The organism is Anaeromassilibacillus sp. SJQ-5, assembly GCF_054108045.1.
The window spans coordinates 1,845,102-1,960,444 of sequence record NZ_JBPJWQ010000001.1 but is presented as its reverse complement, the minus strand read 5'-3'; the positions used below and the strand labels follow the sequence as shown (position 1 = coordinate 1,960,444).

Below are 115,343 nucleotides of genomic sequence, written 5' to 3'. Positions count from 1 at the left end.
CGTATTCTGTCCGCGAGCGATGCCGCCATCTATTACGGTTTATCTGCCTTGGTGTGGGCATGGGTATGTTTTCAGTTCTACCGGCAGGTGAATATCCTCAACAACTATACTCTGCCCCAAACGGTGGGCCTGATCGTGCTGACGCTGTGCGGTATGCTGGCGTTGTGGGCGCTGCTGGTGCTGTTGTATTTCCTGTCACGCAACCTGTTCCAGTTTGTACAGGAAATATGGATGGAAATCTATCTCCTGTTCAATTGACCGCCGCGGCGGCCGGAATGCGTCACAGAAATCCGCGCCGCCGTTCCGACTTGAGCGAAAGTACAGAGGTGATATAGGCGATGAAATTGCATAAGAAGGCCAAACGGACATTGTATGCGCTTCTGGCTTCCGCGGCCGTCCTGACAGCCAGCGTACAAGTGGGGGCCATCAGCTGGTTTGGCCCTGGTTCGGACACACCGGACGGAAACGAGACAGCCTCTCAGGAATACAAGACGGTGGCGTCCAACGGCACCCTCGAGTTACAGATGACCAGCGGTACGGGCCGTCTGCGCGTTGTGGAAAAGGTCACGAATCATGTGTGGCGCAGCTGGAAAAAGGACGAGCTGACAGAGGAGGAGGTCAACACTTTTACCTTCCTGCAAAGCAACGTGGAATCCGCCCTGATGTGTACATATTTTTCCAAGGATGTGGCAGATGCCAGCTATCAGACCATTTATTCCGATGAATGCAGCAGCTTGACCATTGCGGAGCGGGAGGACGGCGCTGATGTCTCCTATGTGTTTAAGGATATCGGCATTGAAATTGTCGTCCAGTATCGGTTGGAGGATAACACCCTGCGGGTATCCATTCCTAAGGATACTATCCGGGAAACCGGCGATAATCTCTTGGCCACTATCAGCGTCGCTCCCTTCTTTGGCAGCGGACGGGACACGGATGACGGATTCGTCCTGCTCCCCGACGGCAGCGGCACGCTGGTGCGCTTTAAAGAAGAGCATCCCGACTATACCTCTCACTATGAACAGTCTATTTTCGGCAGCGATACCGTCCGGGTAGAGGAGGATATCTATTCCAACAAAGAGGATGTCATGCTTCCCGTGTTCGGCATCAGCAACGGTGGCTACGCCATGACCTGCGATATCCGGGAAGGGGCGGAGGATACCAATCTGGTCTGCTGGCCGAGCGGGTATCGTCTTCGGGTGACCAGCGCCTATCCCACCTTCCAGCTGCGGCGGCCTTATTATGCCACCCTGTCCAATACCAGTACCGTGCGCAAATACTCCACCGGCCCCATCAGCCACGGCTTTTCCGCGGTGTATACCTTCCTGGGGCAGGGGAAAGACAGCTACAGCGATATGGCCGTTTCCTACCGCGCGTATCTGCTGGAAAGCGGGACCCTGCAGGATAAGCTGAAAACCGACGCGGTGCTGGCTCTGGATATCTTTATGGCCGCGCAGGAATCCAAAATGCTCTCCAACGAGTATATTCCGGTTACCACCTTTTCTCAGGCGCAGGATATGCTCGGTGAGCTTATCGGACAAGGGGCAGACAACCTGCTGGTTCAGATGACCGGCTGGACAAAGGGCGGTTATACCGCTTCCCCCAACCGGTTCCCCATCCCTGGCCAGATTGGCGGCGCGTCCGGAAGCGCCGCGTTCAGCGAATTTGCTGAGAAGGCAGGCATCCCGGTGTATTATGCCGATGACTATCTGTCTGCCGATAAGGAAAAGGGAACGGTGAATCTGAATACCGTGGTCTATCAGGGAAACCGTCTGATTGCAGAAACCGATACGCTGGGCACCAAGTATCTGTTCAGCCCTCTGTATGTGAAGCAGTGCTTTGAAAAGGCGAAGAAGTCCTATCAGAAGAGCAGCATTCATGGCCTGATTTTTGAACGGATGGGCAAGGAATTGTATTTCGATTACAACCCAAAATATCAGGACATGACCCGTTACGACACCGCACAGGTCTGGCAGCAGGTTTTGAAAAGCTGGACCGATCAGGGGGGGCGCGCCGCCGCGCAGGGAGGCAATGCCTATGTGCTGCCCTATACCGATTGGGTACGGGACATTCCTTCCAGGGATTCCGGCTATTTCTTCCGGGACGAAACGGTCCCCTTCTATCAGATGGTGGTGCACGGCAGCGTTCTATATACGGGAATGCCGATCAATCTGTTCAGTGACAGCCGGATGGATTATCTGAAAATGATCGAATACGGCTGCACGCCTCTGTTCGTGCTCAGCCACGACAGCCCGCAAAAGCTGATCGCTTCCGATTACAATCAGCTGTTCAGCTCCGAGTTCTCGCAGTACAGGGAGCGAATCGCACAGGAATATCAAACGTTTTCCACCGATTTTGCCGGGATTAGCTCCCAGGCAATGATCGGTCATCAGAAGGTGGCCGACGAGGTGTACTGTACGACCTATGCCGACGGTACACAGGTGTATGTCAACTATGGGCACACGCCGTATACGGATGCGCTGGTGACGGTGGAAGGCGAAAACTACACGATAAAAGGGCGGTGATAGGGAATGCAGAAAATACCGAAAGCAGCATCGGAAAAGAAAAAACGCCCCTCCTCCGCTCGGCTGCCCGCCCAAGAGAGATCCGACAAACCGCAGATGCTTCGTTCCATTACTTGGGAAAGAAAATACGGTGGGTATTTGTTCATCCTTCCGTGGATTATCGGCTTCCTGGTTTTCTTCTCTTATCCACTCATCAAGACCATCCTGCTGAGCTTTTCGGAAAACGAAAGCGTCAGTATCGATCAACTGGGCCGTTTTTCCCTGGATGGGTTCGGCATGTACCAGAAAGCGTTCATTACCGATACAGAGTATTTGCCGCTTTTCTCCAAAATCGTGGGGGACACGGTGATCAACACCATCCTGATTCTGATATTTTCGTTGTTTGTGGCCCTGTTGCTCAATAAAAATCTGCCTGGCAAAGGTCTGTTCCGCGCAATTTTTTTCTTGCCGGTCATATTGGGCACGGGCACCCTTTCCACCATGGTCATTGATAGCGATACGGCGGCGGGCATCATGGCGCTGGACGTGAATACCCTCTCCAGCGTACTCTCCGCCGACATGGCCGAAGTGGTGATGAACCTGCTGGGCGCGCTGAGTATGGTATTCTGGCGGTCATCAGTGCAGATGGTCATCTATTTGTCCGGCCTGCAGGGTATTTCGGACAGCCTGTATGAATCCGCCGACTGCGACGGCGCGACTGCCTGGGAAATGTTTTGGAAGATCACGCTGCCCATGCTGGCGCCAGTGACTTTGCTCAACCTGGTATATACCATTATTGATTCGTTCACATCGGCAGACAACAAGATGCTCGATTATATTTACACGACGGCGTTCAAAGATCTCAATTTCAGCTACGGCGCTGCCATGAGTGTGATGTATCTGTTGTTTGCTCTGGCTTTTGTCGGTGTCGCGTATGCCATTATGGCCCCGCGTTCCAAGCATGCTTCGGAACGTGCGTGATTTCCGGAGGGAAAGGAGAAATGTCCCGTGTGGAAAAAAGCGATCAGTTTGGTTCTGAGCGTCGGTTTATACGTGACCCTGTTTAGTGGCACGGCCGGGGCGTCAGAAAAGCTGCAGGATTATGTGGATGGAAGCAGCACGTTTGTTCCGATTGATTACGATGTGGATCTGGACTCGCTGGTATATTACAACGAATATCTTGCCGAGCAGGGGGAATTGCCGCCAGTGAGCGGTTCTGTTATCCTGCAGGCGAAGGATGCCAAGTCGGCAGACGACGGGGAAGTAAAGCTGACTGCCGAGCCGGATGGAAAGATCTCTCTGGTCATGGAAAAGGAGCGAGCCTACAGCTGGACCTTCACCATGCCTGCCGCGGGCTATGCCAGCGTCTATGTGGAATATATCCCGGTCGAGAATAATGTCAGCGCCATCACCCGCGGCGTTCGGATAAACGGGGAGGTTCCCTTTTACGAAAGCCAGACGGTGCAGTTTGACAGACAGTATCAGGATGTGGGCGAAATCAAGCAGGCGGTGGGCGGCGATGACATCCGTCCCTCCACCGAAGAGCTCTTCAAGTGGTCGGAAATCGGCCTTGTCGACGCGGGCGGCCTGTATGAACAGCCTTTTCAGTTCCGGTTTAACGCCGGAGAGAATACCCTGCAGCTGGATTACGGTATGGGGGAAATGAAAATCACGCAAATCCGCATAGAAGCCCCCCAGGTTCTTCCCACCTATGAGGAATACCGTGCCAGCCTGCCGGAGGAGGTCAAGGACGCTCCGGCAGGAACCCTCCTGTCCTGGGAAGCGGAGAAGGGCGCCGTGCGCAACGATCCCTCTATCCGCTCGGTGTGTGACACCGACGCGGCCACTGTGCCCTATTGCGATGGAGATTACCGGCTGAATACGCTGGGAGACTCCCGGTGGGCCACGGGGAACCAGTGGGCGGAGTGGTCCTTTCATGTAAGCAAAGCGGGGCTGTATCAGATAAGCTTCCGCGCCTCTCAGTGGTATAACGATGGCCGTTCTTCCTACCGGCAGGTGACCATCGACAATGAGGTGCCTTTTTCCGAGCTTTTGGCTTATGAGATTCCCTACTCCCGCAGCTGGCAGACCATTACGCTGGGCGAGGAGAAAGACAAACCCTATCTCATCTATCTGGACGAGGGCGACCATACCATCCGCCTTACCACAAAAATTGGCTATATGTCGTCGGTTTCCAATCACTTGGAACGCGCCTCCCTGCGCCTGTCCGATGTGCTGCGCAGCATCATCAAGGTTACCGGTTATGACATCGACGTAAACTACCGCTATGAATTGGAAAAAAAGGCTCCGGAGGTTATCACGGGTTTTCAGGAGATTCTGGCGGAAGTGAAGGCTATGCTGGAGATCATGGAGGCGGCCGGGACCAAACCATCTTTGTATTACAGTCTGGTTTCCACAGAAGAACTGCTGGAAGGGGTTATTCAGAATCCGGACGATGTTACTATCCGGTATGATGAGCTGAGCACGCTGCAGACGAATTTCGGCACCTGGATGGATTCCATTCGTTCCAACGCGCTGGGTATCGATAGCTGGACCATCTGTGACCCGGCCACCGCACCGCCTAAGGCCACGGCCAGCTTTTGGGGCAGCCTGGTCAGTACGGTGAAAATCTTCGTCAAATCTTTCTCCAAGGATTACAGCAGTATTTCGGTGGGCGAAGGAGAAAGTGATTCCCGTATCCGCGTGTGGGTGTCTCTCGGCCGGGAATGGGCCGAAGCCCTGCGAGATATGGTGGACAACCAGTTTACCCCCGCTTACGGTACGCAGGTGGAAATGAACGTTTTCCCGTCAGGACAGCTCAATGCAGGTGCCGCTAATGCCTTGATGCTCGCTATCAACTCCGGTACGGCGCCCGATGTGTGCATCGGCGTCGCGACCTCGTCGCTGGCCGAATTTGCCATGCGGGACGTGCTCACCGATTTGAGCCGGTATGAGGAGTTCGACGCTTTTACCAAGAAGTTTATTCCCAATGCGTTTGTGCCGTTTACCTATCAGGAGGGCGTCTACGGCATTCCCTGTACCCAGGACTTCAGCGTGCTTTTCTATCGGAAGGACATCCTGTCCAATTTGGGCTTGGGTATTCCGCAGACATGGGACGATGTTTACCAGATGATTGCCCAGTTGAATGCCAGCGGCTATGAATTCTATTATCCGCAGAACCCGGCTCCTTTTATTTTCCAAAATGGTGCCAGTTATTACAGCGAGGATCTGCGTTCCTCTGGAATGGACGACGCCCGTTTTATGAAAGCCTTCGAGCAATATACCGAGCTGTTTATCAACTATCAAGTGCCCACGGCGGCCAATTTCTTTAACCGGTTCCGCACGGGGGAAATGCCCATCGGTGTGGGGAGCTATGACTTGTATCTCTCTCTTAGCACGGCGGCGCCGGAGCTTAAGGGGCGGTGGGGCATCTATATGCTGCCTGGCACGGTGCAGGAGGACGGTACCATCGACCGTTCGGTCAACGGCGGCGCCAATCCGGTCTCCACCAACCCAAGCACCGCCAACATGATATTGAAGGATTCCGCTCATCAAAGCGAATCGTGGGAATTCCTCCAATGGTTTATGAGCGAGGATATCCAGGTGGAATACGGCAATCTGGTAGAATCGATCATCGGACTCGGCGCCCGCTGGAACAGTGCCAATCTGGCGGCCTTCAAACGCCTTCCCTGGAGCAGTGAAGAGATCAACACCATCACCAAGCAGTGGGAGTACAACAAGGAAATCCCGATTGTCCCTGGTTCCTATGCCACTACGCGGTATCTCAACTTTGCCTGGACGGATATCGTCATCTCCGGTAAGGAGGTTCGATCCACGCTGGAAGAGGCCGCTGAGGAGGTCAACCGCGAAATCGACAAGAAGTATAAGGAATTCGCTAAGCGGGAGGCCAGCAAATAAGTCCGGAAAATTGCAGAAATAGAACAGGAGGAAAGAAATGGACACCATGAAAACCAAAAAAGGCTCCCTTCTCAAGCGGTGCACGGCTTGGATCTGCGGGGTATTGCTTATGGGGATGTCTTTGACTGCCTGCAGCCCTAAAACACCGGTCAGCAGCGATCCCGGCGAGACGACGAGCACCCCCAAGGCAGGAACCACGACCTCCATTTCCGAGAACGATACCACCACGGAGGGTACGCTCACAACGGATACGGACGCCACAGGCACGGCGGACAGCACCACATCGAAAAAGACCCGAACAACGACTAGGACGGAGGGAACCACGGTGACAGACAACGGCAATACCGTCGCCGAGGTTAGAATGGTCAATGGGATGCCCCGGCTGTATGTCGGCGGCAAACGGCGTGAGCCGATTTACTTTATGCCTCCGCATTTTGATTTCAATACCAATGAATCTCTCAATTCCCAGATGAAATACGCCTCCCAATATAATGTGGACCTGTTCATCTATCCCTACAGTTGGGAAAACCATGACATGCGCCGTTTCTTTAACAGCGCTCTGAAAAGTGTTGTCGAGTCCATGCTGGCCTACAATCCGGACGCGTACCTCATCCTCCGTCTGGATGTGACCGCCTCTCTGGAGAAAATGGGTCTGGATCGTTCGGAAGCCGCATGGCTCAACGGCGTGGAATCCGGTAACCCGTCCATGGCTTCGGACGCCTGGTACGCCAAGGCCAAGGAAATCTTCAAAAACGTCGTTGAGAACGTGATGAGCGATGAATATCTCTCCAAATACGTCATCGGCTTTGAAGTCCTCGGCGGCAACAGCGGCGAATGGTTTGAATACGATTACTGGGATGGCATGATGGATACCTCCGAAAGCAACCGGAAGGGCTTCTGCAAATATCTGGCCGGCAAGTACAAGACCGATGCGGCTTTGCAGACCGCCTGGGGGGATTCCCTGGTAAAGCTGAACACGGCGACCTTGCCGGATCACAACGATCTGCCGGGTATCAATCACGACGGCAATCAGGGAAACCGGCCTTTCCTCATGACCGCTAAGGCCGATCAGAAGTATGTGGATTACTTCGATTATTTGAACAACCAGCGGGCTGAGCGCCTCGGTGGCTTTGCCGATGTGATCAAAGAAGCCTCCAACGACACCAAACTTGCCATCGTTTATTACGGTTATCAATTTGAAACCCCCACCGCGAGCTCGGCTCACATGGCCGCCTCGAAATTGCTTACCTATGACAGCATCGACATGCTTTCCGGACCGGTGAGCTACAGCGATCGCAACGACGGCGGCATTGGCGCGTATATGGGCTTTATTGATTCGGTTACAGCGGCCGGCAAGATGTGGATGGACGAGGGTGACTATCGTTCGCCGGTTCACACCATTGAGCCTGGGGCCCCATCAGCTCATCCTGCCACCACTGCCCTGATGAATCAGGTGATGCGCCGGGAAGTAGCCAAATGCATGGTTTTCAACACTGGTGTGTGGTGGTTGGATCTGCAGGGAGCCGGCTGGTTCAATTATGAGTCCTTCTGGAAAAAGAACGAGACCATGATGAACCTGATGAACAACTACTACAATGTGCAGAAGAAAAAGACGCCGGATGTCTGTGTAATTCTAGATGAATCCGCTATGTCGCTCGTCTCGAATGCCCACGGGTATGCTGCCAATGGTCTGCAGGGCGCCCGCTCCACCCTATTCCGATCCGGCTATGACTTCGGCACCTATCTGGTGGAAGACGTGATCAACGGCAAGGTGGACGATGCCAAGGTGTATATTTTCCTCAATCCGTGGCGCTTGAGCAGTGCCGAGGTCACGGCCCTGGAGAAAAAGATACACCAGAAGGGCAAGGTTTCCCTGTTCATGTATGGCAACGGCCTGACCAGCGAGGCGGACTTCAAGAAGCTGACCGGCATGTCCGTGCATAGCGCGCAAGGCGGTTCCATGGCCATGAGCATGCAGGCAGGCGTAAGCGGCAGCGTGGCGCAGAATTCTCTGTCTGTGAGCCCGGCCTATTATGTGGACGGTAGCGGCGTGAAGACGCTGGGTACCTATACCAGCAACGGAGCTGCGGGAAAGGCGGGTATGGCTTCCTATACCCAGGACGGCTGGACCTCCGTTTTCTACGGCGGTACCCATCTGAACGGCGATATGCTCGCCTATCTGGCCGGGCTGGCCGGAGTGCATCGCTTCTCCACCTCCAACGATACACTGTATGCGGATGATCAGATGGTCGTATTGCATGCGACCACAGAGGGGAAGAAAACGGTGCAGTTCCCCACTTCCTGCACGATTTATAATCTGGAGACCAACAGCTGGACCACGGGCAAATCCATCACGGTCAATGCCTATAAAGGCCAGACTATCATTCTCTTCTATGGAGAAGAGAAAACGCTCCATAAGATTGTCGGCTGAGTATCGTTTCGTATAGGGTATTAAGGGACGCAGAATTTTGAAGCACAGGTTTTCTCAAAATTCTGCGTCCCTTTTTTAGAAACAGAGAGGAATATAAAAATGCCAAATGCACGTATACAAGAGGCGGACGAGGTTTTGACCTTTGCCCGTACCGAACTGGGAAAATATTATCGGATGGTCACGGGCGACGATCTGGCTGATGACGCCGCCATTCTGACAGTGGATAACGCCCTGGATGCCAGGCTGGATGAATATGCTGTTGAAGCGGGGCAGACCATTGCCATTCATGGTGCAACTCCGCGTGCGGTGCTGTTCGGCGTTTATGAGTACTGCCGCCGGGGGCTGGGCATCGGCTTCGTTCGTCCGGAATACGAGCGGATTCCTTCACGGGCGGCGGCGGATCTGCCCCCGCTGCAGTTTACAGCCAAGGCGGATTTTCCCGTGCGTGCTTATACCCCCGATCGCCCGGCAGATTTTGCCTATCCTATTGATTCTCTGGTTAAGCTGGGCTATAATGCCTATGCCATTTCCGCTACGAACTGGGAAAAGCAGAAGACTACCATGCAGCCCGCCATGAAAAAGCGGGGTATGATGCTGGCTATTTCAGGGCACGATCTAGGGTATTATATGCCCGCGGACAAATATTTTCCGCTGCATCCCGACTGGTATTCTCTCTATGACGGCCAGCGCACGCCCCACCAAATTTGCTATTCCAGCACAGGCTTTGCCGAGGAGCTGGCCCGCGTGCTGCAGGAATTCTGCCAGCGCGAGGACATCCATGAGCTGGTAATCATGTTCAACGACAATGCCTTTAAATGCGGCTGCGGCGCTTGCCAAAAGGCCGGATTCATGGCCACCTATCTGGGCATGTTGGGCCGTGTGCAGGACGCGCTGGATGCCAGCGGTATGGACGTGCAGATTTATCACATTGCCTATAACGCCGCGCTGGCCTGGGATATGCTGGAAGTCATTCCACCCGAGGCGGACGGCCCCTGCATGATTGCCTGCTGGGGCCGAGACTATCGGCTGGCGCTCGATGAGGCGGACGACGAACGCTCCCGCCGATTCCAGGATACCTTTGCACGCTGGGGCAGGCATCTCCGGGAGAAAAACAAAGGGTACGCGGTGTTTGAATATTATGGCGATCAATGGATGATGGGCACCCTGCTGCCGCCCATGGGACGCGTTTTGTCCAGGGATATGGCCTATATGAAGCAGGTGGGGGTCAGCCGGGTGGATTTTCTTCACTTCGGCTTCCAGGGGTCGCTGGATACGGTGGATGAGGTGCTGGCCGACTGCGGCGACAGCATTGAAGGGCATGCCGAGCACAATACGGAATCGCAGGTACTGTGGTTCAACCTGTATATGGCGGGCCGGTATATGTGGGACGCCCATACCGATTTGACCGGAGCTCTTGACGAATATGCCCAGCTATGCTTTGGGGAAGCGGCAGGAGCCGCCGCGGCCTTTTTACTTGAAGCGGAAAAGGCGCTGGCCCCCTTGTCCCGCTTTGCATCGGACATGTTCAAGCTGCGAGTAACCGAGCCGTGGCACCGGGACGATTTTTCCGCCAAGGGTACGGGCCGCACTCATATCCGTGCCTGGTCGCCCGAGGAGGATCCGCGCATTGCCGCGGACGCGGCACAGGCCTGCGGGCGTGCAGCTTCTCTGCTTGCTCCCGTAACCGATGCGCTGGCCGCAGCGTCGGTCTCTGACACGCAGCAAAGGGAAAACCTGGCGGATCTGCTGGCCTGCGCCCGGTACCTTCGGGATAAAACAACGTCCCTGCAGGAGCAGTACCAGGCGGAGCTGTCTCTGTCCGCAGGGGATAAGGACGGAGCGGCGGCGCATCTGCGCCGGGCGCTCGAGTTGGAAGAAAGCTTTGACGGCATCGGTATCGCACCGTGCCGCCGCTGGTTGGCGGAAGCCGAAAAGGCGTAAAGAGAGGGAAAGAGAATGGGCCTGGAACCTGTACAGGGCATGTGGCCGGTGACGGCCACCATCGCCGAGGAGGAGGGCGGTCCGCTGCTGCGTATTAATGGCCACCCGGAAATCCCGCTTTGGCTATACGGCAATACCATGATCGAGTATCCGGACTACAGCCGTTTTGTGCAGACGGTGGATAAAGCCAGAGACGCGGGCGTCCATGTGATTATGTGGGTCAACGTGCTGGACGAGCCGGAGCACAATCAGAAAGTGAACGAAGAGCTGTTCGCCCGTTACCCCTCCTGCTATGTGGTTTTCCGCATCGGGGTGGAATCCCCCGGACGGGAGGGCGAATGGGCCGTCAATGAAAACGGAAAAAACGGACAGTACAATTCCTACGCCTCCTCCTACTGGCGGCAGGATTTGGAGGAGCGATTCACCCGTTATATCGCCTGGCTGCGGGAGCAGCCGTATGCCGATCGCGTCATCGGATTCCAGCCCATGCACGATTATTCCGGCGAATGGTTTTTCATGACGCTGGAGGCCACGGAGGAAACGGGGCTTGCCGACGACTATTCCGAGCCAGCCCGCCGATACTTCGGCGCCTGGCTGCGCGAACGATACGGCGCGGTGGAAGCGCTGCGGGAGGCGTGGCAGGACGACAGCGTGACCTTTGATACGGTGCAGATTCCCTCCCTGGCCGAGCGGGACGCCTCACAGGACGGATATTTTAAGGATCCGCTGGCGGAGCGGGCCAGCATCGACTACGCACTGTTTTACCGCACCTTTATACCGGATGCCATCGCCTATACGGCGGGGCTTATTAAGCGGCTGACCGGTAATCACTGCTTGGTGGGCATCATGTACGGCTATAACCTGAAGATGAATTCCAGCTTTCCCCGTCCGGCAGCCACCGGCTGCTTCGGGCTGGGCGAAGCACTGCGCATTGAGGCAGTGGATTTCATCAGCTGTCCGGTCAACTATGGCGATCGCCGCATGGGCATGAGCGCCGAGCCCATGGGCACCTTTGACTCCCTGGCCCTGTACGGCAAGCTCATCATCATGGAAAACGACACCCGCACCCATGCGGTGTTGGCCCCGGATTATACCCATCCGGAGGATTATAATCCCGACGCCTACGGCACCGCCTCCTTTGCGCAGACGCTGGCGGAGACGCGGCGGGATACGGTGACCGATACCGTGATAAGCGGCGGAATGTACTGGATGGATTTGGTATCCAGAGGCTGGTGGAACGACAGGCGGGTCTGGGAGGAGAATCAGCGATTGATCCGGTTGCATGGGGCGAAGTATCTGCTGGCCTCCGACCGGGCGTTTTCTCCGCAGATGGCTTTCGTGCTGGATGAAAAGGCCATGGCCTACATCACCCTGAACCCGCAGGACGCCTTCGATCTGGAAAACGGCTATATCTGGCATCTGATAAACTACCAAACGTGGGAGCTGGCCCGCAGCGGGCTGACCTATGGGTATTACACCATGTCCGAGCTGCCGCGGCTGCCCGATTCGGTGCGCTTGATTTTGCTGCCGCAGACCTATCTATACAGTGGTGAGGCGCTGGAACAGCTGAAGGCGATGAAACGGGACGGACGGACGATCGTGTTTATGCGGGCTCCTGGTTATGTGTCGGATGAGGGCAACGGTACGGCCAATATGGAGCGAATGACCGGTATGCGCTTCCGACGGATGGGCCGGGCTCCCGCCATGACTCTAGTGACTGAACCGGAGAAAAACGGCGGGATAACCAGGGTGGGGTATTCCGGCGGCGAACTGGCCACCGCTTTTGCCGTGGAGGATCCGGAGGCAGAGACGCTCGGCGTATACGAGGGAACCGGCGACGTTTCCTTCGCCCGCAAGGAAATGGATGGCTGGACCAGCGTGTTTATCGGAACGCCCTGTCTGCCCGCGGCGCTGCTGCGCTGCCTGGGGAGGCGGTGCGGCTGTCACGCGTATCTCGATTCGGAGCGGGACAATCTGCGCACCGACGGAACGCTGTTTATGTTCCACGCTGCGCGGGACAGCGAGGGGACGCGTACCATCCGGCTGCCCGGCGCCCGCCGCGTATTAGATGTGGAAAAGGATGCGGTGCTGAATCCCCGCTGTGACTCATTTTCTTTCTCCTGCGGAGAGATGGAAACCCGCCTGTTCGTCGCGCTGAACCCGGAGGTGAAGGAACTGCCGGCGAGCGCCGCGGTCGGGCTGGAGCACCGGATGGATTCGCAGGGGCGCTGTCGGGTCCACCGGGGGGATGAGACCGTGCTGACCTTCCACGGCCGGGCCGTATCGCTGCGTGCCCGGCGCGGGCCGGTTTGCGGCCGGATCGGTGTCCGATTGGACGGCGTGGACATGCCGTATATCGACACCTACGCGCCGGAAGAGGGCGAGGGGGAATTCCTTATCGCCTATGGCATGAAGGCGGGAGTACACCGCCTGACGCTGCGCGTGCTGGAGCACAAGCATGTGGATGCGGCCAGTTTCGGCGCGGAGTGGTATGGCTTTGTCATCGGGGAATGAAACAAGAAATTTAATTGAATAAGCGAGAGGAAACCTAGATGTTTACGATTTCGTCCATGACAACGGAATACCTGGAGTCACCGCTGGGACTGGAAACGCAGACGGTGCGCTTTGGCTGGAAGATAGAGAGCCGCCAGCGGGACTGGCTGCAGCAAAGCTGCCGGATCCGGGTGGCTTCCGTAAAAAAAGGGCTGGACACGCCGGACATGTGGGACAGCGGCGTGATGGAAACCGAAACGGCAAACGAACTGGTGTATGCGGGCGCGCCGCTGCAGCCCTGCACGCCATACTATTGGCGGGTGGACGTGGTGTCCGCCGCAGGGGAGCGGGCCAGCCGGGACGGCACCTTTGAAATGGGACTGCTGGATGAAAATTTTACAGCCCAGTGGATCGGGCGGAAAAATCCCCGTTCCGGCTGGGGGTTGTATTTCCGCAAGGCGTTCGCCGTGAGCAAGAAGATTATTCGGGCCCGCGCGTACTTCAGCGGCTTGGGTATAGGAGAATTGTATCTGAACGGAGAACGGGTCGGCGACGCGCTGCTGGAGCCGGCGCAGACCGACTATGAAAAGAGGGTGCTGTACGCTGCCTATGACGTAACGGAACAGCTGCGCGGCGGAGAAAATGCTGTGGGCGTCATGCTGGGCGACGGATGGTATCACCAGAATCGGGTGTGGGCGGACGGCAGCTTTTCCTATGGAGATTGCCGCATGCTGCTGGAAATCCATATCTGGTACGCGGACGGCACCGTGGACAAGGTGCTGTCGGACGAGAGCTTTCTGTGCGCATACAGCCCGGTGACCCTGAACAACATCTACGGGGGCGAAACCTATGACGCCAGGCTGGAGCAGGACGGCTGGAATCTGCCCGGCTTTCAGGCCGATGAGGAGTGGCAGCCCGCCGTGGTTTTGCCTGCGCCCGGAGGCCGGTTGACCTGTTGTCTGATGCCGCCTGTGCGTAAGACGCGGCGGGTGCTGCCCGTGGAGGTACGCAATCACCATAAGGACGCGGAGGACCAGGTCTATGTTTTTGATATGGGAGAGAACTTCGCAGGATTTGTGCGGCTGCACATGCCGTATTCTCCGGCGGGAACCGAGTACGTGCTGCGCTTCGCAGAGGATGTGGACGAACTGGGCGGGCTGCTGTACACGTCGACGGGCATCGTCCATACCCTGGTCATGCAACAGGATCGCTATATCTCCCGCGGCCGGCCGGAAGGAGAATGCTGGGAGCCCCGCTTTACCTATCACGGCTTCCGTTATGTGGAGGTGACCGGTCTGTATGCCCGGCAGGTACCCGACGGCTTCCTGGAGGGCTTCGCGGTGAACACCGATTTGGCGGACGCGGGGGCGTTCTCCTGCTCAGACGAGCGCTTGAACAAGCTGGAGCGGCTGACCCGGCGAACCATTTTGTCCAATTATCACGGCATTCCGGAGGATTGCCCGGTGCGGGAACGATGCGGCTGGCTGGGTGACGCCCAGTTGGTCAGCGAGGCGGCCATGTGCCATTTCGATATGGCGGCCAGCTATGAAAAGTACCTGGAGGATATCCGTACCTCCAAAGAGATATTCGGTACCTGGAAGATGATCGCGCCCGGCAAACGGGTATGCCACCGCGCCACCCCTTTGTGGTCGTCGGCCCAGATCATATTGCCTTGGAACCTGTACCTGTATTATGGCGACGTGCGGGTGTTGCAGCGGTATTACGACGATATGAAGGAATTGATCCGGCACTATGTGGAGGATGAGTGTGTCAACTATATCCTGCACTTCGGGCTGGGTGACTGGTGCCCGCCCGGTGGCAACTATCATAATCCTCACCGCGTTCCTATCGAGGTGAGCTCGACCGCTGAGCTGTACCGCTGTACCACGCTGATGATCAAGGTGGCGGAGCGGCTGGGCAAGGAGGAGGATGCGGCCTCCTTCCGCGAGACAGCGGCCTGCATCCGCGAAGCGTTCAGCATGCATTATTATGATGAAGGACGGCATTCTTACGGTACCCAGGGAGCGGATGGCGCCGCCTTGGCTTTTGGTCTCTGCCCGCCGGAAGATACGGCTTTGGTGGCCCAGGATGCCCTGCGTCTGCTGTACGAGGAATGCGGGGGCGGCATGGCCACCGGCATCTGGGGAAATAAGTATCTGATACCCGCCATGACCGAACAAGGGTACGGCGACGATATGCTCGCCATGCTGTTCAATGAAGGGAAAACCAGCTTTGCCACCATGTTTCGTGACGGTGCGGCCAGTATTTGGGAATGCTTTGAAACGCCGCCCAAGACAGGCGGCGTGACCTCGCTCAACCACCCGATGCAAGCGGCCTTCACCAGCTGGCTGTACACCCATCTTCTGGGGATCGCCCCACAGGAGGAGGCGCCCGGTTTCCGGCGGTTCACGGTGCGGCCTTATGTGCTGGGCGGCATGAAACGGGCGCAGGGGCACCGTGACACGCCCTATGGCCGTATTGAAGCGGCTTGGACGGCGGAGGACGGCGTGTTCCGTCTGCGGCTGACCGTGCCAGCCAATACGCGGGCCGATTGTCTCCTGCCTATCCGCAGTGGCCTGACTGTCATGGCGGACAAGGAACGCGTGATGGTGGAATGTGCGCAGACGGAAGGCCGCGCCGTGTTCACTCTGGGTGCCGGCCGGTATGTGATAGAAGGGAAAATGTAAAAGAATGTGGCGGCTGTATATGCGGGAATAGTGATTACCGCGACTTTTTATCACATCTATACTTTGATATCGAAAAATAATTCAAAATAAATGAGGTACTGCCATGACTTCCAGAGAAAGACTGTTGAATACCATTTACCGCCGGCCGACGGATCGGGTGCCGATCTCGCTGTATGAGCTGTGCCAGTTTGAGGGCAGCAGCTACGCCTGGTTTGCAAATCAGGAGCCGTCTTACGCCAACCTGATGAAGGTGATGAGTGAAAAAACGGATTGTATTATGCAGACGGAGGCATCGATCCGATATCCGGAGATCGAGAAGATTACCGAGACCGAGACCTGGCGGGAAGGGGAAAGCACTTTCTGCCGCACGACACTCCATACGCCGAAGGGCAATCTCACCTCCCTCTGCCGCACGGACGACAATATTTTCACAACCTGGACGCTGGAGCATTTTCTTAAAGAACCGGAGGATATTGAAAAGTATCAGTCGCTGAATTTTACCTGTATGGTGGACAACACCCATATGCTGGACGATCAGCGCCGTGTCGGCGAAGGGGGGATTATTTGCCCGTCTGTGCGGGATCCGCTCTGCCGGGGCGCAGAGCTCTTTGCCATGGAGGATTTTCTCGTCTTTGCTCTTACTGAGCCGGAGGAATCCAAGAAATTCCTGGATTTTCTCTGGGAGCTGACCCGCTTCGAGCTGCAGGGAATGCTGAAGGGGAATGTCCAGGATGTCATGTTTCGTATCGTTGGCCCGGAATATGCCACTCCGCCCTATATGTCCACCGCTTACTATTATGATCTGGTGACCTGCTATATCGAAAAGATGGTGCCGATGATCCACGAGGCGGGCGCCATATCGCGGGTGCATTCCCACGGCAAAGTGCGCCATGCCCTGTCGGAGTTTGCCAAGACAGATCTGATGTGCGTGGATCCGGTGGAGCCGATCCCGGACGGTGATATTTCCCTGGCAGAGGTCAAGAAGCTGTATGGTGATCGGATGACCATCCTCGGGAATATTGAACTTAAGGAGCTGGAAAACTCCTCCAGTGAACGCATTGAGTTTCTGGTCAAGGAAGCGATGGACAGCGCAAAGCAGGGAGGAGGCTTCATTCTCATGCCGACCGCCACGCCCATCAACATTCCGCTGAATCCGAAAACTGAGCAGAACATTATCACCATGATTGAAGCGGGCCTATATTACGGACTGTATTGATATGTAACACCTTTAGGTGATTAGTCGTCCGTAAAAGGAAGGTTGGGAGGAAAACGTCATTGAAGACATTATGTGGATTAGATTGCGGCGATTGTGGCTTGAGAGAGAGCTGCGGGGGCTGCCGGGAAACAAATGGGCATCCGTTTGGCGGCTCCTGCATGATGGCGGAATGCTGCGCGGACAAAGGCTGTGAAAGCTGCGGAAAATCTTTGGAGACGCCTTGTAAGCTGAAGCAGCAGCTCGTAACGGAATTTAACGAACTCGGCATTGAGGATATGGAGGAAATCACCGATCTCAACGCCCTCTATGGCGCATATATAAACCTGCAATATACTCTGCCGAGCGGACAGGCGATTAAGTTCTGGGATGACACTAGAATTTATTTAGGAAATCAAGTCTGCAAAAAGAACAGCGATCGATGCTATGGCCTTACCGCTGACGAACGGTATCTTTTGGTGTGCGAGTACGGTGAAAATGGATCCGACGCGGAAATCATCGTTTACAAAAAACGGAGATAAATCGGGTGCCGCCCATATAAGACGCAGGCTTTTTCCTGCGGAATCGAACGAATCGGAGCCGGAGACGAAATCATGGAAAAACGATTGACAACGGGGCCTATAGGGCGCTCTCTGCTGGCTTTCAGCCTGCCGATGATTCTGGGAAATCTGCTGCAGCAGCTATACAACGTGGCGGACACGCTGATTGTGGGAAAAACCATAGGCCCGACGGCCCTTTCGGCGGTGGGGTCCTCCTATGCGCTGATGGTGCTGCTGACCTCCATGATTCTGGGGCTGTGCATGGGCAGCGGCGTGGTGTTTTCCCATCTGTTCGGCGCGGGAAGGCTGGAGGAACTCAAAACCAGCATATGGAATGCGCTGGTGTTCGTTTTCCTGGTTTCGGCGGCGATCAACGGGATTTCTTATCTGCTGCTCGAGCCGTGCATCGTCTGGCTGAAGGTGCCCGCGCAGGCGGTGGCGTTTACCCGTACGTATCTGCGGATCATTTTGGCCGGCATGACGTTTGTCTCCATATACAACTTCTTGGCGTCTGTTCTCAGGAGCATCGGCAACACCGTGGTTCCCCTGCTTTTTCTCGCGGCGGCGGCGGTGACCAATATCGTGCTCGATCTGGTTTTTATCCTGGCGCTGGATTTGGGCGTGGCGGGGGCAGCACTGGCGACGGTGATCGCGCAGGCCCTTTCGGCGATCGGCGTGTCACTGTATGTTTTTGTCAAGGCCAAAGACCTGTGTCCCCGACGGCGGCACAGGCATTATGACCGCGAGCTGCTGCGAAAGATCATCAGCAATTCGGTGTTGACCTCCATCCAGCAATCGATTATGAATTTCGGCATACTGATGGTGCAGGGGCTGGTCAACAGCTTCGGCTTTGCCGCAAGCGCCGCGTTTGCGGCTGTGGTGAAAATCGACGCATTCGCGTATATGCCGGCCCAGGATTTCGGCAATGCGTTCTCCACGTTTATCGCGCAGAACCATGGGGCGAAGCAGGCGGAACGCATCCACAAGGGCACGATTACCGCCATGAAGATGTCCAGCGTTTTCTGCGTGCTGGCGTCTGGCTGCGTCTATGTGTTCGCCCGGCCGTTGATGCGGCTGTTCGTGAAGGCGGGCGAGACGGAAATCATCGCCATCGGCGTGCAGTATCTGCATATCGAGGGCGTATTCTATGTGGGCATCGGTTTGCTTTTCCTATTGTACGGACTGTTCCGCGGATATGGGCGGGCCGGCGTCTCCATCGTGCTGACCGTGGTGTCGCTGGGAAGCCGTGTGGCGCTGGCGTATGCGCTGTCGGCAATTCCGGCCGTCGGTATGGTTGGCATCTGGTGGTCGGTGCCCATCGGGTGGGCGCTGGCGGATATCGTCGGCATCGGGATTTACCTGAGAGAAAGAAAGCAGGCGGCTTAGCCGCCCGTGGGGATAAAAAAGACCGCCGGTATATGCAAGAGGGACAACCTGTGTGAAGAAAAAACGGCGGACATCGTCGCCTGCGCTATGGCCTCCAGAAAGTCGTGCAGGCGGCTTTGTCTTCCAGGTTATATCGAATCATGGCCTCGAGCAGCGCGTAATCCACCGGCCGGTCCCATTCCATGCGCAGCAGCTGCTGGCTGTGCGAATAGCCGGCCCGACGGATATCCTCTGAAAAACGCTCGAGCCCCGCTCTTTCCGGGGCGATCGCCAAGTGGTTTTTGGCCGTGCTGAAACCGATGATAAAGGTGCCATGATGGGTAAACATCGGCTGGCTCCAGGCAATTCTCGGCGTCAGCTCGGGAAAAGTCTCGGCCACCCAAGCCAGCACCTCCTGTATGCGCGCCCGGTGGCGGGGATCCCCGATCCGCTCCAAATACTCGTCAAACAGCTCCATAAGTGCCGCCTCCTGACAGGTTGTGGCCGTTGCCGGCCCCATTAGTATCGCCGGAAAAATGCGGAATCCTCAGGCCGGTCGACGTTTTTTGCCCCATGTGCTATACTGGAGGCGGAAATGAACGGGAAGGGGATGCAGACGATGCGTACATCGGAGGAAATGTTCCGCTTGATACTGGATGTGGCACGGGAGGACGACCGGATTCGGGCGGTGGTGCTGTCGGGATCGCGCGCCGATCCGGAGGTGCCGCGGGATCGATATCAGGATTACGATATTCTGTTTTTGGTACGGGAGGTCGCCCCGTTTTACAACAACACGGCTTGGATAGAAACGACCTTCGGCCGGCCCGCCGTCATGCAGATGCCGGAGGTTATGACCCATCCGCTGCTGCCGCCGGACGGGGATGGGCATTTCACCTATCTGATGCTGTTTGAGGATGGCAACCGCATCGATTTAAGCATCGATAACCGCCCCTATATCGACGACGGGGAACCGGCCGTCGTTCTGCTGGACAAGGACGGCCTTCTGCCGAAGCTGCGGCCCCGGAAAGAGTATTGGCATATCCAGCCGCCGGACAGGTCGGTATACCGGGACTGCTGTAATGAGTTCTGGTGGTGCCTGAACAATGTGGCGAAGGGCATTGCCCGGGATGAACTGCCCTATGCGATGGAAATGTTCCAGAAATACGTCCGGGACATGCTCAATGAGATGGTGCGGTGGGCGATTGGTGTGCGCACGGGATTTACGGTTTCCGCGGGGAAATGCGGCAAATATTTCAAGCGCTATCTGCCGGAGTGCCAATACCGCCTATATGCGCAGACTTATGCAAGCGGCGATTACACCAGCCTGTGGGCGGCGGTGTTCACCGCCTGCGAGCTGTTCCGGCTGACCGCGGGGGAAGTGGGCGCGTATTTTGCGTTTGCCTACGACGAGCGGGAGGACCAGAACATGACGGCCTATCTGCTCGCCGTCAAAACACAGTGGGAACAAGCCGGCACCCCTTGAAAGGGAGCGCGAATAAGAAGACCGCATCCGTTAAGCGACGGATGCGGTCTTTTTGTCGTTATAGGGCGGCCATGGCGGCGTTCAGGGCCGTCCGGGGATCCCCCGACGGCTCGGTGGGGTAGGGGTCGCCCAGGGTGGTGAAAAAGTATTCGGCGTCGTACCGGCTGTAATCCGCCACCGGCCGGCCGGTCAGCAGGGAGATGCGCAGCAGGCGGATGTACGATTCCCAGCGAGGCCGGTAGAAATCCCCGAGCAGGCCGCTCCATTCCCGGGCGGCGTAGTCCCGCAGGCCGATGGCCCCCTGCCGGTCGCCCCAAAGGGTCAGCAGGGTACGGGCCTGCCACTCGAAATAGGCTTTCTCCTCCGGGGTGCGGCCGCAGGCCTTCGCCCTCTCCAGCCACGGGCCCAGCAGCATGTGCCGGTCGGTGGACACCAGCGCCTCCTGCACCGGGTAGAGGGCCAGAAACGCGTCGGCGCAGGCGTCGAAGGCGGCAACGTCCTGATCCTGGAAGGCCTTCTGCAGCCCTTCCACATAGCCCCAGGCCTTGTTAGCCAGGGCCTGGCGGACGAAGTCGATGACGTCCAGCCGATAGGGATCGCCCTCGGCCAAGGCCTCCCAGCCCTCCAGCAGCAGGCGGCAGGCGTCCTCCAGCCGCCGGATATCGTAGTTGAAGGTGGGCAGGCTGTAGGAGGACACCATGTCCACCGTCAGGGAGGGGCGGGTGCAGAAGGCGGATTCCCGGGGAGAAACGGAGGTGTCGGCCAGATACACCTCGTTTTTCAGGATGTGCCATCCTTCCAGCACGGAGGGCGGGCAGGCGCCGTATCGCTGGGTCAGGCAGGCCTCCAGCCAGGCATCCTCCTCAAAGGGGGATTGCCGCAGGGCCAGATCGGCCACGGCATCGAAGAGGATTTCGTCGGTTTCCACCCCTTCCGGCAACAGGGCGACACCCACCATGGAGCAGGCGGGATCGGCGGCGTAGCGGTGCGGCTCCCCCAGCAGCTTGCGGAGATTGCCGCGGGTGACCCGCTGGCCGCCGAAGTTGTTGACGCAGCCGTACAGCCAGGGATAGCCGGCGAAATCGTCGCCGCCGTCGGCGCAGTCCTCGGCCCGCAGATTGCCGATGAGGACATTTTCCGGGGAGAGGGCGCGCAGCAGCTCCCGGCTGGGATTGCTCTGCCAGCCTTGGAGGAACCAGACCGGGCTGTCGGACACCCGGCCCATCTGCCGGTAGCAGCCCCGGGCGTAGGCCGCCATATCCACGCCGGCGGCGTTGCCCCCTTCATGGAAGGGATCGGCGGCGAAATAGTGGACGTCCCCGCCGAACAGCTCCCGCTGGATATCGTAAAAATCGGCGGCGATGCCGTCGAAAGCCGGATCTGCGGGCAGGAGGATGGAGGGGCGGGGAAAATCGCACCACAGCCCCTGATCCAGCGGATGGGATCCGGGATGACGCTCCCCGAAGTCGGGCGGCACCATGCCCGCGTAGCCGGGCAGGACGAGGCCGGCGCCGAAGGAGAGGAGATAGGCGTTGATTTTCCGGGACAGGGCGCAGCGGTTTTCGTACCAGGCGGCGGGGGCCGGGCCGCCCCAGGAGGTGAGGTTCATCATGCACTGCCAGGGGAAAAAGGCCGGGCCGGCCACGTATTCCCGGGCCTCCCGCTCGGTATAGCCGTGGCGCTGCAGCAGGGCGAGCCAGACCGCCTCATGCCCCACCGGATTGAGCACTAGGTTGTAGCCGGAAAGCATCATCCAATCAAGAAACGGCTCCCACTGTTCCCAATCCCAGAAGGCGAAGGTGTAGCCATAGGTGCAGAAGTTGAGAAAATACCGGTACAAAAAGGCGCTGGTTTCCTCCTGCGCGCCGCCCACCGGCGGCGGGGAGGGGGGAAGATTCAGCCGCCGGGTCAGGGGGCCGACATAGCTGCCGCAGCGGTTCTTCAGATACCAGTAAAAGGCGCTGGCGGCCGCCGTGCCGGAGGTCGCCTCCAACAGAATGCCGTCCTCCCGATCGGTCAGACGATACCGATCCTCGCCGGGATGCGCCTCGGGCAGCGGGCGGACGGTGAACCGGGCGGCGTACGCCTCGCCGGCGATCCGCCGGATGAGGCCGCGCACCGCCTGTTCCTCCAGGTGAGCGGGGATATTCTTGGCCTTGACGCGGGCGGCGGCCTCTCTGGCCGCGTGGGGAGAGTCCATAAAACCTGCCTCCTTGCTATTGATTTCCTAATAATGGCTTCCAAGCTGGTTGTATCACATTCAAACGGCGGATGCAATGGCATTTTTTTACGGTATGTTGGCTTTTTACGATGGGAGGGACGATAACCGCCCGTTTCAAGCAAACAACACAAAAAATCAAAATGGATATAAAAAGGTTGATATTTCTTTCTTAAAACCCAATGGTATACTGTAAATAGTGAACAAAAAGCTTGGAGGCGACGGCCATGAAAAGGCGGAGAACCGTGCTGACCCTGGCGTGTGCGGCGGCCTTGCTGCTGCAGGTATTCCTGCCTGGCGGGGCGCCGCTGCTGCGCGTTCAGGGAGAAGGCGTGGCCGGCGGACAGGAGGGGGGCGCTTCCCTGTCCGAGAAGGGCGATACATATGCCGCGTATCTGGCGCGGTACGCCGACGCGGCCCGGCCCCGGCTGCCGGAGGATATCCGCCGGGCGGCGGGGGATTTTCAGGCCATCGAGCCGGAGGGCGGCTACGAGGTGCTGTCCGGCTATGCTGGACGGGATCAGGCGCTGCTGGTGCAGAGCGGGCTGCAATATGTGGATTATGCGCTGGAGGTGCCCCAGGCGGGGCTGTATAACCTGCTGGTGGAGCACCACCCCATGGACACCGACAGCAAGCGGTATGAACTGGGGGTGCAGATAAACGGCGAAACCCCGTTCTCCCAGGCGTCGAGCCTGACCATCTCCAACACCTACGAGCCGGCGGGTCAGGCGGTCATCACCGACAGCAGCGGCGATCAGTTCGCCGCCAACCGGGCGATAAGGCAGGACTGGACGGACAGCCGGCTGACCAATCCCGACGGGGACTACGACGATCCGCTGCTGTTTTATCTTCGGCAGGGAACCAACGTCGTGAGGCTGATCTTCTCCGCGTCCGACGCTCTGGTACTGGGCGGTGTCCGGGTTTGTGAGGAGGAGGCCCCTCCGTCCTATGCGGCCTACCGGGCGCAGCAGCCCGGCAGGGACACGGGTAAGGCATTGATCCAGACGGAGGCGGAGGCCGCCACGCTGCAGTCCGACTCCACCCTGCGGCCCGAGTCCGATCGGACGGATCGCGCTACCTCTCCTTATAGTGCGAAGAATATGCTCATCAACATCATCGGCACCACCTGGAGCGCCCACGGGCAATGGCTGGAGTGGACGATAAAGGTCGAGGAAAGCGGGTATTACCGCCTGTCCTTCCGCTACCAGCAGGAGGCGCTCAAGGGGCTGCCGGTGGGGCGGCGGCTGTCCATTGACGGCGCGGTGCCCTTTGCCGAGGCCGCCTGCCTGCGCTTCCCCTACACCAGCCGGTGGGATTTGCTCACTGCGGCGGACGGGGAGGGGGAGCCCTATCTGTTCTACCTGCCGGCGGGCACCCATACCCTGCGTCTGGAAGCGGTGCTGGGAGAGCTGGCTCCCATTATCCGGCAGCTGAACGACGTGATCTACAGCCTAAACCAGTGGTACCGGAAAATCATCATGATCACCTCCACCTCGGCGGACAAATACCGGGACTATAACCTGGATAGGGAAATCCCCGGCCTGCTGGAGGGGCTGACCGACTGCGCGAACCGGCTGCGGGACGGCTACAATGCCATCTGCGCCGTCGCGGGGGGCGAGGCGGCGGAATGCGCCATCCTGATGACCACCGTGCGGCAGCTGGAGAGCTTCGTCAGCGAGCCGCGGACCATCCCGTACCGCATCACCTCCTTTCAAAGCAACATCGGCAGCGTCTCCGCATGGGTGCTGGATATCCGCAACCAGCCGCTGATGCTGGACTATTTCCTGCTGTGGCAGGAGGGGGCGGCGCTCCCCAAAACGACGTCCAATCTATGGGACAGCATCGCGCACAGCACGTCCCTGTTCTTTTATTCCTTTGTCCAGGATTACAACGGGTTTTCGGCCAAGGAGGCGGACAAAAGCATTTCTCTCTGGCTGGGCACCGGGCGGGATCAGGCCGAGGTGCTCTGGAAAATGACCACCGACCTGTTCACCCCCAAGAGCGGCATCCATGTAAACATCAAGCTGGTCAGCGCCACCATGGTGGAGGCGTTCCTGTCAGGTAACACGCCGGATGTGGCCATCAACACCACCCGGGACACCCCGGTGAATCTGGCGGTGCGAAGCGCGCTGCTGGATTTGGCGGCCTTCCCGGACTTCGAGGATGTGACCGGCTGGTTCCAGCCGGGGGCCCTGACGCCGTATTCCTTCCAGAACTCGGTCTACGGCCTGCCGGACACCCAGACCTTCAACATGCTGTTTTACCGCAAGGACATATTCGAGGAGCTGGGGCTGACGGTGCCCCAGACCTGGGACGATTTCATCGAGACGGCCAGCCAGCTGCATCTATATAAGCTGGAGGCCGGCATCCCGGTGACCAGCGTCGCCTCGGCGGCGTCGGCAGCGGGCGACGCCAGCATGTATTATACCCTGCTGATGCAGAACGGGGGGACGGTGTTCTCCGACGACCTGTCTCGCACCTTGCTGGATTCCGACCCGTCCCAGAAGGCGTTTTCGCTGTGGACGGATTTGTATACCAAGGTGGGACTGCCGGTCAGCTACGATTTCTTCAACCGCTTCCGCAGCGGCGAGGTACCCATGGCCGTGGTGGCCTATAACAACTATAACCAGCTGGCCTCCGCTGCCCCCGAGCTGCGCGGCCTGTGGGAGATGGCGCCCATTCCCGGCACCCGGCAGTCCGACGGCACCATCAGCCGTGTCCAGTCCGCGTCGGGTACGGCGGCGGTCATCCTCAGTTCGACCTCCAAACCGGAAGAGGCCTGGTCGTTCATCAAATGGTGGGCGGGCGCGCAGGCGCAGGGCCGCTACGCGGGTGATTTGGAATCGAAAATCGGGGTCATCGCCCGGGTGCCAGTGGCCAATAAGGACGCCTTCGGCGCCCTGGACTGGGATCCGAAGACCGCCGGCCTGCTGGCGGAGCAATGGGCTCAGGTGCGGGAGATCCCCCAGGTGCCGGGCAACTATTACCTGGACAGGGATCTCATTAACGCCTTCCGCGACGTGGTGTACAACGGGCGGAATTCCCTGGAGGCCATTCAGGAGTACGGCAGGCGAATCAACGGGGAAATCGCCCGGAAGAGGGAGGAATTCGGCCTTGCGTAACGATAAACCGGCCAAGGTGCCCCTTCTCAAGGACTTGAAGGCCAACCGGGATTTGTATCTGATGATGTTGCCCTTTTTCCTGCTCTTTTTCTTGATGATCCTGCTGCCGGTGCTGGTGGCGACGGTGCTCAGCTTCAGCTACTACAATATGTTCGAGACACCCTCCTTCATCGGGCTGAAGAATTACATCAACCTCTTTATCCACGATGAGATTTTCGGCATCGCCATGCGCAACACCCTGCTGCTGTCCCTCCTGACCGGCCCGGTCAGCTACCTGCTCTGCTTCGGGCTGGCGTGGCTGATTAACGAGTTCGGCAACGGGCTGCGGGTGCTGCTGACCTTCTTCTTTTATGCGCCGGCCCTGGCGGGCTCGTCGGTGTTCTTCATCTGGCAGTTTTTGTTCAGCGGGGACGCCCACGGGTTCATCAACGGGGCGCTGATGAATATCGGGCTTATCAAGGAACCGATTCAGTGGCTGACCGACCCGGCCTACAATTTCGGGGTGCTGGTGCTGGTGCAGCTGTGGATGTGCCTGGGCACCGGGTTCCTGGCCTTTATCGCCGGCTTCAAGGGCATCGATACCTCCTTGTATGAGGCGGGCAGCATCGACGGGGTGCGCAACCGGCTGCAGGAGCTGTTTTACATCACCCTGCCCATGATGAAGCCCCAGCTGCTGTTCGGCGCGGTGATGCAGATTTCGGCGTCGTTTTCCGTCAGCACTCTGTCCACCCAGCTCTTCGGCGCCAACAGCACCAACTATTCGGCCCACACCATCGTGCTGCACATGATGGATTACGGCACCGTCCGGTACGAGATGGGCTATGCCTGCGCGGTGGCGGTGGTGCTGTTCATGATGATGCTGATTTTCAAAACCCTGGTGGGCTTCGTTCTGCGGTATGTCAGCAGCGATTAAGTGAGGAGGCACGCGTATGCGCAAGCTGTTTCGGTTCAAACGACTGCGCCGCGGCGGACGAAGCCGCGTGGGGAACGCGGCGCTGTTCGTGGTGATGATCGCCCTGAGCGTGCTGATGATCGCGCCGCTGGTTTACTCGGTGATCAATTCCTTCAAGCCGCTGGATGAGCTTTTCGCCTATCCGCCCCGCTTCTTCGTGGTGCGGCCGACGATGGAAAACTACTCCATGCTGTTCAAGCTGGTGGCCAATATGCGGGTGCCGTTTTCCCGGTATCTGTTCAACAGCGCCTTCATTACGGCGCTGACCACGGTAGCCAGCGTCGTCATCGCCTCCATGGCGGCGTATCCGCTGGCCAAGTATAAGCTGCGGCTGGGCTGGCTGTTCGACCTGGTGGTGCTGACCCTGCTGTTCAACGGCACGGTGCTGGCGCTGCCCCAATACGTCATCATGGCCCGCCTGCATCTCATCAATACCATGCTGGTGTATATCATTCCCAACCTGGCGGCGCCGCTCGGGCTGTTCCTGATGAAGCAGTTCATGGAGCGCATCCCCATGCCGCTTATCGAGTCTGCCCGCATCGACGGCGCGACCCAGTTCCAGATTTTTTTCCGGATTGTTATGCCCCAGGTCAAGCCGGCCTGGATGACCCTGACCCTGTTCACGTTCCAGAGCGTTTGGGCCCAGCAGCCGCTGAACATGGTGTTTGACGAGAATCTCAAGCTGCTCAACATGGCCTTCACCAACGTGATTGCGGCGGGCATCTCCCGGATGGGCCCCTCCATGGCCTCGGCGGTGGTGCTGATGCTGCCGCTTATCGTGGTGTTTCTCGTCACCCAGAGCAACGTCATTGAGACCATGAGCGCGTCGGGGATCAAGGAATGACGGGGCCTATCCACTCCATTTCAGCAAAAGAACGGGGGTTTATGATGAGGAACACTGCCTCAGCCCATCGCTTTTGGGGACGAATGTGCCTGTGCTTGCTGGCGTTCTGCTGCCTGCTGGCGGCCGGCGCCCCCGCGGCCGGGGCGTTATCCTATCAATACGATCGCAAGGACAAGGCCGTGCCGGCGCCGGACGGGTACGCCTGCGTGCGGCAGGCACGCAGTGATCAGGCGGAAAAGGGCGCCAACTGGGATCCCACCGATTTGTTCATCGACGAGGACGGGCTTATCAACGTCCTGGATTCGGACATGGGGCGGATCCACGTCTATGACCGGGAACTGCATTACCTGTCCACCCTGAGCTTTACCGAGGAGGGGGCGGAAGCCTTCCTGATGGGGATTTCCGGCCTGTACGTGGACGGGAAGGGGGACGACAAGACCTATTACGTGGCGGATCCGGAACGGGAGCGGGTGTTCATCGCCGACGCGAAGGGGGCCATCGTCCGGGAGATTCTCCGGCCGGACACCGAGCTTATCGATCAGAGCGTCACCTTCGCCCCCACCAAGGTGCAGCTGGACAAAAACGGCAATCTCTATGTGCTGGTTCCGGGCATCTATATGGGCGCCTGCGTGTTTTCCGCCAAGGATGATTTCGCCTTTCTGACCTTTATCGGTAGCAACCCGGTGGAGGCCACCGCCTTCCTGCTGGCGGATTATTTCTGGAAGCAGGTACTCAACCAGAATCAAATCGACAGCATGAAACGGTACGTGCCGGTTTCCTTTGAAAACTTCACCCTGGATGCCGAAGGATACCTGTACACGGTGACCAACAAAACCTCCCTGGGCACCCAGTTCACCGATGAAATCAAGAAATTCAACACCAACAGCCTCAACATCCTGCCCCACCAGGATTACGGGGATCTGGAACTGGGCAAGACCAACGACATTCTGCAGGATACCTCCTATGTGGATATCGCCGTAAACGAGGGCGGCTATATGGCCGCCCTGGACGCCAACCTCTGCCGGGTGGCGGTGTTCAATCAAAACGGCGACCGGCTGTTCACCTTCGGGGAGCGGAACAACACGGTGGGCGGCTTCGATACCCTGACCGCCCTGGACGTGTTCGGCAGCGATATCTATATCCTCGATCAGAATTACGAGACGATTTCCCTGTTCCGGCCCACCGCCTACGGACGGGATGTGCTGGCTGCGGCGGATTTGTTCGGCCAGGGGCATTACACAGAGGCGGAGCCGCTTTGGCGGAAGGTCATCGGACAGAACGGCGGGTTCTCCCTGGCCTATGTCGGGCTGGGCAAGGCGCTGCTGGAGCAGGGGGATTTCCAGGGGGCCATGGAATATTTCCGCCAGGGCAACGACCGGGACGGATACTCCCAAGCCTTTTCCCAGTACCGGGCCCAGGGGATGCAGACGGTTTTCGTCGGGATTTTCGCCGCGGTTTTCCTCCTGTTCATCCTGCTGCTGGTGGCGGAACGCCGCCTGAAGGTGCGCAGCAACTATCTGGTTAATCCCATACATAAGAGCCTGGCCGGCAAGGTGCGGTATACCCTGTTCCACCCCGGGGAGGGCGGTTACGTGCTGGCCCGCCATACCGATGTGAAAAAAACGGGGATTTTCAGTCTCTGCGTCCTCGGCGTCTGGTTTTTCGCGTCGGTCGTCGACTGGCAGTACAGCGGCTTCATTTTCAACCCGAACAATCCCGAGGAGTTCGAGGTGCTGTTCCATCTGCTGAAAACCTTCGGCCTGTTCGCCCTGTGGGTGGTCGCCGGCTGGTTCGTTTCCAATCTGATGGACAGCAGCGCGCGCCTTACCGATTTGACGGTGGTCAGCGCTACGGCCCTCCTGCCCTATATCACGGGGGTGCTGCTGCACACGGCGGCTAGCAACCTGCTGGCCAAGGAGGAGGGCGGCTTCCTGACGGCGATGCAGGTCATTCTCATCCTCTGGTCGGCGGCGATTCTCATCGGCGGCTTCCGGGAGATTCATGAGATGTCCTTCCGGGGTGCCCTGCTGTCCATCCTGTTCACGCTGCTGGGGATTTTGCTGATCCTGTTCATGGCCCTGCTGCTGTGGAGTTTGTTCCAGCAGGTGTTCGTATTCTTCGCCCAGCTTTGGGATGAAATTATCAAAATGATCGGGTAGCGCCGTGGGAAGGGAGAGGATGCGCATGGAACACAATCGAATCCGCGCCGGCGCCCGGCGGCTGCTGGCGCTGAGCTGCGCGGCCGCGGCGGTTCTGCTGTTCGGCAGCGGGGCGGCGGGGCAGACCCAGACCCCCGCGCTTTCCTACGGCGAACCCGTCGCCTCCAGAGAGGAGGCGGTGCTGCGGGATCCGTCCGGCGCGCTGGAGCTGCGGGCTGATCTGCTGACCGGACGGGTCACGGTGCAAGACGAGCGGACGGGTACCCTTTGGGCCAGCAATCCGGAGAAGCCGGAGGAGGACATCATCGCCTACGGCATCAACCAGAGCCGGATTCAGTCCCAGCTGCTGGTCACCTATAAAGGCGCCTCCAACACCATGGAGGAGACCAATGACAAGGAGGCGGCCGGTGAGGGGAACAAGTCCATCGCGGCCTACCGGGAAGGGGATACCCTAACCCTGGTCTATACCTTTGAGGAGCTGGGCTTTGTCGTTCCGCTGCAGTACCGGCTGTCGGAGGGGCGGATGACCGCGTCGGTGCCGGTGGCGGGTATCCGGGAGACCAAGGGCAACATCCTGGCCGCCCTGACCATCCTGCCGTTCTTCGGCGCCGGCTCCACGACGGAGTCCGGGTATCTGCTGGTACCGGACGGCTCCGGCGCCCTGATGAATTTCAACAACGGGCGCACCAACGAGGGACGCCTGACCCTGGACACCCTGTACGGCGACCGGTCGGTGACCGACGACAAACGGCCCCCCGCGACCCAGCCGGTGCTGCTGCCGGGCTTCGGCATCTGCCGGGGGACGGCGCAGCCGGGGGATACGGCGGGGACTGCGGCGCTGTTCGCCTATGCCACCGACGGGGCGGCCGCCGGCCAGATTACCCTGAACACGGCCGGACGGGAAACCGGTCAGAATTACATCTATTACACCTTCCTGCACCGCAACAACGCGGTGGAGATGCTGCTGGACCGCACCTACGCGGCCAAGGCCAAACTGATTTGCGACACCGCCGACACCGGCGCGCAGAGCTACGAGATGAGCTACTTCTTCATGGAACCGGGTAAAACCGACCTGGCCGGGATGGCGGATGCCTGCTCCCAGCAGCTGTTCGGCCGTGAGGCCTCGTCCGCGGCCGGGGACGTGCCGCTGTTCCTCGATATGTTCATGGGGGTGCGGGTGCAGGAGAATTTTCTGGGTATCCCCTACCACACGCTGCGGCCGCTGACCACCTTCTCCCAGGCCCAGGCCATTTCCGACGACCTGCGGGGCGCGGGGGTTGCCAGCGTCACCATGCGGCTGCGGGGGATCGACGCCGACGGCGCGTACGCCGGCCGGCTGGATACCGCGTTTCGGGCCGACCGCAAGCTGGGCGGTCTGGACGGTTTCCTAACACTGCAGGAGACGGAAAACACCGCCGTTTACCCGGACATGGAGCTGACCATGTTCACCAAAAGCGGCGGCGGGGTATCCGCCCTGTTCGACGCGTCCAGCGACCTGCTGCGGGACACGGTGCGTCTGCCGGCCTTCCGCCTGGCGGCGGGAGACGTGAACGACGAACTGCCCGCCCGCCGGCTGCTCAAGGCCTTTCAAATCCCGACGGTCACCGCCAAGCTGGCGGCCAGCCTGAACAAAGCCGGGGTGAAAAACGCCGCGGCCGCCTCCCTGGGGCTGGCCCCCTATCCGGACTACAGCCGGTCTCACGTCACCTCCATCGGCGAAACGGCCCGTCTGCTCGAGCAGGCAGCGGAAGCCCTCGGCAAGCGGGGCGGTTTGATGCTCGAGGCGCCGGGCGCGGCGGTTCTGCCCCATGCCGATACGCTGCTGCATATGCCCACCACCTCTTCCGGCTATAACCTGACCGACACCACCGTGCCCTTCCTGCAGATGGTGCTGTCCGGCTACCTGCCCTACGCGGCGGAGGACGCCGGGAGCTCCGGCGATCGGGAAACCATGCTGCTGCGCAGCGTCGAGGGCGGGTCGGCGCTGTCCTTTTCCCTGATGGACGCGGATTACAGCCAGGTGACCGATACGCCCCTCGACTCGCTGTACGCCGCTACCTATGCGCAGCAGCGGGAGACCATTCTCGCGCTGTACGCCCGCAGCCGGGCGGCGCTGTCCGGCGTGTACGGCCGGCGGATTACAGGCTATCGGATTCTGGCGGCCGATCAACGGGAAACCGTCTACGACGACGGGACGGCCGTTTTGGTCAATTACGCGGATCAGCCGGTGGTCTGGCGGGGCCAAACGGTGCCGGCGCGCTCCTGCGCCGCGGCGAAGGAGGGCTGACGGATGACAATGAAAAAATGCGGGCGTTCCCGGTTGGTCCGGTGCCTGTTCGGCTCGACCATCGAGCAGAGGCGGGATTCCATGGGATACGTGTTCATCCTGCCTTGGGTTATCGGCCTTATCTGGTTTTTCCTTTGGCCCATGGCCCAGGCGGCGCTGTATGTCTGCAACGAGGTGACCTTGGGGGACAACGGCCTGGTGTACAACTTCGTGGGCACAAAAATCATCCGGCAGGTCTTTTTCGACAATCCAAACAATTTCCGCACCATTCTGGAGAGCACCGGCACCACCCTGATAAACGCGCTGCTCATCGTGGCGTTCAGCCTGATTGTGGCGGTGCTGCTGAATAAGCCTTTTCGGGGCCGGGGGTTCTGCCGGGCGCTGGTGGCGCTGCCGATTATCGTGTCTTCCGGCGTGCTGATGCAGGTGTTCAAGGAGGATTTGTTCCGCTCCTCCATCGAAAGCGCGGCCGAGGCCACCGTTTTCCAGGGGGTGGTGCTGGAGGATTCCCTGGCCAAGCTGGGGCTGGGCGACGAGTTCATCGGGGTGCTGACCGGCCTGGTGTCCAGTATCCTCGACCTCATCTGGCAGTCGGGGATTCAGATCCTTCTGTTTGTGGGCGGCATGCAGTCCATTTCCAGCTCGCTGCTGGAGGTGTGCGAGGTGGAGGGGGCCTCTCCCTGGCAGACCTTCTGGAAGGTGACCTTCCCGATGATTTCCCCCTTCCTGCTGCTAAATTTCGTGTACGCGGTTATCGACAGCTTCACCATTTCGTCCAATCCGGTCATCGTGCAGATCAACGACTATTTCCATAACATTCTGTACGCCAACGCGACCACCATGTCGGTGGCCTATTTCCTCCTGGTGCTGGTGGTGGTGGGGCTGGCCACGGCCATCATTTCCCGCCGGGTGTTCTACATCGAGAAATAGAGAGGAAGGGATTGGCGTGAAACAGTAGAGGCTTCACGCGGAAATTTGTCCTTTCCGGTTGAAGCAACCGAACCTCCGGCTTCGCCGGAACCGATAGAATTCCAGTTTCTGCGAAAGGATGAGTGATCTCTATGGAGAGACAGGCGGTGAAGATCGTCCGGCCGGCCAGAAAGGGGAAAGCGCCGCTTCGCCGCCGGCTGGGCGGCCTGCTGTTCTCCCTGTTCCGTTTCTGCGTGCTGTTCGGCCTGATTTTTCTGATTGTGTATCCCTTCCTGTTCATGTTCGTCACGGCCTTCCGTGGCTCGGAGGATTTGAACGATCCCAGCGTGGTCTGGATCACCCGGCATTATACGCTCAACAATTTTCACAACTTTCTCCAGATGGTGGATTTTGGCGACATGATGGGCAACACGGTGGTCATCAGCCTGTCCAGCGCGGTGCTGCAGACCTTCGTGTGCGGCCTGGCGGGCTACGGCTTCGCCCGCTTCCGCTTCCGGGGCCGGAACCTGCTGTTCGGCCTGCTCCTGTTCACCATCATCGTGCCGCCTCAAACCTACATCTCGCAGCTGTTCGGCTTGTTCCGGTTTTTTAAGCCTCTCTTCCTGACGCCGCTGCTCGAGCTGTTTACCGGCTCGTCCTATGTCAACCTAATCAACACGCCGCTGCCCTTTATTCTGCCGGCGCTGTTCGGCATGGGGTTTCGATCGGGCCTGTTCATCTACATTTACCGGCAGTTCTTCCGGGGACTGCCCGGGGATCTGGAGGACGCGGCCCGGATCGACGGCAGCAACGCGTTTCGGACGTATTTCGGCATCATGCTGCCCAACGCCCGCCCCGCCATCGTCACGGTGTTCATGCTGTCCCTCGTGTGGAACTGGAACGATTCCTTCACCCAGACCTTCTTGAGCATGTCCCGCAACACGGTGGCGGTGTATCTGACCCAGATCCGCGGCATGCTCGGCACCATGACCGCCGAATATGAGGATCCCACCTATCTGTACATCCTGATTCAGGCGGGGGCGCTGCTGTGCATCTTTCCGCTGCTGCTGCTGTTCCTGTTCGGACAGCGTTTCTTCACCGAGAGCATCGAACGCACCGGTATTGTCGGTTAACCCGGGCTTCCGGGTTTTATTGAATATGGAGATTGGGAGGTAAAGACATGAAAAAAACGATAGCGCTTCTGTCGGCCGTGATGGCCCTGCTGTTGGCGGCGGGCTGCTCGAACGATGGAAAAACAACCCCCTCGTCGGTGCCGGAAACCAGCGAAACCGGCGGCACGGGCACTGCGGAAAGCAGCGCGTCCGTCACCGATCCCAGCGAGACGGGCACCGACGCCAGCACCACCGAGACCGGCGGCAGCCAGGCCGTCACGACCACCAGTAAAAACGGCGGCGGAAAGGCCACCGCCGCGACCACCAAGAGGAACACCCCCGTCACCACTCTGCCGGGTGGCGGCTGGTCCAGCACGGTGAAAAACTACACGCCGGAACAGCTGGACGCACCTTACGCCCTGCGCAAGAACATCAAGGGGGAAGTGCTGGCGTATACGCCCTTCACCGGCGAGGTGTTCGACAAGGCCAAGGCCATGTTCGAAAAGGCCTATCCGGGAGCCACGGTGAAATTCATCGTGACCAACAACGTGTCCCGCAACGAAAAGCTGCAGATGCTGGTCAATTCCAAGAGCTCTCCCGACTATGTGTATTCCACCTATCAGGACTATCCTCTGCGGGCCATCAAGGGGATGACCCAGCCCATCGACAAATACATTCAGGATCATCCCGGCCAAAGCGCCATTCTGATGAACAACTTCTGCGCCTATAAGGGCGAGCGGTATGCGGTCATCCAGGAGACGCCGCCCTCCGTGATGTTCTATAACACGGCGCTGTTCCAGCGGGCGGGCAAGAAGACCCCCACCGAGTATTACAAAGAGGGGAACTGGACGTGGGATACCTTCCGGTCCCTGGCCAAGCAGATGACCGACGCGCAGAACGGCATCTACGGCTTCGCCACCGATTTGGATTATTTCTTCCCGCTGTCCGTGGGTGAGGATGTCATCAAGTTCAAGAACGGCAAGGCCGAGCTCAACCTGGTCAACAACCAAAAATATATCGCCGCCCACAACTTTTTCACCGACATGATCAACAAGGACAAATCCGCCTATCCCACCCACTGGCAAGCCAATGAGCAGTTTACCAGCGGCAAATGCGCCATGGTGCTGCCCAACGGCGATTTTAAAACCATCTGCAAGAACGCGGGTATGAAGACCTATGCGCTCGTCCCCTTCCCCCGCCGGGACAAAAACAGTCCCTACTGCGGCATGGTGGGCGGCCTGAACGGCGGCTTCAGCATCGCCAAAGGCGCCAAGAACATCGAGGGCGGCATGGCCTTCGGCGAGATGATGATCAACGCCCAGCTGGAGCTGACCGGCAACATGGTCCATGGTCGGGAGGAATACCAGTTCAGCAAGGAGACCAATATGCAGTACGTGGTGCCCTGGTTCTACGGCTATGGGCTGGAGGGCCTGTACTTCCAGGACCTGTGCGGCTGGGCCCGTACCGGCACCAAGGATCTGAACACCCTGATCAATGAAAACGCCTCGCTGCTGTCCGCCAAGCTGAAGGAACTGCAATAATCAAAAAACCGGGAGAGAGGACGTGTCCCTTCTCCCGGTTTCCCTATTTATCCCGCGCCGCCGATGGTCAAGGCGTTTTTATACGACTGCGTTCGTCTTTCCTCCTCCAGGCTGCGCGCGAGTCCCTGCTCGGTGGTAGGGTCGTACCGTGCCTGCTTCAAGGCCTTTAGAATGTCCCGCGTCGGCAGTCCCGCCGGCCGGGCGCCGGGATACACGGCGCCGACGCTGCTCAGAAACGGCACCCGCCCGATCCCGGTCTTTTCGGCATAGCCGGGATCGGCGTTCAGCTGGTCGCGGGCGTCGGGGAACAGCACCAGTCCGCCGTCGTCCGTCTCCAGCCAGTGGCGGTTTTGCAGCCCCAGCATGGCGGTGCGGCTGCCTTCCTTCGAAAGCAAATACCTGGCCAGGCGGACGGTGTCCCCCAGATCGGCGTCCGCCGCGCACAGATAGGTGGCGTAGCAGCCGTAGGGGGAGGCGGCCATGGCATAGCCGCCTTCCCGGAACCGCGGCCAGACGGGGCGATAGGGCGTGTCCCCGTGCTCCCGGCTGTACCGTTCGAGCCGCGAAGCGCTGCCGATGTAAAACAGTGCCTCGCTCTGCAGAAGATGGTCGAGGGAAGCGTCGGGGATTTCCAGCGCGCCGGAGGTGCCCCCCGCGCGGCCCAGCCGCTCCAGAAAGCGCAGCAGCGCCTCCTCGCCGGCCGGATCCTCTGTGCCCGGTGTCAAGCCGAACCAATGCCGCAGCGTCTGGATGCCGCCTCCGTTCGTTCCGAAGACGACCGGCAGATAGTTGGTCTTGGTCTCATCCCGATTGCGGCCGTACCAGGAGTCGTACGCCTCCAGGGCGGCGAAGAATCCGTTTTCATCGGTCAGCCCGGGCCGGCCCAGGGTGTCGAACATATCCTCGCGGACATAGATGCCCTCCGCCGGCACCGCCGCCTCCCCGCCGAAGCCCCCGGGCAGATACAGCAGCGAGCCGTCCGCCTGCTGGTGAAAGGCCCGAATGTCCTCCGGAAGCTGCTCAAAGAGAGCGGGAATGGCGTCGATCCGACGGACAGACGAAATGTGCTCCATCTGGAGGCAGACGGGGTCCGCCGTGGCCAGGGTGATGAGCGCCGGCCGCTCCCCGGATTGCAGCCGCTTGAGCAGAGTCGGGGCGTAGTTTTCGTTGAGAGGCTCAAGCACAGGGGTCACGCCGGCCTTTTCCGAGATGGCCGCCAGCACCTCATAGCTTTCCCATTCCTTCGGGTAGGCGGCGCCCTCCAGGGCGAGAAGCCAGCGGATTTCCTTCTCAGGGGGCGCGGGGGCGGAGGAGACGGCCTCCCGCTTGGGGGAGCAGCCCGCCGCGAGCAGGGTCAGGCAAACGGCCGCCGCCAGGGCTTTATGGTTGTTCTTCATATTGTTTCCACCTTATGGCCGGGATGACGATACGACAGAGGGTGCCGCCCTGCGCGGGCGCGATGTGCACGCCGTAAGTCTTCCCGAAATAGAGCTGAATCCGGCTGTGTACGTTGGCCAGCCCGTATCCCCGGCTGGGATCGGTCAAAACCTCCTCAGCGGTCCGGGGATCGATGGGCGGGCCGGTGTTAAAGACGCGGATAACGATGCACGTTTCCCCGTTTTCCTCCTCAAAGGCGGCGCTGATACGGATCGCCCCCTTCACACCCGTTGTCTTTTCCACCCCATGCTCCAGCGCGTTTTCCACCACCGGCTGGAGGATCAGGTTGACGCTTTCGTAGTCGTAGATCCGCTCGTCCACATCGTAAAACACGTCGAAGGAATAGTCGTGGAGATCCTCCTGCAGCTGGAGATAGGCGCGGATGTTTTTGAACTCGTCCTTCATGCGGATCTTGGTGTTGCCCTTGTTCAGGCAGGTGCGGTAGAAATCGGACAGATTGGTGGCGAAGGCGCTGGTCTTTTCGTCCCCGTTCATAATGGCCCGCCAGTTGATGGTGTCCATGCAGTTGTAAAGAAAATGGGGGTTGATCTGCGCCTGTAGAATCTTCAGCTGCGCTTCTTGCTGCTTGAGCTCGCTTTTGTATTTGTCGATGATCAAGGTGTTGAGCCGGTTGACCATCTCGTTAAAAATATAGGCGAGATGGCCGATCTCGTCGCCGTTTTCCTTGACGTCCAGGTTGACCTCCAGCTTGCCGGTACCCACCCGAATCATTTCTTGGCTGATGCCGTTGAGCCGCCTGGAAAAGCTCAGGGAAATCAAAATGGAAAAGACCGATACCAGCAGGATGCAGACCAGGGCGATGCTCAGGCTGAACAGGATGATGTCCGAAAACCCCGCGAACAGGATATCCTTGGGGATGAGCAGGCAGACGTTCCAGTTCAAATCCGCCATATAGTACGGTTCATACAAGAAGGTGTGCCGCATCAGCTTGATTTCCCGGCTGTCGGAAAACCGCAGGGTGTGGGGAAAGATTTCCCCGTACGACTTGTTTAGACGGGCCTCGGTGTACAGGTTGACCCCGTCGCCGTCCTGCATGATAAAGGCGTATTCCTTCAGCCCCTCGATATGCAGCTCTCCGAACAGGCGGCGGGAGTCGAGCTGCAGCACGATGGTGCCAATCACGCCGCCGGAATAGGGGTTGACGATTTGACGGTACAGGCAGGTGGTCTCCTGGCTGCTGGTCAGGGCCACGAGGGAATCCGCCGTGTAGCACACCTTCCCGGCCTCCCGCTCCAGCGCGGTGTAGTCGCCCTCCAGGGCGCTGATAACGGTGTCTCTGCCGGGCAGCAGGATGCAGACGTTGGTGACCTCGCCCGCCACCTTTTGCAGCTGCCGCAGCAAATCCCCGCAGGTGCCCTCCAACTCCTTGCGGAACAGCGTGGAGCGGGGGGCCAGGGCCAACCGCTGCAGAAAAGCGTCCTGATAGGCCACCTCGTCGAGGCTGGTCTCCAGCAGCAGCTTTTTGGCCCGGATCTGCCCGGCCATGTTGCGGGTGGATTCGTACAGCCGCACGCTGACCTGATCGTACATGATGTCCGCCGATACCATGTAGCTCAAGGTGCTCAGGGCCACGATCGGGATGATGGAGACCGTCAGATACAGAATCAGCAGCTTCTGCCACAGCTTCCGTTCGGAAAACCAGGCCTTAAAGGCGCGGATCACAGCTTGCTTCCCCGGAACTGGGCGGGCGTCATGCCGCAGTGATTCTTGAAAATCTGACAGAAATACGACACGTTGGAGTAACCCACCATCTCGCAGATGCTTCCCACCTTCAGCTTGGTGGTGCGCAGCAGGCTTTTGGCCATGTCCACCCGGTAAGAGGTCAGGTATTTGATGAAATTCATGCCCGTGGTTTTTTTGAACAGATAGCTCAGGTAGCAGGTGGACAGATACACGTCGGAGGCCACGCTTTCCAAGCTGATGTTGTTCATGTATTCCCGGTGAATGATGTCCAGGGCCTGATCGATGGCAACGGTCTCCTCGTCCTGCTCGGAATACTGCTTGACCACCCGGATGCAGATGCTTTTCAGATCCTCGATGCTGGCGCTGTGCTCGATTTCGGTGATGTATTGCAGCAGGGTCGCGTTATAGTCGGGAAGGGTTTCGCTCAGTCCGGCCCGCACCAACTCGCTGCTGATGAATTTGGCCAGGGAGGTGGGCACGTATATTTGTTTTTGCAAATCGCTGAAAACGGCCTCGATTTCCTTTTCGGCGTGCTGCAGCTCCTTGCGGGTCACCAGCTTTCCGATTTCCGCCGCTTTTTCCAGATAGCGCCGCACGTCGATGTTGGCCTCCTCCGCCTTCTGACGGGTCATGTCCACTATGGTGCTGCGCGCCAGATAGAATTTGGAGGAGCTGAGGCTCTCCATCCGGTTGTACAGCTCGCTGAGCTGGGCGATCGTTTCGAAATGGCCGCCGTAAATCAGGATGTACCGGTTGTCCCCCCGTTCGGCCAGAATCTGCTCCAGACGGCGCAGGCAGTCCCGTGCCTCCTCCTCTGTGGGGGCGATGAAGGCGCACTGGTATTCGTTGAGGGGGATGTCGATGAACCGCGTTTCCTCATCGTCCTCGCCGCGCAGAGACAGGTGATGCAGGTTGAAGAAGGGCTCCACAAAATCCAGCAGCAGGACATCGCCGGCCTTCTCGTCGCCGCTTAGGCCGCTGCCGTCCGGATTGCACAGACCGGTCATCACATTGAAGTACATGCTGATGATCCGGGTGCGTTCTCCCTCTCGTAATACATGGATCATTGATTTGATACATGATAGAAATTTATCAACTTTTATAGGCTTGAGCAGGTATTTGGTGACCCCCAGATCCATGGCCTTGTGGGCGTAATCAAAGTTTTCGTAGGAGCTGAAGATGATGACCTTCAGGTCGGGCTGAATTTTTTTGGCCTCGACAATGAGCTCATGGCCTGTCATTTCCGGCATTTTGACATCGGTCAGCAGAATATGTACGGGCATGCGGCGCAGGATTTCCAGCGCTTCCGAGCCGGAAGCCGCCGGAATCGGGTGGAGATCCAGTCCATACTGCTGAATGAGATAGCAGACCCCATTGCGATCCAGTTCCTTGTCATCCACAATCAGGATACTGTAGCGTGCGCAGTTTCCGGCCATTGAGGCTCCTCCTTTAATTTTTAAACTCTTTCTTTAATTTTAACCAATTTTTCGGAATTTTCCTAGAGGCATTCTTTTGAACCTGTACCGGATTTTTTTGGTAATTGTCACTTTTTTACGCTGACGGATCGGCTGTTCCGGCGGGGGAGGGGCGAACGGGCGCCTGCATCCGGGGAACTGGGGGGATATATAGTAAGAATCTATAAAAATAAATCCGCTTTCAGAAAATAAATGCCGAAAAAATACAACATAAATCACAAAGATATTTGCTTGTTTCTGGAAACGCAATTCTTTATAGTGGAGATAACGGCAAACGGCGGACAGCCGGATGTCCGCGTTTACCCTCCCTGCGCGGAGGGGCCGGCCCGCAAAAAGCCCGTCAGGGACAATTCCATGGCGATAAAGAGGAAAAGGGGGATACATTTGAAGAAGGCACACACCTTAATCCACTGCGCGGCCCTATGCATGGCACTGCTGACGGCGGTGCAGGTTCTTCCCGGGAACGGGACACTAAACGCGCGGGCGCAGGACACGGTGACTGCGGACGCGCCGGGAGATGGAGACGCCATGCACGTGATGAATCTGGCCGGGGACGGCCAGCTGACCGACAATCTGCTGGGAGCCTGGGGCGGCTGGAGCAAGGGCTACACTCGGGAGACCATCGAGGCCCACGACGGCACCCAGAAATCCGTTTACAAAGCGGTGGCGCCCACCGCCGCCGACGAGGCGGGCCTTACGCAAACCCTGTCCGCGCCCGCCCAGGGCACCTATGTGCTCAGCGGCTGGAGCAAAGCGCAGAATGTTATCCGCGGCGTGGGCACCGAGTATTTTTCCTATTGCCTGGCGGTCTACGTCGGGTACACGGACGGCACGGCCCAGTGGTTCTACACCGGGTTTTCCCTGGGCACCCACGATTGGGAGTTCCGGGACACCTCCTTTACCCTGCAAAAGCCCGCCAAAAGCATGAACGTCTACGCGTTCCTGCGCAACCCGATCTACGGTACCGCCTGGTTTGACGACATCACCCTGCGCATGGGGCAGCCGGACGCCACCTCCACCTTCCAGAACCTGCCGGTGCAGGTGCTGCAGACCGCGCCGGAGCAGGACACGAAGAAAACCCTGAAAACCAAGGACGGCCTCGAGCTGGGTTTGGGCGACTCGGTGGTGACCTCCCTGAAGATCGACGGGACGGAGCTGGCCAACAACGCCTACTCCGGCTTCCTGGTGCGGGACGTGGCCGCGGCGGAGAACACCGGCGTGTACGCGTTCTCTCCCGCCTCCGGGTCCGCACCCGCCGCCTTTAAGGGCAGCCAGGCGTCCCTCGGCCTGTCCCTGAACGCCGATTATACCGCCGAGGACGATCACATTGCCGTGAGCGGCGTCATTAAGGACGCCACCGCGGCGGCGGACGGCCGGGCCGTCCAGCTGTCCTACGCCCTGCCGGTCACCGCGTCCGGCTGGAAATGGGGCGTCAGCATCCAAAAGCACCGCGATATTGCCGCCGGTGGCGTAGGAGATATTTATAAAGAGCTGGGCGAGGGCGAAATGTCGGTGGTGGACTGGGACAGCATGCCTCGGTCCATGTATCCCACCTCGGTGATATACAACGAGGATCTGGGCCTGGCCATCGCCGTGAGCATGGACTTCCCCGCCTATTACGAGCTGGAGTACAACGGTAGCACCGGACAGTATGTGCTGACCTATCACCTGGGTATCGTCCCCGAAGCGCCAGACGCAGCCCGGTTCTCTTTCATCATCTATAAGCTGGACGATCCCGCCTGGGGCTTCCGGGCGGCGATGGAGAAATACACGCGCATTTTCCCCGAGTATTACGAGGTGCGGGAGACCGATCAGGGCATGTGGGTGGCCTGGACCCAGACCAGCAACGTGCCTCAGCCCGAGGACTTCAACTTCAAGTTCAAGGAGGAAGGCGGCGAGTACTTCCGCATCGAGGGCTTCTATGAAATGGAGCACGGCATCAAGGGCTATCAGTATATCGAGCCGGGCGACTGGTGGCTGAAGAACATGCCCAGCTTCCCCGACGACGCCATGGTGCAGGCCGCGGTGAAGGAGCAGGCGGGCAAGGACGTCAGCGTTCAGGCCACCCGGCAGGCCATTGCCACCGCCATCTGCCAGGGGCTGAACCCTCTGGGGAAAACCAACTGGACGCCGGTGAACGTGCCTTGGGCCCCCAACGGCGCGCAGATTCATATCAACGCCAATCCCAAGCTGCCGGGCGCCTACAATTTCTATAACCTGTATCTCAGCAAGGAGCAGCAGGATCTGCTGTTCGATCCCCTTCAGTGCACCACCGTGCCTTTTGACGGCATTTATCTAGATGAGCTCAGCGGCTGGTGGAACGGCAACGCCAACTTTAACAAGGCCCATTACCAGTACACCACCGTGCCCCTGACCTACTCGCCCTATTACAAGAAGCCCATGCTGCACCGGGCGTCCAACACGTGGGAATTCGTCAAGCAGCTGAACACCGATCTGCACGCCAGGGGCAAGACCATCTTTGCCAACAAATGCCCCGATAAGACCAGCTTCTACACCCCGCTTATCGACGCCATGGGTACCGAAATGACCGCCCTGAACGGCAGCATCTACGCGCCTCAGAGCATCGAATCCATGAGTATGTGGAGAACCCTGTCCTACCAGAAGCCTTTCTGCATCCTGCTGAGCAACGACTATACCAAGTTCGATCACGATATGATGGAGAAATACTTCCAGCGCTGCCTCGCCTTCGGCATCTTCCCCAGCCCCCAGGCGAACTACAGCGACGACCTGCAGTATTGGACCAGCCGGGAGCTGTTCTACGAGCGGGATCGGGATATCTTCCAGACCTATATGCCGGTGCTCAAGACCGTGGCGGAGGCCGGCTGGGAGCCGGTGACCCGCGCCGTGTCCGATAACAGCCGCGTCCTGGTGGAGCGGTTCGGAGCCAACGCGGACGAGGGCGTCTATTTCACCCTGTTTAACGACACCGCCGAGTCCCAGGCCGTCAAGCTGGATGTCGCGCTGGATGCCTTCGGCCTGAAGGACGGCTGCGCCGTCCGGGAGCTGGTGTCCGGACAGCAGGTGACCCTGGCGGACGGCGTGTACAGCGTGTCGCTCGAGCCGAGCCAGACCGTCGTGCTGGCCATCAACAACCCCTCCAAACCGCCGGAGGAAAGCTCGCAGCCGCAGGAAGAAAGCCAGGCGCCTTCTTCCGCTGAAGACTCTTCCGCCAGCGGCGCCGTTTCCGACAGCGGCGGTGCCGACACCGGCGAAGGCCCCGTGGCCCTTCTCAGCGCCGCCGGCTTGGCCGTCCTGGCCGCCGGCACGGCCCTGACTGTTCGCAAAAAAGGAAATAAAGGCTGACGGCCTTTATGAATGGAAATCACAGCCTGGAGGCTGTCGCATCAACCGTGCTCATACATTTGGTAAGGAGGATGAACGATGAAACATCTGCGCAAAGGCGTATCCGTCGCATCGGTTCTGTGCCTGCTGCTGTCTCTGGCCGCCGTCTGGATGGCGCCGGGGGCCCTGGCGGCGCCCCGCTCCCGCAGCGCGGTGAAAGCCACGGTGGAAAACGGGACACAGTACAAGCTAAGCGGCTACCGGGACGCTCTCGATGACCTGACCAGGACGGTGGGAGATACAGGCGCGGCGATTCCCGCCTCGCTGAATTCCCAGTGGCAGGGGCAGGTGAAAAAGAAGGGCGCCGCCGACTGGACGGCGGTCAACAAAGCCAAGTACGATCCTTCTCAATATGTTTACGCCTGGATTGACGGGTATGAATGGGGCGGTGTATACCCTGGCGTTTCCATGTACGCTCCGGCGGATAAGGGAAAGGATTTGACTGTGCTGTGCCCCATGAAAACCGATAACGGCGTCTTCGACGACTGTGCGGCTTGGGCTTTCACCGCTCCCACCGCCGGCATCTACGAGTTTGCTCATTCCCCCGACGAGGACTCCGCCGCTTATGCCGAAACGCAATTCTTTATGGTACGCGGCGGCAGCCATAAGGTGGGTGTGCGCATTACCATCGACGGCGCGGCCATCTGGCCCAAGGCGGATGACGCCTCCCTCACCCTCAACGACGGCTGGGCTGAGGTGACCAACGCCAAGCCGGTGGCCATTCCGGCCCTATCCGATTTGGAAATGAGCGCCGGTCAGGTGCTGCGGGTGGAATGCCGCGCCCTGACAGCCGAGCCTGTGACGGGGGGCCAGCCTTGGCTCTTTAACACGGCCGTCAGCGCCAATATGACCTACGTAAAGCCCATCCCGCCGGACGATGCGGCGCCGGAATTCCCGGCCGACGCGGCGGTTTCCAACAACGCCGACGCCGCGACCGATACCACCCTCACCCTGTCCTGGCCCCAGGCCACCGACAATAAGACGGCCCAGAACAACCTGACCTATAAGGTGTTCTACGCCGCCAGCGCCATCGAAAGCCTGGACGGCCTGACCGGCGTCGCGGCTCCCGGCAAAACCTCCCTGACCCTGTCCGGCCTGGAAGGCTCTACCGATTATTATGTGGCAGTGGCCGCCTACGACGCGGCGGGCAATTACGTCCTGCTGGCCGGCGGCCCCTTCCGCACCCAGGATCCGCCCCCCAAGAACCTGGCGGAATACGAGGTGTACGACTATTTCGACGCTATCCAGGCCAAACTTGACGCCTTGCCCTCCGCCCAGCCGCAGAACGAGGACATCGCGGCGCTGGAGAGCGCTTCCCCCTGGCGGGTGCAGCTGCAGAAGGACGGTGTTTGGAGCTACGTGACCAAGGCCACCCGTGCGGACGACTACCTGTATATCAAAACCCCGGATATCGACTGGGGCGGCAATTTCCCCGGCGCGAGCTTCTACGCCCCGAAAAAGGAAAAGAACATCGATCGCTACTACCTGTCCCAGCTGATGCCGGTCAATCCGGTGGACGCAGTCAACCCCGATTTCAAGGTCAACGCGGCTATGGTGTTCACCGCCCCTAAGGCTGGTATCTACACCTTCCGCCGCGGCAGCGACGATAAGTCCCAGTCTTATGAAATGACGCAGTATTTCCGCAGCTGCGACGGCGGCGGCGGGGATCAGGAAATGGGCGTGCGCATTACCGTGGGCGGCGCCACCATCTGGCCCAAGGCGGAGGACGCCGAGGAAGGCGGCTTCACCATTAAGGAGGGCTGGGCGGTCATTCCCGGCTATGACGCCACCGATACGAGCAAATGGGTTCCCGTTCCCACTCTCTCCGGTCTGGAGATGAAGGCGGGCGAAGTCCTGCGGGTGGAATCCAAGGTCTTCACCCAGGGCGAAATGCCCTGGTTCCAAAAGATCACGGCCTGCGTGGCTATGGATCTCAACGCCGAGCTGGGCCCGGATACCCAGGCGCCGGTCTTCTCCTCCGGCGTTCTGGAAAAGGCCTCCGCCTCCGGCACCAGCCTGACCCTAAAATGGCCGGCGGCCGCTGATGACCAGACGGCTGCCAACGGCATCAAGTATACCGTTTTTGTAGGGAAGGAAGCCATCACCGCCGACAGCCTGCCCACGGAGGGCGGCGTCACCGTGACCGGCGAAACCACCGCCATCCTGGGCGATTTGACCGCGGCGACGGATTATTACGCCGCTGTGGTGGCCGAGGACGCGGCGGGGAACAAGAGCGTTCTCAGCGGCGGCCCCTTCGCCACCCTGGGCGAAACGGAGGAGCCCGATCCGGACGATCCCGACGATCCGGTCATCGCCGATCCCACCGCGCCCCTGACGCCCAATATGGACGCGAACAGCGCGGGCATCATCAGCAGCGCCACCGGCCGGGTGCAAATCGGCTGGAACGCCGCCCCCGGCATCAGCCACTACCGCGCCTACCTGTTCGCCAAAACCGACGCTGGCTATACGCTGGATCAAAAGAGCGATTCCCTGCCCTATTCGGCGGCGGAATACACCTTCGAAAACCTGGAAAGCAAAAACTATGAAATCCAGGTTGTCGGCTACAACATGCAGGGAGACGCCGTGTCGGTGTACCCGGTTATCGCGCTGAATATGAGCGGGATCGGCGGCGGAGAAGACAGCTCCGACGGCGGCGTCCATACCGGCCCTGGCGGATCCACTCCCGTCACCGGCGAGCGGGTGGCCGTCACGGTCTTCCTGCTGGCCGCCGCCTCCGGCGCCGTGGTTCTGGCCAGATTCCGGAAGCCGAAGCACACCGCCAGCTAATCTCAGCATACAGAAAAGAGAGGGGCGAAGCACCATATGCGGTGCTTCGCCCCTCAGCTTGTCGAAAAACTATTTGCCAAATAGCAAAATGTACAAATGGGGAATCCTGATGCGGCGCGTTACGCCGCACCGGGGAACCCCCGGCGAGGGTTCCCGCCGTAAAACTGTCCCCTGCACGACGCATGCGTCGTACTAGGACGGTTTACACCCCTCCTGCGCTCTTTTGGGGAAGACATTTCGGCCTCTGAGGAGGACGGCGGGGGCTTCGCCCCTCGCCCCCACCGCCTTTTGAAAAAGGCAGGCGAAAACTTTTGTGGCTTTTTGTTGTCCGGCCTTACAGCCCGAATTCCCCTTCGTAGCTGATGAGGCTCGCATCCATCACGCCGTCCACGGACAGCATCTTGTCGAGCACGGCCATCTCGTCCTCCTTGAGGGACACCTCCAGCGTGATTTCCGCGCCGGCTCTCGTCATGGTGCGTGATTTCAGCCGATGCTTGGGCAGCAGCTTGAGCGCCTTGCCCACGTTGGCGGATTTCTCCGGGTCGTACCGCACCACGAGCAGATAGGGCGCCTTGCTCTTACCGTGGATTTTGGACACCACGAAGTAGAGCAGCCCCACGCCGAAGCAGGCGCAGCCCCCGATGATGTACTGCCCGGCGCCGGCCATGATGCCGCAGGTAATGGACCAGAACATAAACACCGTGTCCACCGGATCCTTGATGGCCGTGCGGAAGCGGACGATGGACAGGGCGCCCACCATGCCGAGGGACAGGGCCAGATTGGAGGAGATGGTGCGGATGACCAGCGCCGTGACCATGGCCAGCAGCACCAGGGAGAAGGCGTACCCCTTGGAGAACAGCACGCCCCGGAACGTCTGCTTATACACCAGCAGGATGAACAGGCCCATGAGGAAAGCCACGCCCAGTGACCAGAGCATATCCGCGATGGAAATCCCCTGGGCGAATTGATCAAGCACGCTCTTTTTGATAACGTCAAACATGGTGAATACCCTCCATTATTGAAACTGTCTGCACAGTTCGTATTTTGAAATGGCGCTGCGCACGGCGTTGACCGGTCGCAGCAGCTGCCGCACCGCAAAGGGGAGCTGCTCGTCGAACTTGACCTCCAGGATCACCCGGTCACCGGGCAGGACGGGCACGGTGAACAAGTCCCGGCTGAACAAATCGGTGCCATAGTTGCCGGTATGTAAATCGAGATCGAACGTGATGCGCACATCCTCGAACAAATACGCCTCCCGGTCGTAGTCCACAAGGACCGTCGGCCTGAGCAGGCGGGTCCGGCTTTTCAGGTAGAAGCTTTTCAGCAACGGGTCCCCGGTGTCGTATAAAAACCAGAGATCGCCGGCCAGCAGGCGATCGGTCTGCTCCCGCGTGAGGGGCGCGGCCTGCTTCTTGGTCATCTGGTTGTGCTTCTGCTTTGATTCCAGCCGGATGAAGCTGTCATCCATGTCGTAGAAGCGGATCCGGAACTTCTCCCGGGTCTCCACCCCCTCCACCTTGTCCAGCAGTCCGCTTTGCTTGTAATCGTCGAAATACAGGCTGCGGATTTTGTAGCGGCCGTCGCTTTGCACGGCATGGCTGTCTGTCTCCAGCATGGCGGCCAGCCGCCCGCGCAGGAATTGGTATCCCGCCCGGCTGATGAAATATTTGTTCTCGTGCCGAAATCCATCCATAACGGCGCCTCCTCACTGTCCGGCAAAGCAGTCATCCAGCTGCTGCGCCGTATATTGAAATTTCGCGGCCACCCGCGCGTCCAGGAACTCCTGCTTGAGGGTCGCCGGCCGCTTTTCTACGAACGAGCGGATCCCGGCTACCATCGCGTTCCAATCGCGGCTGATTTCCCACCGGGCATAATTGCGGGCGATTTCCGGCTTGAGCTTCCCGCTCAGTTCGTCGATGCGGGCCAGCACCTTGTCGGTGCGGAAGGTGTTCTGCATGTTGAACTTCAGCCGTTCCAAGAACAGCTGCCGAAACTCCCCGCTGGTCAGCAGCCCGTTGATAAGGGCGGTGCTGAAATTCTGCCCGGTGCCGGTGCCTGCCGGATCGATGAGAAACCATACCCAGTTTTCGCCGGCCGCGTAGGTGATGTCGGTGTCGTAGAGGATCCACCGCCACTTGTTGTCCGTTTCGCTGGAGCGGTACCAGCGGATGTTCCCTGAATCCTTGTTGCCGCAATACATCTCGGTGATGAGATAATCCGCAAAGCTGGTCACGTCCATCCGGTCGCAGACATACCGGTACGCCTCTGCGTTCAGCGGGCTGTGCGCCTTGATGTAGCTGAGCAGCGCCTGATAATCCTCGCTGCCCGCGCCCACCCGGCCGTTGGCCACCAGCAGGTTGACGCTGTCTTCCGACACGTTGGCGTTAGCCGCGATAAACCCTTCGTTGATTTTTTCCCGGATGTAGTGGATGCCCCAGTAGGCCCCGTTGATGTACAACACCACCGGCCGGTATGCCTGGTTGGCGAGAATATCCGTGTCGTCCGCCAGACTGGTGGTCAGGACATCCTTCATGATGGCTTTGGCCCAGTCCTGCCCGCCGGAGCGGAGCAGCAGATTATCGAACACCCGATTGTCCCGGCTGGCAAACACCGGATACACCAGCTGGCTCGCGCCGTAGCTGTCCCGGAACTTCAGCGTCAGGGACTTTTTCTGATAGGTGCGGGACATGCCGCCGAAAATCCGTACCCCACACCCTACGGAAAAGCCCGCTTCCTCCTTGTCCTGGGGGAACAGCTCCACATGGGCCGCCCGCTCCCAGGCGTAACCGTGCTGCATGAAGTTGGCCCCTTCGTTGGGGTAATCGGCCTGCCCCTTGCCCACAGCGTAGATGCCCTTTTCATAACCGAACAGCCCGTCCGGCGGCGATGTGAGGCTGACCACGTCCATCTGATGGTTTTCGTTGACGATATAGCTGGCCGTGAGGATGTCGCTGGGCACCGCCCCTGGCTTGACCGCTATCGCACGCACGGCCGTGGTAGCGGTCACGGCGAAAGGGCCGGTGTACCGGGCCGACGCCGTGGTGGGGGCCGAACCGTCCAGGGTATAGTATACCGCCCCCTCCCCGCTCAGGGCAACCTCCACTTTCTGCACGCCGTTGTAAATCCCGGGCTTGGTGGCCGCCACCGGGGTGGCTGTCCGGTCCCGCTCGCCTCCGCCGCCGTTGGCCGCACCCAGGGTCGGTTTGGTGAACAGCCAGAACCCCGCGCCTCCCGTCTCCCGGCGCCCCTTGCTGCAGTCGATGGGGATGCCCGACAGGCTGACGCCGTCCGCCATGTTTCCGTCCTTGTACAGCGCCACCGCGCCGTCCCCACCGTTTAGCTTGAAATTTGCCTGGATGTACCGCGTGCCGCCGTCCACCGTCTCCCCGGTGCAGTAAATCACCAGATATCCGCCTGCGGGCACCGTCTTGTCGGGCAGGGCGAACCGCCCGGGAGTGTCGGTGTCGTTGCTCAGGGTGTATCCCTTTAGGGAAATCGGCTTGTCGGTGGGATTGTACAGCTCCACCCAGTCGTAGGGCCGGCCGCCGATGCACACGATGGTGTTGTTGCGGGTCATCACCTCGTTGATGCGCAGCCCCGTGCGGGAGGCGTCCTGCGCTTTCCAGAACGCCTCCATCCCCTCCGCCGTGTTGGGGTACCCGGGGGATACCGCCGCTGTGCGGCTCCACTGGCCGTCCCCGCCGCGCACCAGGGCGATGTCGTTGTCCAGTCCGTTGATTTCCACGCTGTCGAGGATCCGTCCGTCCGGCGCGGCCAGCACCACCGTGTCCGCCGCCTTGTCCAGCTTGAATGGGGCGTGCAGCTCCCGCGCGTCGCTGGAATGCCCCTTGCCGGAGGCGAATACCAGAAGCGTTTCTCCCGGCTTCAGCTCCCGTTTGGGAAACTGCCATTTCAGCGGCTGCTCCTTGTCGTTGCTCAGGCCGTAGCGCTCCAGCTGGATGGTTTCCTTCGAGTCGTTACGGATCTCGATAACGTCGGCAAACTGCCCATCGGCATCGGCCAGGGTCACCGTGTTGGCCGCCAGGATTTCGCTGAGCACCAGAGCACTCTGGCTGACCTGGCGGGACGCCATATAGGCGGCGTAGCCCTCGTCGGTGTTGGGGTATCCCGGCGTGTAGCGCGCCGCGGCGGAGAAAATCCCCTCTCCCCGGACGGCGGACACGTTGGTCTCCAGCGCTATGGTGGTGGTCGCGTCCACCGTCTTGCCGGCGGGATCCTTGAGCAGCAGCTCCTCGCCGCCGGCCGCCTTCAGCCGGAAGGCCGCGCGCCCCTCCTCCCGGCCCAGCCCGTCGCAGTAGATCACGGCGCACTCCCCGGGCTGAAGCTGCCTGTCGGGCAGCATGCCAGTCTTTTTCGCGCTCTCCAGGGCGTACCCCTTCAGGGATAGGGCCGTGTCCCCGGCGTTTGTCACCTCCACCCAGTCGCTGAAGGTTCCCGCGCTGTCGGGTACAGCGTTGTTGCTGCTCATATATTCGGAAATCTGCAGGGGTGACGCGGCGGCGGGCGTTCCGCCGGTCTGCACCGCGCAGTTCCCGGCCGCGACGGCCAGCGCCCCCAGCAGGATAAAACCGGCGGCGGAAAACGCGATCAGCCTCAGCGGTCCGCTGGAACGTTTGGTTTTTTCAAAATCCTCTGGCTGCATGGCCATCCGTCCTTTCTGCGCGGGGAGCCCCGCCTGAAAACCAGTCCTTTATCTGTAGATGCCGGTCGTTCACAAAAAGTTTACCGAAGGACTCAACAAAATAAGAGACGCGTGTTGAGAATTCGACAAGAATTCAAGAATCTGTGGCTGGTATTTTGAGCGGGAATTCTTTATACTGGAAAACATGCACGGGAACCAGCGGGTTCGACAAATCCCGCCAAAAACCTCAGTGCCTCCAGTATACCATACTCCCTCAGGCCAATTCCATAGGCCGCCTGCAAAAAATCGGAAAAATTCCTCCAAATTGCGGGTATACTAGACCGACGGCAAATTGCCTTGAATTTTTCTGGATAAAACTGGACTTCCGTGCACAAATGCAGTAAAATAGTAAAGATATTGAATTTCGGCACAGATGAAACGGAAAAGGAGCGAGGTCCCATGGCGGCGGAACTGGTGGAACGGATTCGGCAGGCGGAACGCGAGGCCGAGAATATCGAGCGGCAGGGCGACGAACAAGCGTCCGCCCGGCTGCGGCAGGCCGGAGAGGAAGCGGCCGCCGATCGGCGCCGAATTCTCGATGAGGCGCAGAGCCGGCGGGACGAGGGCCTGCGCAGCGCCCGGGCGGAGGGCGAGGCCATCCGACGCGCCGCGGAGGAAGAGGCCGCGTCCGCTTGCCGAGAGCTGACCGAGCGTGCCATGGCCCGCCGGGACGCGGTGATCCGTCTGGCGGCCGAAAGGCTGCTCGCGGACGATGCCTAAGCCGTCAGGGATTGGCGGATAGGCTTTGTATCCCTAACGATACGCCGGAGGTGACACGCTATGGCGAAACTGCAGATGAAACGCATCCGCCTGCTGGCTCTGCGCAAGGACAGGAAGCCTCTGATGGAAAAGCTGCAGAGGCTCGGGGCCGTGGAAATTGAGGCGGAGGAACAGCCGCCGGACGGCTTTGACCGGCTGGATATGGACGCGCAGGCCCAGGGCTTTGAGCGCTCCGCGCAGACCGCCCGGCAGGCGCTGGACTATTTAAAGGAAAGGCTCCCTGAAAAGCAGGGCCTTCTGGCCGCCCTGTCCGGCCGGCGGGAGGTCTCGGAGGAAGAACTGGACGCCGCCGCGGGTAAAAGCGCCGCCGTGATGAAGGATTGTCAGCGAGTGCTGACGATCCAGCGGCAGCTGGCGGAGGAAGCGGCGGAACGGGTGCGGCTGCGCGCCGCGGCCGCTCAGCTGGAGGCTTGGGAGGGGCTGGACGTGTCCTTCCGGTTCTCCGGCACCCGTTCCACAGCCGCCTTTATTGGCACCCTGCCGGGGCTGTTCACGCTGGAAAGCCTGGCCGCCGCGCTGGCGGAAAGCAACGAGAGGCTGCTGTTCGACGGGGAGGTGCTCTCCGCCGCGCAGGAGCAGACCTGTGTGTTCCTGTTGTGCCCCAAGCGGCAGGCCGCCGCCATGGAGCAGGCGCTGCGCGCCCTGGGTTTCGCCCGCCCCGCCGGCGCGTCCTCTCAGCTTCCCGCCGAGGAAAAGCGGCGGCTGGAGGACAAGCTGACTGGCCTGCGTACGCGGGAGACGGAAATGGCCCGGGAACTGGAAGCCCTGGCCGAAAAGCGGCGGGATATGGAACTGGTCGCCGACTATTTTACCGCCCGGGCGGATAAATACCGGGCCATCGGGGCGCTTGGCCACAGCCGTCACGCTTTCCTGCTGACCGGCTGGATCCCGGCGGTGGATATTCCGCTGGTGCAGCGGCAGCTGGAAGCTCTATGCCCTTGTGTGCTGGAGACAGAGGACGGAGATCCCGGGGAGGCCCCGGTCAAGCTGTATAACAACGCTTTCGCCGCCCCGGCCGAATCCATAACCGAAATGTACGCCATGCCTCTGCCCAGCGATATCGACCCCACGCCGGTGGTCAGCTTCTTTTATTACCTGTTTTTCGGCATGATGCTGTCCGACGCCGGTTACGGTCTGCTGCTGGTTCTGGGCGCGGCCTTCCTGCTGCGCAAATGCCGCCCCGAGGAGGCCATGGCCCGCAATCTGCGGCTGTTCCGCAACTGCGGGGTGTCCACCATTCTCTGGGGTCTGGTGTTCGGCAGCTTCTTCGGCAACGCGCCGGAAACCATCGCCAAAACCTTTTTCCACATCGATTGGACCATGCCCAAGCTCATCGATCCGATTCCCGACGCGGTGATGCTGCTGGTTCTGGGCGTCGGCCTGGGCTTTGTGCAGATTCTGACCGGTATGGGCGTGAAGTTCTATATGCAGTGGCGTGCCGGCGACCGCCTGGGCGCCGTGTTCGACACCGGCTTCTGGATGACCGCCCTCGTCGGCTTCGCCCTGCTTGCGGGGGGAATGGCCCTTCCCGCGGCGGCGGTGCTCGTGAAAGTGGGTGGCGGTCTGGCCGCCGTCTCCCTGCTCGGCCTGGTCCTCACCCAGGGCCGCAAAAAGAAAGGCCCCATGAAGGTGCTCTCCGGCGTGGCCAGTCTCTACGATGTGACCAGCTACGTCAGCGACCTGATGTCTTATTCGCGGCTGATGGCCCTTGGTCTGACCACCGGGGTCATGGGGATGGTGTTCAACCTGCTGGGCTCCATGTTCGGCGGGGGGATCGCCGGGCTCATCCCCTTCGCGGTCATCTTCCTGGTGGGGCATACCCTCAACCTGGGTATCAACGCGCTGGGCGCGTATGTCCATACCCTGCGGCTCCAGTATGTGGAGCTGTTCTCCAAATTTTATGAAGGCGGCGGCCGGGCGTTCCAGCCCTTTGCCTACCGCAGTCAATATGTCCGTCTGCACAAAGAGGCCTGACGGCCTGAATCAGGAAAGGAATGGTTGAAACTATGGGTAACGGCATCATCTGGGCGCTGCTGGGCGCGGCTATCGCGACGGGGGTCGCGGGCATCGGTTCCATCAAGGGCGTGGGTATGGCGGCGGAAACCGCCATGGGCGCCATGTCGGAGGATTCCTCCAAGTTCGGTAAAATGCTGGTGCTGGTGCTGCTGCCCGGCACCCAGGGTCTGTACGGCTTCATTGTGACCGTCATGATGCTGATGAACATCGGCGTTCTCGGCGGCAGCGCCGACATGTCCCTGACCAAGGGGCTGCTGTATCTGACGGCTTCCCTGCCCATCGCCGTAGGGGGCCTCCTGTCCGGCATAGCGCAGGGGCGGGCCGCCGTGTCCGGTATCTCCCTGATGGCCAAAAAGCCCAATGATTTTTCGAAGGCCCTGGTTTCCACCACCCTGGTGGAAATCTACGCCCTGCTGGCCTTCCTGGTGTCCCTGCTGTCCGTCATCAACATTGCGGGGATGACCAATATCTGATGGAGAGTGGGGGAGCGGCCATGACGGGCTGTGACAAAATCGTCGAGGAAATTCTGGAAGAGGCGCGCCAGGCTGTTCGCACCAAGCTGGACACCGCGGAGCAAAAGGCGGCGGCTGTCGCCGCGGAGGGACGGCGCAACGCACAGGAACAGGCGGCCACCATTCTTGCCGAGGGCTTGGAGCAGGAGGAGGGCATCCGCCGCGCCGCCCGCTCGGCGGCCGCGCTCCGGGTGCGCAACGCCAAGCTCGCGCATCGCCGGCGGGAGCTGGACGCCGCCATGACAGCCACCATCGCATATCTGAACGCCCTGCCGGACGAGGCGTATTTCGACCGGCTGCTCCCGGTGCTGGGCCGCAGTGTCCAGCCGGGCGCCGGGATCCTGCGGCTGAACGCCCGGGATTTGGCCCGTCTGCCCGCCGATTTTGACAGCCGGCTGCGCGCTCTGCTGAAGGAGGCAGGGGTAGAGGGGACGATCACTGTCTCCGGCGTCCCCTGCGCTATTGACGGCGGCTTCCTGCTGCAATACGGGGACGTGGAAATCAACGCCGCCTTCTCCGCCCTCGCGGAGGAAAAACGGGAGGCGCTCGAGGATCTCATCAACCGGGAGCTGTTTGCCGACGGGGAAGACGAGGACTAGTTTTTAGAAAGGCGGCGGACATTTATGGCGGCATCCTATGCGTTTGCCGTGGGCAGCGTGCGCGCCAGGGAAGGGAGCCTGCTCACCCGGCAGGATATGGAGGGGCTGATGCTCGCAGGCAGCGACCGCGAGCTGGCTTCCCTGCTGCGGGATAAGGGCTACGGCGATCCGGCGGGACGCGGCGAGACGGAGGAGCTCCTGCGGGAGGAAACGGTCCGCCTGTGGGACTATATCTGGTCGGTCGCGCCTGACAAGAGCCTGTTCGACGCGTTTTTGCTGCGCAACGATATTCATAACGCCAAGGTGGCCCTGAAAAGCACCCTGTCCGGCCGGGACGCGCAGCATCTGCTGCTGGCCCCCTGCACCCTGCCGCCGAAGGCGCTTTACACGGCGGCGGAGGAACGGCGGTTCGCCGCCTTGCCCGCCTGGCTGGCGGGGGCGATGGAGAGGGCGTACGACGTTCTCGCCCACGCCTCCGACGCCCAGCTGGCCGACGCCGTGCTGGATAGGGCGGCCCTGTCCGCCATGCTGGACGCAGCCGGGAGAACGGGGGATCCCCTGGTGGAGGACATCGTGGTTCTCCAGGTGTTTTACGCCGATGTGAAGATCGCCCTGCGGGCCGCCCGGACGGATCGGCGCAGCCTCTTTCTAGAAGAGGCCCTGTGCCCCTGCGGCGGCATGAAGCCTGAGGAATGGATCCGCGCCCTGCGGGGCGGGGAGGAGGAGTTCCTCGCGCTTCTAGAGAGGCAGAACGCCCATGGCAGCCGGGGGGCGGCGGAGGCTTACCGCCAGTCGCCCGCGGCCTTTGAAAAATGGGTGGACGATCGCCTGATGGAAACCGCCCGGCGGGCCAAGAGCGTGACCCTGGGCGCCGCGCCCCTGGTGGGGTATCTGCTGGCCAAGGAGACGGAAATCCGGGCGGTACACATGCTGGCGTCCGGTATCCGTACCGGCCAAAGCGCGGACACCATGCGGGAAAGGGGGCGGCTGCTGTATGCTTAGAGTGGCGGTTTTGGGTGACACCGAAAGCATCCAGGGCTTCGCCGCCATCGGGCTGGATATTTTTCCCTGCGACGATCCCGGCTTGGCCCCCGGCCTGTTCCATCGCCTGTGCGGAGGGGAATACGGTGTGGTGTATATCACCGAGGAGCTGGCCGCCCTGCTGGAGAAGGAAATGAAAAAGCAGGAGGAGGCCATGGTACCGGCCGTCATCCCCATCCCGGGGGTGAAGGGGAACACCGGCCTGGGTATCCGGCGACTGAGCCAGTCGGTGGAAAAGGCGGTCGGCGCGGATATCATTTTCCAATAAGTGGTGGAGGCAGGGCTGCGAACCTGCGGGAAAGGTTGGATGACAGGATGACAACGGGGACAATCACCAAGGTGGCCGGCCCGCTGGTTATTGCCGAGGGCATGCGGGAGGCCAACATGTTCGATGTGGTGCGGGTCAGTGAGCAGCGCCTGATCGGGGAGATCATCGAGATGCACGGCGACCGCGCTTCGATACAGGTCTATGAGGAGACCTCCGGTTTGGGGCCGGGGGAAACCGTGGAATCCACCGGGATCCCCCTGAGCGTGGAGCTGGGGCCGGGGCTCATCGGTTCTATTTTCGACGGCATCCAGCGCCCGCTGGAGGAGATCATGCGGGTCAGCGGCACCAATCTGCGGCGGGGCGTCGACGTGCCCTCTCTCGACCGGGCCAAGCGCTGGCATTTCGTGCCGGAAAAGGCTGTCGGGGACGAGGTGCGGGCTGGGGATGTGCTGGGTGCCGTTCAGGAGACCGCTGTGGTCTCGCATAAAATCATGGTGCCCAACGGCGTTATCGGTACGGTCCAAACCATCGCCGAGGGCGATTACACCATAGAGGACACGGCGGCGGTCATCGCGTCGGTGAACGGCGGCGAGGTGCCGGTGTGCCTGATGCAGACCTGGCCGGTGCGGGTGGGCCGTCCTTATAAGCGTAAGCTGTCCCCCGATATTCTGCTGACCACCGGCCAGCGGGTCATCGATACCCTGTTCCCCCTGGCCAAGGGCGGCGTGGCCGCGGTGCCCGGCCCCTTCGGCTCCGGCAAGACCGTGGTGCAGCACCAGCTGGCCAAATGGGCCGCGGCGGATATCATCGTCTATATCGGCTGCGGCGAGCGGGGCAACGAGATGACCGACGTGCTCAACGAGTTCCCTGAACTGAAGGATCCCCGCACCGGCAACTCCCTGATGGAGCGCACGGTGCTTATCGCCAATACCTCCGACATGCCGGTGGCGGCCCGGGAGGCCTCCATTTACACCGGCATCACCATCGCGGAATATTTCCGGGACATGGGATATACTGTGGCCCTGATGGCCGACTCCACCTCCCGGTGGGCGGAAGCCCTGCGGGAAATGTCCGGCCGTTTGGAGGAGATGCCCGGCGAGGAAGGCTACCCCGCCTATCTGGGCAGCCGTCTGGCCCAGTTCTACGAGCGGGCCGGCCGGGTGATTGTCAACGGATCGCAGGACAAGGAGGCCGCCCTGTCAGTCATCGGGGCTGTGTCCCCTCCCGGCGGCGATATTTCCGAGCCGGTGTCCCAGGCCACCCTGCGCATTGTCAAGGTGTTCTGGGGGCTGGACGCCTCTCTGGCCTACAAGCGCCATTTCCCGGCGGTCAACTGGCTGACCAGCTATTCCCTGTACGCCGATTCTCTCGCCAAGTGGTTCAATGAGAATGTCCGGGACGACTGGAGCCAGCTGCGGGGCCGCCTGATGGCCCTGCTGCAGGAGGAGGCCGAGCTGGAGGAAATCGTCAAGTTGGTGGGTATGGACGCCCTGTCCGCCCCCGACCGCCTCAAGCTGGAGGCGGCCCGTTCCATCCGTGAGGACTACCTGCATCAGAACGCCTTCCATGAGGTGGACACCTATACCTCCCTGGATAAGCAGTATCTGATGATGACCGCCATCCTGGGCTTTTATGACCGGGCGCGGGCGGCACTGGAGCAGGGGATCGACATCGACACCCTGGTGGCCCTGCCCGCGAGAGAGCGGATCGGCCGTCTGAAATACGCCGCCGAAGACGAGGCGGCGGACGAGTTCGCCCGCGCCATGGCGCAGCTTGAGGAAGAAATCGCCGGCGCGGCAAGCGAGGAGGAACCGAACTGATGGCTAAGGAATACCGCACAATCCGGGAAGTCGCCGGTCCTCTGATGATGGTGGGCGGCGTGGAAAACGTGAAATTCAACGAGCTGGGCGAAATCGAGCTGCCCAGTGGGGAGAAGCGGCGGTGCCGCGTGCTGGAGGTGGACGGCCAAAACGCCCTGGTGCAGCTGTTCGAAAGCGCGGCGGGCATCAACCTGGCCAATTCCAAGGTGCGCTTCCTGGGCCGCAGCATGGAGCTGCCCGTGTCGCCCGATATGCTCTCCCGGGTGTTCGACGGCCTGGGCCGTCCCATCGACGGCGGGCCGGACATCCTGCCGGATAAGCGCCTGGACGTCAACGGCACCCCCATGAACCCGGCTGCCCGCAACTATCCGCAGGAGTTCATCCAGACCGGCGTGTCCGCCATCGACGGCCTGAACACCCTGGTCCGGGGCCAGAAGCTGCCCATTTTCTCCGCCTCCGGCCTGCCCCATGCCAACCTGGCGGCCCAAATCGCCCGCCAGGCCGCCGTGCGCAATGATGACACCCCCTTCGCGGTGGTGTTCGCCGCCATGGGCATTACCTTCGAGGAGTCCAACTATTTTGTCGAGTCCTTCCGTCAGACCGGCGCTATCGACCGGACGGTGCTGTTCATCAATCTGGCCAACGACCCGGCCATCGAGCGGATCGCCACCCCGAAAATGGCCCTGACCGCCGCCGAATACCTGGCCTTTGACCAGGGGATGCACGTGCTGGTTATCATGACCGACATCACCAACTACGCCGATGCCCTGCGGGAGGTTTCCGCCGCCCGCAAGGAGGTGCCCGGCCGCCGGGGTTATCCCGGGTATATGTATACCGACCTGGCCACCCTGTACGAGCGGGCCGGCCGCCTGAAGGGAAAGGACGGATCCATTACCCTCATCCCCATCCTGACCATGCCGGAAGACGACAAGACCCACCCCATCCCCGACCTGACGGGGTATATCACCGAGGGACAGATCATCCTCTCCCGGGAGCTGTACCGCAAAGGCATCATGCCGCCCATAGACGTGCTGCCCTCCCTGTCCCGCCTGAAGGACAAGGGCATCGGCAAGGACCGCACCCGGGAGGATCATGCCAGCACCATGAACCAGCTGTTCGCGGCCTACGCCCGGGGCAAGGACGCCAAGGAGCTGATGGTCATCCTGGGCGAGGCCGCCCTGACCGATATCGATAAGCTCTACGCTGCCTTTGCCGACCGATTCGAGACGGAATACGTCTCTCAAGGCTACGACACCAACCGCTCCATTGAAGAGACGCTGGATTTGGGCTGGAAGCTCCTGTCCATCCTCCCCCGCAGCGAGCTCAAGCGAATCGGCGACGACATGCTGGATCGTTACTATGGGAAATAACAGAAACGTCCGCGCGAAGGAGGCCCGCTTATGGCCGTTATGAATGTGAATCCCACCCGCATGGAGCTGACCCGGCTGAAAAAGCGGCTGGTCACCGCCGTGCGGGGGCATAAGTTGCTCAAGGACAAGCGGGATGAGCTGATGCGCCGGTTTCTCGATCTCATCCGGGAAAACAAAGCCCTGCGTGAGCAGGTGGAGGCCGGTATCCGGGAAGCCAACCGCCATTTTGTGTTGGCCAGCGCGGTCATGCAGAAGGAGGCGCTGGACGCCGCCCTGCTGACGCCTAAGCAGGAGGTGGGGCTGGAGGTGTCCTCCCGTAATGTCATGAGCGTGGACATCCCCGTCTTTCACACCGCGCCCCGGACGGAGGAAAAGGGGGACAGCTATCCCTACGGCTTCGCCTTTACTTCCTTCGAGCTGGACGGCGCGGTGGAGGAGCTGGCGGGGCTGCTGCCTGTTATGCTGCGGCTGGCGGAATGTGAGAAGGCCACCCAGCTGCTTGCGGCGGAGATCGAAAAGACCCGCCGGCGGGTCAACGCCCTGGAGCACGTAATGATCCCCCGGCTGCAGGAGACCATCCGGTACATCACCATGAAGCTGGAGGAAAACGACCGGTCCAGCCGCACCCGGCTGATGAAGGTCAAGGACATGATGCTGGAAAGCGCCCACCATTATCAGGAGCATGTATAGTTTTAAACAAAGCCCCGGAAAGCGTAAAACGCTTTCCGGGGCTTTATCATGTCTGATTAAACTCGTTGTTTTTGTCTGTCTTCTTTACGTTTTGAATATCGTGTTTGGCTGCGCTCGGATCGTTGGCCAGGGGGATGTCATAAATATCGCTGTAGGATGTGATCTCCGGCGCTTCCTCCGGCGCCGCCGGAATCAGGCCGGTACATTCCGTTGTGGACGCGACGGCGAACAGGTTGTCGAACAGCTCCCGGCCGTCCTCGGCATTATAAGGCAATTTTTTGTCGGGCATGAAAATCAGCTCCTTTCCCATTAATAGCGTTCCCCGCGCGGCGGCGGGTATGCGGCGCAATCTCTGGAACCAGCGGCGAGTCCGTTTTATGGGACGCGGGATGCGGTATAGTATATGCAGAACAAACGTTCCAAACTCATGTGAAAAACGGGGAAGGGAGGAAATTTTTTGAAAAAAGGAACAAGCCGGGCGGGGCGGCGCATATGCATATAAGGTGGACACCGGCGAATCGGCTGAGGGGAGGCGCGTGGACATGGAGGACAGAGGCTTGAAGGACTGCCGCCGAACGGTGATGCAGACGGCCGCGGCCATCCGGCTGTTACGGGAGGATCGGGCAACGGACGGCGCCACGGTATACCGGTCGGTCTTTTCCGACGGCGTGTATGTGGGACGGGGGCTCGACAAGCTGGCCCGGTCGGTGGACAGGGTGCTGCGGCGCGGCTGGAAAACGGCGGGAGAGGCGCGGGAGCGCGGCGGCCGGCCGGCGGGCGCGATGGAGGAATGGTTCACCTACGAGGGGGTGCGGTTTTACCGCCTGGTTCCCCGGCAGGAGTGGGGAGACGCGCCCCTGGAGGAGGGAGAGACGTGAATACATTTCCCTGCCGCGACTGCGGCAAACGCACGCCGGACTGCCATGCCTCCTGCCCGGCCTATCTCAGTTATAAAGCCAAGCGGGAAGCGCAGCTGGCCGCCTACAAAAAAGAGCGGCGCGGCTACGACAGCGCGGTGGCCCAGGCGGTGGCCGGCGCGCTGCGCGCCCGGAAGAAGAGCGGTCGGTGACCCGCTGGATAATTTTGATAAACGGCATTGGTTTGGATCGGAAAGGATGACAACGAGTTTATGACGGAAAAGACACAGGCGGAAAAATGGGCGGTGCTGGCACAGGCGGTCCACATCCGCGCCAGCCGGCCCTGCACCGGCGGCGATTACGAGCAGCTGAAAACCAGGCTGAAGCTTTGCGGCATGACCGGCGCGGAATATGAGGATGCGGTGCGGGAGCTGCGCGAGGCGCTGGATATGGTATAGAATGCCCGCCGGCGGGCGGAAATATGGCAAGGGGAATGATCCCAGGTCGATATGGCCTGGGATTTTTTGACGATATAGGGTGAATGAATTAACCATGGGTAGGGCAGGGAAGTGGAGGATTCCCCCGTGAATGGCTCGATGGAATCCGTGTTATGGTGCTGTGTGTGCGGATGAACGCGTCCGGCCTGTTCCCGAGTATTGCGGTGGGCACGGTGCCCATCGTGCTGCTGAATCTGTAAACTTCGATACGTATCGTAAAAAAGAGATATTGCTCCCACCCCTTCGGTATGGTACAACGGAAGAAAGAGCCAGAATGAAGGAGGGATGTCCCATGGATGCGATCCATACCCTGCTGACCGAGACCAACAACCCAGCCACCGCGGGCATCTCCGGGTGCTCCACCCTGGAGATGCTGCGTCTTATCAACGACGAGGACAAAAAGGTGGCGCCGGCCGTGGAGAGGGAGCTGCCTCATATCGCCGACGCCGTCGACCGGATTGCCGCGCGGCTGCAGGCGGGCGGGCGCCTGTTTTATATCGGCGCCGGCACCAGCGGCCGCCTCGCCGTGGTGGACGCCAGCGAATGCCGCTGTACCTACGGCGTGCCGACGGACCTGGTGCAGGCCATTCTGGCCGGCGGGCTGGAGGGGATCGGCGACGCCGCCCAGGGAGACGAGGACGACGCGGCCATGGGCCGGGAGGAAATCCGCTGCCGGCGGGCCGGGGCCGGCGACGCGGTCGTCGGCATCACTGCGAGCGGGCGCACTCCCTACGTGCTGGGCGCGATCGCGCAGGCGAACGAGGCCGGGTGCCTCACCGTCGGTCTGTGCAGCAATCCGGATACCGCGTTGTCCCGCTTGGCCACCGTCACCATCGCCCCTCTCACCGGGCCGGAAGCGATCGAGGGTTCCACCCGGATGAAATCGGGAACCGCCCAGAAGATGGTGCTGAACATGCTGTCCACCGGGGTGATGATCCGGCTGGGCAAGGTGTACGGCAACCGGATGGTGGATATGGACGCGAACAACGAGAAGCTCCGCGCCCGCGCCGCCCGGATGGTGACGGACATCACCGGCTGCCCCGCCGAAGAGGCGGCGGCCCGGCTGACCCTGTGCGGATATGACGTCAAGCGGGCCGTCGCCTCCCTATGGCTGGACTGCGGGGTCGGGGAGGCGGCGGAGCGCCTGGCCGCCGCAGGCGGAAGCCTGGAGGCGCTGCGCGCCACGGAAAGGGGCGGCGTATGAAAGCCGTGATGGGCCTGGACGGAGGTGGAACCAAGACGCTGCTCCGCCTGGCTTCCCTGGACAAAGAGGTGCTTCTGGAGGAGACGGGCGGCCCGTCCAACCTCTGCTCCTGCGGCCGGGGGCCGGCCGCGGAAAACCTGCGCGCGCTCGTCAGCCGGGCGCTGGCCCGTGCGCCGGAGAGACTGGAGCTTCAAAGCGTCTGCGTCGGCGCCGCCGGCATCCTCACCCGGGAGGACGCGGCCTTTGTCGGGGAGATTCTGCGGGCCGCCACCGGCTGCCCCCGCGTGACGGTGATGGACGACGCGGTGACAGCGCTGTACGCCAGCCTGGAGGATGCGCCCGGCCTGTCGCTCACCGCCGGCACCGGCTCCATCTGTCTGGGAAAAGACGGCCGGGGGAACCTGGCCCGCGTGGGCGGCTGGGGCCACCTGTTCTCCGACGAGGGCAGCGCCTATTCCATGGCGGTGCAGGCCCTGCGCCGCAGTCTGTGGGGCGTGGACGGCCGGGGACCGGAGACGCGGCTGCTGGACAGCCTCCTCGCGGCCTGGAGCTGCGCCGGTGCCGAGGAGCTGACCGCCGCCCTGTACCGAGAGGGGGCGGATAAGCGCCGCCTGGCCGCCCTGTCCCCCTTGGTGGACGAGGCCGCCGCGCTGGGGGACGAGGTGGCATTGGACATCCTGGCCGATACGGCCCGGGAGCTGGCGGACATGGCTCTGGCCGCCGTGCGCCGCCTGTCACTGCGGGAAGAGGCGTTTTCGGTGTATCTCAGCGGCAGTGTGCTGCTGAAAAGCGAGCAGGTGCGGCAGGATTTCGAAAGGCGTTTGATCGCCGCCTGCCCCCTGGCCGCCGTCCGGCCGGCGGAAAAGGACGCCGCCTGGGGCGCCGTCCATCTGGCCCTGAGGCACCTGCGGGCATAAGCAAAGCCTTCGGCGTTATAGCCGGAGGCTTTTTTGGCGCGGGGGGGTTGTGCCGTTTGGCCAACGGACTATAATAGAGAGAGGATTCACCCGACCGTCAACGATAGGAGGCGGATTTCAGGACGGCGTGGCTCCTGTCCAGTTCATGAAGCGGATCCTGCGGAGCGCCAACGGCCTGATGTGGGAGCGGTGCCGGCAGGGGAGAGACGATCGGGAAGCCCGGAACGAGGAGGTTCTCGCCCATCTGCGGATGCTTAAAACCCAATGATATAAGGAGGAAACCCTGTGAGCGTGATAGAAGTTAAATCCGTGACTAAGGATTACGGCGGGGGCAAGGGCGTGTTCGACATCTCCTTCTCCCTGGAGAAGGGCGAGGTGTTTGGCTTTCTGGGGCCCAACGGCGCGGGGAAAACCACCACCATCCGGCAGCTGATGGGTTTTATCCGACCTCAGCGAGGCCGCTGCTCCATATTGGGTCTGGACTGTACGAGCAAGGCTGCGGTCATCCAGCGGGATCTGGGATATATCCCCGGGGAGATTGCCTTCATGGACGACATGACCGGCTGGAGCTTTATCAAATTTATGGCGGCCTACCGGGGAATGAAGAACCTGGACAGGGCGGAGGAGCTGATGGCGCGGTTCGAGCTGGATTCCCGGGGAAAACTGAAGAAAATGTCCAAGGGCATGAGGCAGAAAATCGGCATCGTCTGCGGGTTCATGCACGACCCGGCGGTGTTGATCCTCGATGAGCCGACCAGCGGCCTGGATCCGCTGATGCAAAACCGGTTTGTAGAGTTAATCCGGGAGGAGAGGCGGCGGGGCAAAACCATCCTTATGTCCTCGCACATGTTCGAGGAGGTGGAACGCACCTGCGACCGGGTGGGGATTATCCGGCAGGGGCATCTGGTGGCCGTGGACGAGGTGGAGGCCCTGAAAAAAGCAAAACGCCGCCGCTACACTGTCACCCTGGCCGACGAGGCGGAGGCCGCGGCCTTCGCCGCCGAGGGGCTGCGGGTCGCCGGTCGGGAGGGATGCCGGGTCACCGTGGAGGTGCAGACGGATCTGCAGGCGTTTATCGCTGCCATGGGCCGGCACAGGGTCTCCGGCCTGGAGGCGGCCAGTCAGTCGCTGGAGGACGTGTTCCTCCAGTTTTACGGAGAGGAGGCGGGGGTGCATGCTTAACGGTGCGTTATACCGGCAGGGGCTGCGAGCCTCTTGGAAGCCGCTGGTTATCTTTCTGGCCGTGCTGACGATGTACGACGCGGTGATCGTGTCCATGTTCGATCCCCGTATCGGGGATTTGCTCGCCACCCTCATGCAGACCATGCCGGACATCATGGCCATGTTCGGCATGAACAACCCGGGCGCCACCCTGGCGGAGTTCCTGACCAATTATTTGTACGGATTCTTGATGCTGATTTTCCCCCTGGTGTTTTCTGCCATAACGGCAAACAGCTTGGTCGCCCGCCATGTCGATCGGGGCTCCATGGCCTATTTGCTGGCCGCCCCCAACTCCCGCACGCGGGTCGCCGTCACCCAGATGGCGGTGCTGCTTACCGGGGTCACAGCCATCATCGCGGTCTGCACGGCGGTCGGGTGGGGGTGCAGCGCGGCGATGTTCCCCGGCGTGCTGGACGTGGCCGGCTATCTGCGGCTGAATCTCGGCGTGTGGCTGCTGCATCTGTGCCTGAGCGGGCTGTGCTTTTTCGCCTCCTGCATCAGCAACACCACCCGGCTTTCCCTGGCGCTGGGCGCAGGGACGGCCACGGTGTTTTACCTCATCCAGATGCTGGCCAACATGGGCGGCAAGCTGGAAACCCTGCGGTATATCACCCTGTTTACCCTGTTTCAGCCTGATAAGCTGCTGGCCGGGGAGGCGGCCGGCTGGGTCTTCGCCGCGGTGCTGGGCCTGCTAGGGACCGCGCTGTACGCGGCGGGGATTCTGCTGTTCCACCGCCGGGATTTGCCAATCTGACAAACGGCCGAAAAGAACAGGATGCGCACGAAGGCGCGTCCTGTTCTTTTTTCACTCATTTTTCGGACATGCATACAATGGAACGAGGCGGGTATCCGCCGCGAAACCTGCCAAGGAAAGGCATACAGGCCAGCCGCCTGCAAGGGGGCTTTGGGGAGTTTTTCTCTCGGCTTGTATAAACTTTCTGGAACAGGTAATCCTATGGATAACGGAATGGCCGGCGGATTCCCCGGCGTTCAAACGATATGCATCCGAAAAAAACAGGAGTGAGAATGGTGAACGTTCGTCGAGGAGATATTTTTTACGCGGATCTCAGCCCGGTGGTGGGCTCGGAGCAGGGCGGTATCCGCCCGGTGTTGATTGTACAGAACGACGTGGGTAATCGGTTCAGCCCCACCGTGATTGCGGCGGCCATTACCAGTCAGAAGGACAAGGCGCGGCTGCCCACCCATATTCAGCTCAATTCCCTCGGTAGCGGACTGGCCCGGGATTCCATTGTTCTGCTCGAGCAGATCCGCACCATTGATAAACGCCGCCTCAAAGAGCATATGGGCCGCCTGGACGACACGTCCATGACCCGTGTGGACGAGGCGCTGCAAATCAGCTTTGGCCTGGGAATGGACAAGGAAGTCGACGCTCAGAGAAGGGCTACATAGGAGCCTGCCTGAACAAACCGAGACGAAAGCTGGTATTTCTGAAAACGGCTGAAGCCGCCTGTGAATATTTTCCCCGCCGCCGCAGACACTATACCCGAACCGGACGTGAAATGAGAAAGGACGAACCTCTATGCCGAACCTGACCGCCAAGGAGCTCAGCTCCCTGGAAGACCAGCTGAGCGCCGAACAGCTCCTGGTTAAAAAATACAAGTCCTACGCCGTCTTGAGCAGCGATCCGCAGCTGAAGACCCAGTATGAGCAAATCGCCGGCCAGCATCAAAACCACTACGATCGCCTGCTGGCGTTCTTGAACTGAAGGGGGAGACGAAGATGAGCCAGAACAACGCCGCCCTCCCGATGCAGGATAAGGACATGCTCGGCGATGCGCTGAGCGCGCAGAAGCAGATAACCGATGCGTACAACACCTGCGCCAACGAATGCGCCACCCCCGCCGTGCGGGACGAGCTGCTTAAGCTTCTCCGGGAGGAGCACGCCATCCAGGCGGGCGTCTTCACCGAAATGCAGAAGCGCGGCTGGTATCCCACACCCATGGCAGAGGAACAGAAGATTCAGAGCGCCAAGCAGAAATTTTCCGCACAATAAAGTCGCCTTGGAGTCGTCCGCTTTCAGCGGGCGGCTTTTTTTCTTGCGTTTGTCCGGTAAATGTGGCATAATGAGCGTAGATTCGTTAAAAGGCTGAAAAAGTGCGGCTTTGGGCGAATAAGACGCAGAATCCTAGCTGCGTTTCCATGGTTCGCAGGTGTTTCAGGGACGCTTTTTCCAGTGTCCTTCTGTCATCACAAAGGAGGGGTTCGGTATGGTTGTCTGTTCCTACTGCCGATGGAGCAATCCGGAGCAAACGGCTGTCTGCCTGCACTGCGGCGCTGTTTTGCCGTCCGCCTCTCCGCCCCCATATGCCGCTCCGCCTCCGCCCGCCGGCTACCAGGCGGCACCGCCGCTCTACGCCCAGCCCTACTTCTCATACGGCGGGTACGGGGTCGGCGACTACCCCGCCAGCCGGCAGCTGGCGGTGGGGCAGCTGGTGTGGTCGATCATCAATATCGTCATGGGCTTCATGCCGCTGGGGATTGCCGCCCTGGTGATGACCATCTTGGCCCAGAGTGCCGACTGGGCGTCGCAGGAAAAACGGCGGCTGCGCGCGGCTATGGTCCTGAACATCATCAGCTCCTGTTTGCTTCCGCTTGTGGTTTTGCTGTTCTTCGCGCTGCTCATAGGCAGCTTGGCCGCGTATTGACCATCGCGTTTTCTTCGAAAAAGTGATGGATCCGGATAAATGGAACTTGCAATTATGAATAAATCATGGCATAATAATGACAATATCATGAACAGCGAGGCGGTTTCCCAACCGGCGCCGCTGTACCGCCGTATCCTCTGGTCCATGCCCTTCCGTGTGCTGTTCGGCCTGGGCGTGCCCGCGGCCGCGCTGGCGGGATTGTGGTTTCTGTACCGGTTCGGCAACCCGTTCCCCTGTGTGTTCCATAAGCTGACCGGGCTGTACTGTCCCGGCTGCGGGGCGGGGCGGGCGCTGTCCGCGCTGCTGCATCTGCATCTGGTGGACGCCATCGATTACAATGTGTTTTTTGTCATGGCGCTGCCCTTGGCCGCGTATTATTTGCTGAAGAAATACATTGTCCTGGTTTTTCACCGCGATCCGCTGCCGATATTCAGCACCTCCCTGCGCACCTACAATATCGTGATGCTGGTGATTCTCGGCTTCTGGATTCTGCGCAACATCCCCGTGTTTCCCTTTACGCTGTTGGCCCCATGAGGGTGGACATAGATTGATATACATAGGAGGAATTCTTTATGGCTACCTGTCCGCAGTGTCATGCGAACATTCCCGACGGCTCGGCGAACTGCCCGCAGTGCGGCGCGGTTATCGGCGCGCCGCAGGCGCCGGCTGCCCCGCAGCCGCCGGTTAACAACCAGGTCCCTGGAGGGTATCAGCAGCCGCCCATGTATCAGCAGCCCCCGGTGAACCAGCCCTATCAGCAGCCGATGTATCAACAGCCGCCCATGTACGCGCCTTACGGCCCCGGCGGCGCCAGCGGCCAGACCAACACCGGGCTGCTGGTGTGGTCGATCATCAACCTGGTGCTCTGTTGCATGCCCTTGGGCATCGCGGGCCTGGTGATGACCCTGAACGCTAAGAACTGCATGTCCATGGAGGAAGAGCAGCAGAAGCTCAAGACCGCCAAAACCCTGAACCTTATCGGCACCATCGGCGGCGCGGTCGTCGTCGTTTTGTACATCGTTCTGATCGTAACCGGCGCTTTGGCGATGGACAGCCTTTACTAATCCGCACAGCAAAAACCGGCGCGAAGCCTTGCTTCGCGCCGGTTTTGTTATGCCCGTATCACATAGAACAGGATGTCGAAATAGTGCAGCAGTGCCCCCGCCAGCACGAAACCGTGCCATAAAGCGTGCATGGCGCGCACACCCTTCCGTCGGTAAAACAGGATACCGCCGGTGTATACCAGGCCCCCAAGTATTAACAGAAGCATACCGGGCAGGGCGAGCTTCTGCAGCAGCGGGACGAAAGCGATGACCACGCACCAGCCGCTGGCGATATAGCAGACCATCGACACCTTTTTGAACCGTTCGATGCTGATGATATTGAGCACGATGCCAAACACCGCCGCGCCCCAGACAATGCCGAAAATCGTCCAGCCGACCCAGCCGCGCAGAGTGACCAGGGTGAAGGGGGTATAGGTACCGGCGATGAGCACGAAAATGGAGGTGTGGTCGAACACCCGAATAATCCGCTTAGCCCTTTGGTTGGTGATGGCGTGGTACAGGCAGGACATGGTGAACAGCAAAATCATGCTGAACCCATAAATCGAGGCGCTGACCACCTTCCAGGGGTCGCCCACGGCGTTGACGATGAGGATGACCGTTCCGGCCACCGCCAGAGCAGAGCCGACGCCATGGGTGATGGCGTTGGCGATTTCCTCCCCCAGCGTATAGAAAAAACCGGGCTTGAGATTCAGTTTTTTAGGCATGCGGCAGTTTTGTCCTTTCCGGGTTACTCGGGTGTATGTTCCTCTTCCGGCGCGGCCGGCGGATCCTCCTGCGCCGGATACAGACGGTATAAATCGAAGCCATCCGGCGATTCACTGTCGGCCGCCAGGGGCGGTATCTCCATGGCGTTGTCCGGCGCTGCCGCCGGGGGCGCATCCGCTGCGTCGTTGTCCGGTGAAGCCGCCGGGGGTTCTTCGGTCGTTTCTGCGGCGGGACTATCCACCGGCGGGAACGCCTTGTCCAGCTTGGCGCGCATCCGCTTGTCGAACACCCGCATCAGCACCAGATACAGCACGAACAGCAGCACCGCCCCCACTGTGATTACCACGCCGTAAACCAGGCCGGGCGTCATGTAGTCGAAACGAATCACGATGTCCTGGCCAGCCTGACAGGCCACGGCCATGAAGCCGACGTTCACCTTGTAGATGGCTGCTTTTTCCCCGTTCACCGTGGCGGACCAGCCGTCCTCGTAGGGGACGCTGAAGAACACGAGATTATCCTCAGCCAGCGAAATGGTGGCGGTGAAGCCCCGGTTGTCCCGCGCGAAGGAAACGGCGGATTCGGCGCGCCGATCGGCGCAGTCGTCGGCGTATTCGTACTCGGTGAAGCTCTCCGTCGTCTCGTCCATCACGGGCAGCATCCGGCTGACCGCCGGCTCGTCTGCCTTTTCCACCACCAGGGCCTTGAGCAGCGCCAGCTCCCGGCGGCTCTCCGACATGGCGTCGTAGGATTCCCGGGTCATATACTGATCGTAGGTGAAGCCCATGGGAATATAGTTGTCGTTCTCGTAAATCAGAAACCCGTTTTGTTTATCGATGTAACTCCAGCCGGGCATCTTGGTTTCCCCGTCCACCAGGAAGAAGTCGCCGCTGGATTTATATTCCTGATAATCGGGATCCTCGTTGGCGTAGTCGAACAGATATCGGGTGGACAGCAGGCTGCGCACCGCGTAATGCTCCGGCTCTGGCCGGGTGCCCACGCCCCGGGCGATGCCGATGGTGGGGTAGAACTCCATCACCGACCCGGGCACGATGCTGTGGAAGGCGTTGATGGTAGGGATGCCCCAGAACATGGCCTGGTTGTCCATACCCTTGTTCATATCCACCCGATAGAACTGTTCATCCACCGGCAGATGGATTTTATCCCCGCCCTTGATGCCCTGCTCGATGACGAAATGGGAGGTGTAGTTGGAGTTGGCCTTACCCAGACCCAGGAAATACCAGCTGTAGATCAGGGACACGCAGGCGATGACCCCCACGCCCCATTTGTAGAATATCGGCCGGTCGTTGTGGAACAGGGTGACCAGCAGCCACGCCAACACCAGGGAGACCACCGCGATGGCCACATAAATCCAGAAGCGATCCACGTGCTTCATCAGCCCGTAGGTGATTTTGCCGGTCTCCTTGTCCGGGTTCCAGCTCTTGGGCATGAACCCGATGAACAGCGCGAAGGCGGCGGTGATGCCGAAGGTCCAGCCGAAGGCCCGCTTCCATTCCACCGGCTGGCTTTCCGCCTGCTCGAAGCAGGCCACCGTGGCCAGCACCAGGATAAGCACCATCATGTAGTACCACCGGGCGTAATATACCCAGTTGAACAGCTGGAACATGGCATTGAGCCCGGGGATAATCGCGCAGAAGAAGCAGATAATCAGCATCCGCCGCAGCCAGTCGCTGTGCTTGCGTGACTGGAAGTAGGCAATGGCGCCCGAGCAGCCGAATACCGGCAGCCAGGCCGACATGGAGGCCCACTTGTTGTCCGAATCGGGGAAGAAATTCTCCCGGGCCGGGATGTCCTGGGGGAAGAAGAAGGAGTGGATGATGTCGTAGAATCGCTGAGGCTTGTTGTAAATCAGCGCGTCCCAGCCGGCGAGCATGCTGTCTGTCCGCGGGTTCTGTATCACCGCCAGATAGGAGGGGAGGAGGAACACCGCCGCCCCCGCCGTGCCGACGACCGCCTCGAACAGCAGCCACAGGAATTTGGACAGGGAGCAGTCCCAGTCCCCCGAGAACATCCGCACGAACCAGTAAATCAGCAGGAAGAACACCTGGCCGATGAAGAAGTAATAGTTGGACAGGGCGCTGAGAAACACGGTGACGGCGAAAAAGCCCCGCTTGCCGTCCTTCATATACATCTCCAGCGCCAGCAGCATCAGCGGGAAATACACGATGGCCTCATGGAAATGGTTGAAAAAGACGTTGTAAATCGAGAAGCCCGAAAAGGCGTACAGCAGGCCGCCCATCACCGCGAAATCGGGGCGGACGAACCGGCGCAGGTAGGCGTATGCCGTCAGGGAGGACAGGGCGAATTTCAGCATCAGCAGGGGGGCCATCAGATAGGGCACCGCCGCGCTTGGGAAGGGGAGGGTCAGCCAGAAGAAGGGGCTTCCCAGCAGATAAAAGGAATACGAGCCGATGAAGTTGGCCCCCAGGTCGGTGTTCCAGTTCCAGAAGATGTTCCCCGACCGCACCGCGTCGTGGGCCATCCGGTAAAACGGGATTTGCTGCACATTGAAATCTCCGTAATAGATGAACAGGCCCTTGTCGATGATCAGGAAGGGGAGAAACAGCAGAAACGCCATGGCCAACGCGATAAAAAACGCGTGCCACGCGCGGCTCTTGGGCCGCCGTAAAGAATGGGTCAGGGTCATGGGGATACCTCCTCTGTGATGGGGGCGGCCTGAGACTGAGGGGCTTTGCGCAAGCCGTCAGGGAAAGCCAGCCGCCAGGCTTCATACAGGCTGAAGGCGAACACCGCCAGGTTGAGCACCGAAAACACCGCCTGCACCGGGTTGAACCAGTCGTTCCAGGGGGCGGCTGGATCGTTTATCGTGTTGTTGCGGATAAGCAGCATGAACTGGTTGACGAAGGTGATGCCCGACAGGGCCCCGAAGATGCCCAGCCACCGTCCCCGGCCGGTATAGGCGTACAGTACCAGCGCGAAGGGCAGCACCGCCATCTGGTACCGCTCGTGCATCCGGGTGGTCAGCATGAAAATCCCCTGCATCAGCACAAAGCAGCCCAGCCACAGGCCGTTTTCCCGCACCCCCCGCCACAGCAGGAACACCGTCAGCGCGAGAACCGCCAGCATCAGCAGGGTGCTCAGATGGTTGTAGGTGAAGCCCCCCACGTCGAAGCCCAGCGCGGCGTCCGGGTGCCCGAAGAAAATCGATTTGGAATCGTGCACCCAGTTCATGTTGCCGATGCCGTACAGATTATAGGTATTCAGGGCCACATAGGGATATTTGCCAAGCCCCCCGAAATACACCTCGAAGGGGGTCAGCAGCGCTTCCCAGCCCCGGGCGCCGGCGCTGCCGATGATAAAGGGAACGAAGGCGGCCACCCCCGTGGCCAGCGCCGCCAGAACCCCCAGCAGCGCCTTTTCCAGCTTGTGGCGGTACAGCAGCACCACAAACAGCACCGGCGTGAAATACAGCGCCTGCATCTTGGTCAGGGCCGTCACCGCGAACAGGACAGAGCCGAGGATGGGCCTGTCCGCGTCCACCAGGTAGAAGGCCAGCAGCAACAGGCAGAGCATCATCCCGTCCGTCTGGCCCCAGCAGGCGGAATTGAAGATGGACGACGGGTTGAGCGCCCACAGGGCGGCGGCCAGCACCCCCATCCCCTCGCTCTTTTTCCGGCACAGAAGATACAGCATTCCCGCCGCCAGCACATCGAACAGGATAGGGAAGAACTTCATCGCCAGCATGTCGAACATCTTATAATCCGCCAGGGGCAGCGCGCCGTACAGCTTGCCGACGATAAAGAGGAACACCAGATAAACCGGCGGATAATCCAGGGCGTATTTCCCGTCCGTCATGCGGGAATAGCAGTCGAAAAAGCCGTTTTGCAGTTCCAGCGCCCAGGTCTTGTACCAGTTGACGTCGAACGTGTTGTAGTACAGCATTCCGATGCACAGCCGCGTCAGGAACGCGAAAGCCAGCAGACAGACCACCCACTGCACCGCCTGCCGCCGGGATATGTTCAAGGCCTCCACCCGTCCGCCTCCTTTATGTATAAAGCTTTTTCCAGTATACCAAAGTTTCGAGGGAAAATAAAGGGCTTTCCTGTCAGTTTTGTTGAGTTTTTCTTGCCGCTTTGGTATACTGAACGCAGAAGCCGCTATAAGAATACCAGCGGCCGGAAAGGAATGTCCCGCCATGACGCCACGCACACCGAAGTTTTACGCCGTGCTCTCCCGGATGAAATACATCACCCGCTGGGCCCTGATGCGCAATACCCGCCCGGAAAATATCTGCGAACATTCCCAGGACGTGGCCGTGCTGGCCCATGCCCTGGCCCTGCTGACCAACCGCCGTTTCGGCGGCCGGGTGGATGCCTCCCGCTGCGTCCTTATCGCTCTGTATCACGACACGCCCGAGATTTTTACCGGCGATCTGCCCACGCCTGTGAAGTATTATAACCCCGCCATCCGGGACGCCTATAAGCAGGTGGAGGACGTGGCGGCGGATAAGCTCCTCAGCCTGCTGCCCGCGGATCTGCGGGAGGACTACGCCCCCCTGCTCCGCCCGGGGGACGAATGGGCGCAGGAAAAACGGATCGTCAAGGCGGCGGACAAGCTGGCGGCCCTGATCAAATGTGTGGAGGAGCTGGGCCAGGGGAACAGCGAATTTGCCTCCGCCCGCGCCGCCACCGAGGCGTCGATCCGGGCCATGGGCCTGCCCGCCGCCGACTGCTTCCTGGAGGAATTCCTCCCCGCCTTTTCCCTGACGCTGGACGAACAGGACGCGTAAATCGGCGCGCCGTCTGCAACATTTTAAGGGGAAAGCCCCACTATATAAAGGAGAGGGGCCGCCAAACGGCAGGGCGTATGTATGTACAGTGTTCCGCTTGGCGGAAAATGTTGCATATCCGCCAAATATTTTGGTGTCGGCCAATATATAGGGGGTGCCGATATGAACGAACCCATTCGTCCATCCAAACGCCGCCGATGGTGGATGGCCGTCGCGGCGGCGGTAGCCGCCTGCGGCGTGACCGCGGGGGTGCTGCTGGCACGCCCACGCCTGTCCGTCCAGGCGGAGAACCTGCTGCGGGACGTGACGCCCGCCGCGTCCGCCGCCCAGCCTTTCAGCGAGGGGTTCCGCGCCGCCGCCGCCGACTTCAGCATGCGGCTGCTGCGCGAACAGGCCGGGGGGACGGAAAACCGGCTGCTGTCTCCCGTGTCCCTGTACCTGACGCTGTCCATGCTGGCCGAGGGCACCCAGGGGCAGACCCGGGAGGAGCTGGACGCCCTGCTGGGCGCGCCGGAGGAACGGGGGGCCATGTGCGCCTGGCTGCTGGATAATTGGACGGTGAAGAAGGCGGGCAGGGTCACGCTGGCCAACTCCTTATGGATCGACGAGGGGCTGGAAATCCGGCCGGCCTTCCTGCAGGCAAACGCCGACCGCTATCGGGCGGCGGCCTATCGGGCCGATTTGCAGGCGCCCCAGGCCCTGAAGGACATCAACGCCTGGGTGGATTACCAGACCGAAGGCCGGATTCCCCGGGCGCTGGACAGCTTGGATCCTGCCATCGAGCTATGTCTCCTCAGCACGGTGCTGTTCGATATGAAATGGGAGGAGCCCTACGAGAAGAAGAATGTGCGTTCCCACGTCTTTCAGGCCGCCGACGGGGCGTTTTCCACGGAGTTTCTGTTTTCGGTCGAGACGGCCTATCTGGAAAATGAATGGGTCACCGGTTTCAAACGGCCCTATCAGGGCGGCCGTTTCAGCTTCGTCGGGCTGCTGCCCCGGGAGGGGATCCGCCTGGAGGACGCGGCGCGGGCCCTGACCGGAGAGACGTGGCTCGCCCTGCTCGACGGCGCGGCAGGGAGCGTGCAGGCCGGGATCCCCAGCTTCTCCTATGCGGACGAGGCGGATTTCCGTCCGCCGCTGAACCGCCTGGGGGTGAGGGCCGCCTTCTTCCCCGCCGAGGACGATTTCGCCCCCATGGGCGGGCCCGGCCTGTTCCTCAGCGATATCCGGCAGAAAACCTGTATCGAGCTGAACGCTCACGGCACCAAGGCTGCGGCCTTTTCCTTCGCCGCTATCTGCAAAAATGCCGGCCCCGGCGGGGACTATCAGGTGATTCTCGACCGCCCCTTTCTCTATGCCATCGTGGACAATGCCTCCAACCTGCCCTTGTTTGCGGGGCAGCTGACCCGTCCGGTAAAAGATTCTGTATAAATTAGGAAATTCCTGCCAAAGCTGTCCACAGGCCCCCGGACAAACCGGGGCCGGATACTTTGGCAGGAGGTTTTTTTCTTGAAACAAATTGCCGCTGTCTGCGCCGCCGCGGCGCTGTATATTTTCACGGTTTTTGCCAGCGCACGCGTGCAGGCGCAGCCGGCCGTCCAGGTCGACGCGCCGGAAACGCCGCCGGCCCATACGGAATCGGCGCCCCTATCGACGGGCGCTTCCACCACCACCGCCGCCACGGTGCCCGCAACGACGCGGCCGTCTGCGCCGTCTGCCACCGCCCCGCCGGCTGTACCGTCGGCGGACGCCTGGTATCTCTCGTCCATTCCTCTGTCCCGGGATTTGCAGCGGTTCACCTATGAGCTGTGCGAACGCCTGGAAATTTCGTATCCCCTGGTGCTTGGCGTGATGAAGGTGGAAAGCGATTTTCGCACCGGCGCCCTGCGGAAAGGGGAGGGGGCCGACATGGTGGGGATCATGCAGATAAACAGCCGGTACCTCGCCAGCCATTATAAGCGGTATGGGGTGACCGACGCCTACACCCCCCGGGACAATATCACCATCGGGGTGAACATGCTGGCCGAAAGCATCGGCAAAAACGGCGTGCATTATGGGCTGATGGAATACAACATGGGGATTGTGAACATGAGGAAAAAGCGGGACGCGGGCGTCACGACCACCAGCTACACCCGCAAGGTGACAGCCGCCGCCGCGGGGTATGAGCAGGAGCTGAAGAAGCAGGGCTTCTCTATATAATAGGGTAACACAAGGCGGGGAACCGGTAGGCGTACCGGTTCCCCGCCTTGTTATAGCTCTTCGGGTGGTAGATAGGCGCCGTATCCCTCCGCCTCCATCTCTTCCAGGGGGATGAAGCGGAGAGCCGCGCTATTGATGCAATAGCGCCGGCCGCCCGTCTCGGCAGGGCCGTCCTCGAACACATGGCCGAGGTGGGCGCCGCCGGTGCGGCTGCGCACCTCCGTGCGCTGCAAACCGAAGCTTCTATCCGGCCGCTCCTCCAGCAGGCTGCTGCCGATGGGCCGGGAGAAGCTGGGCCAACCACAGCCCGCGTCGAATTTCTCCGCCGAGGTAAACAACGGCTCGCCGGTGGTGACGTCCACGTAAATGCCACGGCGGTGCTCCGCATGGTAGGCGTTGCGGAAGGCCGGCTCTGTCGCGCCGCTTTGGGTCACCTGGAACTGTAGCGGGGTCAGCTGCGCCTTGAGCTCCTCCGCGGATTTGCGCCGGTAGCCGCCCCGGCGGGCCGCCCGCTCAAAGGCCGCCTTGCCGATATGGCAGTAACCGCCCGGATTCTTGTCCAGATACCTCTGGTGGTATGCTTCCGCCGGCCAGAAATTCTGGAGGGGCTGGGCCTCCACCACCAGCGGCCGGCGATGCCGCTTCTGCTGCTTGTCCAGCGCCTGCTCGATAAGCGGCGCGTCCTCCGGCGCGGTAAAGTAGATGCCCGTGCGGTATTGGGTGCCCCGGTCGGGTCCCTGCCGGTTGACCGCCGTGGGATCGATCGCCTGAAAAAAGAGATCCAGCAGCGCGGGGAGGGGGAGAGCCACCTCGTCGTACTGTACCCGCACGGTTTCGGCGTGCCCCGTCGTTCCGGTGCAGACCTCCTCATAGCGTGGGCTCTCCGTGCTGCCGTTGGCGTAGCCGACCAGGGTGTCGGTGACGCCCCCGATGCCGCCCAGGTATTTTTCCAATCCCCAAAAACAGCCGCCCGCCAGATAGATTTCTTTCATACGAAAAGCCTCCCGCCCATATGCTGTGTGTGGTTCCCATATTACCATGCCCCGCGCAGAAGAATTTACCAAGGAAGAAAAAATTCCCTTTTTTTAAAAAAAGGTCTTGACAAAACCGAGTGGTGCGTGTATAGTGATTATTGTAATCAATACAAAAAAGAAATCATTACAGAAAAGAGAGGTGGATATGACAGGCCCCATTACCAAATCGGTTCAGGAAATCGCCGCGGCTCTTACCGAAAAAGGACTGCGGCCCACGCAGCAACGGATTGCCATATATGATTACCTGCTGCGTCATCCCACCCATCCGACGGTGGATACTATTTACCGGGCGGTTCTCGAGCGGTTTCCCACCTTTTCCCGCACCACCATTTACAACAGCCTGCACGCGCTTGTGGATGCAGGGCTTATCCGGACGGTTACCATCGATCCGGAGGAACAACGGTTTGACGGAAATGCCGCCGACCACGCACATTTTAAATGCTGCGGCTGCGGTTCTATCTACGATTTCGACCTGGATGACCAGGCCGTGCAGAGCATCTGCCCGCCGGGGTTCCAGGTGCAGGTACAGGATGTGTATTTCAGCGGCCTGTGTCCTGCCTGCCAACCGGCTTCTTTGTCCCACTGACCGGCGTCGGCCGGAACATATAAGAATGAAATTTTGGAGGTAACAGTTATGAAAAAGTTTGTTTGTCTGATCTGCGGATACGTGCACACCGGGGACGCCGCCCCCGCCGCCTGCCCGGTTTGCGGCGCTGGCCCCGACCAGTTTAAAGAGATGGGTGCCGCTGAGGCTCCCGCCGCTGCCGCTGCGCCGGCCGCTGCCGCCGGCGAGCGGGTCTGGGCCGACGAGCACCGGGTGGGCGTGGCTCAGGGCCTGGATGCCGAGGTCGTCGAAATGCTGCGCGCCAACTTCACCGGCGAATGCTCCGAGGTGGGCATGTACCTGGCCATGGCCCGCGTCGCTCACCGCGAGGGCTATCCCGAAATCGGCCTGTACTGGGAAAAGGCCGCTTATGAAGAAGCGGAGCACGCCGCCAAGTTCGCGGAGCTGCTCGGCGAAGTGGTGACCGACAGCACGAAGAAGAATCTGGCGATGCGCGTGGAGGCCGAATGCGGCGCCACCGAAGGCAAAATGCAGCTGGCCAAGAAGGCGAAAGCTCTCAACTATGACGCTATCCACGACACCGTCCACGAGATGGCCAAGGACGAGGCCCGCCACGGCAAAGCCTTCGAGGGTCTGCTGAACCGGTATTTCGGTTAATTTTTCTCACAAAACCAGAAAGCGCCCCCGCCGCAGGAGTGTCTGCAGCGGGGGCGCTTGCGCGTTCGGAAAGAACAGGGCAGTTTTCAGGAGTTTTTCAACATGACGCTTTCCACGTCGTTGGCCACGTGCTCACAGGCGTCGCAGCATTTTTCCATGCGGTCGAAAATTTCCCGCCAAACGCTCAGCTCGATGGGATCGGTCGAGGACAAATACAGCTTGCGCACCGCGCGGGTATACAGTGCGTCGCCTTCCTCCTCAAGCCGGTTGATTTCCACGATGTTTTCGTAAATAGAATCGGATTTGCGGAAGTGGCGGAATTCCTTGAGCGTGTCCTTGAGCACCTCGCAGCAGCGGACGATGACGTCGGCGAATTCCAGCGCTTCCTCCCGGATGGCCGCCACGTTGAACATGTAGGTGCGGATGAGCACGTCCTCGATGGCGTCGGTAACGTCGTCGATTTCCTGGATCAGCAGGATGATGTCCTCCCGCTCAATGGGGGTGATGAACGCCCGCATCAGCTCAGACATGGTGTCGTGCTTGGAGATGTCGGCGTTATGCTCGATGACGTGCATCTCCTCCATGCGGGCCTGCAAGGTGTTGGGATCGAAGTTTTCCAGATTGGTTTTCAGCAGCTCCGCCGCTTTGCAGGAAAACTTGACGCCTCGTACCATCATTTCAAAATAGTCGCATTCTTTCTTGGCCTTTTTTTCTTTCTTACCCATTTTGAAATCCGCCTTTCTGATTGGTTAAACGCTTGCGCTTTCTATTAAAACAGCCGCATGAACAGCCACGCCATGAGGAAGCCGATAAGCCCGCAGCCCGGGAAGGTGAGCACCCAGGTGAGCACCATCTCCTTGACGACGCTCCATTTGACGGCGGAAAGCCGCTTGGCGGCGCCCACGCCCATGATCGCTGTGGTTTTTGTGTGGGTGGTGCTCACGGGAATGCCGCCGGTAAAGAAGGAGACGAGCAGGCAGGCGGAAGCGGCCAAATCGGCGGCGAAGCCCTGGTATTTTTCCAGCTTGACCATGTCCATGCCCACCGCCTTGATGATGCGGTAGCCGCCCACGGAGGTACCGACGGCCATCACCAGGGAGCACAATATCATCAGCCAGAGGGGCAGCGTGAATTGTGCGGCATCGCCGTTCCCGCTGGCCAGAAAGACTCCCAGCATAAACACACCCATGAATTTTTGACCGTCCTGGGCACCGTGCATAAACGCCATGGCGGCGGCGCCGCCAATCTGCGCCCCCCGGAAAAAGCGGGTGGTTTTCCGGCGGTCCATGCCGCGGCAGAGAAGAGCGGTCAGCTTAGCGGCCGCCCAGCCGAAGGCAAAACCAAGGAAGGTCGACAGGGCGAGACCGTACAGCACCTTGACCCATTCAGCGCCGTTGATGCCGCCGAGACCGCCGTGCAGCGCGATGGCCGCGCCGGACAGGCCGGCGATCAGGGCGTGGCTTTCGCTGGTGGGAATGCCGAAATACCAAGCGGCCACGGCCCACAGCACAATGGCGAACAGTGCGGCGCACAGGGCGACGGAGGCCTCGTGGGAATTGCCACGGAAGTCCACCATGTTGTAGATGGTCTGCGCGACGGAGGCGTTGATCAGCGTCATGACCAGCACCCCGAGGAAGTTGCAGCCCGCCGCCATTAAAATGGCGGCGCGGGGGCCCATGGAACGGGTGGAAACGCAGGTGGCAATGGCATTGGGGGCATCCGTCCAGCCGTTGACAAAAATGACGCCCAAGGTGAGAAGCACCGTCAGAATCAACATGGGGTTCGAGACCAGGCTGGATAAAAAGTCCTGCAGTGACAACGTCATGTCCTTTGCTCCTTTACCGTCCGCATACGATTTCACAAACCGTCTTTCAGTATACACGCTTCCGCCGCGAATGAAAAGAGTTTTTTCCGCATTTCTTCGCATTTAAAAGAAAAAACAGGGGCTTGGCAGACGACCGTTTCGCCTATATAATGAAAGAAACGAATTTTTTAAACGAAAAGGAGGGCTGCCTGCATGAAACGGATTGGGCGCGGGCTGCGTCACGGACTGTTCCTGCTTCCCGCCATCATAGCCGCGCTGCTGTATGTGTGGCTGCCCTATGTCCCGCAGCTGACGGAGAAGGTCTTTTCCCGGGGAATATTCCGCGCGGTTTCGGTGCCGCTGGGAGGGCTTGTGGCCGTTCTGCCCTTTTCCCTGACCGAGTGCTTGGTGGTGCTGGCGCTGCCGCTGGCCGTCACGCTGGGAATCCTGCTGGCAAGGCGGCTGCGCCGGACGGAAGCGAAGGGGCGGGTGCTGGCCCGCGCGGGAAAGGGGCTGGGCTGGGTTCTGTCCTCTGTGCTGCTGCTGTACATGGTGATGCACGGCGCGAATTTTTACCGGCTGCCCGTTTCGGAGCTGATGGGGCTGGACACCAGCATCCAGTCTCCCGCATATCTCCAGCGCGTGTGCATCGATCTGGCGCAGAAGGCATCGGCGGAGCGGGAGCTGCTGGAGGAGAATGAGGACGGGTATACCAAGCTGTCGGTGTCCAAGGCGGAAATTCTGCGGCTGGCCGACAACGGCTACCGCAAGCTGGATGATACGTATCCCTATCTGTGGGGCGGCGTCTGGCGGACAAAGCCGGTGCTGCTGTCGCATTGGTGGTCGTATACGGGGATAACCGGCATGTATTTTCCGTTTTTTGCGGAGGCGAACGTCAATATTGACGTGCCGGACAGCGATATTCCGGCCACGGCGGCCCATGAGCTGGCCCACACCCGCGGCTTTGCCAAGGAGGACGACTGCAATTTCTTCGCTTATCTGACGGCCACCCACAGCGATTCGGCGGATTTCCGCTATTCCGGCTATATGCTGGCGTACATCTATTGCTCCAACGCGCTGTACGATTACGATACCGACATGTGGGGGGCCGTGCGGCAGCACTGTTCCAAGGGGATGCTGCGGGATTTGGGACAGCGCAACGCCTACTGGAAGCAGTTTGAGGGCAAGACGCAGGAGATTTCCAGCTCGATCAACAACAGCTTCCTCACCTCCCAGGGGGAGGAGGAAGGCGTGTTCAGCTATGACCGGGTGGTGCAGCTAATAGTGGGCTATTATCGCAGCGAGGGACTCGTGCCTCTTACATAAACATACGGCAGGCGGACATACTACTCCTAAAATCTGTATTAGGAGGAAAGGTATGGATACTGCCATAGCCATTGTGGGGATTTTGCTGGGGTTGGTGTTTTGCCTGTGCGGCTATGCGGCGCATCGGCTATGGTGCGCCTGTAATGGGATGCTGCTGGGCGTTTCGGTCGGTTCCCTGCTGGGAATGCAGCTGCAAAGCCCGGTGTTCATGGTTGTGTGCGGCGCGCTGCTGGGACTCGGGCTGGCCGTTGTCTTTTTCCGCTTCGAGCGGATAGGCTCCGCCGTCAGTCTGGCGGTCACGGGGTTTGCCTGCGGGCTGCTGATACTGCGCAGCTTTGACAGCACGGCGTGGCCGTGGGCGCTGTTGGCGGCGGGCGTCGGCGCCGGTGTGTCCTGGCTGCGGCCTCGCCCGGCGGCGCTGACCGGTCTGGCGCTCAGCGGTTCGCTGCTGCTGGTGATGTCCCTGTTCGGCGTCTTTACGAAGCGCTATTGGTTTGTATACGATCCGGCGACGCCTTTGGCGGCGGGGGAGACGGCGGTTTTTCTCTTCTTCAGCGTCCTGCTGATGGCGGCGGCCGGGCTGGCCCTGCAGGTGGGGCTGCTCAGGCGCCGGGACGCTGGGGAACAGGCGGCGCGGACGCCTGATAACGGCACACCGAAAAAGAGCGGATAAGTGAAAAAACGAAGCGGCAAGTATTGACAACCCCGAGGAAAGATGCTATCATATTGTCCGTCACTTGACACGGAGAGGTGTCCGAGCGGTTTATGGAGCTGGTCTTGAAAACCAGTGACTCGAAAGAGCCAAGGGTTCGAATCCCTTCCTCTCCGCCAACATGTTTCTGATGCCAAGAGACAGGCTACGTGAATAGAAGGATGGAGCGAATTTATGCTGCGTGCGGTCATCGTGGGATTCGGAAATATTGGGCACGCTGTTCTGGAAGCCTTGCTTGCAAGCGCTGATTTTGAAGCGGCCGGCGTGGTCAGCCGTAGTCTCGCTGTCGGCGCTCTCGGCGATATTCCGGTGGTACGGGATATTGAGGCGCTGCCGAAGCCGGATGTGGCCATCCTTTGCTCCCCCAGCCGCGCGGTTCCAGATTTGGCGGCATCCCTCCTGGAAAAAGGGATCTGCACGGTGGACAGCTACGACATCCATTCATCGATTTATGAAGTCCGACAGAGGCTGGACGCGGTGGCGAAAGCCCACGGTGCGGCGGCCGTTATGTCCGCCGGATGGGATCCTGGCACCGACTCGATGGTGCGGGCCCTGCTGGAGGCTATGGCGCCCAAGGGGATTACCTATACCAACTTCGGCCCTGGCATGAGTATGGGGCATACGGTGGCGGTCAAGGCGATTCCCGGCGTGAAAAACGCGTTATCCATGACCATTCCGCTGGGAACCGGTATCCATCGCCGCATGGTGTATGTGGAACTAGCGGAGGGCTATGCTTTCGCGGATGTGGCCGCGGCTATCAAGAATGATGACTATTTCAAGCACGATGAAACCCATGTCATCCAGGTGCCGGATGTCGACGCGCTTAAAGACATGGGTCACGGCGTCGACCTGGTGCGCAAGGGCGTTTCTGGCAGCACGCACAGCCAGCGCATGGGCTTCACGATGGAGATTAATAACCCCGCCCTGACTGGACAGATTCTGGTGGCTGCCGCCCGCGCGGTGAAAAAGCAGGCGCCCGGGTGCTATACCATGATTGAGATTCCGCCGATTGATTTGCTGGAAGGCAGCACGGAGGAGCTCATCCGCCGGCTGGTATGAGCCGTTAACCGAATAGGATATCCGGTTGCTCACCGCAACCGGTGACCATATGGAGAAGTACTCAAGTTGGTGACGAGGCGCCCCTGCTAAGGGCGTAGGTCGGGTAACCGGCGCGAGGGTTCGAGTCCCTCCTTCTCCGCCATATAATCCTGACACTTTAGATGCAGGAGCAAAAAACCCTGATTATATCAGGGTTTTTTCGCATCTATAGGCCGAAATTTCGACGTACCGTTCCATGGATGCATTTGGCCCCTTTTCCCGATGTGGAGAGACTCGAACTCCCGCGTTTTACAGAAAATGGAATACATAGCCCATGTGACCGTGAAAACGGATACAAGGGCAAAAATAATAGCTGCCCGCAGTTTTTGAACGAAAGCTGCGGGCTTTTTTCATGCCAAGGGAAAGGAGAAAGCCACATGCAGTTCATGGAAAGCGAACGGGATCAAGCGTACGAGCGGATGATGCAGCTGCCGCCGAGAAGGAGAAAAGCGGAAGCTCAGTTCTACCGCGGAAGAGGCCATCGGGAGTGCTTCGAGAGGGAGGAGAAGAAGCTGGGAGGAGGCTCTCCGAAGCTGCGGGCCGCCTTGTATCTGCTGACGGCGGACAGCCGGCTGTGGGCGGCAGCCCGGCCGGCGGTGAGCAAAACGGGTATCGATTTTGCCGCCATCCGTCCGAAAGATATCAGCACCGAGGCGTACGTTCTGTACCGTGCCGCCCAGGATATCTACGAGGGCACCCGATATATCGGCGCAGCGGAACTGGTGGACAGGAAGCTGGCGTCCGGCAGGATGTTCCGCCTCATTTGTCGTGCCATGGAACTGGCCCGGATGAACCAGTAACGGGAAAGGAAGGCAATGACCATGCCAAACAACGTGACCAATGTGGTCATTTTTCACGGGGATGAACAGAGAATCCGCGAAATTCTGGAGGCCATCCAGATGGAGGATATCGGCCCCGGCAGTATCGACTTCGATAAGGTGATCCTCATGCCGCCCAGCCTGAATATCGAGTGCGGAAGCCGGACGGAGCAGGGCCTCAAGCTCTATACAAGCTTTGTCAAGCAGTTCCTTGCGGAGGTCGAGGCCGGCGGTTCGACTTCCGGGAACCGTCAGTTGTCGGAACAATATCATAAGCTGCGCGAAGACGAGGCATTCCGTCTGGGCGAGCAAGCGTACCACAATCTGCAGGAATACGGCCATGCCACATGGTACAGCTGGTCGAACGAGCACTGGGCTACCAAGTGGAACGCGTATGGGTTTGAGTACCTCGGAGAGCCGGAGGCTGGTACTGTCCGTTTTTACACGGCATGGGCGCCGCCGCATCCCGTCCTGGAAAAACTGGCGGAGCGATATCCGGAGATTGGGTTCACGCATCGATGGGCGGACGAGGACATCGAGCGAAACTGCGGCGAGCGTGAATACAAGCCGGGCGGGCAAATGGAGGAGTATATCCCCCTGAACGAAAGTAAAGAGGCGTATGAACTGGCAGCGGATATCCAGAGAAGCGATCTGTCGGAGTACGGGCTCTTCCTGACGGAGAATGGGGATGGCTATGAATACCGGGAAGAGGAGGAACAGGACATCACCATAGGCTAGAGAGAACAAACAACAAGACCGATATCAACCGTACCAAACGGGAGATATCGGTTTTTCGTTTGGGACGGCTGATCTCGGCGGAGAGCGAGGTGGATATCCATCAACAGTCCCATCACATGGATAGGGAGCAAGAAGATATTACGCGATCGCATTCTGGCGCGGTTTCCGGTGAGGGTGGAGCGGTATATCGAGGTGTTCGGTGGGGGCGGCTGGGTGCTGTTCCACAAGGAGCCGTCGCCCTTTGAGGTGTTCAACGACTTCAATGCCGACCTGGTGAACCTGTACCGGTGTATCCGGGACAAGCCGGAGAAGCTGATACAGAGGCTGGAGTACACGCTCAACGCCCGGGAGGATTTTGAGCATATCCGGAAACTGCTGAAAAGCAAGGCGGAGCTGACGGACATACAGCGCGCCGCCGGATACTACCAGCTGATCCGCCAGAGTTATGCCTCCACACTGGACAGCTTCGGCGGGCAGCCGACAGGAATGTGGGCGACCTTCCCGGTCATCCGGCAGGCGGCGGAACGGCTCCAGCGTGTGGTCATCGACAACCGGGATTTCGAGAAGGTGATCGGCCAGTACGACCGGGAGAACAGCCTGTTCTACTGCGACCCGCCGTACTGGAGCACCGAGGATTATTATGAGAATGTGGTGTTTGGCAGGGAAGATCATCAGCGGCTGGCGGATTGCCTGCTGGGGATACAGGGGCGGTTCCTGCTGTCCTACAACTACTGCGACGAGATCGTAGCACTCTACAAACGGCCGGGGATTTGGCTGGAAGAGTTGATGCGGCCGCACAGCATGGCGCACCGGTTTGAGCCGGGTGCGGAGTTCCGGGAACTGCTGATATCCAACTACGACACCACCGAGAAATACCGCCAGCAATGGCAGGACACCCTGTTTGGACTGGCGGGAGAAATGACAGTCCTGTCGGAAAGGAAGTTTTTATGAAAGCAAAGATGATGAATATCGCCATTCCGGTAGAGGTGCTGGAGGAAAGCGGGCTCGACCTGTCTGCGGTGCTGGAACTGGAGGCGGGGGAGGGCGCCCTCGTCATCCGCAACGCGACGGGGATGGAAAGCTTCGTGTGCGACGGGGAGTGCGAAGACTGCCCGTTTATGGTGGACGACTGTGACGGGAACTGTGACGATTGCCCCTGTCAGTCGGCCTGTGACCGGGTGAATGGGGAGGGTATCGATGAGTGAACGGACGCTCCGGGTGCTGGGAAAACGAGGGCGGATTACGGTGCCACTGGAGCTGCGGAAGGCCATCGGGCTGGCATACAACGACGTGGTGAGCTTCCGGCTGGAGGGGGATACGGTGCGGATGAAGCGGGAGAAACTCTGTGACAACTGCCGGGAAACGCTCCCGCTGCAGGAGTTTCTCGATGGGCTGAGCCCGGAGGAGCAGCGGCAGGCGCTGATCCATCTGTCGGTTCGCTGGGCCGAAAAGGAGGGACAATAATGGAAGAGAGGAGCCCGAAGCTTTCGGTGAAAGTACGGAATCTGTACAATGGGGAGCACGGCAAGCTGCGGGCCGTGTTGAGCGTGACCATCGGCGGGGCGTACGCCATTCATGGTTTGAAGCTGTACGAAACGGAGAAGGGCGGGCTGTTCCTGTCCATGCCCAGCCAGTCGTATGAGGCGGATGGAGAAACGAAGTACACGCAGATATTCCACCCCATCACGGCGCGCGGACGGGAATATCTCGAGAAGGCGGCGCATCTGGCCTACCACATGGCCTTGGAGAGCCAGAAGCAGGAAGAACGGCTGGGGATGGAGCTGCAGCCGTAAGGGCCGGTTGAAAAAGTGCTGGACTTATGCGAAGAGTTGGGTATACTGTTTGGCTTGAAGGGAGGCGTCGGCATGAAGAGACGCGGAATATGGCTGCTGGCGGGAATTGCGCTGTGTTTGACCGCCTGTCACAAGGCAGTGGAGCCAATAGCCCATTTTTCTGAGGGCAGCCAGTACGCAACACATCTGACCACGGAACCCCCGGAGAGTGTCTGGAATACTGCCATGTCTTCTGCGACGATATGGAAAAGCACCTCACAATCTCATTTGCAGGAAACTGCGGCGGTTACAGGGACTGCCCCCTCCAAGGCTTCCAGTACGGAAATCACCGCTCCGACTAAGGCTAAAAGCACGAACAGTAAGGCCGTGGCGGGTAGTTCCACCCCAGCCAAAACGAGCCTTTGCACTATGAGTACGACGTCAACACTCGTTCAGCCGACACAGACCGATCCATGGACATATCCGTATGATATCGCGGTGATGGAAGCGGAATGCCGGACCTATGCGGAGAGTCTGGAATGGGTGTGGAAGGATTCGCTGACGCTTACCAACAGCAGTTGGAATGGGAACGTCAGCACATACCCATTCACAAAATATCCGGATGAAGTGACACGCACTCTAAAAGACTCTGTATTTGAAATGATTGCGTTGGAGAGGAACTACTATCATGGCTTAAAGACGAACATGCGCATATATTTTCAGCCGCATGAGGACTCCTATGGGGACTATCTCATATACTCTTTAACGGACTGAGAGGAGAAGACAAATGCATATCAAGAGACTGTGGGCGGCGCTGTGCGCTGCCCTTTTTCTGTTAGGGGCCGTCCCGATGACTGTCGGGGCGGCTTCGTCATATCTGGAAGCGGGAGACAAGACGTATTTCAAAACCCGGCAAGCGCTGCGGGGCGGCACCGGCGAGGGATACGTCAGTTCTCTGGGAACCCGGGTCAATCTGATGTGGTTTGACCAGTCGCCCACCAACTCCTATATCGACAAGTACGATCTGGCACCGCAGTATGACGGCAAGGTCTGGGCCTACTGTATCCATCATGGAGTTGCGTATGGGCATCCTTTCCGACGAACAGAGGATCTCACAAAGAGCAATTACTGGAGGGATTTAGGAGCAATAGCTCAATATGGCCTGAAGCTGACTACGCTCTATGGCTTTCCGGCCCGGACGCCGGCGGAGCTGGGGGTGAGGGCCATTGACGACGCGGTGGCGGCCACTCAGGCGGTGCTGTGGGAATACCAGCAGGGATACCGTACAAACGCGGTTACGCTTGGTAACGACGCCGAGTACAGGGCCTTCATCAAAGGGACTCCGGCGGAACCGGCCTACCACAAGATTTTGGAGGGGATCCGGAACCATACTACAGCCGCGGGCTTTGCAGATTCCACGCTGGTGCTCAAGCCCCAGAGCGACGGTCGTTACGCTGTAACCGTAACCGATACCAAGGGGACGCTGGCGGGCTTTTCCGTGACAGCAAGCGACAGCCGGGTGACAGCGAAAATCAATGGGAACACCTTGACACTCTCCAGTACGGAGGCGATTGAGGGGAACATCACCCTGACGTTCCAGCGGATTCTGCCGCCGCTGCCCAGGCATGGCGTATTTGTCGCGGTGGGGCGGAACGCCGAGGAACAGGAGATTATGACCGGCGTCGCGGAGGATCCGTTCTTCTTTCGTGCGACGGCGCGGGTCGAGGCCAGAGGGACCATGCAGATCCGGAAGGTCTCTGAGGACGGCAAGGTGGACGGGATTTCGTTCCTTGTATCCGGAAACGGGTTGAACGACACGTTTGTGACAGCAAACGGCGGGAGGCTGGAAATCCCGAATCTGCTGGCGGGTGAATACACCGTGACTGAACAGGTGGACGGCGCCTACGAGCCTCAGAAATCCCAGATGGTGACGGTGGTTCCCGGTCAGACGACAACCGTCACGTTCAGCAACACACTGAAGCGGGGCGGCCTGCGGGTGGTGAAGACCAGCGAGGATAACTGGCTGGAGGGGCACACGTTCCGCTTGTCCGGCACATCGCTTTCGGGCGACAGGGTGGAGGTATATGCGAAAACCAACAGCGCTGGTGTCGCCGAGTTCCGGGATGTCCTGGTTTCTGGAAACGCGCCTTACGTGCTGGAGGAGGTCGATACCGATGAGCGGTATGTGGTTCCCTCCGCGCAGAATGTCCTCGTGGAGTGGAACAAGGTGACGGACAAAACCGTGGTCAACCGGCTCAAGAAATGGAGCCTGACGGTGAGCAAGGTGGACGCGGAAACCGGCACGGCGCAAGGAGAGGGGAGCCTGGCCGGAGCACAATATGGTTTGTACCGTCATGGCCTGCTGCAGAAGGTGTATACCACAGACGCTAGTGGGCGGTTCACCACCGACTGGTATCCTTGCGGCGCTGGCTGGTCGCTGCAGGAAATTGCCCCCAGTTTGGGGTACCAGCTGGACACAAAGGAATACCAGCTGGGCGTGGAGCCAGGCCAATACACGATGGAATACAATGGGGAGGCGCTGACTGTCCGGGAATCGGTCATTCAGGGCCGCGTCGCCATCCTGAAGCACAACGACGATGGCAGCACACAAATTGAAACACCGGAGGTCGGCGCGGAATTCGAGGTGTTTTTCAAGGCTGCCGGAAGCTATGAGCAGGCTAAAGAAAGCGAACGGGACAGGCTGGTGACCGACGAGAATGGATATGCCGTCAGCAAGTGGCTGCCCGCTGGGGTGTATACGGTCAAACAGACAAAAGGCCGGGAGGGCACAGAGCGACTCCCGGCCTTTGACGTGCATATCAGCGAGCAGGGGAAGGTGTACCGCTACCTCATCAACAACGCTTCGTTTGAATCTCAGCTGGAAGTGGTGAAAAAGGACGCGGAAACGGGAAAAATCATTCCGCTGTCCGGATTCGGCTTTAAAATTCGCGACATCGAAACTGGAAAGTATATCACCCAGCACATCACCTACCCGGAGCCGATGGAGCTGGACACTTTTTACACGGCTTCCACCGGCCGTCTGATGCTGCCGGAGCCGCTGAAAGCGGGCCGGTATGAGCTGGTAGAGGTGCAGTCCGTACCGGGCTATGTCTTGGATGGGACGCCGGTGTCGTTCACCATCGATGGCAGCCGACAAGTGGTGACGGTGGAGAAAGCGAATATCCCGCAGAAGGGCGTGATTCTCCTTGAAAAGACCGGCGAGGTATTCTGGAGCGTGGAGGAGACGGCCGGAGTATACCAGCCGGTGTACCGGGAGCAGAGCCTGGCTGGAGCCGTCTTCGAGCTGATTGCAGACGAGGATATCTATACGCCGGACGGCACGCTGCGGGCGGCAAAGGACACGGTGGTGGATACCCTTGTCACCACGGGAGAAGGCGGGAAAAGCAAGGCGTTATATCTGGGGCAGTACCGGCTGGTGGAGAAGCAGGCGCCGGAGGGCATGGTGTTGGAGTCCACGCCCCATATGGTAAAGCTGGAATACGCCGGGCAGGAGGCAGCGGTGACGGAGACCGTCATCGCCCTGACCAACCAACGGCAGAGGGTGCAGATTGAGATGCAAAAGCTGCTGGAACAGGATGAGCGGTTTCAGTTGTTCGGGGATATCCGCAAGGTATCCTTTGGGCTGTATGCGGCGAAGGATTTGGAGGCGTCAGACGGCAGCGTCATCCCCAAGGACGGTCTGCTGGAGGTGGTGGCCTGCAAGGAAGACGGTACGGCGACATTCCAAACCGACCTGCCGTTCGGCTCTTTTTATCTCAAGGAGATCTCCACCGACGAGCATTACCAGCTCAGTGATAAGGCATATCCCATCGAGTTCACCTATGCCGGACAGGAAACCGGGGTGGTTCATCTGGGGGCTAATGAGGGCCAGCCCATTGAAAACCACCTCATCCGTGGCAGCGTTTTGGGCCACAAGGTGGACGAAAATGGCCAAGCGGCGCCTGGCGCGGTGATGGGATTGTTCCAGGCAGACGAGACGGAATTTACCGAGGATACGGCGCTGCTAATCAGCGTAAGCAACGAGCACGGAGAGTTCCGCTTCGACGGCATCCCGTTTGGAGACTGGCTGGTGCGGGAAATCCGGCAGCCGGAGGGGTTCTTGCTCAGTGAAACCCTCTACCCGGTGACTATAGCGGAACAGAACCATGTGGTAGAAATCAACGTGGAGAATATTCACATCCCACCCGCGCCGGTGAATCCGCCCACCGGGGAAGAACGCCGGTGGCGGAACCTGGTGATGGGTTTGGCCGCGGTGGCGGTGGGCGGCGCCGTCGCCCTGTTCATCATAAAGAAGAAAAAGGGTTGAGGCGGTTCGTGAATCGTGGAGGTATCTGTTGAAGAAACGAAGCATTGTGTTGTGGCTGGCTGTTCTGCTGTTGCTGCTGTGTCTGCCGGCGGGAGCGGCGACGTCAGTGGATGCGGTCATCGAGCAGACCTGGTCGTCCATCAGGGGACAGATTCAAAATGTGGTGAACAACGTGGTATTCCCGGCGGTGGACATGATTCTGGCGGTGGTGTTCTTTGTCAAGCTATCCAGCGCGTACTTCGACTACCGCAAGCATGGACAGTTTGATTTTACAGCTCCCGCCATCCTGTTCGCCTGCCTGGTGTTCACCCTCACCGCTCCGCTGTATATCTGGAAAGTGCTGGGGATATAAGTGGAGGGCGGCATGACTAAAAAAGTTGAAGGGAAGTGCAACGACTATGGAACCGAAAAATGCCATGGCTGAGCCGGATATACTTGGCACGGCACGAAAGGCGGAACTTTTCGACGAGCTACTCAAGACCTTCGAGGAGTTTATGGAGGATGAGGACTTTATGAAATTCTGCGCAGTATGATGACGGATCAGGAGATCATCAAATCTGGCTTTCCATTTAAGCATAACGACGCGGAACAGCAAGCACTTGCCGTGCTGGAGCAGTTAGGCGGGCAGGCTGAACCCGGCATTCCCGCTAACACCGCCAAACTCCGCGATCTTCTTAGAATCCACCTACCAGACGAAGCCTATCTGGAGCACCGCTCTACTGCGGTGGATTTGCTCTCCATCGGCGACATCGACCCGGCGGATATCACACCCGACAAGTTGGCCGGCTGGAAGGACATTCTAAACGCCGATATCGTCCGAATTTTCCCCGGAGCTTATGGTGTCCACATTGAAGTGGACAATGTCGACCCAGAGCGGCTCTCCGACTTTGTTTTCCTTGCCAGCCTGGGTAAACTGGCAGAGCCGCAGGAAGAACTAGAAGATCACCTTGAAGAACTGTCTTTATGACAGTATTGACGGACGCGTTTTGTGGGATATCGACCGCCATGTGGAAGGAGGAATGTCCTTGGACTGGTTAAACAAGGTGCTGGAGAGCACGGGGAATGTGGTGAAGGGGCTGGGTCAGGAGGTATCCGCGGGGATGTGGGATACCACCTTGCGGTGGATGTACACGGCCATCTACGACGCCGTGGCCCAGTTCTTCACCTCCATCGGCAGCATGGGGGTGGAGATATTCGGCCTGCCCTGGGTGGGGGCGGTGACCAGATTGTTTTCCCTTTTCGGCTGGGGTCTGTTCCTAGCGGGGCTGGTGGTAGCGGTATTCGACCTGGCCATTGCGGCCCAGTCGGGACGGGTGAGCGTGCGGGACACCGCCCTCAATACCATCAAGGGTCTGATGGCGGTCAGCCTGTTCACTACCCTGCCGGTGGAACTGTATAAATTCTGTATCAGCCTGCAGGGGACGTTCATGGGGGATTTGGCCCGGGTGTTTGCCGGGGGACAGAGTCTGAATATTGGGGACGCCAGTATGTCGGTGCTACAGGCGTCCTTCGCAATTGCCAACCAGGTGACCCTGTCGGTGTTCAACCTGCTGGCCATGATCGCCATGGCGTATTGCGTGGTGAAGCTCTTTTTTGCGAATATCAAACGGGGCGGCATCCTGCTGATTCAAATCGCGGTAGGGGCTATGTATATGTTCAGTGTGCCGCGGGGGTTCACCGACGGCTTCTGGGGCTGGTGCAAACAGGTGGCAGCGCTGTGCCTGACGGCGTTTCTCCAGACCACCCTGCTGTTCTTAGGGCTGCTGACTTTCAACGTCAACATGCTGCTGGGGCTGGGCCTCCTGCTGTCAGCCAACGAGGTGCCGCGGATTGCGCAGCAGTTCGGGCTGGACACCTCGGCGCGGGTCAGTCTGACCTCGGTCATCCACCATACCACCACGGCGGTCAACCTGACGCGTTCGGTGGTGGGCGCCATGAAATAAAGGGGGTGGCCTATGTATTTGTATCCGCAGAATCTGCGGGCCAACGCCAATTTGTGGCTGTGGAGCCTGAAGGATTTCAGCATGATTAGTATCGCCCTGCTGGTGTCGGTCATCGCCGTGGCACAGGCGGGCTGGCTGCTGCCGCTGGCTTTGACGGCCGGGTATGCGTTTGTCACCATCCGGATGGAGGAAGCCACCGTGCTGGACTATGTCCGATACGCGGCGCGGTATTTTCTTGTTGTCCCGCAATTCTATATATGGAGGCTCGATTGAAAGAAAATCCTTCAACCAGCGAAAAACGGCTTGCCGCCCATGAGGGCGGGCGGCATTTCGTTCCGAAACCGCCCTTTTTCAAAGAGGTCTTATGTCCTTTCCGGGCATAAGACCGGACATGGAGCAGAAGTGAAAACAGGAGGCGTACAGGAATTCCTGGGTATCCAAGGCTTCACCGACCATGGGCTCGCCGCCAGTCACGGCGATCTTTTGTATTTTCAGGTGAGCCCCGCCAACATCGCGGTGCTGTCGAAGTCCATGATGGAGAGGAGGATCCGGCAGCTGATGCTGGTGCTGTCCGCCCTGCCGGGGATGGAAATCCTGTGTATGGATTCCCATGCCTGCTTCGACCGGAACCAGGCCTACCTGAAAGAGCGGCTGGAACAGGAGGAGAACCCGGCGGTGAGGAAGCTGCTGGAACAGGATCGGGCATATCTCGACCATGTCCAGACTGAATTGGCGGCCGACCGGCGGTTTGTGTTCCTGCTGCGGGGGAAGGAGCCGGCGTTTACTCTGGGGAACCGGGCGGAGAAGGCCATGGCGGATCAGGGCTTTGAGGTGCGGCGGCTGGACAAGGAGGGCATCAAGCAGCTGCTGCAGGCCTACTTCGACGCCGGCGGCCAGACGCTGCCCGACGTGGACGGAGCCCAGTGGATGGAGGGAAGATGAGGATATTCCAACGCAGAAAGCCGCGTACCATGGAGGAGCAGGAGGCTACGGCGGTGAAGGATTTCTTTGACCAGCTGCTGCCCGGCGCCATCCGGTTTTACCCGGACAGCTGCGTGTGCGGCAACACATGGCGGAGTGTGTGGGCGGTGAAGGAATACCCGCCGTCCACCGAGGAGCAGGCCATCCTGTCCCGTCTGGGCAGCCATGAGGGGGTGACCCTGCGGATATACACCCGGCCGGTGGAGGCGCAGGAGCAGCGGACCATCATCCAGGCGGCCACCCGGCGGAACAAGCTGCTGCGGGGCGGGAACGACGTGCAGGAAACCATCCGGGCGGAGGGAAACCTCCAGGACGTGGCGGAGCTGCTGGCGGGTCTGCGCCGCAGCAAGGAGCCGCTGCTCCACTGCGCGGTATATATCGAGCTGAAAGCCTCTTCGCCAGAGGGACTGAAGGATCTTCAGGCGGACATCCAGATGGAGCTGACCCGGGAGAAAATCACGGTGGATCGGCTGCTGCTCCGGCAGCGGGAGGGGTTCCTGTCGGTGATGCCGGCGGGAACCAACGTGTTCGGCGTGCAGTATGAACGGGTGCTGCCAGCTTCCTCGGTGGCCAATTTGTACCCGTTGGGGTATTCGGGCAAGACCGATCCCCGCGGGTTTTGTCTGGGCAGGGACAAGTATGGCTCGCATATTCTGGTGGATTTTGACCGGCGGACGGATGACCGTACCAACAGCAGCGTCCTCCTCATCGGCAACAGCGGGCAGGGCAAGTCGTATCTTCTCAAGCTCTTGCTAACCAACTTCCGGGAAAGCGGCAAGGCGGTACTGGGGCTCGATCCGGAGGGGGAGTATCGGGAACTGACGGAAAACTTGGGCGGCTGTTACCTGGATTTGATGGAAGGGCGATATATCATCAACCCGCTGGAGCCACGTTCCTGGGGCGACGGTGGGGAACAGGACGATGATGCGCAAACTCCGGCGGCATTCCGGAAAAGCACGCGCCTCTCTCAGCACATCGCCTACTTGAAAGACTTCTTCCGGACGTACAAGGGGTTTCCCGACGCTCACCTGGACACGCTGGAGATTTTGCTGCTGCGGTTGTACGAGCGGTTTGGCCTGAACGACAGCGCGGACTTCGACAGCCTTACCCCTCAAGAATATCCCATCCTGTCCGACTTGTACGGGCTGGTGGAAGAGGAATACCGGCAGGTTGACCGGAATAAAAAGCCGCTGTATACCGAAGACACGCTGCGGGAGCTGTGCCTGGGGCTCCATTCCCTGTGCCGCGGTGCCGAGTCCCGGTACTTCAACGGCCACACCAACATCACCAGCGACCGGTTCCTGATGTTCGGGGTGAAAGGTTTGCTGGACACCAATCAGAGGCTGAAAGACGCCATGCTGTTCAACCTGCTGTCATATATGAGCCACCGGCTGCTGAACGAGGGGAACACGGTGGCCAGCATGGATGAGATCTATCTGTTCTTCACCAACCGGACGGCGGTGGAATATATCCGCAACGCGTCCAAACGGGCGAGGAAGAAGGACAGCGCGGTGGTGCTGGCCACCCAGAATGTGGAGGACGGCATGCTGGAGGGGCTGCGGGAATATATCAAGCCGCTGTTCGCCATCCCGTCCCACCAGTTCATATTCAATGGGGGCAGCGTGGAGCCGCAGGTGTATATGGACGCCCTGCAGCTGGAACCGGCGGAGTTCGACCTCATCCGGTATCCGGAGCGCGGCACTTGCCTGTACAAGTGCGGGAATGAGCGGTATCTGCTGCAGGTGACGGTCCCACCCTACAAGGCGGCACTGTTCGGAAAGGCGGGCGGACGATGACCGCCGGGTTTGTGGTGAAGGCCGCCCTGCTGCTGACGGACAAGCGGACGTGGAAGGTCATCGGGGCCATAGCGGCTGGGATTGTGCTGCTCATCGCCATGCCGGTGGTCATCCTGATAGGGGTGTTTGAGAATCTGGGGCAGATGGATTTCACCGATTCATCGCTGAAGCAGCAGGTACTGGAGGGGCTAACGTCGGAGGACAGGGCCGGGCTGGAGGCCTGGCAAAGCACGTCCACGACCCTTGAGGCGGCGATGGAGGAAGCGGGTTATGGGGACAGGACGGCCGAAGCCCTGGCCTTATACGCGGGCTGGCTGTATCCGCTGGCCGGGGAGGAGGGATTCGTGGAGAGGCTGGTGGGATGTTTTGAGGAGGGGCAAAGCATCGATGATCTGCTGGCGCATGTAAAGGAGGCATTTGGTATCGAGATATCGGCGGAGGCGTTTGAGAAAGCAGTGAGAAAGAGAGGAACAGATCATGAGAAAAGAAACGGTCTTGCATTTATCCTACGATACGAGGAAACTGCAGGCGCTCCAGTATTACCTGCCGCAGAACGGGACGAGCGTGGAGGCGGCGATCGTCGCCCATCTGGACGGTATTTACGACACGCAGGTGCCGGAGAACGTGAAGGAGTTCCTCCGGCATATGGGCGCCGAAAAGCCGGAGACAGCGCCCAAACAGCCGGTCAGAAAGCAGGCCCGGGAGCCAAAAATCACCGGGCCAAAACAGGAACTCTGACAGGGGGACAAGCATGAGCACACGAAGCTATATCTGTATGGAAGTTGGGGACGACCAATACAAGACCATATACTGTCACAGTGACGGATATCTGTCACATAACGGGGCGCTGTTACTGAAATACTACAGCGACAGGGAAATGGTGGAGAGGCTATTGGAACGGGGGGACTTGTCTTCCCTGGAGAAGAAGATCGAACCGGAGCCGGGCCATCCGCACAGCTTTGACTGGGACAAAAGGCAGAAAGACGTCTGCGTGTTCTACGGTCGTGATCGCGGGGACAAGAACATCCAGGCGGAACCGCTCACTTTGGAAGAACTGGATGACCCGCAAAACCGGACGGAGTATGTGTATATCTTCACCCGGGAAGGACAATGGAAATATTTCCGATATGGGGAATCGAAGAAAGGGCTGCGGGATGTTCAAGAGGATTTACAGAAGGAGTTGGAGGAAGAAACTACGTTGACAGAGGAACTGCGCCTTTTGTAAAAGAGAGGAACAGTTGAATTTCGTTGCCTTTTCGGCTATACTAGACCCAAAGACCTGATGTGGAAGAGGAGGCGGAGCGGACATGGCGGAACTCTGTGGCACGATCCTGTCGGGGGATATTCCGGTTGCCGAGGTGCGAAACGGCGTGGTGACGGTGACGAATGCGCGGCTGGCGCCTCTATATTTTCGGAGGAGCCAGGATGCCGGGGCCTGGCTGTCGGGCCGGGCAATCGATTCCCACCGGGCCAATTCCCGGCTGCTCAAAAAGGCGCTCCGTCTGGCGGAACGCGACGACATCAGCACGGTGCTGTCGGTCAACGCCGTGACCATTACCGACAACTACTGGTACCGGCCGGAGGGTTCCGCCCTGGCCTGGGAGGATGTCCGGTTCAAGGAAAACCTGTTTGACCGGCTGGCGTTGTGCGGCGATCCCGACAGCTTCAGCCAGCGGCCGTCGCGCACGCCCGAACTGACCAATACCGGCAGCTTTGAGAAATGCTGGCGGCTGATTGACGGCCGGTGGTGGATGTACAAGAGCGGAAACGAGAAAGAACGGTTTTCCGAGCTGTTCATCTATGAGCTGGGGTGTGCGCTGGACTTTCCGATGGCGCGCTACGAATACGCCGACGGGTATGTCCGCTCGCTGGACTTTACGGACAATGCGGCGGTGAATTTCGAGCCGGCCTCCGCCTTTATGGGAGAGGACGAGGACTATGGGCGCAACTTCGAGTGGTTTCTGAACCTGTCGGAGGAGCTGGCGAAGGCCTATCTCCGGCTGATTGTTCTGGATACGCTGTGCATGAACATGGACAGGCACACGCAGAACTATGGGGTGCTGCGGGATACGGAAACGGGAGAAATCCTGCGGCTAGCGCCCAATTACGACAACAACATCGCCCTGATTGCTCGCGGGTACCCAAAGGATGTCGGCCGGGAACACGACGGGATGTTCCGGTTCCTTGAGGAGTTTTTGAACCGGCAGCCCCGGGCCAAAGACATGCTCGCCGCGCTGGACATGCCGGCTATCACGGAACAGATGGTGGAAGTCTGTATGGACCGGGTGCCCATTGATGTGGATCGAGTTTTTATCACCCGGTTTGTCCTTAACGGACAGAAAAGGCTGAACGAACTTTTGCTGTAGGGGCCGACGGAGACATTCACACAGACACCACAGAGGTAATACCGAAACCAGAGCCGCCTTGCGTAAGCAGGGCGGCTTTTGTGATCGTTAAGAAAGGGAACGTATGAAGAAATCGAGTATCACATTGGGCTACGACGAGGAGCGGCTGTCGGCGGCCCGGCTGTATCTGAAGCGCAGGGGGCTGACGTTGGAAGAGAAAATGGCGGCGCACCTCGACCGGCTGTATGAGAAATATGTGCCGCCGGGTGTGCGGGAATATATCGGGGAGAGAGGCGAAGCGGCCAGGCCAGGTGAAGGGTAAAGGAGGCGGGAAGCGTCCTTGAGAGAGCAGAAATTCGGGATAGAGATCGAGATGACCGGCCTTTCCCGGTGCGCGGCGGCACAGGTACTAGCCGGTCATTTTCATACCCAGGCGGTGCATGTGGGAGGAGGCTATGACACGTACACCGTCCGGGACGAGCAGAACCGGCAGTGGAAGCTGGTCAGCGACGCGAGCATCGACTGCCGGACACGGAGCAATCGGCCGGCTGGCGACGCCTATGCGGTGGAGTTCGTCTCGCCCATTTGCTTATACGAGGATATCGAAACCATACAGGAGTGTATCCGGAAGCTGCGGCAGGCGGGGGCGCGGGTGAACCCGAGCTGCGGGCTGCACATCCACATCGACGCGGCCGTTCACACGCCCCAGACCCTCCACAACCTGGTGAACATCATGGCGGCCAAGGAGGATTTGCTGTACAAGGCCCTGCAGATTCAGGTGAGCCGGCAGCGGTATTGCCGGAAAGCGGAAACCCGTTTTCTGGAGGCCATCGAGCAGCAGCCCCCCACCACCATGCAGGAGCTGAACCGGCAATGGTACGGCGGCCGGGACCACAGCGGGTACCACTACGACGATTCCCGGTACCATGGACTGAACCTGCACAGCGTGTTCAACAAGGGCACCATCGAGTTCCGCCTGTTCAATTCCACCCTGCACGCCGGGGAAATCAAGGCGTATATCCAGCTATGCCTGGCCATCAGCCATCAGGCGCTGACTCAGCAGCGGGCGTTTCAGACGAGGACGGTGCCGGAGAATGAGAAGTACACGTTCCGGGGCTGGCTGCTGCGTCTGGGGATGATCGGGGAGGAGTTCAAGACGGCCCGCCTGCATTTGCTGAAGAACCTGGAGGGGAACATCGCGTGGCGGGATCCGGCCCAGGCGGAGGCGCAGAAGCAGCGGCTGGCGGCAAAGAAAGAACAAGAGCGGCAGAGGGAGCAGGAAGAACCGGCCATGACAATGGGATTGTAGGGAGGGATACCAGTGAAGAAACGATGGTATATCGCATACGGGAGCAACTTGAACCTCCGGCAGATGGCCATGCGGTGCCCTACGGCCCGGCTGCTAGGGACAGGGCTTGTGGAGAACTATGAGCTGCAGTTCAAGGGGATGCCCCACGGCTCCTTTGCTACTATCGGACCGAAAAAGGGCGCCTCTGTGCCGGTAGGAGTATGGGAAATTACACCCCGGGACGAGAAAGCGCTGGACGTGTATGAGGGCTATCCCCGCCACTATTTCAAGAAGAACCTGACCGTCGCGATGGAGGGGCAGGAGGTGACGGCGATGGCGTATATCATGAACCTGCAGATGAATTTCGGCATTCCCACTCAGCGGTATTACAACACGGTGCTGGAGGGGTATGAGCAGTGTGGGCTGGATGTAGCGATGCTGAACAGGGCGGTGGATGCCAGCATCGAACGGTACCGGCAGGCGCTGAAGGAACCGTTTTGGAACGAAGAGGACTATGAACTGATGGCGAGGTTCGATGGGGATATAGCGGAACCGCAGCCGGAGGAGGATATGTTTCCCGGCCAGCTGCATTTGTAAGGAGGATTGGATGAACCGTTTAAAACAGACTTTAGGCGAACTATATCAATTTGAACAGATGTTAACATGGCAGGACATACAGGAGCGGCTGCGGAGTACGTTGCCCGCCGATCAGTATGCGGCTGTGCTGACGACCGGCTGCGTCCGGCTGGATCTGGTGCTGTATCCGGGGGAGTTAGGGACGGAACTGGGGTACGACCTGTATGTGAAGGATCGGCCGGACGGGGAAGAGTGGGTCTGTTACGATAGCCTGCCCGATGACGTGCGGCTGGATATGGACGGTGTGGAACGGGAGATGGCCGGTGTTCTGGACAGGGAGGTCCAGCGTCGAGGACTGTCCTACACCAAATGCCCGTTTGAACGGGTGGAGGGAAAAACTAGGGTAGCGAAGAAGCCGGAGATGGCGGAACCGCAGATGGGAATGTAAGGGGCGTGTCCGCCCGAATTTGGCGCCTGTTTGGCGGTTTCGTCCGGAGGGAGGGGTGTGTACCCCTGTGGAGGTGATATCGGGCTTCTTGAGGCGGTTTGGAGGGTAGCTGCTCAAGGGTGATATTTTGAAGCAGGATAAAGACCTTGTCAGGCTTCGGCCTGACAAGGCAAACAAACCCCGCCCGGCAACGCCGTGCGAGGTTGCAGCATATATCAAGATTTGAAGTGCTTGGCAGATGGGTTGACAAGAAACGGGGACACGCCGCTGGAAATAGCGGTTTTCTCTTGTCAGCCTGTCTGTCAGCAGAAAAGGAGTAAGCATATGAGCGAGAAAACCTTCACCGGCCTGTATCTGGACAGGGAGCTGCTGGACGACATCGCGCGGGAGTTGTCCGAGGCCAACTGCCGGACCCGCAACGAGTTCATCAACAAGGCCATCCGCTTTTATATCGCCCACCTGCACTGCCGAAACAACAGCGAGGTGCTGACGCCGGCGCTGGAATCGGTGGTGGCGGCGCGGATCCAGGACACCGAGAATCGACTGGCGCGGGTGCTGTTCAAGCAGGGAGTGGAGCTGGCGATGATGATGCATGTGGTGGCGGCCACTAACGAGATCGAGCTGGAGGAGCTAGGTGAGCTGCGCCGCCTGTGCGTAGAGGAGGTATCCAAGTTGGGCGGCCGGTTTGGGTTCGATGACGCGGTGGGCTGGCAGAGAGATTAGTTCCCCTGCTGGCCTATGGCTTGTTTGCCGCAGAAGTTTTTCTGCACGGCAATGGTCGCCAGCGTATCGCCCAGCTGTGTCAGCGCAGCGCCGATGAGAGCGATCTCGTCGGCGTTACGCCCTTCGGCGATGGCAGCCGCTATGGCGGTAATACCGGCGGCTAACGTATTCGGACACACGATGTCACCTCCCCAATATACTCTATGCAGGAGGTATCGATCATGCCCCGCTTGATACTCAAGAGCCCCTACCTGAAGCCCAATGCCAAGCAGCATCTGGTGAACTATACCCAATATGTCGCCACCCGGGAGGGGGTGGAGCGGCCGGAGGCGGCAGCCGGTAAAACCCAGCGTAAGGTCATCGCGGAGCTCTTAAAGGAATATCCCGACATCCGGGAACTGTACGAGTCTGAAGACTACCGGCTGAATCCCACGCAAGGAAATGCGGATGAGTTCATTCTGCGGGCAGCGGAGATGCACGGGGAACTGTTCGGAACCCGGCAGCGGTATGTGGATTACATCGCCAACCGGCCCGGCGCAGCCCAGTTGGCGTCCCACGGTCTGTTCTCGGATGATGGAGAGGCGTCCCTGCCGGCGGCGATGCAGGAAGTCGCGGATCATCCAGGTAACGTATGGACGCATATCCTGTCTCTCCGTAGGGAAGACGCCGCCCGGCTGGGATATGAATCGGTGGAGCAGTGGCAGGCGCTGCTGCGCATGCACCGCAACACCATCGCCCGGCACATGAAAATCCGTCCCGAGAATTTCCGATGGTATGCTGCCTTTCATAACACGGCGCACCATCCCCATGTGCATCTGCTGGCCTTTTCCTCTGATCCCAAGGAGCCATATCTCACGAAAGAGGGAATCCGCTCCATCAAGGCGGAAATGGCCCGGGATATCTTTCGGCAGGATCTCATCAGTATCTATCAAAAACAGACGCAGGTGCGGGACGACCTGCGCCGGGCGGCGCCGGAGCTTGTGAAGCAGCTGAACAGCGGTACCTATGACAACCCGCGGCTGGAAAGATTACTGGGCCAGCTATCGGAACGGCTGCAGATGGTGACCGGTAAGAAAGTGTATGGATACTTGCGACCGAAAGACAAGGCGCTGGTGGACGATATCGTGGAGGAACTGTCCAAGGACGAGAGGATTGCCCGGCTGTACGATCTCTGGTATGAGCAGCGGTATGAGGTACTGCGCACCTATACCGACACCATGCCGGAGAAAGAGCCGCTGTCCCGGAACAAAGAGTTCAAATCCATCCGCAACGCTGTCATTGCAGAGGCGCTGCGCCTGCCGGAACTGCCATATGAAGAACCAGTGGAGGAATCGGCGGAAGAACCGGACAGCCTGGATACCGGGGAATCTTTCCCCGAGGATGAACCGGAGGTGTCTGTCGCTTTCCAAGGAAAAAACAAAAAGAAGACCTGGTGGACGGAGGAATACAAGCAGGCGCGTCATTTCCTCTATGGCTCCAATACCGAAGCACCCGATTTAGGGAAAGCCTATACGCTTCTGTGTCGGGAGGCGCAAAAGGGAAACGGTTTCGCCATGCACGATGCGGGGAAAATCCTGTGGAACGGCTTAGGACGGGACAAAGACGAGGACGGCGCACAGGCTTGGTTCTCCAAGGCCTACCGGGCTTTCCTCGCGGCGGAACAGCAGGAAAAGAAAAAGGACTATCTGCAATACCGAATCGGCAAGCTATTCTCCTATGGATTCGGTGTGGAACAGAGCTACGAAAAGGCGGCGGAATGGTTTGAGAAAGCGGTGGAGGAGGGAAATCCGTTTGCCGCCTTTTCGCTGGCCGGGCTATACCGGCGTGGACAGGGCGTTCCCCAGAACGAGGAAAAGGCCTTCGCCCTGTACCAAATGGCGGCGGAGGACGACCGCCACCCCAACGCTTACGCCATGTATGAATTGGGCCGGATGTGCTGGGAGGGCCGGGGAACCGATATGGATGCAGCGAAGTCCAAGCAGTGGTTTGGGCAGGCATTCAAAAAATTCACTTTCATGGAGGCGGAGGGAGGAGATGACCATCTGCAGGTAAGGCTGGGGGACATGCACCTGACCGGGACGGGAACGCCGGTCAATCTGAAGATGGCCCGACAATATTTCGAGAAAGCGGCGAAGCTAAAAAATGTCCGGGCGTTCTACAACCTGGGGAAGCTGAATTTGAAAGAGGGGAATATCCAGGCTGCGCTGGAGAACCTGACCGCTGCAGCCCGCGAGAAGTATGCTCCGGCGCAATATCAGCTGGGTAAGTTGTTTTTAGAGGGGAGGGATGTTCCTCCGGATATCTTCTATGGAGTCCGGTGGTTGGAAGCCGCGGCCGGGCAGGATGATCCGTCCGCGCTGGCTCTGCTTGGAAAGGAACATCTGAAAGGGACAAGATTACCCAAGGATACAGAAAAGGCCTTGGAATATCTCCAGTATGCCATACAGAAGAAGAGCGCCTACGCGGCGTATATCCTGGGGAGGGCTTATCTGAATGGCGTCGATCTTCCTCTGGATTTGTTTCAGGCGGAAACGCTGCTGCAACAATCAGCGGACAGGGGATTCGAGCCGGCAGAGTATGTACTGGGGAGGGAATATGCGACGGGAGAGCGTCTGCTGAAGAATCTTCCAAAGGCCGTGGAGCTGCTGACCCGGGCGGCGAAAAAAGAAAACAACTTCGCCCAATATCGGTTGGGAAAGCTGTTTCTAAAAGAACCGGCGCTGTATGACGTGGGGAAAGCCATCCATTGGCTGGAACAGGCGGCCGGGCAGGACAACGCGTATGCATGGTATGCGCTGGGCTCACTGTACTACTTCGGCGATGGCGTTCAAAAGAATGAGAAGCGCGCGCTGACGTATCTTGGCCGAGCCACAGAGCTGGGAAACGTGTATGCCCGGCAGCTGCTGGGAAGCATCCGGCAGCATCGAAACGCGGCGGCCTCTTTGGGCGCCCTGCGCCTGCTGCGTTCGGTGGGGCGGTTGTTTGAAAACAAGCTGCAGCTCGACCGGCCGGGACAGCTGGTAGAGCATAAGCTCCGGCAGCGGATACAGGAACAGAAACGGGCGCTGGGGATCCGGGAGTGATTTACTTGTGCTGGAGAAAAGACTGAAGGCGGTACAGGAGGCTGCGTCGTTTGATCAGCGGCAGGGAGGCGACGTACAGGAAGAGCTGGTCCTCCATATCCAGCATAGGTGTCGACAGCCCCAGCAGGTCGTCTGTCGATACTTCAAACAGAATGGCCAGGCGGCGGAACATGTCGAGGTCGGGTTGTGTGGCGCCGGTTTCATAGTACGCGTAGGTCGAGCGGTTGATATGCAGCATTTCGGCTATCTGCTTCTGTGTCCAGCCGTTCTTTTGGCGCAGGGCCCGCAGCTTCCCTCCCAGCATGTTCCCGCCTCCCTTCGTCCGGTTTGGTTGGCATGGTAACTCTGGCGAGAACGGTTTGCAAGTCCGTTTGGAATCTTCATGAGAGTTGACAGGGAGGGATACCTTTGCCTATAGATTCTGCCGACATCGAACGGGCCCGTCGCACGGATCTGGCGGAGTATCTGCGGCGGCAGGGAGAAACCCTGCGGCGCTCTGGCTCAGAATGGGAATGGCGGCATGAGGGAGCAAAAGTGACCATCCGGGGAAATCTATGGTTCCATCAGTACGACCGGCAGGGCGGGGACGCGATTTCTTTTGTCCGGTGGTTTGGCGGCAAGACGTTTGCGGAGGCTGTGCAGGTGCTGTTGGGGCAGGAGGGAATACTGCTATCCGAAACGGCGCGGCCATCGCCTAAACCGTTCCTCCTGCCTCCCCGGCATACGGATATGCGGCGGGTGTACGCGTATCTGCTGGGACGGTATATTGACCGGGAAGTGATCCACTTCTTCGCTCATCGACAGCTGCTGTATGAGGATGCGGTATACCACAACGCCGTATTTGTCGGCATGGACGAAAACGGTGTGCCCCGACACGCCCACAAGCGGGGAACCGTTGGCGGCTACAAGGGCAATGTGTCCGGCAGTTGGCCATCCTACAGCTTTCATTGGGTGGGGACAGGAGACAAACTGTATGTGTTTGAAGCGCCGGTGGACGTGCTGTCGTATATCACCCTGCACCCGGAGAACTGGCCGGCGCATAGCTATGTGGCCTTATGCGGCACCTCGGAGCAGGCGGCAATCTGGCTGCTTCGGCAATACCCTCACCTGCGCACCGTGGTGCTTTGCCTGGACGCGGACAAGGCCGGTATAGAGGGCGGCTCGAGACTGCGAGAGAGTATCAGCAAAGTAGGGAACTATACGGTTCGGGAGGATAGCCCGCACCAAAAAGACTGGAACGAATGTCTGAAAGCGGAAAACGGGGAGAACTCTCTTCCTGCTAAGCGCCATCCGGGTGTGGACTGTATACGCCGTCTGTGCGCGGCCTTGCCGAACCGGTGCCGGGGTGAAAGAGTCTCACGCTGGCCAATGCGGGAACTGAGTGAACGATATACACAGCTGAAGCAACTGCAACCGGACAGAAAACGGAGCCTACGAGAGCAATCCCTGCAGATGGCGGGGATTGCCTTTTTGTACGCCAAGGCGCGGTATTGTTCGCTGGAAATATCGGTATCCGATGAGGCACTGGCGATTCTGGTATTCCATACGTACCGGCCCCATCGGGACGGCGGCGGGCTGCGCAGCCATATGGAGGAGATCGGGCACCGGCTGGATGTGCTGCGAAGCGTATATCCCGATGAGCGGCCAAACACCCGGACGGAAATGCTGGAACAAATCGAACGAATACAGGAGCTGTGTATGGACTGCCTGCGTCTGGCGGCGTTTGTGGAGAGTGGGGGAAGCGCTTGATTATATTGTTCGTAGTCACCGCAGTGATGTTCACCGTGTTCGGCCTCATCACCTTGCTGGGACACGTTTACAGTCTGAACGGAATCAAATCTCGAACCGTGGGAGATGGGCAGCACGGAACCGCCCGCTGGGCCACCAAGGCGGAGATTCGCGGGACGTATGTCCGTGTCCCATTCATACCTGACCAATGGAGAAGAGGGAAGGACCATCCCATAGAACAGGGCATTGTGGTGGGCTGCGAATCGCGCAGGGGACAAACCTATGCGCTGGTGGACACCGGCGACGTGCATGTGCTGATGATTGGGGCGGCCGGCGTGGGGAAAACGGCGTATTGGCTGTATCCCTGTATCGAGTACGCCATGGCCAGCGGCATGTCGTATTTGTCGGTGGACACCAAGGGAGACGTCCTGCGCAGCTATGGGCGCATCGCCCGGGATTGCTATGGCTACCGGCTGGCGGTGCTGGATCTCCGCAATCCCAGCCGTAGCTATGGGAACAACCTGCTGTTTCTTGTGAACAAGTACACCGACATCTGGAAACAGGAACCGGACAACCTGACAGCCAGGGCAAAAGCGGAGAAGTACGCCAAAATCATCGCTAAGACCATCATCCTGTCCGGAGCGGACGCGTCCTCATTCGGCACCAACGCGTATTTCTACGACGCGGCGGAGGGACTGCTGACCGCGGCCATCCTGCTGGTGGTGGAGTTTTGTTTGCCTGAGAAACGGCATATCGTGTCGGTGTTCAAAATCATCCAGGAGCTGCAGGCGCCCGGCCAGGAGAAAGGGAAGAACCAGTTCCAGCAGCTGATGGAGCAGTTGCCGCCGGACCACAAGGCCCGCTGGTTTGCCGGCGCGGCGCTGAATACCAGTGAGCAGGCGGTGGCGTCGGTGCTGTCCACGGCATTGTCCCGGCTGAACGCGTTCCTAGATTCGTCGATGGAGCAGATTCTCTGCTTCGACCCGGTGCTGGATGCAGAGCAGTTTTGTAAAGAAAAGAGCGCGTTGTTTCTGATACTCCCGGAGGAAAACCCGACGACCTTCTTTCTGGTTTCGCTGTTCATCCAGCAGTTCTACCGGGAAATCCTGTCGGTGGCGGATGAATATGACGGGAAGCTGCCCAACCGGGTGGTGTTCTTCATGGACGAATTCGGGACGCTGCCCAAGATTGAATCGGCGGAGATGATGTTCAGTGCCGGACGTTCCCGGCGGCTGACCATGGTGCCGATTATCCAGTCCATTGCGCAGCTGGAGAAGAACTACGGCAAAGAGGGTTCGGAGATCATCATCGACAATACCCAGGTGACCCTGTTTGGCGGTTTCGCGCCCAACAGCGGGACGGCCGAGGCGATGTCCAAGGCGCTGGGCAGCCGGACGGTGCTTTCCGGCAGTGTCAGCCGGAGCAGCCATGACCCCAGCCAGTCGCTGCAGATGATGGAGAGGCCGCTGCTGACGCCGGACGAGCTGAAGAGCATGCCCAAAGGGCAGTTTGTGGTGATGAAGACGGGCTGTCACCCCATGCGGACGCGGCTGAAGCTGTTTTTTGAATGGGGTATCCAGTTTGACGCGGAACCGTTTCAGATGGAGGAGCAGGAGAACCGGCGGGTAGCCTATGCCGGGAAAAGTGAGATTCTCGACAGCGTGTTTCTGCGGTATCATCTGGACACTAAGGAAAGCAGCCGGCGGAGAGGACTCCTCGGCCGCCAAAAGGGAGGAGCCGTTTGAACCGATTGGATCGGATTTATAAGAGTGAACTGCCCCACCGGGCGGTGGCGGTGTATCTTTATCTGCGAGGGCGGGCCAACAAGGAGGGGCAGTGCTGGCCCTCCCTGCACACCGTGGCCCGGGATTTGAAGCTGTCGGTGCGGACGGTACAAAGAGGAATAGCCGACCTGAAGCAGGCCGGCTATCTCGGGACCGAGCAGCGGTACCGGCAAAGCGGCGCCAAAGGCTCGCTGCTGTTTACGATGAGGAAATGAGTGGATGGGGCCGCCAAGGAGGTAGTGCGGCTATGGGTTGGCCGGTGGATATGGTCTTGGTGGCCGGACAAGGGGAATAAATCAGCTTAAAATTTACTATACAGAATGAATAGAATGGATCTCATTCGCCGTAATCTTTTGTGTTTTCAAAAAAGTCACTTGGAAAACCCGCGTGAATACAGAAAAATCTCTATGGAAATATAAAAAGCAAACATATAGATATAACGGAACTCCTTTGCCGCAAGCCCTACACGATGTAGGGCTTGCGGCCTTTTTTATATTCACCGGGCCGTTGCCCGGTGAATCTTTTAAAAGATTGAGAAAAATGGGATGCGGTTTTAAACCCGCACAGGCTCGCTACCTTTTCAATGGGCAGGCCGGTTGTGTCCAGAAGACTCTTCGCAGCGTGGGTGCGTCGGTCCATGATATATTGATGGATGCTTATTCCAATGTACTGTTTAAAAATCCGGTTGAGATAGTTTGGATGATAATTCAGCTCGCTGCTGAGAGTCTCCACCGTCAGGTCGTTCATGTAATTGGCGCTGATATACTCGATTACCGTATTCACGAGAGCCGGTCTTCCGTGAGAGGATGCTTCGCGGGCAAGCGTGACCAGTACCGCTTTGAGAGAAGCGGAAACCAGCGCGTGGTATCCCGGCAGCCGGGTCTGGAATTCGGTGCCGATTCGTATAAGGAGCTCATCGACATCCTGATACCCTTTGCGGACCAGTGCCTTGAGAAAGCCTTCGACATCCGGCGGCGCGGGAATTTGCCATGCTGGAACGTCCTGCTCGTTTACGATGGGAAGAGGCTCCTGTATGGTAAGCCGTTCCCGCGTAAAGTCGAAATTGATGGCAAGCATCTTAGTGGGCAGGTCGCCGCACGTAACCAGCATATACGGCGTTCCGGACGGTATGTAAATTATGGTGTTTCTTCGTAAAAGGATTTCCTCGTCGCGTATAAACACGGAACCCGTGTCCGTCAGACATAAAAACAGGCGGCAATCCTGGGCCAGTACGTATTGCCGAGGATATTTAATCAGGGTAATGATTTCGGCAAAACGAATGAAAGGGTTAATATCATCTAAAATCACAAACGACACCTCGCTAAAAGTTTGATACAGAACATTTATGGTTTGTTGTACACATTGAATTGTATACGGTTCTCATTGTAAAATCAATATGTAATTTATTTCTATTATACACCGTCTCATCACAGATTGTTTTGTACGTTTAATACAGCTGGGTTGACAGGAAGGCCGTTCGAACACCGGTTATCGCCGTGTCGAAAAACCAATCGCCAGGATTGTTTCAGGAGGGAATCGGATATGAAATATATGGTCGGCCTGCCGGTCACGCCGTATGACGGCTTTATAGAACGGCTTATACAATGCCGGGAACACATATATGAAGTGTACTTTGCATGGAGCGATATTCCAACCGGTCGGGGCGTCGCTCATTCTTCAAACGGACTATATCCCTGGGAAACACAGACGGAGCTGATTCGCACACTGGAAAAACTGGCGGGGGTAGGGATACGACTCAATTTGTTGCTGAATGCCGCCTGCTATGGGCCGGAAAGCCAGTCCCGTCAGTTTTTCTATCGCATCGGGGATGTAATCGAATATGTGCATGACCGTTTCGGTTTGTCGGCGATTACAACGGCATCACCGCTGATTGCCCGGTTCGTTCATGAAAATATGGCGGGCATTGACGTGCGCGCGTCGGTAAATATGGGGATTGGCAGTGTGCAGGGGTTAGAGTATGTGGCGGACTGCTTCGACAGCTTTTACATAAAACGCGAGTGCAACCGGGATATGAAGGCTATACGGCGGCTTTTGAACTGGTGCACCGGCCATGATAAGAGACTGTTCATGCTGGCCAACAGCGGTTGCCTGAATGATTGCAGCGCCCATGCGTTTCATGACAATCTCGTCGCCCATGAACATGAGGCGGAGAGGTACGACAACGCCTACCAGTTTCGGGGCGTTTGCAAAGACTATTTGGCTAAAACAGACAACTGGGTTTCCCTCCTGCGGGATACGAGCTTTGTCCGTCCGGAGGATATTCGCTCCTATGAGGGTATGTTTGAGGCCGTCAAACTGGCTACGCGGGTCAATCCCAACCCGACAAGATTGCTGAACGCCTATCTGGAGGGCCGCTTTGGCGGCAATCTATTAAGCCTGTTGGAACCGGATTACAGCGAGCTGCTGTATCCCCATATTCTTGCTAACGGCAACATACCGCCGGATTTCCTGCTGCGGTCGCGGGAAAGCGATTATTGCCGGGCGGTTATGGAACAAGCTCTCATAGAATTGGAGATGGCATAAATGCTTACAGCGGAAAAAATCAAGCAAGCGGCTCTGGACGCGGGCGCAGACGCCTGTGGAATCGGTCCCATGTCTCGGTTTGACGGGGCGCCGGATGAGATGAACCCGCAGTTCCTGTATCCCGAAGCGAAAAGTATCATCGGACTTGTGTTTCGCATTCCGCGCGGCGTACAACGGGGCATTGAGGAAGGGACGCAGTTTTACCAGTATCCTTCCCTGGCCTATGGCGGTCTGAACGAGATTTTTGGCCCGGCGGTTTTGTATCAGGTTGGGAAAATGATCGAGGACGAGGGCTACGAGGCGTTTGTATACCGCAATACCGGAGCGCGTGGCGTTGTTTCCGATATGGACGGTTCTCCAGGAAACACGCTGTCTCCGGAGGAGCAAATTGACATCTACGAGCATGCCGGAAAAGCGACCGCCCATCATCGGAGCGTTCAGTTTACCCGCCCGGCCCGACCCGGTGCGGTCGCTCCGGATTTGCAGTTTCATTTCCGCTTAGCGGCGGTGGCCTGCGGATTGGGTGAAATAGGTTGGAGCAAAATGCTGCTGACCCCGGATTTTGGGCCGATGCAGCGGGTGATGTTCATTTTCACCGACGCGGTGCTGGAGTATGACGAGATGTACAGCGGTCCGCCGCTGTGCCGGAAATGCGGAGCATGCGTGCGGGAATGTCCCGGCGGTTGTATCCCGGCGATTGATTCCGGTCGGACGGTCACCGTTGAGATTGACGGAAAGGTATGCGAGTGGGGCGATGTGGATATGTGGCGCTGCTATGCGTTTTACACGCACGCGGGACGTTACTACAATCCGTTCGTCCCCAAAGAGGTGTTTGACGAAAACGAGAACGGGTCGCTGAATTTGCTGGAAGGTAAAACCAGCGTTGCCAATGAAGAGGAGATTCTCAAGGTCTACACAGCTTTGCAGAAGTACTTCCCCAGCTGGGTAGGATATAACATGGTGAAATGCGGCGGCTGCATCCGCGCGTGTGTAAGCATGCTGGAGAAAAAGGGCGGGTGTTTAGAGGGGCGATTCCGGCAGCCTCTACGCACCCGGAAGCGATGGAGGCTGGAACGGTGATGGGGAAAAAGGATCATGGCACCCGCTTGACGGCTGCCATGCTGAAAGAGCGGGCAAAGCAGCTTGGAGCGAGCGTGTGCGGTATTGGCGATATTGAGCGGTTTCACGGAGTGGATGCACAGCATAATCCTCTGTCAATTCTGCCTGGTGCCACCTGTGTGATTGGCATTGGATTCGCTGTGCCGACTGGCCTGTACCGGGCTATGGACGAGGGGCGTCAGATGTACGGCTATACGACGCTGGGCGTTAAGTTTATCGATGAGGTACAGGCGGAGATGTTTTTGCTCAAAATGGGGGCGTATATCGAAGACTTTGGTTACGACGCATGCCTTCAGCGCAGCGTTCCAAATCTGCAGGTACAGGGCAGCAAGGCGACGAACCCGGAGGTGATTGACACCTATGAGTTGGTTTATGCCGAAGCGGTCTCGCGGGAAAAGCCGCCGCCTGACGTCATTCTCGACTTAGGACAGTGTGCAGCCGCGTGCGGTATTGGCGAGGTCGGCATGAGTGGGCATATTTTGAACGACCGGTACGGCCCATACATACGCTACTGCTTCATCATCACCGATGCCCCGCTGGAAGCTGACAGCCCATCTGAAGGAGGGCTATGCGACCGCTGCGGTGCTTGTGCGAATGCCTGTCCCGGCGGCGCGATTGGCGAAGATGGATTGGACACCTGGCAATGCGCGGTATATTACAAGGGAGCGCACGAGTCCAACCCGTTCATGACAAATGCGTTTTTACAGGGACATCCGGAACGGGAACGCATTCTCCGCGGTGAAAAGCGCTTCGACAGTGAGTCGGCCAGGGCGCTGTACGGGGAGATGGATTTTCTGCCCGTAACCCAAAACGGCTATGCGCCCTGCTTGTGCGGTCGGCGGTGTGACGTGGCATGCTACCAGCACTGGAAGGAGATGGGGCGCCTGTGAGGGATTTAATTTTGAAAGCTGCGGCTGACCTGAACGCCGACCTGGTCGGATTCGCTCCCGCTAGTCGTTTCGACAGCGACGATGTGCTTTTTCAAATTATGCCGGACGTGAAAACCGTCATTGGGCTGGGCTTCCGGGTGTTGCGGGGGACTTATCGCGGCATCGAGGAAGGGAGCACCTACTATCAATATACCACCATGGCCGTGGAAAGCCTCGAGGAGGTCATCATGCCGACGGCCATGATGGGCGTTTGCGCCATACTGACGGATCATGGCTGCACGGCGCTTCCCCAGCGGCGGCACCAGACGGTGATGGCTGAACCGGACGGCATGAATCCGGAAGTATCGCATTCGGCAATTTATCGGGGAAAGACACGGGAGAATCAGTTGGATTTTCTGTCGGCGGCGGTGAAGTGCGGGTTGGGAGAAAGGGGCTTTCACGGAGCCCTGCTGACGGATGCATTCGGCCCCATGCTACGGTATTGTTTCGTCCTGACCGACGTGGAGTTGGAACCATCGGCGATGTATGAGCCGCATCTTTGTGACCGCTGCGGCCAGTGCGCGGCGGCCTGTCCCGGCGGTGCAATTGACCGGTATGGTACGGTCGATCCCTGGCAGTGCGCAGTCTATTATAATGGGGCGAACGGGGCGACAAACCCTTTCATGCCTCCGGACGCTTTTCAAGATATGGAGGACAGATTGGCGATCATTGCCGGAGAGGCTCGCGTGACGCCGGACACGGCCCGCCGTATTTTGGATCATATCTATTTTTATCCCCCGGCTATGCACAGTTATCCGTGCTCCATTTGCGGACGCGCCTGCGACGTGGCGTGTTATATCCATCTGGAGGAAATGGGCGTGCTGAGCCGTCAATTTAAAACCCCCTTTCGCAAGCGGGAAAAGTGGAGGCTAGACACAGATGTTTTTAAAGGATGCAAAAGCGGTTGACGACTTGGGTAACGAATATCCTGTGGATATTCAGAAAACAAACGGTGTCGAACGTATACAAATCCAACCTGAACAAATTTGCGGCGCGGAGTATATCGACATTCTCCTTCCAGCCTTTAACACAGAGGTCGGCACACACGGATATTATCTGGCCGCCGGGGTCCGCAATGGCGGGAGCTGGCTATGCCGTTTCGATCAAACCGAAAATCAAGAACACACCTATCAAAGCGCCATGCGTGTTTTCGGCGTTAAGAACACCCGTTGCGCCATAGCCATTGTTACCGGGATGTGGTACGACGTTTCGATGGTGATGGGCGTGAAAGACGGCTGCTACTATATATATCCGAGAATCCACCTGTACGGCAGAAAGCCGGACGAGGCCATTGGCTTAGAAATCCATCGTCTGGCGGATGGGGCGGGTTATCCGGAGATGGCGAAGGCCTATCGAGATTATCAACTGAGAAATAAACGGTGCGTTCCTTTGGCGGAAAGGGTAAAGACCAGACAGGAATTGGAATACGCGCGGGACTCTATTGAGATACGTATCCGGATGGGCTGGAAGCCGGCGCCTCCCGAGGTATTGGAACAGACGGCAGAAAATGAACCGGATATGAAAGTTGCGTGTACCTTCGCACAGGTTATGAAAATCATCGACGAGCTGAAAGCGCAGGGGGTTGACAAGGCCCAGCTGTGTCTGGTGGGCTGGAATAAGAGCGGACATGACGGTCGCTGGCCCCAGGTCTTTCCGGTTGAAGAACGGCTGGGTGGTGAGGAAGCCTTATGTGAGCTTATCGCATACGCCCAGGCGAACGGGTACCAGATCACCTGTCATACCAACAGTACGGATGCCTATACAATTGCCGATAATTGGGACGAGGACTTAATTCGCCGGGATAGAAACGGAGAAAAGGTGACGGATCCCGTGCCATGGAGTGGTGGGACCATGTATCATTTATGTCCTCAAAAGGCCTGGGAGCTCGCACAGAAGACCCTTCCCCGGGTCGCGGAGTTGGGATTCCGGGGGTTACACTATGTCGACGTGCTGTCTATCATACCACTGAGGGACTGCTTTGACAGCCGTCATCCGGTAACGCCCGGGCAGGCCCTTCGGTATCACGAGAAGATTATGGAGTTCTCGCATGAATTGTTCGGCGGATTCAGTTCCGAGGGCTGTTACGACTTCGCATCCCGGTATCTGGACTGGGGCTTATACGATGAGTTTGAATCGTCCATGCCCGATGCTGCTTTTTTTTCCGAGAGCATACCGTTTTTCGCGCTGGTGTATCATGGGATTATTTTATATAACCCGTCTACCGACACCGTCAATTTCCCAATAAAAGATAAAAAACAGATGTTGAAGTTGATCGAGTATGGCGGCCGGCCGGTCATCTATATCCATTCCGACTTCTATAACAACAATGTATGGATGGGAAAAGAGGATTTGACCATCCGGAGTCCGGAGGAAATCAAATACAGCGTTTCTAAAATAAAAGAGGCGTATGACCTTTATAAGCAGGTTCGACACCTGCAAACGGAGTTTATGGAATCTCATGAACATATCGCACCCGGCCGATACGCAATAACGTATACCGATGGCACGGCGATAACGGTGGATTATGAACAGGAAACGTTTGAAGTGTGCCCGGCCATGGGGGCTTCGCTAGAGTCGCTTCTGGCATAGGGCGGATGCTTAGAATTCAAGAAAACCATGGAATTAAGATGGAAATGTATAAAAATTCCTTTGCATATTTTGGACCGAAACTATATAATTGAAAAATATACCTGTGATTTTTGAGTCAACTTGATGATCGTGCGTACGATGTGGGACGCAGAACAGGGAGGTAAGTTCAGATGAGAAAAGCAGCCTTTATTCTAGCCGTGGTACTCGGCCTCAGCCTTTCATCGTGCACAAATCAGCCGA

The 115,343-nt window shown here is 59.3% G+C and carries 104 protein-coding genes and 2 tRNA genes (2 of these 106 cut by a window edge); 88 read left to right on the top strand and 18 right to left on the bottom strand.

Features of this window, described 5'->3' with window-relative positions; translation table 11 throughout:
* The 11 genes from ACSAMM_RS08385 to ACSAMM_RS08335 form a co-directional block, all read left to right on the top strand.
* Positions 1 to 258: the 3' end of a hypothetical protein gene (locus tag ACSAMM_RS08385; protein ID WP_457791024.1), read on the top strand. Its footprint begins 348 nt before the window's first position; the window shows 258 of its 606 coding nt (coding positions 349-606); the start codon falls outside the window, past its left edge; it ends in the stop codon at positions 256 to 258.
* Positions 259 to 338: 80 nt separating this feature from the next.
* The gene (locus tag ACSAMM_RS08380) at positions 339 to 2,522 is read left to right on the top strand and encodes a DUF5696 domain-containing protein (RefSeq protein WP_457791023.1); all 2,184 of its coding nucleotides are present in this window, start codon (positions 339 to 341) and stop codon (positions 2,520 to 2,522) included.
* A gap of 6 nt (positions 2,523 to 2,528) precedes the next feature.
* On the top strand, positions 2,529 to 3,482 hold the full coding sequence (locus tag ACSAMM_RS08375; protein WP_457791022.1) for a carbohydrate ABC transporter permease: 954 nt from the start codon (positions 2,529 to 2,531) through the stop codon (positions 3,480 to 3,482).
* Between the two features lie 27 nt (positions 3,483 to 3,509).
* Entirely contained in the window at positions 3,510 to 6,419 is a 2,910-nt protein-coding gene (locus tag ACSAMM_RS08370) for an extracellular solute-binding protein (RefSeq protein ID WP_457791021.1), read from the top strand.
* A 46-nt stretch (positions 6,420 to 6,465) separates the two neighbouring features.
* A complete protein-coding gene (locus ACSAMM_RS08365; protein ID WP_457791020.1) occupies positions 6,466 to 8,850 on the top strand; it encodes a hypothetical protein in 2,385 nt (794 codons plus the stop codon).
* A 99-nt stretch (positions 8,851 to 8,949) separates the two neighbouring features.
* Positions 8,950 to 10,791: a DUF4838 domain-containing protein gene (locus ACSAMM_RS08360; protein ID WP_457791019.1), complete on the top strand. Its 1,842-nt coding sequence runs from the start codon at positions 8,950 to 8,952 to the stop codon at positions 10,789 to 10,791.
* 15 nt (positions 10,792 to 10,806) lie between these two features.
* Complete coding sequence (locus ACSAMM_RS08355) at positions 10,807 to 13,305, top strand: beta-galactosidase (protein WP_457791017.1); 2,499 nt, start codon at positions 10,807 to 10,809, stop codon at positions 13,303 to 13,305.
* A 38-nt stretch (positions 13,306 to 13,343) separates the two neighbouring features.
* Complete coding sequence (locus tag ACSAMM_RS08350; RefSeq protein WP_457791015.1) at positions 13,344 to 15,971, top strand: family 78 glycoside hydrolase catalytic domain; 2,628 nt, start codon at positions 13,344 to 13,346, stop codon at positions 15,969 to 15,971.
* Between the two features lie 103 nt (positions 15,972 to 16,074).
* Entirely contained in the window at positions 16,075 to 17,187 is a 1,113-nt protein-coding gene (locus ACSAMM_RS08345) for a uroporphyrinogen decarboxylase family protein (RefSeq protein ID WP_457791013.1), read from the top strand.
* Positions 17,188 to 17,345: 158 nt separating this feature from the next.
* Positions 17,346 to 17,705 carry a hypothetical protein gene (locus ACSAMM_RS08340; RefSeq protein WP_457791012.1) on the top strand — a complete coding sequence of 120 codons (360 nt, stop codon included), beginning with the start codon at positions 17,346 to 17,348 and terminating at the stop codon, positions 17,703 to 17,705.
* Between the two features lie 72 nt (positions 17,706 to 17,777).
* Complete coding sequence (locus tag ACSAMM_RS08335) at positions 17,778 to 19,109, top strand: MATE family efflux transporter (RefSeq protein ID WP_457791010.1); 1,332 nt, start codon at positions 17,778 to 17,780, stop codon at positions 19,107 to 19,109.
* Between the two features lie 85 nt (positions 19,110 to 19,194).
* On the opposite strand, the gene ACSAMM_RS08330 is transcribed toward ACSAMM_RS08335, so the two are convergent.
* Complete coding sequence (locus tag ACSAMM_RS08330) at positions 19,195 to 19,566, bottom strand: iron chaperone (protein ID WP_457791008.1); 372 nt, start codon at positions 19,564 to 19,566, stop codon at positions 19,195 to 19,197.
* 141 nt (positions 19,567 to 19,707) lie between these two features.
* Between ACSAMM_RS08330 and ACSAMM_RS08325 the strand changes: the two genes are divergently transcribed.
* Positions 19,708 to 20,571, top strand: a complete 864-nt coding sequence (locus tag ACSAMM_RS08325; protein ID WP_457791006.1) for an aminoglycoside 6-adenylyltransferase — start codon at positions 19,708 to 19,710, stop codon at positions 20,569 to 20,571.
* A gap of 58 nt (positions 20,572 to 20,629) precedes the next feature.
* Here the strand turns inward: ACSAMM_RS08325 and ACSAMM_RS08320 are convergent, their stop codons facing one another.
* Entirely contained in the window at positions 20,630 to 22,771 is a 2,142-nt protein-coding gene (locus tag ACSAMM_RS08320; protein WP_457791004.1) for an alpha-N-acetylglucosaminidase TIM-barrel domain-containing protein, read from the bottom strand.
* 245 nt (positions 22,772 to 23,016) lie between these two features.
* Between ACSAMM_RS08320 and ACSAMM_RS08315 the strand changes: the two genes are divergently transcribed.
* The 8 genes from ACSAMM_RS08315 to ACSAMM_RS08280 all read left to right on the top strand — a co-directional run bounded on the left by ACSAMM_RS08315 (position 23,017) and on the right by ACSAMM_RS08280 (position 35,715).
* Complete coding sequence (locus ACSAMM_RS08315; protein ID WP_178723333.1) at positions 23,017 to 25,911, top strand: extracellular solute-binding protein; 2,895 nt, start codon at positions 23,017 to 23,019, stop codon at positions 25,909 to 25,911.
* Positions 25,904 to 26,824, top strand: coding sequence for a carbohydrate ABC transporter permease (locus ACSAMM_RS08310; protein ID WP_457791002.1), 921 nt, complete (start codon positions 25,904 to 25,906; stop codon positions 26,822 to 26,824). The genes ACSAMM_RS08315 and ACSAMM_RS08310 overlap by 8 nt, the downstream gene beginning before the upstream one ends.
* Positions 26,825 to 26,840: 16 nt before the next feature.
* Positions 26,841 to 27,707 carry an ABC transporter permease subunit gene (locus ACSAMM_RS08305; RefSeq protein WP_178723331.1) on the top strand — a complete coding sequence of 289 codons (867 nt, stop codon included), beginning with the start codon at positions 26,841 to 26,843 and terminating at the stop codon, positions 27,705 to 27,707.
* Between the two features lie 41 nt (positions 27,708 to 27,748).
* A complete protein-coding gene (locus tag ACSAMM_RS08300) occupies positions 27,749 to 29,866 on the top strand; it encodes a YIP1 family protein (RefSeq protein ID WP_457791001.1) in 2,118 nt (705 codons plus the stop codon).
* A gap of 25 nt (positions 29,867 to 29,891) precedes the next feature.
* Positions 29,892 to 32,153: a DUF5696 domain-containing protein gene (locus ACSAMM_RS08295; protein WP_457790999.1), complete on the top strand. Its 2,262-nt coding sequence runs from the start codon at positions 29,892 to 29,894 to the stop codon at positions 32,151 to 32,153.
* Between the two features lie 3 nt (positions 32,154 to 32,156).
* Positions 32,157 to 33,083 (top strand): ABC transporter permease subunit, encoded by a 927-nt coding sequence (locus ACSAMM_RS08290; protein ID WP_178723325.1) that lies wholly within the window; start codon positions 32,157 to 32,159, stop codon positions 33,081 to 33,083.
* A gap of 131 nt (positions 33,084 to 33,214) precedes the next feature.
* Positions 33,215 to 34,195, top strand: a complete 981-nt coding sequence (locus ACSAMM_RS08285; protein WP_457790997.1) for a carbohydrate ABC transporter permease — start codon at positions 33,215 to 33,217, stop codon at positions 34,193 to 34,195.
* A 47-nt stretch (positions 34,196 to 34,242) separates the two neighbouring features.
* Entirely contained in the window at positions 34,243 to 35,715 is a 1,473-nt protein-coding gene (locus ACSAMM_RS08280) for an extracellular solute-binding protein (RefSeq protein WP_457790995.1), read from the top strand.
* 47 nt (positions 35,716 to 35,762) lie between these two features.
* Here ACSAMM_RS08280 and ACSAMM_RS08275 read toward each other — a convergent pair whose 3' ends face one another.
* The 3 genes from ACSAMM_RS08275 to ACSAMM_RS08265 are packed head-to-tail and all read right to left on the bottom strand — an operon-like array spanning position 35,763 to position 40,292.
* On the bottom strand, positions 35,763 to 37,112 hold the full coding sequence (locus tag ACSAMM_RS08275; RefSeq protein ID WP_457790994.1) for a hypothetical protein: 1,350 nt from the start codon (positions 37,110 to 37,112) through the stop codon (positions 35,763 to 35,765).
* Positions 37,096 to 38,835 carry a sensor histidine kinase gene (locus ACSAMM_RS08270; protein ID WP_457790992.1) on the bottom strand — a complete coding sequence of 580 codons (1,740 nt, stop codon included), beginning with the start codon at positions 38,833 to 38,835 and terminating at the stop codon, positions 37,096 to 37,098. Before ACSAMM_RS08270 ends, ACSAMM_RS08275 begins: the two co-directional genes overlap by 17 nt.
* A complete protein-coding gene (locus tag ACSAMM_RS08265; protein ID WP_457790990.1) occupies positions 38,832 to 40,292 on the bottom strand; it encodes a response regulator transcription factor in 1,461 nt (486 codons plus the stop codon). The genes ACSAMM_RS08270 and ACSAMM_RS08265 overlap by 4 nt, the downstream gene beginning before the upstream one ends.
* 423 nt (positions 40,293 to 40,715) lie before the next feature.
* Here ACSAMM_RS08265 and ACSAMM_RS08260 point away from each other — a divergent pair, with 423 nt between their 5' ends.
* Both ACSAMM_RS08260 and ACSAMM_RS08255 read left to right on the top strand, forming a co-directional pair.
* The gene (locus ACSAMM_RS08260; RefSeq protein WP_457790988.1) at positions 40,716 to 43,655 is read left to right on the top strand and encodes a hypothetical protein; all 2,940 of its coding nucleotides are present in this window, start codon (positions 40,716 to 40,718) and stop codon (positions 43,653 to 43,655) included.
* 78 nt (positions 43,656 to 43,733) lie between these two features.
* Positions 43,734 to 46,481, top strand: a complete 2,748-nt coding sequence (locus tag ACSAMM_RS08255) for a fibronectin type III domain-containing protein (RefSeq protein WP_457790986.1) — start codon at positions 43,734 to 43,736, stop codon at positions 46,479 to 46,481.
* A gap of 334 nt (positions 46,482 to 46,815) precedes the next feature.
* Here ACSAMM_RS08255 and ACSAMM_RS08250 read toward each other — a convergent pair whose 3' ends face one another.
* The 3 genes from ACSAMM_RS08250 to ACSAMM_RS08240 are packed head-to-tail and all read right to left on the bottom strand — an operon-like array spanning position 46,816 to position 51,144.
* Entirely contained in the window at positions 46,816 to 47,481 is a 666-nt protein-coding gene (locus ACSAMM_RS08250) for a DUF4956 domain-containing protein (RefSeq protein ID WP_178722065.1), read from the bottom strand.
* Positions 47,482 to 47,496: 15 nt separating this feature from the next.
* The gene (locus tag ACSAMM_RS08245) at positions 47,497 to 48,174 is read right to left on the bottom strand and encodes a polyphosphate polymerase domain-containing protein (RefSeq protein WP_457790984.1); all 678 of its coding nucleotides are present in this window, start codon (positions 48,172 to 48,174) and stop codon (positions 47,497 to 47,499) included.
* A 12-nt stretch (positions 48,175 to 48,186) separates the two neighbouring features.
* On the bottom strand, positions 48,187 to 51,144 hold the full coding sequence (locus tag ACSAMM_RS08240; protein WP_457790982.1) for a CotH kinase family protein: 2,958 nt from the start codon (positions 51,142 to 51,144) through the stop codon (positions 48,187 to 48,189).
* A gap of 438 nt (positions 51,145 to 51,582) precedes the next feature.
* Between ACSAMM_RS08240 and ACSAMM_RS08235 the strand changes: the two genes are divergently transcribed.
* The 9 genes from ACSAMM_RS08235 to ACSAMM_RS08195 are packed head-to-tail and all read left to right on the top strand — an operon-like array spanning position 51,583 to position 60,279.
* Entirely contained in the window at positions 51,583 to 51,903 is a 321-nt protein-coding gene (locus ACSAMM_RS08235; protein WP_457790980.1) for a hypothetical protein, read from the top strand.
* Positions 51,904 to 51,963: 60 nt separating this feature from the next.
* The gene (locus ACSAMM_RS08230; RefSeq protein ID WP_457790978.1) at positions 51,964 to 53,937 is read left to right on the top strand and encodes a V-type ATP synthase subunit I; all 1,974 of its coding nucleotides are present in this window, start codon (positions 51,964 to 51,966) and stop codon (positions 53,935 to 53,937) included.
* Positions 53,938 to 53,969: 32 nt separating this feature from the next.
* The gene (locus ACSAMM_RS08225; protein ID WP_178722056.1) at positions 53,970 to 54,452 is read left to right on the top strand and encodes a V-type ATP synthase subunit K; all 483 of its coding nucleotides are present in this window, start codon (positions 53,970 to 53,972) and stop codon (positions 54,450 to 54,452) included.
* Entirely contained in the window at positions 54,452 to 55,090 is a 639-nt protein-coding gene (locus tag ACSAMM_RS08220; protein ID WP_457790976.1) for a V-type ATP synthase subunit E, read from the top strand. Before ACSAMM_RS08225 ends, ACSAMM_RS08220 begins: the two co-directional genes overlap by 1 nt.
* Positions 55,091 to 55,114: 24 nt before the next feature.
* Positions 55,115 to 56,092 (top strand): V0D/AC39 family V-type ATPase subunit, encoded by a 978-nt coding sequence (locus ACSAMM_RS08215; RefSeq protein ID WP_457790974.1) that lies wholly within the window; start codon positions 55,115 to 55,117, stop codon positions 56,090 to 56,092.
* A complete protein-coding gene (locus ACSAMM_RS08210) occupies positions 56,085 to 56,399 on the top strand; it encodes a V-type ATP synthase subunit F (RefSeq protein ID WP_178722050.1) in 315 nt (104 codons plus the stop codon). Before ACSAMM_RS08215 ends, ACSAMM_RS08210 begins: the two co-directional genes overlap by 8 nt.
* 47 nt (positions 56,400 to 56,446) lie before the next feature.
* Positions 56,447 to 58,219: a V-type ATP synthase subunit A gene (locus ACSAMM_RS08205; RefSeq protein ID WP_457790972.1), complete on the top strand. Its 1,773-nt coding sequence runs from the start codon at positions 56,447 to 56,449 to the stop codon at positions 58,217 to 58,219.
* Positions 58,219 to 59,589, top strand: a complete 1,371-nt coding sequence (locus ACSAMM_RS08200; protein WP_178722045.1) for a V-type ATP synthase subunit B — start codon at positions 58,219 to 58,221, stop codon at positions 59,587 to 59,589. Before ACSAMM_RS08205 ends, ACSAMM_RS08200 begins: the two co-directional genes overlap by 1 nt.
* Positions 59,590 to 59,619: 30 nt before the next feature.
* Positions 59,620 to 60,279, top strand: a complete 660-nt coding sequence (locus ACSAMM_RS08195; protein WP_457790970.1) for a V-type ATP synthase subunit D — start codon at positions 59,620 to 59,622, stop codon at positions 60,277 to 60,279.
* Between the two features lie 46 nt (positions 60,280 to 60,325).
* Here ACSAMM_RS08195 and ACSAMM_RS08190 read toward each other — a convergent pair whose 3' ends face one another.
* Entirely contained in the window at positions 60,326 to 60,568 is a 243-nt protein-coding gene (locus ACSAMM_RS08190) for a hypothetical protein (protein ID WP_178722169.1), read from the bottom strand.
* 253 nt (positions 60,569 to 60,821) lie between these two features.
* Between ACSAMM_RS08190 and ACSAMM_RS08185 the strand changes: the two genes are divergently transcribed.
* The 14 genes from ACSAMM_RS08185 (at position 60,822) to ACSAMM_RS08120 (ending at position 68,704) form a co-directional block, all read left to right on the top strand.
* On the top strand, positions 60,822 to 61,157 hold the full coding sequence (locus ACSAMM_RS08185) for a hypothetical protein (protein ID WP_457790968.1): 336 nt from the start codon (positions 60,822 to 60,824) through the stop codon (positions 61,155 to 61,157).
* Positions 61,154 to 61,348 carry a hypothetical protein gene (locus ACSAMM_RS08180; RefSeq protein ID WP_178722165.1) on the top strand — a complete coding sequence of 65 codons (195 nt, stop codon included), beginning with the start codon at positions 61,154 to 61,156 and terminating at the stop codon, positions 61,346 to 61,348. The genes ACSAMM_RS08185 and ACSAMM_RS08180 overlap by 4 nt, the downstream gene beginning before the upstream one ends.
* A gap of 60 nt (positions 61,349 to 61,408) precedes the next feature.
* Positions 61,409 to 61,594, top strand: coding sequence for a hypothetical protein (locus ACSAMM_RS08175; protein WP_457790966.1), 186 nt, complete (start codon positions 61,409 to 61,411; stop codon positions 61,592 to 61,594).
* 331 nt (positions 61,595 to 61,925) lie between these two features.
* The gene (gene murQ / locus ACSAMM_RS08170; RefSeq protein ID WP_457790964.1) at positions 61,926 to 62,837 is read left to right on the top strand and encodes an N-acetylmuramic acid 6-phosphate etherase; all 912 of its coding nucleotides are present in this window, start codon (positions 61,926 to 61,928) and stop codon (positions 62,835 to 62,837) included.
* On the top strand, positions 62,834 to 63,754 hold the full coding sequence (locus ACSAMM_RS08165; RefSeq protein ID WP_457790962.1) for a BadF/BadG/BcrA/BcrD ATPase family protein: 921 nt from the start codon (positions 62,834 to 62,836) through the stop codon (positions 63,752 to 63,754). The genes murQ and ACSAMM_RS08165 overlap by 4 nt, the downstream gene beginning before the upstream one ends.
* A gap of 127 nt (positions 63,755 to 63,881) precedes the next feature.
* Complete coding sequence (locus ACSAMM_RS08160; protein ID WP_457790960.1) at positions 63,882 to 64,022, top strand: hypothetical protein; 141 nt, start codon at positions 63,882 to 63,884, stop codon at positions 64,020 to 64,022.
* 17 nt (positions 64,023 to 64,039) lie between these two features.
* Positions 64,040 to 64,936, top strand: coding sequence for an ATP-binding cassette domain-containing protein (locus tag ACSAMM_RS08155; protein WP_178722157.1), 897 nt, complete (start codon positions 64,040 to 64,042; stop codon positions 64,934 to 64,936).
* The gene (locus tag ACSAMM_RS08150; RefSeq protein WP_457790959.1) at positions 64,929 to 65,729 is read left to right on the top strand and encodes an ABC transporter permease subunit; all 801 of its coding nucleotides are present in this window, start codon (positions 64,929 to 64,931) and stop codon (positions 65,727 to 65,729) included. The genes ACSAMM_RS08155 and ACSAMM_RS08150 overlap by 8 nt, the downstream gene beginning before the upstream one ends.
* A gap of 272 nt (positions 65,730 to 66,001) precedes the next feature.
* Positions 66,002 to 66,385 (top strand): type II toxin-antitoxin system PemK/MazF family toxin, encoded by a 384-nt coding sequence (locus tag ACSAMM_RS08145; RefSeq protein WP_457790958.1) that lies wholly within the window; start codon positions 66,002 to 66,004, stop codon positions 66,383 to 66,385.
* Positions 66,386 to 66,515: 130 nt separating this feature from the next.
* Positions 66,516 to 66,701, top strand: a complete 186-nt coding sequence (locus tag ACSAMM_RS08140) for a spore coat protein (RefSeq protein ID WP_178722153.1) — start codon at positions 66,516 to 66,518, stop codon at positions 66,699 to 66,701.
* Between the two features lie 14 nt (positions 66,702 to 66,715).
* Positions 66,716 to 66,988 carry a spore coat protein gene (locus tag ACSAMM_RS08135; protein ID WP_178722151.1) on the top strand — a complete coding sequence of 91 codons (273 nt, stop codon included), beginning with the start codon at positions 66,716 to 66,718 and terminating at the stop codon, positions 66,986 to 66,988.
* Positions 66,989 to 67,202: 214 nt separating this feature from the next.
* A complete protein-coding gene (locus ACSAMM_RS08130; protein WP_457790956.1) occupies positions 67,203 to 67,640 on the top strand; it encodes a hypothetical protein in 438 nt (145 codons plus the stop codon).
* A 54-nt stretch (positions 67,641 to 67,694) separates the two neighbouring features.
* A complete protein-coding gene (locus ACSAMM_RS08125) occupies positions 67,695 to 68,174 on the top strand; it encodes a DUF2752 domain-containing protein (RefSeq protein WP_457790954.1) in 480 nt (159 codons plus the stop codon).
* A gap of 38 nt (positions 68,175 to 68,212) precedes the next feature.
* Positions 68,213 to 68,704 carry a CD225/dispanin family protein gene (locus ACSAMM_RS08120; RefSeq protein ID WP_178722148.1) on the top strand — a complete coding sequence of 164 codons (492 nt, stop codon included), beginning with the start codon at positions 68,213 to 68,215 and terminating at the stop codon, positions 68,702 to 68,704.
* Positions 68,705 to 68,751: 47 nt separating this feature from the next.
* On the opposite strand, the gene trhA is transcribed toward ACSAMM_RS08120, so the two are convergent.
* From trhA to ACSAMM_RS08105, 3 genes are read right to left on the bottom strand one after another with little or no spacing between them, the layout of a single operon-like run.
* The gene (trhA, locus tag ACSAMM_RS08115) at positions 68,752 to 69,408 is read right to left on the bottom strand and encodes a PAQR family membrane homeostasis protein TrhA (RefSeq protein ID WP_178722146.1); all 657 of its coding nucleotides are present in this window, start codon (positions 69,406 to 69,408) and stop codon (positions 68,752 to 68,754) included.
* Positions 69,409 to 69,431: 23 nt separating this feature from the next.
* Positions 69,432 to 72,074 (bottom strand): YfhO family protein, encoded by a 2,643-nt coding sequence (locus tag ACSAMM_RS08110; RefSeq protein WP_178722143.1) that lies wholly within the window; start codon positions 72,072 to 72,074, stop codon positions 69,432 to 69,434.
* Positions 72,071 to 73,411, bottom strand: coding sequence for a hypothetical protein (locus ACSAMM_RS08105; RefSeq protein ID WP_457790951.1), 1,341 nt, complete (start codon positions 73,409 to 73,411; stop codon positions 72,071 to 72,073). Before ACSAMM_RS08105 ends, ACSAMM_RS08110 begins: the two co-directional genes overlap by 4 nt.
* A gap of 172 nt (positions 73,412 to 73,583) precedes the next feature.
* Between ACSAMM_RS08105 and yfbR the strand changes: the two genes are divergently transcribed.
* The 3 genes from yfbR to ACSAMM_RS08090 all read left to right on the top strand — a co-directional run bounded on the left by yfbR (position 73,584) and on the right by ACSAMM_RS08090 (position 76,376).
* Positions 73,584 to 74,177, top strand: a complete 594-nt coding sequence (yfbR, locus tag ACSAMM_RS08100; RefSeq protein WP_178722139.1) for a 5'-deoxynucleotidase — start codon at positions 73,584 to 73,586, stop codon at positions 74,175 to 74,177.
* 162 nt (positions 74,178 to 74,339) lie between these two features.
* Positions 74,340 to 75,608: a serpin family protein gene (locus tag ACSAMM_RS08095; RefSeq protein WP_178722137.1), complete on the top strand. Its 1,269-nt coding sequence runs from the start codon at positions 74,340 to 74,342 to the stop codon at positions 75,606 to 75,608.
* Positions 75,609 to 75,686: 78 nt separating this feature from the next.
* Positions 75,687 to 76,376, top strand: coding sequence for a transglycosylase SLT domain-containing protein (locus ACSAMM_RS08090; protein WP_178722135.1), 690 nt, complete (start codon positions 75,687 to 75,689; stop codon positions 76,374 to 76,376).
* A gap of 50 nt (positions 76,377 to 76,426) precedes the next feature.
* Here ACSAMM_RS08090 and msrB read toward each other — a convergent pair whose 3' ends face one another.
* Positions 76,427 to 77,368: a peptide-methionine (R)-S-oxide reductase MsrB gene (msrB, locus tag ACSAMM_RS08085; protein ID WP_457790948.1), complete on the bottom strand. Its 942-nt coding sequence runs from the start codon at positions 77,366 to 77,368 to the stop codon at positions 76,427 to 76,429.
* A 187-nt stretch (positions 77,369 to 77,555) separates the two neighbouring features.
* Here msrB and ACSAMM_RS08080 point away from each other — a divergent pair, with 187 nt between their 5' ends.
* Positions 77,556 to 77,996, top strand: coding sequence for a Fur family transcriptional regulator (locus tag ACSAMM_RS08080; protein ID WP_457790946.1), 441 nt, complete (start codon positions 77,556 to 77,558; stop codon positions 77,994 to 77,996).
* A gap of 48 nt (positions 77,997 to 78,044) precedes the next feature.
* On the top strand, positions 78,045 to 78,632 hold the full coding sequence (locus tag ACSAMM_RS08075) for an NADH peroxidase (protein ID WP_457790944.1): 588 nt from the start codon (positions 78,045 to 78,047) through the stop codon (positions 78,630 to 78,632).
* 86 nt (positions 78,633 to 78,718) lie between these two features.
* Here the strand turns inward: ACSAMM_RS08075 and ACSAMM_RS08070 are convergent, their stop codons facing one another.
* The gene (locus ACSAMM_RS08070; protein WP_457790942.1) at positions 78,719 to 79,357 is read right to left on the bottom strand and encodes a DUF47 domain-containing protein; all 639 of its coding nucleotides are present in this window, start codon (positions 79,355 to 79,357) and stop codon (positions 78,719 to 78,721) included.
* 44 nt (positions 79,358 to 79,401) lie between these two features.
* Positions 79,402 to 80,457 (bottom strand): anion permease, encoded by a 1,056-nt coding sequence (locus ACSAMM_RS08065; RefSeq protein ID WP_457790940.1) that lies wholly within the window; start codon positions 80,455 to 80,457, stop codon positions 79,402 to 79,404.
* A gap of 192 nt (positions 80,458 to 80,649) precedes the next feature.
* On the opposite strand from ACSAMM_RS08065, the gene ACSAMM_RS08060 reads away from it, so the two are divergent.
* The 28 genes from ACSAMM_RS08060 (at position 80,650) to ACSAMM_RS07925 (ending at position 101,327) form a co-directional block, all read left to right on the top strand.
* Positions 80,650 to 81,762, top strand: a complete 1,113-nt coding sequence (locus ACSAMM_RS08060; RefSeq protein WP_457790939.1) for a DUF3810 domain-containing protein — start codon at positions 80,650 to 80,652, stop codon at positions 81,760 to 81,762.
* Between the two features lie 52 nt (positions 81,763 to 81,814).
* Positions 81,815 to 82,435, top strand: a complete 621-nt coding sequence (locus tag ACSAMM_RS08055) for a hypothetical protein (RefSeq protein WP_457790937.1) — start codon at positions 81,815 to 81,817, stop codon at positions 82,433 to 82,435.
* A 71-nt stretch (positions 82,436 to 82,506) separates the two neighbouring features.
* Positions 82,507 to 82,593 (top strand) — tRNA-Ser (locus tag ACSAMM_RS08050).
* A 55-nt stretch (positions 82,594 to 82,648) separates the two neighbouring features.
* On the top strand, positions 82,649 to 83,533 hold the full coding sequence (locus ACSAMM_RS08045; RefSeq protein ID WP_457790935.1) for a diaminopimelate dehydrogenase: 885 nt from the start codon (positions 82,649 to 82,651) through the stop codon (positions 83,531 to 83,533).
* A gap of 51 nt (positions 83,534 to 83,584) precedes the next feature.
* Positions 83,585 to 83,675: transfer RNA gene (locus ACSAMM_RS08040), tRNA-Ser, on the top strand.
* 274 nt (positions 83,676 to 83,949) lie between these two features.
* Positions 83,950 to 84,372 (top strand): hypothetical protein, encoded by a 423-nt coding sequence (locus ACSAMM_RS08035; protein ID WP_457790934.1) that lies wholly within the window; start codon positions 83,950 to 83,952, stop codon positions 84,370 to 84,372.
* 21 nt (positions 84,373 to 84,393) lie between these two features.
* Positions 84,394 to 85,128 (top strand): DUF1281 family ferredoxin-like fold protein, encoded by a 735-nt coding sequence (locus ACSAMM_RS08030; protein WP_457790932.1) that lies wholly within the window; start codon positions 84,394 to 84,396, stop codon positions 85,126 to 85,128.
* 93 nt (positions 85,129 to 85,221) lie between these two features.
* Complete coding sequence (locus tag ACSAMM_RS08025; RefSeq protein WP_457792167.1) at positions 85,222 to 86,079, top strand: DNA adenine methylase; 858 nt, start codon at positions 85,222 to 85,224, stop codon at positions 86,077 to 86,079.
* Positions 86,076 to 86,333: a hypothetical protein gene (locus tag ACSAMM_RS08020; RefSeq protein WP_457790930.1), complete on the top strand. Its 258-nt coding sequence runs from the start codon at positions 86,076 to 86,078 to the stop codon at positions 86,331 to 86,333. The genes ACSAMM_RS08025 and ACSAMM_RS08020 overlap by 4 nt, the downstream gene beginning before the upstream one ends.
* Positions 86,326 to 86,592 carry an AbrB/MazE/SpoVT family DNA-binding domain-containing protein gene (locus tag ACSAMM_RS08015; RefSeq protein ID WP_457790928.1) on the top strand — a complete coding sequence of 89 codons (267 nt, stop codon included), beginning with the start codon at positions 86,326 to 86,328 and terminating at the stop codon, positions 86,590 to 86,592. The genes ACSAMM_RS08020 and ACSAMM_RS08015 overlap by 8 nt, the downstream gene beginning before the upstream one ends.
* Positions 86,592 to 86,921 carry a septation protein SpoVG family protein gene (locus ACSAMM_RS08010; protein ID WP_457790927.1) on the top strand — a complete coding sequence of 110 codons (330 nt, stop codon included), beginning with the start codon at positions 86,592 to 86,594 and terminating at the stop codon, positions 86,919 to 86,921. Before ACSAMM_RS08015 ends, ACSAMM_RS08010 begins: the two co-directional genes overlap by 1 nt.
* Positions 86,922 to 86,993: 72 nt before the next feature.
* Complete coding sequence (locus ACSAMM_RS08005) at positions 86,994 to 87,674, top strand: hypothetical protein (RefSeq protein WP_457790925.1); 681 nt, start codon at positions 86,994 to 86,996, stop codon at positions 87,672 to 87,674.
* Positions 87,675 to 87,687: 13 nt separating this feature from the next.
* Positions 87,688 to 91,227, top strand: coding sequence for a SpaA isopeptide-forming pilin-related protein (locus ACSAMM_RS08000; RefSeq protein ID WP_457790923.1), 3,540 nt, complete (start codon positions 87,688 to 87,690; stop codon positions 91,225 to 91,227).
* A 25-nt stretch (positions 91,228 to 91,252) separates the two neighbouring features.
* Complete coding sequence (locus ACSAMM_RS07995) at positions 91,253 to 91,579, top strand: DUF3852 domain-containing protein (RefSeq protein WP_457792166.1); 327 nt, start codon at positions 91,253 to 91,255, stop codon at positions 91,577 to 91,579.
* Between the two features lie 46 nt (positions 91,580 to 91,625).
* Positions 91,626 to 91,760 (top strand): hypothetical protein, encoded by a 135-nt coding sequence (locus ACSAMM_RS07990; RefSeq protein WP_457790921.1) that lies wholly within the window; start codon positions 91,626 to 91,628, stop codon positions 91,758 to 91,760.
* On the top strand, positions 91,757 to 92,194 hold the full coding sequence (locus tag ACSAMM_RS07985) for a hypothetical protein (protein WP_457790920.1): 438 nt from the start codon (positions 91,757 to 91,759) through the stop codon (positions 92,192 to 92,194). The genes ACSAMM_RS07990 and ACSAMM_RS07985 overlap by 4 nt, the downstream gene beginning before the upstream one ends.
* A gap of 133 nt (positions 92,195 to 92,327) precedes the next feature.
* Positions 92,328 to 93,170, top strand: coding sequence for a conjugal transfer protein TrbL family protein (locus ACSAMM_RS07980; RefSeq protein ID WP_178722284.1), 843 nt, complete (start codon positions 92,328 to 92,330; stop codon positions 93,168 to 93,170).
* Positions 93,171 to 93,182: 12 nt separating this feature from the next.
* Positions 93,183 to 93,443, top strand: a complete 261-nt coding sequence (locus tag ACSAMM_RS07975) for a hypothetical protein (protein ID WP_178722224.1) — start codon at positions 93,183 to 93,185, stop codon at positions 93,441 to 93,443.
* Between the two features lie 129 nt (positions 93,444 to 93,572).
* Positions 93,573 to 94,112, top strand: a complete 540-nt coding sequence (locus tag ACSAMM_RS07970; protein ID WP_178722226.1) for a hypothetical protein — start codon at positions 93,573 to 93,575, stop codon at positions 94,110 to 94,112.
* A 29-nt stretch (positions 94,113 to 94,141) separates the two neighbouring features.
* Positions 94,142 to 95,947 (top strand): VirB4 family type IV secretion system protein, encoded by a 1,806-nt coding sequence (locus ACSAMM_RS07965; protein ID WP_457790918.1) that lies wholly within the window; start codon positions 94,142 to 94,144, stop codon positions 95,945 to 95,947.
* A complete protein-coding gene (locus ACSAMM_RS07960) occupies positions 95,944 to 96,702 on the top strand; it encodes a hypothetical protein (protein ID WP_178722230.1) in 759 nt (252 codons plus the stop codon). Before ACSAMM_RS07965 ends, ACSAMM_RS07960 begins: the two co-directional genes overlap by 4 nt.
* Positions 96,699 to 97,172: a hypothetical protein gene (locus tag ACSAMM_RS07955; protein WP_178722232.1), complete on the top strand. Its 474-nt coding sequence runs from the start codon at positions 96,699 to 96,701 to the stop codon at positions 97,170 to 97,172. Before ACSAMM_RS07960 ends, ACSAMM_RS07955 begins: the two co-directional genes overlap by 4 nt.
* A gap of 82 nt (positions 97,173 to 97,254) precedes the next feature.
* Positions 97,255 to 98,313, top strand: coding sequence for a hypothetical protein (locus ACSAMM_RS07950; RefSeq protein WP_178722234.1), 1,059 nt, complete (start codon positions 97,255 to 97,257; stop codon positions 98,311 to 98,313).
* 103 nt (positions 98,314 to 98,416) lie between these two features.
* Positions 98,417 to 98,614: a DUF6103 family protein gene (locus ACSAMM_RS07945; RefSeq protein ID WP_178722236.1), complete on the top strand. Its 198-nt coding sequence runs from the start codon at positions 98,417 to 98,419 to the stop codon at positions 98,612 to 98,614.
* 18 nt (positions 98,615 to 98,632) lie between these two features.
* Positions 98,633 to 99,601: an amidoligase family protein gene (locus tag ACSAMM_RS07940; protein WP_457790916.1), complete on the top strand. Its 969-nt coding sequence runs from the start codon at positions 98,633 to 98,635 to the stop codon at positions 99,599 to 99,601.
* Positions 99,602 to 99,613: 12 nt separating this feature from the next.
* On the top strand, positions 99,614 to 100,177 hold the full coding sequence (locus ACSAMM_RS07935) for a gamma-glutamylcyclotransferase (protein ID WP_178722238.1): 564 nt from the start codon (positions 99,614 to 99,616) through the stop codon (positions 100,175 to 100,177).
* A 10-nt stretch (positions 100,178 to 100,187) separates the two neighbouring features.
* Positions 100,188 to 100,604, top strand: a complete 417-nt coding sequence (locus tag ACSAMM_RS07930; RefSeq protein WP_178722240.1) for a hypothetical protein — start codon at positions 100,188 to 100,190, stop codon at positions 100,602 to 100,604.
* A 324-nt stretch (positions 100,605 to 100,928) separates the two neighbouring features.
* A complete protein-coding gene (locus ACSAMM_RS07925; RefSeq protein ID WP_178722242.1) occupies positions 100,929 to 101,327 on the top strand; it encodes a hypothetical protein in 399 nt (132 codons plus the stop codon).
* Here the strand turns inward: ACSAMM_RS07925 and ACSAMM_RS07920 are convergent.
* Entirely contained in the window at positions 101,324 to 101,506 is a 183-nt protein-coding gene (locus ACSAMM_RS07920; RefSeq protein WP_178722244.1) for a DUF6774 domain-containing protein, read from the bottom strand. The genes ACSAMM_RS07925 and ACSAMM_RS07920 overlap by 4 nt on opposite strands.
* 42 nt (positions 101,507 to 101,548) lie before the next feature.
* On the opposite strand from ACSAMM_RS07920, the gene mobP3 reads away from it, so the two are divergent.
* Positions 101,549 to 104,410 (top strand): MobP3 family relaxase, encoded by a 2,862-nt coding sequence (gene mobP3 / locus ACSAMM_RS07915; RefSeq protein WP_457790914.1) that lies wholly within the window; start codon positions 101,549 to 101,551, stop codon positions 104,408 to 104,410.
* A gap of 1 nt (position 104,411) precedes the next feature.
* Here the strand turns inward: mobP3 and ACSAMM_RS07910 are convergent, their stop codons facing one another.
* Positions 104,412 to 104,714, bottom strand: coding sequence for a helix-turn-helix domain-containing protein (locus ACSAMM_RS07910; protein WP_178722248.1), 303 nt, complete (start codon positions 104,712 to 104,714; stop codon positions 104,412 to 104,414).
* Between the two features lie 104 nt (positions 104,715 to 104,818).
* On the opposite strand from ACSAMM_RS07910, the gene ACSAMM_RS07905 reads away from it, so the two are divergent.
* From ACSAMM_RS07905 to ACSAMM_RS07895, 3 genes are read left to right on the top strand one after another with little or no spacing between them, the layout of a single operon-like run.
* Complete coding sequence (locus ACSAMM_RS07905; RefSeq protein ID WP_178722250.1) at positions 104,819 to 106,159, top strand: DUF3991 domain-containing protein; 1,341 nt, start codon at positions 104,819 to 104,821, stop codon at positions 106,157 to 106,159.
* A 26-nt stretch (positions 106,160 to 106,185) separates the two neighbouring features.
* A complete protein-coding gene (locus ACSAMM_RS07900; RefSeq protein ID WP_178722288.1) occupies positions 106,186 to 107,883 on the top strand; it encodes a type IV secretory system conjugative DNA transfer family protein in 1,698 nt (565 codons plus the stop codon).
* A complete protein-coding gene (locus ACSAMM_RS07895) occupies positions 107,880 to 108,137 on the top strand; it encodes a helix-turn-helix domain-containing protein (protein WP_178722252.1) in 258 nt (85 codons plus the stop codon). The genes ACSAMM_RS07900 and ACSAMM_RS07895 overlap by 4 nt, the downstream gene beginning before the upstream one ends.
* Before the next feature lie 247 nt (positions 108,138 to 108,384).
* Here the strand turns inward: ACSAMM_RS07895 and ACSAMM_RS07890 are convergent, their stop codons facing one another.
* Positions 108,385 to 109,230, bottom strand: a complete 846-nt coding sequence (locus ACSAMM_RS07890) for a helix-turn-helix domain-containing protein (RefSeq protein ID WP_178722255.1) — start codon at positions 109,228 to 109,230, stop codon at positions 108,385 to 108,387.
* A 453-nt stretch (positions 109,231 to 109,683) separates the two neighbouring features.
* On the opposite strand from ACSAMM_RS07890, the gene ACSAMM_RS07885 reads away from it, so the two are divergent.
* The 6 genes from ACSAMM_RS07885 to ACSAMM_RS07860 form a co-directional block, all read left to right on the top strand.
* Entirely contained in the window at positions 109,684 to 110,466 is a 783-nt protein-coding gene (locus ACSAMM_RS07885; protein WP_178722256.1) for a hypothetical protein, read from the top strand.
* Positions 110,467 to 111,546 (top strand): hypothetical protein, encoded by a 1,080-nt coding sequence (locus ACSAMM_RS07880; RefSeq protein ID WP_178722257.1) that lies wholly within the window; start codon positions 110,467 to 110,469, stop codon positions 111,544 to 111,546.
* Positions 111,546 to 112,475 carry a hypothetical protein gene (locus ACSAMM_RS07875; RefSeq protein WP_178722259.1) on the top strand — a complete coding sequence of 310 codons (930 nt, stop codon included), beginning with the start codon at positions 111,546 to 111,548 and terminating at the stop codon, positions 112,473 to 112,475. The genes ACSAMM_RS07880 and ACSAMM_RS07875 overlap by 1 nt, the downstream gene beginning before the upstream one ends.
* The gene (locus ACSAMM_RS07870; RefSeq protein WP_178722261.1) at positions 112,472 to 113,422 is read left to right on the top strand and encodes a 4Fe-4S binding protein; all 951 of its coding nucleotides are present in this window, start codon (positions 112,472 to 112,474) and stop codon (positions 113,420 to 113,422) included. Before ACSAMM_RS07875 ends, ACSAMM_RS07870 begins: the two co-directional genes overlap by 4 nt.
* Complete coding sequence (locus ACSAMM_RS07865) at positions 113,394 to 115,103, top strand: DUF5696 domain-containing protein (protein WP_178722263.1); 1,710 nt, start codon at positions 113,394 to 113,396, stop codon at positions 115,101 to 115,103. Before ACSAMM_RS07870 ends, ACSAMM_RS07865 begins: the two co-directional genes overlap by 29 nt.
* Before the next feature lie 170 nt (positions 115,104 to 115,273).
* Positions 115,274 to 115,343, top strand: partial view of a glycoside hydrolase family 16 protein gene (locus tag ACSAMM_RS07860; RefSeq protein ID WP_457790909.1) — the 5' end (the start) only. It continues 1,373 nt past the right edge of the window; 70 of the gene's 1,443 nt are visible here — the first part of the coding sequence; the start codon lies at positions 115,274 to 115,276; the stop codon falls past the right edge of the window.

Coding starts and splice junctions, on each gene's coding strand:
- ACSAMM_RS08380 (WP_457791023.1), top strand. CDS start 339: ATGAAATTGCATAAGAAGGCCAAACGGACATTGTATGCGCTTCTGGCT.
- ACSAMM_RS08375 (WP_457791022.1), top strand. CDS start 2,529: ATGCAGAAAATACCGAAAGCAGCATCGGAAAAGAAAAAACGCCCCTCC.
- ACSAMM_RS08365 (WP_457791020.1), top strand. CDS start 6,466: ATGAAAACCAAAAAAGGCTCCCTTCTCAAGCGGTGCACGGCTTGGATC.
- ACSAMM_RS08360 (WP_457791019.1), top strand. CDS start 8,950: ATGCCAAATGCACGTATACAAGAGGCGGACGAGGTTTTGACCTTTGCC.
- ACSAMM_RS08355 (WP_457791017.1), top strand. CDS start 10,807: ATGGGCCTGGAACCTGTACAGGGCATGTGGCCGGTGACGGCCACCATC.
- ACSAMM_RS08350 (WP_457791015.1), top strand. CDS start 13,344: ATGTTTACGATTTCGTCCATGACAACGGAATACCTGGAGTCACCGCTG.
- ACSAMM_RS08345 (WP_457791013.1), top strand. CDS start 16,075: ATGACTTCCAGAGAAAGACTGTTGAATACCATTTACCGCCGGCCGACG.
- ACSAMM_RS08340 (WP_457791012.1), top strand. CDS start 17,346: ATGATGGCGGAATGCTGCGCGGACAAAGGCTGTGAAAGCTGCGGAAAA.
- ACSAMM_RS08335 (WP_457791010.1), top strand. CDS start 17,778: ATGGAAAAACGATTGACAACGGGGCCTATAGGGCGCTCTCTGCTGGCT.
- ACSAMM_RS08330 (WP_457791008.1), bottom strand. CDS start 19,566: ATGGAGCTGTTTGACGAGTATTTGGAGCGGATCGGGGATCCCCGCCAC.
- ACSAMM_RS08325 (WP_457791006.1), top strand. CDS start 19,708: ATGCGTACATCGGAGGAAATGTTCCGCTTGATACTGGATGTGGCACGG.
- ACSAMM_RS08320 (WP_457791004.1), bottom strand. CDS start 22,771: ATGGACTCTCCCCACGCGGCCAGAGAGGCCGCCGCCCGCGTCAAGGCC.
- ACSAMM_RS08315 (WP_178723333.1), top strand. CDS start 23,017: ATGAAAAGGCGGAGAACCGTGCTGACCCTGGCGTGTGCGGCGGCCTTG.
- ACSAMM_RS08305 (WP_178723331.1), top strand. CDS start 26,841: ATGCGCAAGCTGTTTCGGTTCAAACGACTGCGCCGCGGCGGACGAAGC.
- ACSAMM_RS08300 (WP_457791001.1), top strand. CDS start 27,749: ATGATGAGGAACACTGCCTCAGCCCATCGCTTTTGGGGACGAATGTGC.
- ACSAMM_RS08295 (WP_457790999.1), top strand. CDS start 29,892: ATGGAACACAATCGAATCCGCGCCGGCGCCCGGCGGCTGCTGGCGCTG.
- ACSAMM_RS08290 (WP_178723325.1), top strand. CDS start 32,157: ATGACAATGAAAAAATGCGGGCGTTCCCGGTTGGTCCGGTGCCTGTTC.
- ACSAMM_RS08285 (WP_457790997.1), top strand. CDS start 33,215: ATGGAGAGACAGGCGGTGAAGATCGTCCGGCCGGCCAGAAAGGGGAAA.
- ACSAMM_RS08280 (WP_457790995.1), top strand. CDS start 34,243: ATGAAAAAAACGATAGCGCTTCTGTCGGCCGTGATGGCCCTGCTGTTG.
- ACSAMM_RS08275 (WP_457790994.1), bottom strand. CDS start 37,112: ATGAAGAACAACCATAAAGCCCTGGCGGCGGCCGTTTGCCTGACCCTG.
- ACSAMM_RS08265 (WP_457790990.1), bottom strand. CDS start 40,292: ATGGCCGGAAACTGCGCACGCTACAGTATCCTGATTGTGGATGACAAG.
- ACSAMM_RS08255 (WP_457790986.1), top strand. CDS start 43,734: ATGAAACATCTGCGCAAAGGCGTATCCGTCGCATCGGTTCTGTGCCTG.
- ACSAMM_RS08250 (WP_178722065.1), bottom strand. CDS start 47,481: ATGTTTGACGTTATCAAAAAGAGCGTGCTTGATCAATTCGCCCAGGGG.
- ACSAMM_RS08245 (WP_457790984.1), bottom strand. CDS start 48,174: ATGGATGGATTTCGGCACGAGAACAAATATTTCATCAGCCGGGCGGGA.
- ACSAMM_RS08240 (WP_457790982.1), bottom strand. CDS start 51,144: ATGCAGCCAGAGGATTTTGAAAAAACCAAACGTTCCAGCGGACCGCTG.
- ACSAMM_RS08235 (WP_457790980.1), top strand. CDS start 51,583: ATGGCGGCGGAACTGGTGGAACGGATTCGGCAGGCGGAACGCGAGGCC.
- ACSAMM_RS08230 (WP_457790978.1), top strand. CDS start 51,964: ATGGCGAAACTGCAGATGAAACGCATCCGCCTGCTGGCTCTGCGCAAG.
- ACSAMM_RS08225 (WP_178722056.1), top strand. CDS start 53,970: ATGGGTAACGGCATCATCTGGGCGCTGCTGGGCGCGGCTATCGCGACG.
- ACSAMM_RS08220 (WP_457790976.1), top strand. CDS start 54,452: ATGGAGAGTGGGGGAGCGGCCATGACGGGCTGTGACAAAATCGTCGAG.
- ACSAMM_RS08215 (WP_457790974.1), top strand. CDS start 55,115: ATGGCGGCATCCTATGCGTTTGCCGTGGGCAGCGTGCGCGCCAGGGAA.
- ACSAMM_RS08210 (WP_178722050.1), top strand. CDS start 56,085: ATGCTTAGAGTGGCGGTTTTGGGTGACACCGAAAGCATCCAGGGCTTC.
- ACSAMM_RS08205 (WP_457790972.1), top strand. CDS start 56,447: ATGACAACGGGGACAATCACCAAGGTGGCCGGCCCGCTGGTTATTGCC.
- ACSAMM_RS08200 (WP_178722045.1), top strand. CDS start 58,219: ATGGCTAAGGAATACCGCACAATCCGGGAAGTCGCCGGTCCTCTGATG.
- ACSAMM_RS08195 (WP_457790970.1), top strand. CDS start 59,620: ATGGCCGTTATGAATGTGAATCCCACCCGCATGGAGCTGACCCGGCTG.
- ACSAMM_RS08190 (WP_178722169.1), bottom strand. CDS start 60,568: ATGCCCGACAAAAAATTGCCTTATAATGCCGAGGACGGCCGGGAGCTG.
- ACSAMM_RS08185 (WP_457790968.1), top strand. CDS start 60,822: ATGGAGGACAGAGGCTTGAAGGACTGCCGCCGAACGGTGATGCAGACG.
- ACSAMM_RS08175 (WP_457790966.1), top strand. CDS start 61,409: ATGACGGAAAAGACACAGGCGGAAAAATGGGCGGTGCTGGCACAGGCG.
- murQ (WP_457790964.1), top strand. CDS start 61,926: ATGGATGCGATCCATACCCTGCTGACCGAGACCAACAACCCAGCCACC.
- ACSAMM_RS08165 (WP_457790962.1), top strand. CDS start 62,834: ATGAAAGCCGTGATGGGCCTGGACGGAGGTGGAACCAAGACGCTGCTC.
- ACSAMM_RS08150 (WP_457790959.1), top strand. CDS start 64,929: ATGCTTAACGGTGCGTTATACCGGCAGGGGCTGCGAGCCTCTTGGAAG.
- ACSAMM_RS08145 (WP_457790958.1), top strand. CDS start 66,002: ATGGTGAACGTTCGTCGAGGAGATATTTTTTACGCGGATCTCAGCCCG.
- ACSAMM_RS08140 (WP_178722153.1), top strand. CDS start 66,516: ATGCCGAACCTGACCGCCAAGGAGCTCAGCTCCCTGGAAGACCAGCTG.
- ACSAMM_RS08135 (WP_178722151.1), top strand. CDS start 66,716: ATGAGCCAGAACAACGCCGCCCTCCCGATGCAGGATAAGGACATGCTC.
- ACSAMM_RS08130 (WP_457790956.1), top strand. CDS start 67,203: ATGGTTGTCTGTTCCTACTGCCGATGGAGCAATCCGGAGCAAACGGCT.
- ACSAMM_RS08125 (WP_457790954.1), top strand. CDS start 67,695: ATGAATAAATCATGGCATAATAATGACAATATCATGAACAGCGAGGCG.
- ACSAMM_RS08120 (WP_178722148.1), top strand. CDS start 68,213: ATGGCTACCTGTCCGCAGTGTCATGCGAACATTCCCGACGGCTCGGCG.
- trhA (WP_178722146.1), bottom strand. CDS start 69,408: ATGCCTAAAAAACTGAATCTCAAGCCCGGTTTTTTCTATACGCTGGGG.
- ACSAMM_RS08110 (WP_178722143.1), bottom strand. CDS start 72,074: ATGACCCTGACCCATTCTTTACGGCGGCCCAAGAGCCGCGCGTGGCAC.
- yfbR (WP_178722139.1), top strand. CDS start 73,584: ATGACGCCACGCACACCGAAGTTTTACGCCGTGCTCTCCCGGATGAAA.
- ACSAMM_RS08095 (WP_178722137.1), top strand. CDS start 74,340: ATGAACGAACCCATTCGTCCATCCAAACGCCGCCGATGGTGGATGGCC.
- msrB (WP_457790948.1), bottom strand. CDS start 77,368: ATGAAAGAAATCTATCTGGCGGGCGGCTGTTTTTGGGGATTGGAAAAA.
- ACSAMM_RS08080 (WP_457790946.1), top strand. CDS start 77,556: ATGACAGGCCCCATTACCAAATCGGTTCAGGAAATCGCCGCGGCTCTT.
- ACSAMM_RS08075 (WP_457790944.1), top strand. CDS start 78,045: ATGAAAAAGTTTGTTTGTCTGATCTGCGGATACGTGCACACCGGGGAC.
- ACSAMM_RS08070 (WP_457790942.1), bottom strand. CDS start 79,357: ATGGGTAAGAAAGAAAAAAAGGCCAAGAAAGAATGCGACTATTTTGAA.
- ACSAMM_RS08065 (WP_457790940.1), bottom strand. CDS start 80,457: ATGACGTTGTCACTGCAGGACTTTTTATCCAGCCTGGTCTCGAACCCC.
- ACSAMM_RS08060 (WP_457790939.1), top strand. CDS start 80,650: ATGAAACGGATTGGGCGCGGGCTGCGTCACGGACTGTTCCTGCTTCCC.
- ACSAMM_RS08055 (WP_457790937.1), top strand. CDS start 81,815: ATGGATACTGCCATAGCCATTGTGGGGATTTTGCTGGGGTTGGTGTTT.
- ACSAMM_RS08045 (WP_457790935.1), top strand. CDS start 82,649: ATGCTGCGTGCGGTCATCGTGGGATTCGGAAATATTGGGCACGCTGTT.
- ACSAMM_RS08035 (WP_457790934.1), top strand. CDS start 83,950: ATGCAGTTCATGGAAAGCGAACGGGATCAAGCGTACGAGCGGATGATG.
- ACSAMM_RS08030 (WP_457790932.1), top strand. CDS start 84,394: ATGCCAAACAACGTGACCAATGTGGTCATTTTTCACGGGGATGAACAG.
- ACSAMM_RS08020 (WP_457790930.1), top strand. CDS start 86,076: ATGAAAGCAAAGATGATGAATATCGCCATTCCGGTAGAGGTGCTGGAG.
- ACSAMM_RS08015 (WP_457790928.1), top strand. CDS start 86,326: ATGAGTGAACGGACGCTCCGGGTGCTGGGAAAACGAGGGCGGATTACG.
- ACSAMM_RS08010 (WP_457790927.1), top strand. CDS start 86,592: ATGGAAGAGAGGAGCCCGAAGCTTTCGGTGAAAGTACGGAATCTGTAC.
- ACSAMM_RS08005 (WP_457790925.1), top strand. CDS start 86,994: ATGAAGAGACGCGGAATATGGCTGCTGGCGGGAATTGCGCTGTGTTTG.
- ACSAMM_RS08000 (WP_457790923.1), top strand. CDS start 87,688: ATGCATATCAAGAGACTGTGGGCGGCGCTGTGCGCTGCCCTTTTTCTG.
- ACSAMM_RS07990 (WP_457790921.1), top strand. CDS start 91,626: ATGGAACCGAAAAATGCCATGGCTGAGCCGGATATACTTGGCACGGCA.
- ACSAMM_RS07985 (WP_457790920.1), top strand. CDS start 91,757: ATGATGACGGATCAGGAGATCATCAAATCTGGCTTTCCATTTAAGCAT.
- ACSAMM_RS07980 (WP_178722284.1), top strand. CDS start 92,328: ATGTGGGATACCACCTTGCGGTGGATGTACACGGCCATCTACGACGCC.
- ACSAMM_RS07975 (WP_178722224.1), top strand. CDS start 93,183: ATGTATTTGTATCCGCAGAATCTGCGGGCCAACGCCAATTTGTGGCTG.
- ACSAMM_RS07965 (WP_457790918.1), top strand. CDS start 94,142: ATGGAGGAGCAGGAGGCTACGGCGGTGAAGGATTTCTTTGACCAGCTG.
- ACSAMM_RS07960 (WP_178722230.1), top strand. CDS start 95,944: ATGACCGCCGGGTTTGTGGTGAAGGCCGCCCTGCTGCTGACGGACAAG.
- ACSAMM_RS07955 (WP_178722232.1), top strand. CDS start 96,699: ATGAGCACACGAAGCTATATCTGTATGGAAGTTGGGGACGACCAATAC.
- ACSAMM_RS07950 (WP_178722234.1), top strand. CDS start 97,255: ATGGCGGAACTCTGTGGCACGATCCTGTCGGGGGATATTCCGGTTGCC.
- ACSAMM_RS07945 (WP_178722236.1), top strand. CDS start 98,417: ATGAAGAAATCGAGTATCACATTGGGCTACGACGAGGAGCGGCTGTCG.
- ACSAMM_RS07930 (WP_178722240.1), top strand. CDS start 100,188: ATGAACCGTTTAAAACAGACTTTAGGCGAACTATATCAATTTGAACAG.
- ACSAMM_RS07925 (WP_178722242.1), top strand. CDS start 100,929: ATGAGCGAGAAAACCTTCACCGGCCTGTATCTGGACAGGGAGCTGCTG.
- mobP3 (WP_457790914.1), top strand. CDS start 101,549: ATGCCCCGCTTGATACTCAAGAGCCCCTACCTGAAGCCCAATGCCAAG.
- ACSAMM_RS07910 (WP_178722248.1), bottom strand. CDS start 104,714: ATGCTGGGAGGGAAGCTGCGGGCCCTGCGCCAAAAGAACGGCTGGACA.
- ACSAMM_RS07900 (WP_178722288.1), top strand. CDS start 106,186: ATGTTCACCGTGTTCGGCCTCATCACCTTGCTGGGACACGTTTACAGT.
- ACSAMM_RS07880 (WP_178722257.1), top strand. CDS start 110,467: ATGCTTACAGCGGAAAAAATCAAGCAAGCGGCTCTGGACGCGGGCGCA.
- ACSAMM_RS07875 (WP_178722259.1), top strand. CDS start 111,546: ATGGGGAAAAAGGATCATGGCACCCGCTTGACGGCTGCCATGCTGAAA.
- ACSAMM_RS07865 (WP_178722263.1), top strand. CDS start 113,394: ATGTTTTTAAAGGATGCAAAAGCGGTTGACGACTTGGGTAACGAATAT.